This window comes from Streptomyces sp. NPDC050997, from assembly GCF_040660135.1.
Lineage (GTDB): Bacteria > Actinomycetota > Actinomycetes > Streptomycetales > Streptomycetaceae > Streptomyces.
The window spans coordinates 1-103,466 of record NZ_JBFAGK010000004.1 but is presented as its reverse complement, the minus strand read 5'-3'; the positions used below and the strand labels follow the sequence as shown (position 1 = coordinate 103,466).

The 103,466-nt window shown below is 70.8% G+C and carries 97 protein-coding genes, 1 rRNA gene, 3 pseudogenes and 1 riboswitch; of the genes and pseudogenes, 40 read left to right on the top strand and 61 right to left on the bottom strand.

What is annotated here, in order from left to right; genetic code table 11:
- Nucleotides 1-193 precede the first annotated feature (193 nt).
- The 7 genes and pseudogenes from AB0H86_RS10425 to AB0H86_RS10395 form a co-directional block, all read right to left on the bottom strand.
- Nucleotides 194-754 (bottom strand): annotated as a pseudogene (locus AB0H86_RS10425) (flavin reductase family protein); the annotation flags it as partial.
- Nucleotides 726-1,193: an aromatase/cyclase gene (locus tag AB0H86_RS10420; protein ID WP_362435548.1), complete on the bottom strand. Its 468-nt coding sequence runs from the start codon at nucleotides 1,191-1,193 to the stop codon at nucleotides 726-728. The pseudogene AB0H86_RS10425 and the gene AB0H86_RS10420, both read right to left, overlap by 29 nt.
- Nucleotides 1,194-1,271: 78 nt before the next feature.
- Nucleotides 1,272-2,690 (bottom strand): aminotransferase class III-fold pyridoxal phosphate-dependent enzyme, encoded by a 1,419-nt coding sequence (locus AB0H86_RS10415; RefSeq protein ID WP_362435545.1) that lies wholly within the window; start codon nucleotides 2,688-2,690, stop codon nucleotides 1,272-1,274.
- Nucleotides 2,687-3,799 (bottom strand): SDR family oxidoreductase, encoded by a 1,113-nt coding sequence (locus AB0H86_RS10410; RefSeq protein ID WP_362435542.1) that lies wholly within the window; start codon nucleotides 3,797-3,799, stop codon nucleotides 2,687-2,689. The genes AB0H86_RS10415 and AB0H86_RS10410 overlap by 4 nt, the downstream gene beginning before the upstream one ends.
- Before the next feature lie 73 nt (nucleotides 3,800-3,872).
- Nucleotides 3,873-5,012 (bottom strand): acyl-CoA dehydrogenase family protein, encoded by a 1,140-nt coding sequence (locus AB0H86_RS10405; protein ID WP_362435539.1) that lies wholly within the window; start codon nucleotides 5,010-5,012, stop codon nucleotides 3,873-3,875.
- 64 nt (nucleotides 5,013-5,076) lie between these two features.
- Nucleotides 5,077-6,048, bottom strand: coding sequence for a DUF2156 domain-containing protein (locus AB0H86_RS10400; protein ID WP_362435537.1), 972 nt, complete (start codon nucleotides 6,046-6,048; stop codon nucleotides 5,077-5,079).
- Nucleotides 6,032-6,463, bottom strand: a complete 432-nt coding sequence (locus AB0H86_RS10395) for a hypothetical protein (protein ID WP_362435534.1) — start codon at nucleotides 6,461-6,463, stop codon at nucleotides 6,032-6,034. Before AB0H86_RS10395 ends, AB0H86_RS10400 begins: the two co-directional genes overlap by 17 nt.
- Before the next feature lie 94 nt (nucleotides 6,464-6,557).
- Between AB0H86_RS10395 and AB0H86_RS10390 the strand changes: the two genes are divergently transcribed.
- From AB0H86_RS10390 to AB0H86_RS10375, 4 genes are all read left to right on the top strand, one after another.
- On the top strand, nucleotides 6,558-7,961 hold the full coding sequence (locus AB0H86_RS10390) for a PLP-dependent aminotransferase family protein (RefSeq protein WP_362435531.1): 1,404 nt from the start codon (nucleotides 6,558-6,560) through the stop codon (nucleotides 7,959-7,961).
- A 251-nt stretch (nucleotides 7,962-8,212) separates the two neighbouring features.
- Nucleotides 8,213-9,799: an alkaline phosphatase D family protein gene (locus AB0H86_RS10385; RefSeq protein WP_362435528.1), complete on the top strand. Its 1,587-nt coding sequence runs from the start codon at nucleotides 8,213-8,215 to the stop codon at nucleotides 9,797-9,799.
- Nucleotides 9,800-9,968: 169 nt separating this feature from the next.
- The gene (locus AB0H86_RS10380; RefSeq protein ID WP_362435525.1) at nucleotides 9,969-11,255 is read left to right on the top strand and encodes a GNAT family N-acetyltransferase; all 1,287 of its coding nucleotides are present in this window, start codon (nucleotides 9,969-9,971) and stop codon (nucleotides 11,253-11,255) included.
- 88 nt (nucleotides 11,256-11,343) lie between these two features.
- Nucleotides 11,344-13,035: a DUF885 domain-containing protein gene (locus AB0H86_RS10375; protein ID WP_362435522.1), complete on the top strand. Its 1,692-nt coding sequence runs from the start codon at nucleotides 11,344-11,346 to the stop codon at nucleotides 13,033-13,035.
- A gap of 337 nt (nucleotides 13,036-13,372) precedes the next feature.
- On the opposite strand, the gene AB0H86_RS10370 is transcribed toward AB0H86_RS10375, so the two are convergent.
- Entirely contained in the window at nucleotides 13,373-13,882 is a 510-nt protein-coding gene (locus AB0H86_RS10370) for an immunity 21 family protein (RefSeq protein WP_362435519.1), read from the bottom strand.
- Nucleotides 13,883-13,925: 43 nt separating this feature from the next.
- Complete coding sequence (locus AB0H86_RS10365) at nucleotides 13,926-14,441, bottom strand: rhodanese-like domain-containing protein (protein WP_362435516.1); 516 nt, start codon at nucleotides 14,439-14,441, stop codon at nucleotides 13,926-13,928.
- A gap of 122 nt (nucleotides 14,442-14,563) precedes the next feature.
- On the opposite strand from AB0H86_RS10365, the gene AB0H86_RS10360 reads away from it, so the two are divergent.
- A complete protein-coding gene (locus tag AB0H86_RS10360; protein WP_362435513.1) occupies nucleotides 14,564-15,010 on the top strand; it encodes an Lrp/AsnC family transcriptional regulator in 447 nt (148 codons plus the stop codon).
- 2 nt (nucleotides 15,011-15,012) lie between these two features.
- Here AB0H86_RS10360 and AB0H86_RS10355 read toward each other — a convergent pair whose 3' ends face one another.
- Complete coding sequence (locus AB0H86_RS10355) at nucleotides 15,013-18,096, bottom strand: SMC family ATPase (protein ID WP_362435511.1); 3,084 nt, start codon at nucleotides 18,094-18,096, stop codon at nucleotides 15,013-15,015.
- Nucleotides 18,093-19,256, bottom strand: coding sequence for an exonuclease SbcCD subunit D (locus AB0H86_RS10350; RefSeq protein WP_362435508.1), 1,164 nt, complete (start codon nucleotides 19,254-19,256; stop codon nucleotides 18,093-18,095). Before AB0H86_RS10350 ends, AB0H86_RS10355 begins: the two co-directional genes overlap by 4 nt.
- A 344-nt stretch (nucleotides 19,257-19,600) precedes the next feature.
- Here AB0H86_RS10350 and AB0H86_RS10345 point away from each other — a divergent pair.
- Nucleotides 19,601-22,893 (top strand): annotated as a pseudogene (locus AB0H86_RS10345) (GH92 family glycosyl hydrolase).
- A 185-nt stretch (nucleotides 22,894-23,078) separates the two neighbouring features.
- On the opposite strand, the pseudogene AB0H86_RS10340 reads toward AB0H86_RS10345, so the two are convergent.
- The 4 genes and pseudogenes from AB0H86_RS10340 to AB0H86_RS10325 all read right to left on the bottom strand — a co-directional run.
- Nucleotides 23,079-23,276, bottom strand: a pseudogene (locus tag AB0H86_RS10340) (ABATE domain-containing protein); the annotation flags it as partial.
- Between the two features lie 84 nt (nucleotides 23,277-23,360).
- On the bottom strand, nucleotides 23,361-23,987 hold the full coding sequence (locus AB0H86_RS10335) for a YigZ family protein (RefSeq protein ID WP_362435505.1): 627 nt from the start codon (nucleotides 23,985-23,987) through the stop codon (nucleotides 23,361-23,363).
- 53 nt (nucleotides 23,988-24,040) lie between these two features.
- The gene (locus AB0H86_RS10330; protein ID WP_362435502.1) at nucleotides 24,041-24,583 is read right to left on the bottom strand and encodes a histidine phosphatase family protein; all 543 of its coding nucleotides are present in this window, start codon (nucleotides 24,581-24,583) and stop codon (nucleotides 24,041-24,043) included.
- Nucleotides 24,580-25,344: a hypothetical protein gene (locus AB0H86_RS10325; RefSeq protein ID WP_362435499.1), complete on the bottom strand. Its 765-nt coding sequence runs from the start codon at nucleotides 25,342-25,344 to the stop codon at nucleotides 24,580-24,582. The genes AB0H86_RS10330 and AB0H86_RS10325 overlap by 4 nt, the downstream gene beginning before the upstream one ends.
- Nucleotides 25,345-25,517: 173 nt before the next feature.
- Here AB0H86_RS10325 and AB0H86_RS10320 point away from each other — a divergent pair, with 173 nt between their 5' ends.
- Entirely contained in the window at nucleotides 25,518-25,925 is a 408-nt protein-coding gene (locus AB0H86_RS10320) for a CoA-binding protein (RefSeq protein ID WP_362435496.1), read from the top strand.
- A gap of 37 nt (nucleotides 25,926-25,962) precedes the next feature.
- The gene (locus tag AB0H86_RS10315) at nucleotides 25,963-27,183 is read left to right on the top strand and encodes a 4-hydroxybenzoate 3-monooxygenase (RefSeq protein ID WP_362435493.1); all 1,221 of its coding nucleotides are present in this window, start codon (nucleotides 25,963-25,965) and stop codon (nucleotides 27,181-27,183) included.
- A gap of 19 nt (nucleotides 27,184-27,202) precedes the next feature.
- Here the strand turns inward: AB0H86_RS10315 and AB0H86_RS10310 are convergent, their stop codons facing one another.
- Nucleotides 27,203-27,562: a metalloregulator ArsR/SmtB family transcription factor gene (locus AB0H86_RS10310; protein ID WP_362435490.1), complete on the bottom strand. Its 360-nt coding sequence runs from the start codon at nucleotides 27,560-27,562 to the stop codon at nucleotides 27,203-27,205.
- Between the two features lie 61 nt (nucleotides 27,563-27,623).
- Between AB0H86_RS10310 and AB0H86_RS10305 the strand changes: the two genes are divergently transcribed.
- A complete protein-coding gene (locus tag AB0H86_RS10305; RefSeq protein ID WP_362435488.1) occupies nucleotides 27,624-28,730 on the top strand; it encodes a cation diffusion facilitator family transporter in 1,107 nt (368 codons plus the stop codon).
- Between the two features lie 9 nt (nucleotides 28,731-28,739).
- On the opposite strand, the gene AB0H86_RS10300 is transcribed toward AB0H86_RS10305, so the two are convergent.
- The 3 genes from AB0H86_RS10300 to AB0H86_RS10290 form a co-directional block, all read right to left on the bottom strand.
- On the bottom strand, nucleotides 28,740-29,297 hold the full coding sequence (locus tag AB0H86_RS10300) for a YbaK/EbsC family protein (protein WP_362435485.1): 558 nt from the start codon (nucleotides 29,295-29,297) through the stop codon (nucleotides 28,740-28,742).
- 32 nt (nucleotides 29,298-29,329) lie between these two features.
- A complete protein-coding gene (locus tag AB0H86_RS10295; protein ID WP_362435483.1) occupies nucleotides 29,330-29,902 on the bottom strand; it encodes an XRE family transcriptional regulator in 573 nt (190 codons plus the stop codon).
- A 382-nt stretch (nucleotides 29,903-30,284) separates the two neighbouring features.
- Complete coding sequence (locus AB0H86_RS10290) at nucleotides 30,285-31,049, bottom strand: acyltransferase (protein ID WP_362435480.1); 765 nt, start codon at nucleotides 31,047-31,049, stop codon at nucleotides 30,285-30,287.
- A gap of 107 nt (nucleotides 31,050-31,156) precedes the next feature.
- On the opposite strand from AB0H86_RS10290, the gene AB0H86_RS10285 reads away from it, so the two are divergent.
- Nucleotides 31,157-31,684 (top strand): gamma carbonic anhydrase family protein, encoded by a 528-nt coding sequence (locus AB0H86_RS10285; RefSeq protein ID WP_362435478.1) that lies wholly within the window; start codon nucleotides 31,157-31,159, stop codon nucleotides 31,682-31,684.
- A 110-nt stretch (nucleotides 31,685-31,794) separates the two neighbouring features.
- Here the strand turns inward: AB0H86_RS10285 and AB0H86_RS10280 are convergent, their stop codons facing one another.
- Both AB0H86_RS10280 and AB0H86_RS10275 read right to left on the bottom strand, forming a co-directional pair.
- The gene (locus AB0H86_RS10280) at nucleotides 31,795-32,445 is read right to left on the bottom strand and encodes a DedA family protein (RefSeq protein ID WP_362436450.1); all 651 of its coding nucleotides are present in this window, start codon (nucleotides 32,443-32,445) and stop codon (nucleotides 31,795-31,797) included.
- 188 nt (nucleotides 32,446-32,633) lie between these two features.
- Nucleotides 32,634-34,544 carry an RICIN domain-containing protein gene (locus AB0H86_RS10275; protein ID WP_362435476.1) on the bottom strand — a complete coding sequence of 637 codons (1,911 nt, stop codon included), beginning with the start codon at nucleotides 34,542-34,544 and terminating at the stop codon, nucleotides 32,634-32,636.
- 412 nt (nucleotides 34,545-34,956) lie between these two features.
- Between AB0H86_RS10275 and galU the strand changes: the two genes are divergently transcribed.
- A complete protein-coding gene (galU, locus tag AB0H86_RS10270; protein ID WP_362435474.1) occupies nucleotides 34,957-35,916 on the top strand; it encodes a UTP--glucose-1-phosphate uridylyltransferase GalU in 960 nt (319 codons plus the stop codon).
- 160 nt (nucleotides 35,917-36,076) lie between these two features.
- Here galU and AB0H86_RS10265 read toward each other — a convergent pair whose 3' ends face one another.
- Nucleotides 36,077-36,514: a DUF4442 domain-containing protein gene (locus AB0H86_RS10265; RefSeq protein WP_362436449.1), complete on the bottom strand. Its 438-nt coding sequence runs from the start codon at nucleotides 36,512-36,514 to the stop codon at nucleotides 36,077-36,079.
- Nucleotides 36,515-36,698: 184 nt separating this feature from the next.
- On the opposite strand from AB0H86_RS10265, the gene AB0H86_RS10260 reads away from it, so the two are divergent.
- Nucleotides 36,699-37,700 carry a hypothetical protein gene (locus AB0H86_RS10260; RefSeq protein ID WP_362435472.1) on the top strand — a complete coding sequence of 334 codons (1,002 nt, stop codon included), beginning with the start codon at nucleotides 36,699-36,701 and terminating at the stop codon, nucleotides 37,698-37,700.
- Nucleotides 37,701-37,733: 33 nt separating this feature from the next.
- On the opposite strand, the gene AB0H86_RS10255 is transcribed toward AB0H86_RS10260, so the two are convergent.
- Together AB0H86_RS10255 and tuf are read right to left on the bottom strand one after the other, a co-directional pair.
- Nucleotides 37,734-38,579 carry a fused MFS/spermidine synthase gene (locus AB0H86_RS10255; RefSeq protein WP_362435470.1) on the bottom strand — a complete coding sequence of 282 codons (846 nt, stop codon included), beginning with the start codon at nucleotides 38,577-38,579 and terminating at the stop codon, nucleotides 37,734-37,736.
- Nucleotides 38,580-38,723: 144 nt separating this feature from the next.
- Complete coding sequence (gene tuf, locus AB0H86_RS10250) at nucleotides 38,724-39,899, bottom strand: elongation factor Tu (protein WP_362435467.1); 1,176 nt, start codon at nucleotides 39,897-39,899, stop codon at nucleotides 38,724-38,726.
- Nucleotides 39,900-40,208: 309 nt separating this feature from the next.
- Between tuf and AB0H86_RS10245 the strand changes: the two genes are divergently transcribed.
- Nucleotides 40,209-40,997, top strand: a complete 789-nt coding sequence (locus AB0H86_RS10245; protein ID WP_362435464.1) for a VTT domain-containing protein — start codon at nucleotides 40,209-40,211, stop codon at nucleotides 40,995-40,997.
- A gap of 45 nt (nucleotides 40,998-41,042) precedes the next feature.
- On the opposite strand, the gene AB0H86_RS10240 is transcribed toward AB0H86_RS10245, so the two are convergent.
- Nucleotides 41,043-42,212, bottom strand: a complete 1,170-nt coding sequence (locus AB0H86_RS10240; RefSeq protein WP_362435461.1) for a thiolase family protein — start codon at nucleotides 42,210-42,212, stop codon at nucleotides 41,043-41,045.
- Nucleotides 42,213-42,331: 119 nt separating this feature from the next.
- On the opposite strand from AB0H86_RS10240, the gene AB0H86_RS10235 reads away from it, so the two are divergent.
- From AB0H86_RS10235 to AB0H86_RS10225, 3 genes are all read left to right on the top strand, one after another.
- A complete protein-coding gene (locus AB0H86_RS10235) occupies nucleotides 42,332-42,805 on the top strand; it encodes a helix-turn-helix domain-containing protein (RefSeq protein ID WP_362435458.1) in 474 nt (157 codons plus the stop codon).
- A 152-nt stretch (nucleotides 42,806-42,957) separates the two neighbouring features.
- Nucleotides 42,958-43,833, top strand: coding sequence for an undecaprenyl-diphosphate phosphatase (locus AB0H86_RS10230; RefSeq protein WP_362435455.1), 876 nt, complete (start codon nucleotides 42,958-42,960; stop codon nucleotides 43,831-43,833).
- Nucleotides 43,834-43,961: 128 nt separating this feature from the next.
- Nucleotides 43,962-44,141, top strand: a complete 180-nt coding sequence (locus tag AB0H86_RS10225; RefSeq protein ID WP_362435453.1) for a hypothetical protein — start codon at nucleotides 43,962-43,964, stop codon at nucleotides 44,139-44,141.
- A gap of 98 nt (nucleotides 44,142-44,239) precedes the next feature.
- Here AB0H86_RS10225 and AB0H86_RS10220 read toward each other — a convergent pair whose 3' ends face one another.
- Together AB0H86_RS10220 and AB0H86_RS10215 are read right to left on the bottom strand one after the other, a co-directional pair.
- The gene (locus AB0H86_RS10220) at nucleotides 44,240-44,980 is read right to left on the bottom strand and encodes an SDR family oxidoreductase (RefSeq protein WP_362435450.1); all 741 of its coding nucleotides are present in this window, start codon (nucleotides 44,978-44,980) and stop codon (nucleotides 44,240-44,242) included.
- A gap of 51 nt (nucleotides 44,981-45,031) precedes the next feature.
- Nucleotides 45,032-46,018, bottom strand: a complete 987-nt coding sequence (locus AB0H86_RS10215; protein WP_362435447.1) for an LLM class flavin-dependent oxidoreductase — start codon at nucleotides 46,016-46,018, stop codon at nucleotides 45,032-45,034.
- A gap of 198 nt (nucleotides 46,019-46,216) precedes the next feature.
- Here AB0H86_RS10215 and AB0H86_RS10210 point away from each other — a divergent pair, with 198 nt between their 5' ends.
- The 3 genes from AB0H86_RS10210 (at nucleotide 46,217) to lnt (ending at nucleotide 48,811) form a co-directional block, all read left to right on the top strand.
- Nucleotides 46,217-46,639, top strand: coding sequence for an FAD-dependent monooxygenase (locus AB0H86_RS10210; protein WP_362435444.1), 423 nt, complete (start codon nucleotides 46,217-46,219; stop codon nucleotides 46,637-46,639).
- Between the two features lie 82 nt (nucleotides 46,640-46,721).
- Nucleotides 46,722-47,213: a nuclear transport factor 2 family protein gene (locus AB0H86_RS10205; protein ID WP_362435441.1), complete on the top strand. Its 492-nt coding sequence runs from the start codon at nucleotides 46,722-46,724 to the stop codon at nucleotides 47,211-47,213.
- 23 nt (nucleotides 47,214-47,236) lie between these two features.
- Entirely contained in the window at nucleotides 47,237-48,811 is a 1,575-nt protein-coding gene (lnt, locus tag AB0H86_RS10200) for an apolipoprotein N-acyltransferase (protein WP_362435438.1), read from the top strand.
- Here the strand turns inward: lnt and AB0H86_RS10195 are convergent.
- Nucleotides 48,735-49,640 carry a Gfo/Idh/MocA family oxidoreductase gene (locus tag AB0H86_RS10195; protein ID WP_362435435.1) on the bottom strand — a complete coding sequence of 302 codons (906 nt, stop codon included), beginning with the start codon at nucleotides 49,638-49,640 and terminating at the stop codon, nucleotides 48,735-48,737. The two genes, lnt and AB0H86_RS10195, sit on opposite strands and share 77 nt — an antisense overlap.
- A 139-nt stretch (nucleotides 49,641-49,779) precedes the next feature.
- Here AB0H86_RS10195 and AB0H86_RS10190 point away from each other — a divergent pair, with 139 nt between their 5' ends.
- Nucleotides 49,780-50,292, top strand: a complete 513-nt coding sequence (locus AB0H86_RS10190) for a DinB family protein (RefSeq protein WP_362435432.1) — start codon at nucleotides 49,780-49,782, stop codon at nucleotides 50,290-50,292.
- Nucleotides 50,293-50,539: 247 nt separating this feature from the next.
- Nucleotides 50,540-50,947 carry a hypothetical protein gene (locus tag AB0H86_RS10185; RefSeq protein ID WP_362435429.1) on the top strand — a complete coding sequence of 136 codons (408 nt, stop codon included), beginning with the start codon at nucleotides 50,540-50,542 and terminating at the stop codon, nucleotides 50,945-50,947.
- Nucleotides 50,948-50,967: 20 nt separating this feature from the next.
- Here AB0H86_RS10185 and AB0H86_RS10180 read toward each other — a convergent pair whose 3' ends face one another.
- From AB0H86_RS10180 to fabG, 5 genes are all read right to left on the bottom strand, one after another.
- A complete protein-coding gene (locus tag AB0H86_RS10180) occupies nucleotides 50,968-51,489 on the bottom strand; it encodes a hypothetical protein (protein WP_362435427.1) in 522 nt (173 codons plus the stop codon).
- A 202-nt stretch (nucleotides 51,490-51,691) separates the two neighbouring features.
- Entirely contained in the window at nucleotides 51,692-52,375 is a 684-nt protein-coding gene (gene ung / locus AB0H86_RS10175) for a uracil-DNA glycosylase (protein WP_362435425.1), read from the bottom strand.
- Between the two features lie 106 nt (nucleotides 52,376-52,481).
- Nucleotides 52,482-54,062 (bottom strand): ABC transporter substrate-binding protein, encoded by a 1,581-nt coding sequence (locus AB0H86_RS10170; protein ID WP_362435423.1) that lies wholly within the window; start codon nucleotides 54,060-54,062, stop codon nucleotides 52,482-52,484.
- A 190-nt stretch (nucleotides 54,063-54,252) separates the two neighbouring features.
- Complete coding sequence (locus tag AB0H86_RS10165) at nucleotides 54,253-55,011, bottom strand: SDR family oxidoreductase (RefSeq protein WP_362435420.1); 759 nt, start codon at nucleotides 55,009-55,011, stop codon at nucleotides 54,253-54,255.
- Nucleotides 55,012-55,023: 12 nt separating this feature from the next.
- Complete coding sequence (gene fabG / locus AB0H86_RS10160; RefSeq protein WP_362435418.1) at nucleotides 55,024-55,785, bottom strand: 3-oxoacyl-ACP reductase FabG; 762 nt, start codon at nucleotides 55,783-55,785, stop codon at nucleotides 55,024-55,026.
- 484 nt (nucleotides 55,786-56,269) lie between these two features.
- Here fabG and AB0H86_RS10155 point away from each other — a divergent pair, with 484 nt between their 5' ends.
- Nucleotides 56,270-56,395 (top strand): hypothetical protein, encoded by a 126-nt coding sequence (locus AB0H86_RS10155; protein ID WP_362435416.1) that lies wholly within the window; start codon nucleotides 56,270-56,272, stop codon nucleotides 56,393-56,395.
- Nucleotides 56,396-56,415: 20 nt separating this feature from the next.
- Here the strand turns inward: AB0H86_RS10155 and AB0H86_RS10150 are convergent, their stop codons facing one another.
- Together AB0H86_RS10150 and AB0H86_RS10145 are read right to left on the bottom strand one after the other, a co-directional pair.
- On the bottom strand, nucleotides 56,416-56,832 hold the full coding sequence (locus AB0H86_RS10150) for a DUF3037 domain-containing protein (protein WP_362435413.1): 417 nt from the start codon (nucleotides 56,830-56,832) through the stop codon (nucleotides 56,416-56,418).
- Nucleotides 56,829-57,590, bottom strand: coding sequence for a HipA family kinase (locus AB0H86_RS10145; protein WP_362435411.1), 762 nt, complete (start codon nucleotides 57,588-57,590; stop codon nucleotides 56,829-56,831). The genes AB0H86_RS10150 and AB0H86_RS10145 overlap by 4 nt, the downstream gene beginning before the upstream one ends.
- Nucleotides 57,591-57,683: 93 nt before the next feature.
- On the opposite strand from AB0H86_RS10145, the gene AB0H86_RS10140 reads away from it, so the two are divergent.
- Nucleotides 57,684-58,157, top strand: a complete 474-nt coding sequence (locus tag AB0H86_RS10140) for a Rieske 2Fe-2S domain-containing protein (RefSeq protein ID WP_362435408.1) — start codon at nucleotides 57,684-57,686, stop codon at nucleotides 58,155-58,157.
- Here AB0H86_RS10140 and AB0H86_RS10135 read toward each other — a convergent pair.
- Nucleotides 58,144-58,794, bottom strand: a complete 651-nt coding sequence (locus AB0H86_RS10135; RefSeq protein WP_362435405.1) for a cysteine hydrolase — start codon at nucleotides 58,792-58,794, stop codon at nucleotides 58,144-58,146. The genes AB0H86_RS10140 and AB0H86_RS10135 overlap by 14 nt on opposite strands.
- A gap of 137 nt (nucleotides 58,795-58,931) precedes the next feature.
- Between AB0H86_RS10135 and AB0H86_RS10130 the strand changes: the two genes are divergently transcribed.
- A complete protein-coding gene (locus AB0H86_RS10130; RefSeq protein ID WP_362435403.1) occupies nucleotides 58,932-59,399 on the top strand; it encodes a pyridoxamine 5'-phosphate oxidase family protein in 468 nt (155 codons plus the stop codon).
- Between the two features lie 103 nt (nucleotides 59,400-59,502).
- On the opposite strand, the gene AB0H86_RS10125 is transcribed toward AB0H86_RS10130, so the two are convergent.
- Nucleotides 59,503-60,411 (bottom strand): LysR family transcriptional regulator, encoded by a 909-nt coding sequence (locus AB0H86_RS10125; protein WP_362435401.1) that lies wholly within the window; start codon nucleotides 60,409-60,411, stop codon nucleotides 59,503-59,505.
- Between the two features lie 73 nt (nucleotides 60,412-60,484).
- Here AB0H86_RS10125 and AB0H86_RS10120 point away from each other — a divergent pair, with 73 nt between their 5' ends.
- Nucleotides 60,485-61,420 carry a DMT family transporter gene (locus tag AB0H86_RS10120; RefSeq protein WP_362435398.1) on the top strand — a complete coding sequence of 312 codons (936 nt, stop codon included), beginning with the start codon at nucleotides 60,485-60,487 and terminating at the stop codon, nucleotides 61,418-61,420.
- A gap of 85 nt (nucleotides 61,421-61,505) precedes the next feature.
- On the opposite strand, the gene AB0H86_RS10115 is transcribed toward AB0H86_RS10120, so the two are convergent.
- A complete protein-coding gene (locus AB0H86_RS10115) occupies nucleotides 61,506-62,837 on the bottom strand; it encodes an aminotransferase class I/II-fold pyridoxal phosphate-dependent enzyme (RefSeq protein ID WP_362435396.1) in 1,332 nt (443 codons plus the stop codon).
- Between the two features lie 35 nt (nucleotides 62,838-62,872).
- On the opposite strand from AB0H86_RS10115, the gene AB0H86_RS10110 reads away from it, so the two are divergent.
- The gene (locus AB0H86_RS10110) at nucleotides 62,873-63,547 is read left to right on the top strand and encodes a pyridoxamine 5'-phosphate oxidase family protein (protein ID WP_362435394.1); all 675 of its coding nucleotides are present in this window, start codon (nucleotides 62,873-62,875) and stop codon (nucleotides 63,545-63,547) included.
- Nucleotides 63,548-63,801: 254 nt separating this feature from the next.
- On the opposite strand, the gene AB0H86_RS10105 is transcribed toward AB0H86_RS10110, so the two are convergent.
- Nucleotides 63,802-64,800 (bottom strand): EamA family transporter, encoded by a 999-nt coding sequence (locus AB0H86_RS10105; protein ID WP_362435392.1) that lies wholly within the window; start codon nucleotides 64,798-64,800, stop codon nucleotides 63,802-63,804.
- A 106-nt stretch (nucleotides 64,801-64,906) separates the two neighbouring features.
- Nucleotides 64,907-65,443 (bottom strand): Clp protease N-terminal domain-containing protein, encoded by a 537-nt coding sequence (locus tag AB0H86_RS10100; protein ID WP_362435389.1) that lies wholly within the window; start codon nucleotides 65,441-65,443, stop codon nucleotides 64,907-64,909.
- 282 nt (nucleotides 65,444-65,725) lie between these two features.
- Here AB0H86_RS10100 and AB0H86_RS10095 point away from each other — a divergent pair, with 282 nt between their 5' ends.
- Nucleotides 65,726-66,154, top strand: coding sequence for an SRPBCC family protein (locus tag AB0H86_RS10095; RefSeq protein WP_362435387.1), 429 nt, complete (start codon nucleotides 65,726-65,728; stop codon nucleotides 66,152-66,154).
- 93 nt (nucleotides 66,155-66,247) lie between these two features.
- Here AB0H86_RS10095 and AB0H86_RS10090 read toward each other — a convergent pair whose 3' ends face one another.
- Complete coding sequence (locus AB0H86_RS10090) at nucleotides 66,248-66,883, bottom strand: PadR family transcriptional regulator (RefSeq protein WP_362435385.1); 636 nt, start codon at nucleotides 66,881-66,883, stop codon at nucleotides 66,248-66,250.
- 312 nt (nucleotides 66,884-67,195) lie between these two features.
- Here AB0H86_RS10090 and AB0H86_RS10085 point away from each other — a divergent pair, with 312 nt between their 5' ends.
- Complete coding sequence (locus AB0H86_RS10085; protein WP_362435383.1) at nucleotides 67,196-68,005, top strand: PhzF family phenazine biosynthesis protein; 810 nt, start codon at nucleotides 67,196-67,198, stop codon at nucleotides 68,003-68,005.
- A 5-nt stretch (nucleotides 68,006-68,010) separates the two neighbouring features.
- Here AB0H86_RS10085 and AB0H86_RS10080 read toward each other — a convergent pair whose 3' ends face one another.
- Entirely contained in the window at nucleotides 68,011-68,811 is an 801-nt protein-coding gene (locus AB0H86_RS10080; RefSeq protein ID WP_362435380.1) for a type II CAAX endopeptidase family protein, read from the bottom strand.
- Nucleotides 68,812-69,006: 195 nt separating this feature from the next.
- On the opposite strand from AB0H86_RS10080, the gene AB0H86_RS10075 reads away from it, so the two are divergent.
- Entirely contained in the window at nucleotides 69,007-70,812 is a 1,806-nt protein-coding gene (locus tag AB0H86_RS10075; RefSeq protein ID WP_362435378.1) for a substrate-binding and VWA domain-containing protein, read from the top strand.
- 100 nt (nucleotides 70,813-70,912) lie between these two features.
- Here the strand turns inward: AB0H86_RS10075 and AB0H86_RS10070 are convergent, their stop codons facing one another.
- Nucleotides 70,913-72,430, bottom strand: a complete 1,518-nt coding sequence (locus tag AB0H86_RS10070; RefSeq protein WP_362435375.1) for a glutamate--cysteine ligase — start codon at nucleotides 72,428-72,430, stop codon at nucleotides 70,913-70,915.
- Between the two features lie 551 nt (nucleotides 72,431-72,981).
- On the opposite strand from AB0H86_RS10070, the gene AB0H86_RS10065 reads away from it, so the two are divergent.
- From AB0H86_RS10065 to AB0H86_RS10055, 3 genes are all read left to right on the top strand, one after another.
- Entirely contained in the window at nucleotides 72,982-73,566 is a 585-nt protein-coding gene (locus AB0H86_RS10065; protein WP_362435373.1) for a hypothetical protein, read from the top strand.
- A 414-nt stretch (nucleotides 73,567-73,980) separates the two neighbouring features.
- Entirely contained in the window at nucleotides 73,981-74,184 is a 204-nt protein-coding gene (locus tag AB0H86_RS10060; protein ID WP_362435371.1) for a DUF5999 family protein, read from the top strand.
- Between the two features lie 286 nt (nucleotides 74,185-74,470).
- Nucleotides 74,471-75,520 (top strand): LacI family DNA-binding transcriptional regulator, encoded by a 1,050-nt coding sequence (locus AB0H86_RS10055; RefSeq protein ID WP_362435369.1) that lies wholly within the window; start codon nucleotides 74,471-74,473, stop codon nucleotides 75,518-75,520.
- A gap of 67 nt (nucleotides 75,521-75,587) precedes the next feature.
- Here the strand turns inward: AB0H86_RS10055 and AB0H86_RS10050 are convergent, their stop codons facing one another.
- The 5 genes from AB0H86_RS10050 to AB0H86_RS10030 all read right to left on the bottom strand — a co-directional run bounded on the left by AB0H86_RS10050 (nucleotide 75,588) and on the right by AB0H86_RS10030 (nucleotide 81,660).
- Nucleotides 75,588-76,658 (bottom strand): endo-1,4-beta-xylanase, encoded by a 1,071-nt coding sequence (locus tag AB0H86_RS10050; RefSeq protein WP_362435367.1) that lies wholly within the window; start codon nucleotides 76,656-76,658, stop codon nucleotides 75,588-75,590.
- A gap of 88 nt (nucleotides 76,659-76,746) precedes the next feature.
- Entirely contained in the window at nucleotides 76,747-77,511 is a 765-nt protein-coding gene (locus tag AB0H86_RS10045) for a carbohydrate ABC transporter permease (RefSeq protein WP_362436447.1), read from the bottom strand.
- Between the two features lie 113 nt (nucleotides 77,512-77,624).
- Complete coding sequence (locus tag AB0H86_RS10040; RefSeq protein ID WP_362435365.1) at nucleotides 77,625-78,623, bottom strand: sugar ABC transporter permease; 999 nt, start codon at nucleotides 78,621-78,623, stop codon at nucleotides 77,625-77,627.
- Between the two features lie 6 nt (nucleotides 78,624-78,629).
- Entirely contained in the window at nucleotides 78,630-79,922 is a 1,293-nt protein-coding gene (locus tag AB0H86_RS10035) for an extracellular solute-binding protein (RefSeq protein WP_362436445.1), read from the bottom strand.
- A 184-nt stretch (nucleotides 79,923-80,106) separates the two neighbouring features.
- Complete coding sequence (locus AB0H86_RS10030; RefSeq protein ID WP_362435362.1) at nucleotides 80,107-81,660, bottom strand: glycoside hydrolase family 43 protein; 1,554 nt, start codon at nucleotides 81,658-81,660, stop codon at nucleotides 80,107-80,109.
- A 305-nt stretch (nucleotides 81,661-81,965) separates the two neighbouring features.
- On the opposite strand from AB0H86_RS10030, the gene AB0H86_RS10025 reads away from it, so the two are divergent.
- Nucleotides 81,966-83,918, top strand: a complete 1,953-nt coding sequence (locus tag AB0H86_RS10025) for an amino acid transporter (RefSeq protein ID WP_362435360.1) — start codon at nucleotides 81,966-81,968, stop codon at nucleotides 83,916-83,918.
- A gap of 96 nt (nucleotides 83,919-84,014) precedes the next feature.
- Here the strand turns inward: AB0H86_RS10025 and AB0H86_RS10020 are convergent, their stop codons facing one another.
- Nucleotides 84,015-84,620 (bottom strand): DUF1707 domain-containing protein, encoded by a 606-nt coding sequence (locus AB0H86_RS10020; protein ID WP_362435358.1) that lies wholly within the window; start codon nucleotides 84,618-84,620, stop codon nucleotides 84,015-84,017.
- Nucleotides 84,621-84,721: 101 nt separating this feature from the next.
- On the opposite strand from AB0H86_RS10020, the gene AB0H86_RS10015 reads away from it, so the two are divergent.
- From AB0H86_RS10015 to AB0H86_RS09995, 5 genes are all read left to right on the top strand, one after another.
- Nucleotides 84,722-85,117: a helix-turn-helix transcriptional regulator gene (locus AB0H86_RS10015; RefSeq protein WP_362435355.1), complete on the top strand. Its 396-nt coding sequence runs from the start codon at nucleotides 84,722-84,724 to the stop codon at nucleotides 85,115-85,117.
- Nucleotides 85,118-85,312: 195 nt separating this feature from the next.
- On the top strand, nucleotides 85,313-86,137 hold the full coding sequence (gene modA / locus AB0H86_RS10010; RefSeq protein ID WP_362435353.1) for a molybdate ABC transporter substrate-binding protein: 825 nt from the start codon (nucleotides 85,313-85,315) through the stop codon (nucleotides 86,135-86,137).
- A 131-nt stretch (nucleotides 86,138-86,268) separates the two neighbouring features.
- Nucleotides 86,269-87,135 (top strand): ABC transporter permease, encoded by an 867-nt coding sequence (locus AB0H86_RS10005; protein WP_362436443.1) that lies wholly within the window; start codon nucleotides 86,269-86,271, stop codon nucleotides 87,133-87,135.
- 213 nt (nucleotides 87,136-87,348) lie between these two features.
- Nucleotides 87,349-88,434, top strand: coding sequence for an ABC transporter ATP-binding protein (locus AB0H86_RS10000; RefSeq protein ID WP_362435350.1), 1,086 nt, complete (start codon nucleotides 87,349-87,351; stop codon nucleotides 88,432-88,434).
- Nucleotides 88,435-88,508: 74 nt separating this feature from the next.
- Nucleotides 88,509-88,928, top strand: a complete 420-nt coding sequence (locus tag AB0H86_RS09995; RefSeq protein WP_362435348.1) for a TOBE domain-containing protein — start codon at nucleotides 88,509-88,511, stop codon at nucleotides 88,926-88,928.
- A 120-nt stretch (nucleotides 88,929-89,048) separates the two neighbouring features.
- On the opposite strand, the gene gcvP is transcribed toward AB0H86_RS09995, so the two are convergent.
- Nucleotides 89,049-91,934: an aminomethyl-transferring glycine dehydrogenase gene (gene gcvP, locus AB0H86_RS09990; RefSeq protein WP_362435345.1), complete on the bottom strand. Its 2,886-nt coding sequence runs from the start codon at nucleotides 91,932-91,934 to the stop codon at nucleotides 89,049-89,051.
- 176 nt (nucleotides 91,935-92,110) lie between these two features.
- A riboswitch (glycine riboswitch) is annotated at nucleotides 92,111-92,207 on the bottom strand.
- Between the two features lie 114 nt (nucleotides 92,208-92,321).
- Between gcvP and AB0H86_RS09985 the strand changes: the two genes are divergently transcribed.
- Together AB0H86_RS09985 and AB0H86_RS09980 are read left to right on the top strand one after the other, a co-directional pair.
- Complete coding sequence (locus tag AB0H86_RS09985) at nucleotides 92,322-92,693, top strand: PRC-barrel domain-containing protein (RefSeq protein WP_362435343.1); 372 nt, start codon at nucleotides 92,322-92,324, stop codon at nucleotides 92,691-92,693.
- A gap of 137 nt (nucleotides 92,694-92,830) precedes the next feature.
- Nucleotides 92,831-93,025: a hypothetical protein gene (locus tag AB0H86_RS09980; RefSeq protein ID WP_362435340.1), complete on the top strand. Its 195-nt coding sequence runs from the start codon at nucleotides 92,831-92,833 to the stop codon at nucleotides 93,023-93,025.
- Between the two features lie 135 nt (nucleotides 93,026-93,160).
- Here the strand turns inward: AB0H86_RS09980 and AB0H86_RS09975 are convergent, their stop codons facing one another.
- From AB0H86_RS09975 to rrf, 11 genes are all read right to left on the bottom strand, one after another.
- Entirely contained in the window at nucleotides 93,161-94,543 is a 1,383-nt protein-coding gene (locus AB0H86_RS09975; protein ID WP_362435337.1) for a DNA polymerase IV, read from the bottom strand.
- 58 nt (nucleotides 94,544-94,601) lie between these two features.
- Nucleotides 94,602-95,246: a MerR family transcriptional regulator gene (locus AB0H86_RS09970; RefSeq protein WP_362435334.1), complete on the bottom strand. Its 645-nt coding sequence runs from the start codon at nucleotides 95,244-95,246 to the stop codon at nucleotides 94,602-94,604.
- Between the two features lie 259 nt (nucleotides 95,247-95,505).
- On the bottom strand, nucleotides 95,506-95,979 hold the full coding sequence (locus AB0H86_RS09965) for a bifunctional nuclease family protein (RefSeq protein ID WP_004002801.1): 474 nt from the start codon (nucleotides 95,977-95,979) through the stop codon (nucleotides 95,506-95,508).
- A gap of 85 nt (nucleotides 95,980-96,064) precedes the next feature.
- Nucleotides 96,065-96,802 carry a MerR family transcriptional regulator gene (locus tag AB0H86_RS09960; RefSeq protein WP_362435331.1) on the bottom strand — a complete coding sequence of 246 codons (738 nt, stop codon included), beginning with the start codon at nucleotides 96,800-96,802 and terminating at the stop codon, nucleotides 96,065-96,067.
- A 43-nt stretch (nucleotides 96,803-96,845) separates the two neighbouring features.
- Nucleotides 96,846-97,805 (bottom strand): FHA domain-containing protein, encoded by a 960-nt coding sequence (locus tag AB0H86_RS09955; RefSeq protein ID WP_362435328.1) that lies wholly within the window; start codon nucleotides 97,803-97,805, stop codon nucleotides 96,846-96,848.
- Between the two features lie 61 nt (nucleotides 97,806-97,866).
- A complete protein-coding gene (locus AB0H86_RS09950) occupies nucleotides 97,867-98,703 on the bottom strand; it encodes a DUF881 domain-containing protein (protein WP_362435325.1) in 837 nt (278 codons plus the stop codon).
- Between the two features lie 5 nt (nucleotides 98,704-98,708).
- Entirely contained in the window at nucleotides 98,709-99,041 is a 333-nt protein-coding gene (locus tag AB0H86_RS09945) for a small basic family protein (protein WP_003988855.1), read from the bottom strand.
- The gene (locus AB0H86_RS09940; RefSeq protein WP_362435321.1) at nucleotides 99,038-99,874 is read right to left on the bottom strand and encodes a DUF881 domain-containing protein; all 837 of its coding nucleotides are present in this window, start codon (nucleotides 99,872-99,874) and stop codon (nucleotides 99,038-99,040) included. Before AB0H86_RS09940 ends, AB0H86_RS09945 begins: the two co-directional genes overlap by 4 nt.
- Before the next feature lie 167 nt (nucleotides 99,875-100,041).
- Entirely contained in the window at nucleotides 100,042-102,537 is a 2,496-nt protein-coding gene (locus tag AB0H86_RS09935) for a mannose-1-phosphate guanyltransferase (RefSeq protein ID WP_362435314.1), read from the bottom strand.
- Between the two features lie 103 nt (nucleotides 102,538-102,640).
- On the bottom strand, nucleotides 102,641-103,261 hold the full coding sequence (locus tag AB0H86_RS09930) for a CDP-alcohol phosphatidyltransferase family protein (protein WP_362435311.1): 621 nt from the start codon (nucleotides 103,259-103,261) through the stop codon (nucleotides 102,641-102,643).
- Nucleotides 103,262-103,371: 110 nt separating this feature from the next.
- Nucleotides 103,372-103,466: ribosomal RNA gene (gene rrf, locus AB0H86_RS09925) — 5S ribosomal RNA — on the bottom strand; the annotation flags it as partial.

The following is a 103,466-nucleotide window of genomic DNA, read 5'->3' as shown; positions in this document are numbered from 1 at the left end:
GGGGGTCGAGTCCGGCAACCGGCACGGGCGCGGGGACGGGAAGGGGAACGGGGGCGGAGAGGGGGTCGAGTTCGGCAACCGGCGCTGGAGCAGACGCAGGCCCGGACGAAGCGGGCGCAGGCCCCGGCATCCGCCCGACGGCCGGCACGGGCGCGGGCGCCGGGCCAGGCATCGGCCTGGGGTCAGACGCCTCGTCGGTGAGCCTCCCGAAGCGGCGGTCGTGCCAGAGCAGGGGGCGCCCGCCGCCGACGTGGACCGCCGCGACCCGGCCGACGACGAGGTGGTGGTCCCCATAACGGCGTACGTCCTCGACGAGGCACACGGACCAGGCCAGCGCTCCGTCGATCACCGGGACGCCGAGCACCTGGCGGGTGACCGTGCCGGCGAACCGCTCGGCCGCGGTGGTCGTCGGGTGGGCGAACCGGCCGGCCAGGTCGTGCTGCTCCTCTCTCAGCAGGTGCACCGCGAAGACCCCGCGGGCCCGGACCGCGGCGAGCGTGCGGGAGCCCTCGCGCAGACAGACGAGGAGCAGCGGCGGCCGGGCCGACAGGGAGGTCACCGCGGAGACGGTCATACCGAGCGGACCGTCCTCGCCACGCGCCGTCACCACGGCCACCCCGGCGGCCAGCTTGGCGTACAGGCCCAGACAGCGGGCTGCCCCAGGGCCCGGCTCCTCGCGCAGCCGGTCCCCGTACGAGGAGATCCCGGTCTCTCCGCTCGGCCGTTCAGCCGTGAGCCGCGGTGGCGCACTCATCGATCACCTCCGCGCCCACCAGGCCGAAGAGGATGCGGGCGATGTTTGTCCGCAGGGTGGACTCGGCCACCGGATCGAGGATCTCCGCGAGGGTCGGAATGCCGAGGTCGAAGGAGGCGGTGAAGACGACGAGCGTGCCGTCGTCGCGCGGTTCGCAGCGCCAGCTCCCCTCGAACGTCTGGAAGTCGCCGCTGAGTTGCTCGAACGTGAGGGACAGCGTCTCCGGCGAGAACGTGTCGCGTTCCCGCCACCGCATCAACCCGCCGCGGAACGCGACCGTCCAGTCCGACACGAGCGAGCCGTCGGGCAGTGGGGCGTCCACGCGGACCTCGCGGACGGTGTCGGTGAGTTCGGGATAGCGGCGGAAGTCGGTGATACGTCGGTAGACGTCGGCCGGTGCGAGATCGTCGGCGACAGCGTGCACAGCCACGTGGCGCATGGTTGTCGTTTCCTTTCGATGGGCCGGGCGGGCTTGCGGGCCGGGCGGGTCAGCGGTGGTCGCAGGGGTCAGCCCCCGTCAGCCGTCCACCGGCCCTGAGGCCCTGAGGTCCTGAGGCGCTGCGGTCATACGGAGAGCAGTGGTGTGCAGGGCCTCGGCGAGCGTGGTGAAGAACAGGTCGAGCGCCTCGTCCGAGACCACCGCGGGCGGTGTCAGCCGCAGCACCCGGGTGGCGTTGAGGGAGTGGTTGACCAGCACGTCCCGCGCGATGAGCTCCAGCAGCATCTCGCCGACCGCCCACTCCTCGCCGAACTCGATCCCGATCAGCAGGCCGCGGCCGCGCACCTCGTGGACCAGGACCTCCTGGTACGGCGCGCACACCCCCCGTACTCCGGCCAGGATGCGCGCGCCGAGGGTCGCCGCCCGGGCGACGGTGTCCTCCCGTTCCATCGTCTCGACGGTGGCGAGCGCGGCCGCGCAGGCGATCGGGGAGGCGCCGAAGGTGGAGGTGTGCAGGTAGGGGTCGCGGCCGAAGGGGGCGTACGCCTGCTCGGTGGCGACCATCGCGGCGATCGGTACCACTCCCCCGCTGAGTCCCTTGCCCACCAGGAGTACGTCGGGGCGGACGTCCTCGGCGTTCACTCCCCACCAGGTGCCGAGTCGTCCCATCCCGGTCTGGATCTCGTCCACGATCAGCAGCGCGCCGAACTCCTTGCACAGCGCGGCCACTTCACGGAGATAGCCGTGTTCCGGGATACGCACCCCACCCTCGCCCTGCACCGGTTCGAGAATGACGCAGGCCCGGTCCCGGCGGGCGGCCAGCGCCTGTCGGAGCTGCGCCGGGTCGCCGTAGAACACCTGTGTGATGTCGGGGAGGAGGGGTTGGAACGGTGTCTGGTAGGTGGCGTTGGCGGTGACGCTGAGGGCGCCGAGGGTCTTGCCGTGGAAGCCACCGCGTGTGGTGATCACCGCGTCGCGTCCATGGGCGCGGGCCAGTTTCAGGGCGGCTTCCGTCGCCTCGGCGCCGGAGTTGACGAAGTGGACGTAGTCGAGGCCCGGCGGGGTGTGCGCGGCCAGCGCCTGGGCGGCCCGCGCGGCGACCGGTTCGAGGAAGACCCGGCTGGCCAGCGGGTGGGTGTCGATCTGCCGGTGCACTGCCTCGACGACGGCCGGGTGCCGGTGGCCCAGGATGAAGACGCCGTAGCCGCCGAAGTCCAGGAGGCGGCGGCCGTCGTCGGTGTGGATCCAAGGGCCCTCGGAACGGACCTCGGCCATCCCTCCCATCACCCGGCCCATGACCGCCCGGCCGGAGCCGATGTGCCGGACGTACAGCTCCACGAGTTCGGTACCGCCGGGCAGGGGCGCGGCCAGGTTGACGGGCGCGGCCGGGGCGGCGGGGGGTGACACGGCCGGTGTCTCGACGTGGACGGCGGGCGGTGCGGCGGAAGGGGACGCGGGCGGTGTGGCCAGGGGCGTCGTGGGGGGCGAGATCGTCATGAGGCCAGCTCCCTCGAGGGTGTCGCGGCGGCCGGATGGGCGCGGTGTCGCCTGAGTGGTCCGGCCCTGCCTTCGGCCCAGCTCTCCAGGTTGCGTACGAGGGCGGCGCGGATGTCGGTGTGGGTCAGCCGGGTTCCGCAGTCGGGGTCCCCGAGCGAGGAGGCGAACGGCAGCTCGCGCTGGAAGACCAGCAGGAGTTCGGCGTAGTGCTGGAGGCGCCGGCGCAGCGACGCGGGCATCGCGGTGCCCTGCAGCATGGGCAGCAGCAGTCGGTGCACGGCGTCGACCGGGATGAGCCTGGGCGGCTGGGGCTCGGGCAGGCCATGGCGTACGGCGAACTCCGCGCAGACGTCGGAGATCTCCCGCAGCAGCGGGGCCTGGGGGCCGGCCGTCAGCCAGTACTCGCCGTGGCGCACCTCGCCCCGGATCAGGTCGCCCACGGCCCGGGTGACGAAGTCCTGCGGGACCATGTCGATCCGGGCCTCGGGTTCTCCGGGCAACACCGGCACCTGTCCCAGGACCATCGAACCGAGCGTCTTGGTCAGGCCCTGCTGCCCCGCGATCCGGCCGGTGACCGAGTCACCCATCACGACCGAGGGCCGCACGATCACGCCGGGCAGGCCGGCGTCCCGCACCATCTGCTCGGCCGCCGTCTTGGAGTCCAGGTAGGCGGCGGCGCCCGGGAAGCGCCGCCGGTCCTCGGCGGCCGGCGCGCTCGCCACGAACGCGGTGCTCACCAGGTAGAGGGGCGCGTCGGCGCGAGAGGCCAGCTCGAGGACGGCCCGGGTGCCCGAGGTGTTGGTCCGCATGATGTTCTCGGGCGCGGTGCGCCAGTTGGTCTCGGCGGCGGAGTGCAGGACGACGTCCACCTCGCCGGCTAACCGGTTCCAGGCCTGCTCGGGCAGGCCAAGGCGGGGTGCGAGCAGGTCGCCCTGGAGCTCGCGTACCCGTGGGTCGTGCAGTGGCCTGTTCCGGCGCAGGCAGACCAGGTCGAAGTCGGCGGACAGCTCCTCGATCAGGGCCCGCCCGAGCACTCCGGAGCCGCCGGTCAGCAGCAGCGTGGGCCGGTCGGTCGGACTCGGACGGTGTTTCGGCACGTGTGGCGGCATGGGCGTACTCCCCCAACGGGACTCGGCTGCCATAGGCGGCTGGGATCCGGACTGCCGTACGACGGCCTGGGTGTCAGCCGATGGCGAGCGGCCGGTCGGCCAGATAGCCGGCGAACGGTTCGGTCATGCGGGGCCGGGACGGCGGGTGCAGGGACAGTCCGTTGGCACAGGCGGCCAAGTGGCCGACCTCGTCGGACGTCATGAAGTTGAGGCCACCGAGGAGTTCGACGGCGCGGGGCACGATGCGGGCGAGGGCGTCCTGGACGCTGTAGCGGACGCAGAGGGCCTGGGCGAGCGCGGACTCTCCGAGGTCACCGGCGTCCACCCGGCGGGCGATGCCCTCGGCGGCGGCCATCGCGGCCTCGGTCTCCATGAACAGGCGTACGCGCTCGTGCTCGGGGATCCGGTCGTTGAGCAGGACGCGTTCCACCAGGGCGCTCGCGGCACCGAGGTAGCTGCCCGTCATCAGTGCCTGGAACCAGATCAGTCCGGCCGTCTGGAGCTCGTCGAGCTGCCCGGCGGGCATGGCGGTGCGCAGCAGGAGTTCCGGCGGGACGAGGACATCGGCGAGCGTGACCTGTTCGCTCTCCGCTCCGGCGAGGAAGGCGCTGGACCAGAAGGCGCTGACGCTCAGCCCCTCGCTCTCGGCGGGCACCAGCGCCACCGCGAGTTCCTCGCCCTGTCCGTCCTCGCGGGGGACCATGACACTCGCGGTCAGCACGTCCATGGAACGGGCCAGGCTGCACGGGCGTTTGACGCCGTTGATCCGTACCCCCTGCTCGGTGACCGTGGCGGTCATCGACGGTTCCAGGATGCCGGCGCCGCCGCGCCCCTCGGCGAAGCCGGAGGCGATGATCCGGTTGGAGGACGCCACGCCCTCGATCAGCATCCATTCCAGGCCGTCGGACTGTCCGCCGAGGTGGCCGAGGCCGACCAGAGTGGCCATCGAGAAGTGGTGCATCGTGGTTCCCACGGCCAGCGAGGGCGAGCGGCTGCCGATGGCCCGCTGCACCCGCAGCGCGTCCAGCGCGGTGGCGCCCCGGCCCTGGTGGCACTCGGGCACCAGGAGACCCGGTCCACCGCTGTCCCGGAAGAGCCGGACACCGGTGCTGCTCGGCCGCTCCAGCTCCATGAGCGGGGTCTCGCGGAGGGCGGGGTCCAGGTCGGGCAGCAGCTTGGCCAGCGTGGCGCGTTCACGTTCGAGGAATCTCATGGACGTGCGGACCTCCAGGACTGGGTGGATACGCGCGGACAGGGGTGGGCGAGGCCCGCATGGGTCATACGGCGTTGGTCGCGCGCAACAGCTGCCATACGGCGCCGACGCGGGGCTTGCCGAGGAAGGCGATGTACTCCGGGAGGACCGCGTGCGGGGCCCACTTCTCCTTGTACTCGAGCTGGGAGGCCGCGGGGTAGATCGCCTTTCCGTGCTCTGCCAGCAGACGGGCGAACCGGGCGAACATCCGGCTGGAGCCGGGGACTTCGTGCTCCTCGCCGAGCCCGGTGAACGGGGTGAACCCGAAGTGGAGCCAACCGGCGCCATCGGCGACGAAACGCTCCATGACGGTGGCGTTGAGCGCCTCCATCACGCCGGGAGGCGCGTCGGGCCGGCGTCTGCTGAGGTCGTGCAGCCAGCCGGGCCGACTGCCGTAGGAGGGCGAGTAGTTGACGTATCCGACAGCCTCACCGGCGATCCGGCCCACGAACAGCCGGCGGTGTTCCTGCAGCGGTCCGGTCCGCTGGCCGACGAGGAAGCGCAGCTCCTTGACGTGCCGGCCCTTGTCCCGCAACCAGCGGTCGTCGAGCAGGTCCAGCTCCCGGCGGTCGTCGTGCTGGACCTCGGCCACCTCCAGTCCCGCCCGCCGGGCCCGCGAGATCTTGTTCCGCAGCCGCACGAACCGGGAGCCACGCAGGGTGAAACAGGACAGGTCGACGGCGTAGGAGGCTCCGAGCTGGTTGACCGTGAAGCCTCGCCGGGCATACAACTCGGCGTCCGCACGCTGGAGTTGCACGGCGACCAGCCGGGGCCCGGTCTCGGCCACGAAGGAGTCGAGCAGCCGCTCGCGGTGTTCCGGAGCCGCGAACGGGCCGCCGAACTGAAGAACATGACGCCCTGACCTGCGATAGGCGCAGGCGCCCTCGAAACGGTCGTCACGGAAGTATTCGTTGCCGCTGTTGAGGGCGAGGAATGCGCTGGGATTGTCGCTGTGCTCGGCGAGAGTGTCAAGAACGGTGTCAAGCACGGACGACATGTGGGCCCTCCAGGGAATTCTTCGGCTCGAAAGGCACGCTGAACGGTTTCAGGGAATTGCCGAAGAGCGCACGGTCGCCCATGAGGTGGATGGGAAGAGCGAGCAGAGCCCATTCCGGCCCGACGGACAACGCCCACGCTCCGGCCAGCACCCCGGCCGTGACCAGGCTGTGCATCACGTTGTAGGCGACGTAGTAGCCGCGCGCGATCCGTCGGCCGCCGCCGCGCCGGACGGCGAGCGCCCCAGGGAGATAGCCGATGACGTCGATCACCGAGAACAAGGCGATGAACACGCCCCAGCGAATCTCCGAAAGGTGCTGGAAGGCGAGCACCAGTGAAACGACCAGAATAGCCAGCCATTCAAGTCGGCAGAGCGCGAAGGTAGTTTTCGTCTCGAATCTGTTCTTGGCGTCCACGGGCGCTCCTTTCACCCCTGATTACGCACGAACGGGTGCTACCCCTCGCAAAAGCGAAAGCGGGTCCGGCGCCCCAGGTCTAGGGTCCCGTCGCATGACGTTCGAGTTGTTGTTCCATGCCGCGTCGGCGCCGGCCCGCGCGCGTGGTCGTGCCCTTCAGTCGGCTCTGCGTGAGGCGGTCCGCTCGGGGCGGCTCGCGGTGGGCACCCGGCTGCCGTCGAGCCGCGACCTCGCGGCCGACCTGGGTGTGTCGAGGGGCCTGGTCACGGAGGCGTACGAGCAGTTGACGGCGGAGGGCTACCTGCGCAGTGGCCGCGGGGCCGGGACCTGGGTGGGTGACGCGGTGCGGGCCGCGCGCCCTCCCGCGCGTGACCTCGCTCCGCGTCGCGTCGGTGCCCGGGCCGACTTCGTCCCGGGGACACCGGACCTGTCCCTGTTCCCGCGTGCCGCGTGGTCCGCCGCCCAACGCGGTGTCCTGGCCGAACTGGCGCACCAGGAGCTCGGCTATCCCGATCCGCGCGGACTGCCCAGGTTGCGCACCGCGCTGGCCGAACTCCTCGCCCGCCGCCGCGGCGTGGTCGCGGACCCGGACCGGATCGTGGTGGTCTCCGGGGTGAGCCAGTCGACCACCCTCCTCGGTCTCGTCCTGCACGCGCGCGGGGTCCACGCCGTCGCCGTCGAGGACCCCGGCAGCCCCCAGCACGCCGAGCTGTACACGGCGGCCGGTGTCACCACGGTGCCCGTCCCGCTGGACGACGAGGGGCTCGGCATGGGCCCGCTGCGGTCCTCCGGCGTACGGGCCGTGGTGACGACCCCGGCCCACCAGTTCCCCACCGGGGTCGCCTACTCCGCGAACCGACGCGCGGAGCTGCTGGACTGGGCGCGGTCCGTGGACGGTCTCGTCCTGGAGGACGACTACGACGGCGACTTCCGTTACGACCGTGCCCCCGTGGGCGCGTTGCAGGGGCTCGACCCGGAGCACGTGGCGTACGCGGGCTCGGTCAGCAAGTCGCTCGCGCCGGGGTTGCGGCTGGGCTGGCTGCTGGTCCCGGAACCGCTCGTCGAGGAGGTCGTCGCCCGCAAGCGGACCCTCGACCTGGGCCATCCCGTGCTCGACCAGGCCCTGTTCGCCCGGTTCGTGGAACGCGGCGACTACGACCGCCAGTTGCGCCGCTGCCGACGCGCCTACCGGGAACGCCGGGACACCCTGGTCGCCGCTCTGCGGGAGCACTTCCCCGGCGCGGAGGTGTCCGGGATCGCCGCGGGACTGCACGTCATCGCCGCGCTGCCGGAGCGCTACGGCCCACAGGATCGGTTCCTGGCACAAGTGGCCGCGGCCGGGGTGGCCGTACGCCCGCTGTCTGACTGCACGCACGCGCGTGCCGAGGCCGAGGCCGACGGCAAGGGGGATGTCCGCCTGGTCCTGGGGTACGCCCATCTCTCCCCCGCGCGGATCCGTGACGGCGTACGGATGATGGCCGCGGCGGTCACCCACTGACCGATGTGAGCGCCGACGGCGGGGCGGGATCCGTCCGGCCACCCGATCACCGTCTCCCCGTCTCCCCGTCTTCCCCCCGACCGTGCTCCGGCTGCCCGATCGCGCGCCCGCACGCGCCTCCACTCGCGAATCGCACACAGGTTCCCTTGTTCCCGCGGTCAGTTGTTCACTTGTGGTTTCCGTGAGCGCTGCGGCGCCCCAGTAGTTGTGGCACTGCACACTGGCCGGATCCCGTCGCTGGAGGCGTATCCATGTCATACCGTCCGCTACCCGGTCGTCGCAGCGTCCTGCGCGGCTCCCTGGCCGCTTCGGCGGCCCTGACCCTGCCCACCGCCCTCGGCGCGGCGCCGGCCTTCGCCCTGTCCGGACGCCCGAAGGCCGGTTGGGGCGTGCAGACGGGAGACGTGAGCGCCGACTCCGGACTGGTGTGGGTACGGTCCGACCGGCCGGCCCGGATGATCGTCGAGACGTCCGCGACCGAGTCGTTCCGCAATCCCCGCAGATGGCACGGTCCGCTGCTCGGCGCGGACACCGACTTCACCGGCACGACCCGCCTGCGGGGGCTGCCGTCGGGCGAGCAGATCAACTATCGTGTCCTGCTCGCCGACCCCGACGATCCGCGCCGCACCGGCGAGCCGGTCACCGGCACCTTCCGTACCGTGTCGGCGCGCAGGCAGAGCGGCGTGCGCTTCCTGTGGTCCGGTGACCTGGCCGGGCAGGGCTGGGGCATCAACCCCGACTTCGGCGGCTACACGATCTACCAGGCGATGGCCGGGCTCGACCCCGACTTCTTCCTCTGCAGCGGCGACAACAACTACGCCGACGGTCCGATCGCGGCGACCGCGGCCCTGCCCGACGGCAGCACCTGGCGGAACATCACCACCGAGGAGAAGTCCAAGGTCGCCGAGACCCTGGCCGAGTTCCGCGGCAACTTCCGCTACAACCTGCTGGACGAGAACCTGAAGAGGTTCAACTCACAGGTGCCGTCCGTCATCCAGTGGGACGACCACGAGGTCCGCAACAACTGGTACCCGGGCCAGACCATCGCGGACACCGACACCCGCTACACCGAGAAGAACGTGGACGTGCTCGCGGCGCGGGCCCGACGGGCGTTCAGCGAGTACTTCCCGATCTCCACCTTGGCACCGGGCGCGCGTGACGGCCGGGTGCACCGAGTCCTGCGGCAGGGGCCCCTGCTGGACGTGTTCGTGCTGGACATGCGGACGTACCGCAACGCCAACTCGGCCGACGACCAGACCGTGGACCCGCAGGGCATCCTCGGCCGGGAGCAGCTCGAGTGGCTAAAGCGGGAGCTGTCGCGGTCACGTGCGGTGTGGAAGGTGATCGCCTCCGACATGCCGCTCGGGCTGGTCGTGCCGGACGCCACTGAGGGCAGGCAGAACATCGAGGCGGTGGCGCAGGGCGACCCGGGTGCGCCGCTCGGGCGTGAGCTGCAGATCGCCGAGCTGCTGCGGTACGTCAAGCACCGTCGGATCACCGGCACGGTGTGGCTGACGGCCGACGTGCACCACACCTCGGCACAGCACTACCAGCCCTCACGGGCGGCCTTCACGGACTTCGAGCCGTTCTGGGAGTTCGTGTCCGGGCCGCTCAACGCGGGCGCCTTCCCGGCCAGCAAGCTGGACAACACCTTCGGTCCGGAGCGGGTGTTCGTGAAGGCGCCGACCGCGTCGAACGTCTCGCCCGCGGGCGGCTACCAGTTCTTCGGCGAGGTCGACATCGACGGCGACAGCGGGGAGCTGACCGTGCGGCTGCGCGAGCAGGACGGCACCGTGCTGTTCACACAGGTGCTGCAGCCGGGCAGGGTCGGCCAGTAACTCCCGTACCCCCGGCTCCCGTACCCTCGAAGCCGCGCCGCGCACCGGCGTCATCTCCCGGTGCGCGGCACACGGTACAAACAACAACCAACGGTACAGAAAAGCATACTTTACCCAGCGGTCACAAGACGTTCGTGATCACGCAACACCATTCCTCCACACTGGTTGCATGACTCGAAAAATCTCTGTTGTGACGCGCACCGATGACGCTCGTCCCGTACACCCCTGGCAGATCGTCTCGGCGGCCTTCCACACATGGTGGTCACGCCGCCACGGTCACGCCCCACCGACGAGTGATACCGAGCCCGGCCCGCTGGCCGAGGAGCAGCGGGCCGGAGAGAGCACGCTGTGGCAAATGCGGACGACGGTGAAGGACGAACCGGGCTCGCTGGCCGCCCTGTGCGCGGCTCTCGCCGAGCACCGGGTCGACATCCTGAGCCTGCAGGCGCACCCGCTGGCCGAGGGCACGGTGGACGAGTTCCTGCTGCGCGCCCCCGCCGACCTCGTCGGCTCCGAGATCACCCGGGCCGTCGCGGGGGCCGGCGGTGCCGACACCTGGATCGAGCGGGCGGACGCCCACGACCTGGTGGACGCGCCCACCCGGGTCCTCGGCCTGGCCGCCCGTACGGCACTGGACGCGGCGGAACTGCCACTGGCGCTACGGCAGTTGCTGGGCCGCTGCACCATCCGTCAGCAGCCCGCCAAGCCCGCGTCCGGAGCCGGCCGAGGGCCGGGAGCCCTGCCGGTGGAAGGGGTGCTGGAGGACACCGTGATGCGGCTGCGGGCGCCGGAAGGCGGAGTGATCACCGTGGAGCGGCCGTATCTGCCGTTCACCCCGACCGAGTTCGCGCGGGCGCGGGCCCTGGTGGAACTGGACGCCCGCCTCGGTCCGCGGGTGCCGCGCAGCCAGGACGTACTGACACTGCCCGCGGGCAACGCGATCACCGTACGCCGGGCCGACGCCGGCGATCTGGAGGCCGCGGTGGCGATGCACGAGCGGTGCTCGGCGCGGACGCTCGGGATGCGCTATCACGGGCCGGTCGGTGACGCCGACCGCTATCTCAAGCACCTGCTCAGCCCGCGCTTCGGCCGGACCCTCGCCGTGCAGACCGCCTCCGGACGCATCGTCGGACTCGGGCATCTGCTGTGGGACGGGGACGAGACGGAGGTCGCGCTGCTCGTCGAGGACGACTGGCAGCGGCGCGGTATCGGCGCCGAACTCCTTAGCCGGCTGGTGGCGATGGCGGTCGAGGCCGGCTGCGCGAGCGTGTACGCGGTGACACAGTCGTCCAACACCGGCATGGTCGCCGCGATGCGCGGGCTCGGACTCCCCCTCGACTACCAGATCGAGGAGGGCATCCTGGTGATCACGACCCGCCTGGACACGGCCCCGGTCACCGCACGGCCGTCGTACGCACAGGAGCTGGAGCTCTCCGAGGAGATCGTGCGTGACTGACCCGTGCGCGACTGACCGTGCGTGACTGACCACGCCCTCGGCTCAATCGGAGTGACGCGCGGCGGCCCCTCGTACGAGGATGGACCGCATGTCAGAGACCAAGAGCCCGCTTCCCCGCGAGGTCGCCGACGCCTATGTCGACGAGCTCATCGCCCTCGACCCGATCACCGGTACGTATCTCGGCGTGCCGGAGAGTTCGCGTCGGCTGCCCGATCTCTCACCCGCGGGCCAGCAGGCGCTCGCCGGCCTGGCGCGCGGGACGCTCGCGCGGCTCGACGAGGCCGAACGGCGGCCCGGCGCGGACAGCGACATCGAGCGCCGGTGCGCCCGTCTGCTGCGCGAGCGGCTGACCGCCGAGCTCCGGGTGCACGAGGCCGACGAGGGCCTGCGCGCGGTCGGCAACCTGGGGACGCCGGCGCACTCGGTGCGGGACATCTTCACCGTCACGCCGTCGCAGACCGACGAGGACTGGACGGCCATCGCGGAGCGGCTGCGCGCGGTGCCGACCGCGTTGGCGGGCTACCGCGAGTCCCTCGAGCTGGGCCTGGAACGCAAGCTGTACGCCGGTCCGCGTCCGACCGCCACCTTCGTCGGCCAGCTCACCGAATGGGCGGACACGGACGGCAAGGGCACCGGCTGGTTCGAGGACTTCGCGGCGGCGGGCCCCGAGACCCTGCGCCCGGAGCTCGACGAGGCCGCCCGTGCGGCGACCGCGGCCGTGGCCGAACTGCGGGACTGGATGCGCGATGTGTACGAGCCGGCCATCGAGGGCGCCCCGAACACAGTGGGCCGGGAGCGCTACGCCCGCTGGTCGCGCTACTTCAACGGCACCGACCTCGACCTCGACGAGGCGTATGCCTACGGCTGGGCCGAGTACCACCGTCTGCTGGCCGAGATGAAGCAGGAGGCCGAGAGGATCCTGCCCGGCGCCGAGACGCCGTGGGTGGCGCTGGCCCACCTCGACGAGCACGGCAGGCACATCGAGGGCGTCGACGAGGTCCGCGACTGGCTGCAGGGTCTGATGGACCAGGCGATCGACGCGCTCGACGGCACCCACTTCGAACTCGCCGAGCGGGTGCGGAAGGTGGAGTCCCGCATCGCCCCGCCCGGCGGCGCGGCGGCCCCGTACTACACGCCGCCGTCGGAGGACTTCTCGCGTCCGGGCCGCACCTGGCTGCCGACGATGGGCCAGACCCGCTTCCCGGTCTACGACCTCGTCTCGACCTGGTACCACGAGGGCGTCCCGGGCCATCACCTGCAACTCGCCCAGTGGGCGCATGTCGCCGGGAGCCTCTCCCGCTACCAGGCCTCGATCGGCATGGTCAGCGCCAACGCGGAGGGCTGGGCGCTGTACGCGGAGCGGCTGATGGACGAGCTGGGCTTCCTCACGGACGCGGAACAGCGGCTCGGCTACCTCGACGCGCAGATGATGCGGGCCGCCCGGGTCATCGTCGACATCGGCATGCACCTGGAGCTGGAGATCCCGGCGGACTCGCCCTTCCACCCCGGTGAGCGCTGGACGCCGGAGCTGGCGCAGGAGTTCTTCGGCGCGCACAGCAGCCGCCCGGCGGACTTCGTGGAGAGCGAGCTGACCCGCTATCTGACGATTCCGGGTCAGGCGATCGGCTACAAGCTCGGCGAGCGGGCCTGGCTGCTGGGCCGGGAGAAGGCGCGCGAGCGGCGCGGCGACGCCTTCGATCTCAAGGCCTGGCACATGGCGGCCCTGTCCCAGGGCTCGCTGGGCCTGGACGACCTGGTGGACGAGCTGTCCCAGCTGTAGCCGTGCCCGGCATCCCCCGTCCGTCTCCTCGCGTGGGCCGGCCGCGCGAGGAGACGGACCGGGTCACAGCCGCCGTAGCCGTACGAGGCCGAGCCAGGTCTCGGGACCGGGTCTGACCTGGGCCGCGCGGACCGCGTAGCTGCCCGGCGTTCCTTGTCCGTCTCCCCGCGTGGGCCGGCCGCGCGAGGAGACGGACCGGGTCACAACCGCCGTAGCCGCACGAGGCCGAGCCAGGTCTCGGGACCGGGTCTGACCTGGGCCGCGCGGACCGCGTAGCTACCCGGCGTTCCTTGTCCATCTCCCCGCGTGGGCCGGCCGCGCGAGGAGACGGACCGGGTCACAGCCGCCGTAGCCGCACGAGGCCGAGCCAGGTCTCGGGACCGGGTCTGACCTGGGCCGCGCGGACCGCGTAGCTGCCCGGCTCCAGTACGACTCGCAGGCAGTCGGTACGAGCGGAGTCGTGGCCGGGCCAGGCCGCGTCGAACAGCACGACCGGTCCGGGCACCGTCCAGCGCACCTCGTCCTCCCAGGCCGCCGTGGCGAGGGCGGCCGGCACTTCGGCGAGCAGTTCGTCCTCGGAGTCCGCGGCGCCCCAGCGGACGAAGACGGCGTGGTCGGGCAGAAAGGCGGTCGAGGCCGGCTCGTCCCCGAGGACCAGCGCCGCGGAGTCGCCCACCGGGAGCAGTCCGACGAACCCGTCGACCTCGCACGCCCGGTCGTAGTCCGAGGCCGTCTCGTCTCCGTCGGCGCCCGCCCAGAACGGCAGGACCGTCTCCGGCACCGCTATGAGCGGGCCACCGCCCGACTCGACCCACTCCACCGCGCCCGGCTCCGCGTATCGCACCATGCGCCAGAACCTACACGGCCGCAAAGTTCGTCGAACCTCGACCTCAGCAACCGCAGTTCAGCGCGTCCACCGGAGCGGTCAGCGGATCGGCGGCACGGCGCTCACGGCCCTCCCAGGTCTCGACCTCGAAACCCTCGCGCGCCCAGTACTCGAAACCGCCGAGCATCTCCTTGACCTGGTAACCGAGTTCGGCGAGGGCGAGGGCGGCCCGGGTCGCGCCGTTGCAGCCGGGGCCCCAGCAGTACGTCACCACGGGCACGTTCCTGTCGAGCAGCCGCTCGGCCTGCTCGGGGACGAGCGCGGTGGGCAAGTGAATCGCACCCGGAATGTGGCCCTGGTCCCAGGACTCGGTGGAGCGGGAGTCCAGGACGACGAAGCCGGGGTCGTCGTCGGCCGCGAGCGCGGTCGCGACGTCCGACACGTCGGCGTGGAAGGCGAGGCTCGCGCGGAAGTGGGCGGCGGCCTCGGCCGGGGCGGCGGGGGCGACGCGCAGGACGGGGTTGGCAGAGGCGGTGCTGGTACTGGTACTGGTACTGGTGCGTGCGCTGGTACTGCTCATGGTCCGGCCTTTCCTGGCGGGGCTCGATGACCAGGAATCTACGGTCGCCGAGCCGGCCATTGAAGGAGCGATCCACGGCAGTTCTCTTGAGCGACCGGGGATTCCCCTGCTATCTCTCGGACATGACCGTCTATTCCCCGGACGCCACCGACTGGCGCATCCTCGACGTCCTCCAGCGGGAGGGCCGGGCCAGTTTCGCCGAACTCGCCCGTGCCGTGTCCATGTCCGCGAGCGCGGTCACCGAGCGGGTGCGGCGGCTGGAGGAGGCGGGTGTCATCCAGGGGTACGCGGCCGTGGTGGACCCGGAGCGGCTGGGCCTGCCGATCCTCGCGTTCGTGCGTCTTCGCTACCCGAACGGCAACTACAAGCCGTTCCACGATCTGGTGGACGCCACCCCCGAGATCCTGGAGGCGCACCATGTCACGGGCGACGACTGCTTCGTCATCAAGGTCGTGGCACGCTCCATGCGCCATCTCGAAGAGGTGTCGGGCAGGATCGGCGCGCTCGGCTCGGTGACGACGAGCGTCGTGTACTCGTCCCCGCTGCCGCGCCGCCCTCTGGGGCGATGAGCTCAGACGCCCCGCTGCCGCAGCGTCGACCCTGACCGTTCCTTCACGACCTCCAACTGCGCGTGGACGCGCCGCCGCAGATCGGGGACGTGGCTGACGATGCCGACGCTGCGGTCACGTTCGCGCAGTGAGTCAAGGACGTCGAGGACCTCGTCGAGGGTCTGGTCGTCGAGGCTGCCGAAGCCCTCGTCGATGAAGAGGGTGTCCAGCCGCACCCCGCCGGCCTCGTCGGTGACGACGTCCGCGAGGCCCAGGGCGAGGGCGAGCGAGGCGAAGAAGGTCTCCCCGCCGGACAGCGTGGCCGTGTCCCGCTCACGCCCGGTCCAGGAGTCGACGACGTGCAGCCCGAGCCCGCTGCGGCCGCGGCCCGTGCGGTCGTCGGAGTGGACCAGGGTGTAGCGGCCGGAGGACATGCGTTGCAGCCGTGCGGTCGCGGCGGCGGCCACCTGTTCCAGCCGGGCCGCCAGCACATACGACTCCAGGCGCATCCTGCGGTCGTTGTCCGCCGAGGTGCCCGCGGCGAGGCCGGCGAGGCGGGCCACGCGTTCGTACTCCTCACGCAGCGGGGCCAGTCGTCGCACGCCGGCGGCCGCGCGCGCGGAGAGCCGGTCCAGTTCGGCGCAGCGCCGGGCCGCCGCGTCGCGGCCGGAGGCGGCGTCCCGCAGCCGCCCGCCCGCGGTGGCCGCGGCCCGCTCCGCCGTGGTGAGGTCGGCGGGCGGGCGCAGGGCGGCGGCCGCGGTGTCTGCCTCGGCGAGGACGGCCCGTACCGCGGCCTCCTCCGACTGCCAGGCGTCCAGCCGTCGTTGGAGTTCACGGTGGGCCGTCCCGTCCAGCAGGGCGGCGGCCGCGTCCTGCGGAGTGTCGAAGCCGGACCGGAAGGCGGCGTCGGCGAGCCGGGCGTCGGCGTCCTTGAGCCGCTGGGCGGTGTCCTCGGCGACCCGCGCGCAGTCGGCGGCGTCCCCGAGCAGCGCGACCCGGCGCTCCAACTGCGCGGCCCGCGCGGCCACGCTCTCGGCGCCCCCGCGTGCCTGGGCCAACTCGCCGTCCAGGACGCTCTTCTCACGGTCCAGCCGCTCGCGACGGCCGACCCGGGCGGCGGCCCGCACGGCCGCCTGCTGCTGGGCGGCGGTCCGCTGTTCGTGCTCAGCCTCGGCCCGCCGCAACTCCTCGCGCGCGGGGTGCAGCGCAGAGGCCTCCCTGCATGCCTGGGCGTAGAGGCGCTCCAACTCACCTTCCTCTTCGGCGAGTTGATCTGTAGGTGTGTCGCCGGCCTCGGCGGTCGCGACGGCCAGTGCCTCCCGTACGACGCCCAGGCGCCGTTCCTTGTCCGTGTGCAGCTCCTCCGCCTGCTGGTAGGCGGTCAGCGCCCGCTCCTCCGCCTCCCGGTCCACGTGCCCGGCGTCCTTGCGTGCGGGGGCGGGGTGCTCGGTGGCACCGCAGACGGCACAGGGTTCGCCGTCCGAAAGCTGCGCGGCGAGTTCGGCGGCGATGCCGCTCAGGCGCTGTTCCTTGACGTCGAGCCAGTGCGCCTTGGCCGTCAGCGCCCGCTCCCGCGTGAGACGGGCCTGCTCGGCGGCCGTTTCCGCGTCTCCGGCCAGCTGGTCACGCGTCCGTGCGGCGCTGAGCCGCTTCTGTGCGGGCTCGCGCCGCACGGAGAGCTGTTCGGCCCGTGTCGCCGCCTCCTGCGCGGACTCGATACGGCTCCGCAGTCCGGTCCGGGTCGTCTCCCACCCGGCGAGCCAGGCCTGCGCGTCCTGCCGGACCTCTTCGTCGGCCCGCTCCTGCCGGTCCAGGTCGGCGCGTTCGGCGACGAGGTCGGCCAGCCGTCGCTCGGCGCGGCGAGCCGACTCCAGTCCGCCCAGTTCCTCCGCGGCCCGGCGGGCGGCGGCGGCGAGTCCGGCGGCACCGGCGTCGGCGAAAGCAGCGCGGGGCGAGAGCGGCGCGTCGGCATCGGCGTCGGCGCGGGTGCGGGTGCCATCCCTCCCGGCATCCATCTGTCCTTCGCCGAGGGCATCGCGCAGCAGGGCACGCGCGTGTGCCTCCGCCGCGGCGGCCCGACGGTGTTCGCTGTCGGTCGCCTCCCGCAGCTCCAGGGCCGGCGCGACCGCCTCCGCCTTGTGGGCCCGCTCCATCCGCGCCCGCGCCTCCTGGTACGCGTCGGCGCGCTCCTCCAGGCGCGTAGCCCTCTCCCGCGCCTCGCCGCACCGGCGCTGCAGTCGGGCCAGTTCGCGCACGTCGGCCAGGTCGCGCTCGGCCGCCGCCTGGGCGGACTCGGTGGCCGAGAGTCGGCAGTGCGCGATCGTCAGCTGCTCGCGGGCGGTGCTGCGGGCGACGGCCGCCGCGCTCAGCACGGCGTCGGCCAGACCCGGTTCACCGGGCGTCAGCTCGGGCAGCTCCATGACGCCGCCGGCCGCCTGCTGCATGCGGTGCGCGTCGGCCAGCAACGCGGCGTCCCCGTCGCGCACCTGGGCCTCGGCCGTCCGCCTGCGTTCGGCGAGCCGTTTCTCGACCTCGGCGAAGCGGTGGGTGTCGAAGAGCCGGCCGAGCAGCCTTCCGCGGGCCTCCGCGTCGGCACGCAGGAAACGCGCGAAGTCGCCCTGCGGCAGCAGCACCACCTGGCAGAACTGCTCTCGGCTCATACCGAGCAGTTGGGTGATCTCCTCGCCGATCTCCTGGTGGGAACGGCTGAGGTCCTTCCAGACGCCGGCCGTCGGGTCGTACGCGCGAAGCCAGCTCTGGGCCTTGTCGACGGTGGTGCCCGGACGGCCCTGCTTCTTCGGGCGTTCCCAGGGCGGCTGCCGGGTGACCTCCAACCGGCGTCCCGCGACGGTCAGTTCGAGGCTGATCTCCGTGCGCAGGCCCACCGCGGCATGGTCGCTGCGCAGAGCCATGCCCTGACCACTCTGGCGGGCCCCCGGCACCGAGCCGTACAGCGCGTAGCACACCGCGTCGAGGACGGAGGTCTTCCCGGCCCCCGTCGGTCCGTGCAGGAGGAAGAGTCCGGCCGCCGACAGCGCGTCGAAGTCGACGGTCTGGGCGCCGCCGAAGGGGCCGAACGCGGTGATCTCCAGTCGGTGCAGCCTCACCGCGCCACCTCGCGCACCGTCGCGTCCGCGCGGACCGTGTCGAACGCGTCCCGCAGCACCACCTGTTCGCGCGCGTCGGGTCCGGCGCCCCGCACATGGGCCACGAAGTCCTCCGCGATCTGCTGGTCGCTGCGCCCGGCCAGCCGTCTGGCGTACGACACGCCCGGGTCGTCCGGCGCCCGCTCGGGGTCGAAGACGAGGCTGAGGGTGTGCGGGAAGCGCTCGGTGAGCCGGGCCATGGGGTCGGCGGGCCGGACCGGGTCGGTGAGAGTCGCCTCGACCCACGACCCCTCGTGCCGGACGAGTCCCGGATCGGCGAGCAGGTCCTCCAGGGCGCCCCGGATACGGACCAGGGCGCGGGGCACCGGGCAGTCGACGCGTTCGGCGGTCACCGCGCCCTCGGCGTCCAGGTCGACGAGCCACATGCTCTTGCGGTGGTCGGACTCGGAGAAGGAGTACGGCAGCGGGGAGCCGGAGTAGCGCACGCGCTCGCTGATGGTCTGGCTGCCGTGCAGATGCCCGAGTGCCGCGTAGTCGACGCCCTCGAAGACGCCGGCGGGCACGGCGGCCACCCCTCCGACGGTGATGTCCCGCTCGCTGTCGCTGGCCTCGCCGCCGGTGACGAAGGCGTGCGCGAGGACGACGGAACGCGTGCCCCGCGCGCGGGTGGCGAGGTCGGCGCGGACGCGGTCCATGGCGGCGGCGAGCACCGCCTCGTGTCCGGCCCGGTCCACGGCGAACTCGTCCTTCACCAGGGCGGGTTCAAGATAGGGCAGGCCGTAGAAGGCCACGTCTCCGTGGGTGTCGGACAGCATCACCGGGACCCCGCACGCCGACGGCTCGGTACGCAGATGGATGCCCGCGCGGTCGATGAGTCCCGCACCCACCCCGAGACGGCGGGCCGAGTCGTGGTTGCCGGAGATCATGACCGTGGGCACGCCGAGGTCGGCGAGGCGGTGCAGGGCGTCGTCGAACAACTCGACCGCGGCGAGCGGCGGCACCGCCCGGTCGTACACGTCTCCCGACACGACGACCGCGTCAACGTCGTGTTCCCGCGCGGTGGTGACGAGGTGGCCGATGAACTCGGCCTGGGCGTCGAGCATGTTCACCCGGTGGAACGCCCGGCCCAGATGCCAGTCGGAAGTGTGCAGCAATTTCATGAAATCGCCCCACCCTGCACGTTTACCCCCACTGCGCCTCTGAAACCAGCACGAACCAGCACGGGGCTCGCCGTCAACGCTCGCCACGCTAACGCATGTCGCCCCCTGACCCACCGCTCACCTCGGACCACCCTGGTGAGGGAAAGTCCTATCGGTGCACCGGGCGGCCGACGGTCCACAGGCCACCGGGGGCGCGGACGAACGCGCGGTGGGCCGGCATGTCCCGCTTCAACTGCGCGGCGGAGACGGTGTGTCCGCGTCGGTTCCATTGACAGCGATCCGGCCGACATGGCACGTTCGCGGTCTGTCCCATCTGAGACAACGTTGTCAAGGAGGTCTGCCCGATGCGGCTTTCCGTCAGACGGATAACGGCCCGCGCAATGGCTGTGGGCGTCAGCCTGCTCATACCGGGCCTGCTGTTCGGGGGTGTACTTCCGCCCGTAGCGGCCGCCGCGGAGCCGGTCTCCGACCCCGCCGCACTGGTGAATCCCTTCATCGGCACCCAGAACTTCGGGAACACCTTCCCCGGGGCCGCCGCCCCGTTCGGCATGGTCCAGGTCAGCCCGGACACCGGCGGCCAGGGCGGATACGACTACCAGCAGGACAAAATCCACGGGTTCAGCCAGACCCACCTCTCCGGAGTCGGCTGCGGTGTCTCCGGAGAGCTGCCCATCATGCCGACCACCGGCGCGGTCGACAGCGTGAACCCGGACACGTACCGCTCCACGTTCACGCACGACGACGAGGAGCCACCCCCGGCTACTACCGGGTGGGTCTGTCGACGTACGACATCGATGCCGAGCTGACCGCCACGCAGCGCACCGGCTGGCAGCGGTACACCTTCCCGGCCACCGGCGCGGCGAATGTGCTGTTCAACACCGGCAAGGCCAACCAGAACGTGTTCGACTCCGAGGTGCACGTGGTCGGAGACCGCACGGTGGAGGGGCGGATGCGTGCCGGAGGGTTCTGTGCCGGGAAGGACAAGCACACCGTCTACTTCACCGCCACCTTCGACCGGCCCTTCAAGGATCACGGCACCTGGCGCGGTTCAACACCCAAGCCGGGCACGCGCGATGCCGAAGGGGAGGGCGGCAATGGTGCCTGGGTGACCTTCGACGCGACCGACGACCGGGACGCCGTCGTGAAGGTGGGGTTGTCGTACACCGGTATGGACGGTGCCCGGAAGAACCTCGCGGAGGAGACCGGGGACTCGTACGACTTCGACGCCACGCGCGCCGCGTTGCGCGCCACCTGGGAGAAGCAGCTCTCCTCGATCAAGATCGGCGGAGGGTCTCAGGACCGGCGGAAGGTGTTCTACTCCGCCCTCTACCACGCCCAGTTGCACCCGAACCTGGCCGGTGACGTGGACGGCCGCTACACGGGGTTCGACGGCGCGGTGCACACCGCCTCCGACTTCACGCCCTATCAGAACCTGTCGCTGTGGGACACCTACCGGCCGCAGAACCAGCTGCTGGAGATGGTGGAGCCACGCGTCGCCCGGGACGTCGCGCTGTCGGTCCTCGCGATCGGCAAGGACGGCGGGTGGCTGCCCCGGTGGGCCCTCGCCAACAGCGAGACCAACATCATGACCGGCGACCCCGTGACACCGTTCCTCGTCGAGGCATGGTCGAAGGGCCTGCTGGCCGGGCACGAGGACGAGGCCTACGCGCTGTTGAAGAAGAACGCGACCAGTACCCCGCCCGCCGACTCCCCGTACAACGGCCGTTCCGCCGTGGACCCATACAGCACGCGCGGCTACATCCCCTCCGGCCTGGAGCTGAACAAGGACTGCGCGGACAAGGGCGGCGACAACGACTGCACCCACCCGGCTTCGGCGACCCTGGAGTACGCGGCGGCGGACGCGTCACTTGCCCTGATGGCCAGGGGGCTCGGGCACGGCTCCGACGCACGGACCTTCGCGGCCCGCGGCCAGTGGTACCGCAATCTGTGGGACTCCACGATCGGCCAGTTCAGGCCCCGCACGACCGCGGGTACGTGGATGACACCGTATGACCCGGTCGAAGCGGGCCACCAGTTCCACGAGGGCGGCGCGTACCAGTACCAGTGGCTTGTGCCGCAGGACCCCGCCGGTCTCGTCGGGCTGATGGGCGGCCGGAAGGCCACGGAGAAGCGGCTCGACTCCTTCTTCGCCTACGACAAGCTGCTCACCGACCCGGCGGGCACGGCGCGCGAGGACTGGATCTCTCAGCCGTACGACTACTACGGCAAGCCGACCTACAACCCGAACAACGAGCCTGATCTCCACGCGCCTTACATGTACCTGTGGGCGGGCGCGCCGGCGAAGACGGCGACCGTGGTGCGCGCCGCGATGACGCTGTTCACCAACGGGCCCGACGGCATGACCGGCAACGACGACCTGGGCACCATGTCGGCCTGGTACGTGTTCTCCTCACTCGGCCTCTACCCGACGATGAGCGGCGGCGACTTCCTGGCGCTGTCCAGCCCGCAGTTCGAGTCGGCGGCCATCACGATCGGCCGGTACGGGAAGCGGCAGGGCGGCACACTGACGATCGACGCGCCGGGGGCGAGCGACACCAACCGGTACGTACAGCGTGCGTCGTTCGACGGCCGGGACGTACGACGCACATGGCTGGACTGGGACAAGGTCTCGCACGGCGGCACCCTGGTCCACCGGCTCGGTGCGACGCCGTCGGGCTGGGGTACCGGTGCGGGTGCCCAGCCGCCGTCGGTCAACCAGGCGGACGCCGACGGCCGACGGCACCTGGACGCGTCCCTGCGGAGCTCCTCCGACGTCGTCCCCGTCGGCGACACGGATCAGACCGCCCACCTGACCCTGGACGTCCTCGGCCAGGCCCCTGGTGAGCTGCGGACGTCGTTGGCGGCCGAGGCGCCCACCGGCTGGCAGGTGACGACAACTCCGCGCTCACCGCTGCGGATCCGGTCCCTGCACCTGCCCGTCCAGAAGACGGTGTCCGTGGAGGTGACCGTGCCCCCCGGCACCGCCACCGGGTCCTACCCGGTGCGCTTCACGGTCGAGGCGAAGGGAGCGGGCCGCGTCACCCGGGACGCCACCGTCGAGGTGCGCCCGGCCGCGGAGTGTGCGACAGCCACGGACAAGCAGTGCGCAGTGGACCTGAGCAGGGACATGACGCACGACGGGACGGCCACCACGGACAACCCCGGCCAGGGTGACTTCGACGGATCCGGCTGGAGTTACGACGCCGGCCTGCTTCCGGCCGCCGGCCCTGTCACCTGGGACGGCGTGAAGTACGAGGCACCGGATCCGACCGGGACCGCCACGAACTTCGTCGAGGCGCGCGGCCAGACGCTGCTCGTGCCCGCCCGCAGCCACGGCACCCTGCGCCTGGTGGCGGCATCGCACAACGGGCCGGTGACGACCGGGCTGACCGTCCGATACGCCGACGGCAGCGGCGCCGAGCTCCCGCTCAAGGTCGGTGACTGGGCCGGGTCGACCCCCGACGGCAGCACCGTCGTCCTCGACATGCCCCACCGGATCAAGGCCGGCCAAGGCGTCGACGGGCCGCCGGTACGGCTGTTCGGCAGTTCCATCAAGCTGGACGACGCCAAGGTGATGCGCTCGTTGACGCTGCCGGACGATCCGCGGGTCGAGGTGTACGCGATCACGCTGTCGTAGGCGACTTGCGGAGGCAGCCGTCGGAGCCGTCCCCAACACCCACAGCTCCCGGCCGGTGATCGCCACCGTCCGGATGCGACGCGGCAAGGCGGCCGGCTCCGAGACGCCCCGACAAGTCCCGCACCGGCCGCGCCCGCAAGGGCCCAAGCGGCTCGGAGCCGCCGTGCACGGCGCCATGGCCGCGGGTCGATGTAGACGCGGGTGCACTCCGGATTGCCGCACTCCTTGAGCAGCGGCACGTCGGGGCCGCCGAGAAGTTCGACGGCGAGCCTCGCCACGGTCGACAGCCCCTCCTCGGGGGTCGCCGCCGTCCACCGGCCCGCGGCGCTGAGCTGCGGCGTCGCGGAGGGCTCGCGGGCCGCGCCGTTGAGCACGGCCCGCGCAGGGCATCGGCCACAACGTGCCGGCCCGACGCCGTGATCGAGGCGGACGACTGCGCGACCGCTAAGGCCTGCGGCCGCGCACCGTCACGCGTCCCCGTACGCCTCTCCCCCCAGTTCGAACCCGGCGCTCCCGGCGGTGGCATCGGCCAGCCAGGCCCGGAAGGCGGCCACGTCGGCGTCCGGCAGCCCGATCTCGATCGTGACCGCCTCGCCGTAGCGCACGTCCCGCACCTCGCGCCCGGTGGACCGCAGGTCGTTCTGCACCTTGCCCGCCCGCTGGTGGTCGACCGTCACCGTGGCGAGACGGAACCGGCGGCGGGTGATCGTGCCGAGGGTGTCGAGCGCTTCGCCGACCGCTCCGCCGTACGCCCTGATGAGGCCGCCCGCACCGAGCTTGACGCCGCCGTAGTAGCGGGTGACGACGGCGACGACGTACCGCATGTCGCGGCGCAGCAGCATCTGGAGCATGGGGACGCCGGCGGTGCCGCCGGGTTCGCCGTCGTCGCTCGCCCGCTGGATCCCCGCGTCGGCGCCGATGACGTACGCGAAGCAGTTGTGCGTGGCGTCCGCGTGTTCCTTGCGCAGGCCCGCGACGAAGTCCTGGGCCTCCTGCTCGGTGGCCGCCGGGGCGAGGGCGCACAGAAAGCGGGAGCGGTTGACCTCGGTCTCGTGCACACCCGCGCGGGCGACGGTGCGGTACTCGTCCTGCATCGGGCCAGCCTAGGCGCACCCTCACCCGGCCCCGTCGGCGCGGTGCCGGGCAGCTAGGGGGTGGTGCCCCGGGCCACGATCACGTTCGTCAGCAGGGCCGTCCCCGGGGCGAGGTCGCGCCAGTCCGTGCCGCGCCAGGCCAGCACGGCGATCGCCGAGGTCGGGAACTTCACGCCGACCTGGTCCAGCGTGTCGTCGAGGCCGTCCCCGGCGAGCTCGAGGACCAGCTCCTCCAGTCCGGGGTTGTGCCCGACCAGCAGCAGCGTGTCGACCTCGACGGGCACGGCCCGCACGGCGTCCAGCAGTTCGGGTACGTCGGCCGCGTACACCCCGTCGTCGAACCGCACCGGCGGCGGTGTGTCCCACTGCGCGGAGGCCAGTTCCCAGGTCTGGCGGGCCCGTACGGCGGTGGAGCACAGGGCGAGGTCGGGCAGCCGGCCGGCCTCGGCGAGCGCACGGCCGGCGGCCGGGGCGTCCCGGCGGCCACGCGGCGCAAGGGGGCGTGCGTGGTCGGGTACGCCTTCGGGCCAGGCGGACTTGGCGTGCCGCAGCACGACCAGGTGGCGCAGCGGGCCCGCGCCCGCCCGGGCGGTCATGCCGGGGCTCCCAGGTCGCGGGTGAGTTCGAGGCCGAGCAGCCGGTCGGCGTAGGCATACGTCTCGAAGCGGGCGCCCTCCGCCAGCTCGGAGGTCTCCACCCGGCGCAGGACCTGGAGCACACCGGGCACGTCCAGGTCGTTCTCCCAGGCGGCACGCAGCTCTCCGCGCACGTCCTCCGGGATGGCCCGCGACGGCTGCCGTGCCCAGTCGGCGACCGCGCGCCGCCACCGTACGAGCGTGCCCCGGGCCTCCTCCAGGGCGTCCGCGTCGAGCCGTACGGGCGCGGTTCGGCTCAGGGAGAGCAGCGCCAGACGGACGACGGTCGGGTCGGTGCCCTCGGGAATCCCGGTGGCCGCCGGGTCGGCGGGGGCGACGCTGACCCGGACGCCGCGTGGGAGGAGCGCGGGGTCGGGGTCCGTCCCGGTACCCGCCGCGTCCTGGGCGTCCGTCCCGCCCACCACGCTGAGCACCTGCGCCTCGCCCAGACCGGTGCCGGACGCCCGGTTGTCCTCGAAGGGCCGGATGCCCAGGGCCGCGGCGCCCGTTCTCAGTTCCGGATGCTCCCCTCGGCCGCTCAGCAGCGCCCAGACCGGTGTGCCGCCCAGTTCCAGGGCGCGGACGAGGACGTCGGCGACCAGCAGCACACGCAGGGCGGTCGTGTCGTGGCCCACCGCGTGGGCCTCGACCCGGGTCAGACCGCGGCGGGCGGGGGCGGCGTCGACGGGCTCGCCGGTCCGGGCGTCAATGATGCGCAGCACGGGCTGAGCGTAGGCGCGCGGACCGGACCGCGCCACCGCGTAACCGAACAGACGTTCAAACCGGCGCCGGTCGGACCGGGCCCGGCGAGCCGTCCCGGCGGCGGGGAATCACGCGGAACCGTGCGCTGTTGCCCCCTATGCCGCCCCTTCCGCGAGCCCCGAGGAGACCCACCGTGTACGGCGACGAGGCAACGGTCCGCAAGATCCTCACCGAGCTCGGTGACACCTGGGCCGTGGTGGGCCTGTCGTCGAACCGGCGGCGCGCCGCGTACGGCGTGGCCGAGGTGCTGCAGCGCTACGGCAAACGTGTCGTGCCGGTCCACCCGAAGGCCGAGACCGTGCACGGCGAGCAGGGGTACGCCTCCCTCGCGGACATCCCCTTCGACGTGGACGTCGTCGACGTGTTCGTGAACAGCGACCTCGCCGGAGCGGTCGCCGACGAGGCGGTGGCGAAGGGTGCCGGCGCGGTGTGGTTCCAGCTCGGCGTCGTCGACGAGGCCGCGTTCGACCGCACCCGGGAGGCCGGCCTGGCGATGGTCATGGACCGCTGCCCCGCCATCGAGATTCCCCGCCTGGGCTGACTCCCCGCCCCCCGCGGGCCGCCGACATAATGTTCGGGTGACTTCACCCACCCCCCACCCCAACACCGGCGGACAGCAACGCTTTCCGGTCGTCGTCGTGGGCGCCGGTCCCGCCGGTCTCACCATCGGCAACATCCTGCGGGCCGCGTCCGTCGACTGTCTCGTCATCGAGACCGAGACACGCGAGTTCATCGAGCAGCGGCCCCGGGCCGGCGTGCTGGAGGAGCGGGTGGTGCGCGGCCTTGAGCAACGCGGCCTAGCCGACACCCTGCTGGAACGGGCGCGGCTGCACACCGAGTGCGAGTTCCGGTTCGCGGGAGAGCGATTCCGCCTCTCCTACACCGAATTGACGGAACATCACCACTACTTCTATCCGCAGCCGTTGCTGGTGACCGACCTGGTGCGCGAGTACGCGGACGTGCGGGGCGGGGCGATCCGGTTCGGCGTGCGGGACGTGCGGGTGCACGACCTGGACACGGACCAGCCGTCGGTGTCGTACGTCGACGCGGAGACAGGGCAACGCGAGGAGGTCCGGTGCGACTTCGTCGCGGGCTGCGACGGGGCCCGCGGCGTGACGCGGGCCGCTCTGCCCGACACCGCGCGGATCTCCCGGCACGACTACGGCACGGGCTGGCTCGCGCTGCTGGCCGAGGCACCGCCGTCCGACGACTGTGTCGTGTTCGGCATCCATCCGAACGGTTTCGCCGGGCACATGGCCCGCAGCCCCGAGGTGACGCGCTACTACCTGGAGTGCCCGCCGGGCGACGACCCGGAGAACTGGTCCCACGACCGCGTCTGGTCCGAGCTCCAGCAGCGCCTCGCGGCGACGGGCACCGGGCCGTTGACCGAGGGGCGGCTGATCGAGAAGCGTGTCCTCGACATGCACAGCTACGTCGTGGAACCCATGGTGTTCTGCCGGCTCTTCCTCGCCGGGGACGCCGCCCACCTGACCGCGCCGATCGCCGCGAAGGGCATGAACCTCGCCCTGCACGACGCCTTCCTGCTCGGCGACGCGCTCGTCGCGTACCTCACGAAGGACGAGGAGACCGGCCTGGACGGCTATTCGGAGGCGTGTCTGCGACGGGTGTGGGACTACCAGGAGTTCTCGCAGTGGCTGTCCGAGGTGTACCACGGCACCTCGTCGGGCGACGCGTACCGCGCGGGCACCACCTTCGCCCGGCTCCGGCGCCTGTTCACCTCCCCCGCCGCCGCGGCGGCCTTCGCCGAGCAGTACCTCGGCACGGCCCCCGCCTGCTGATCCCGCTCCCGCGTGTGGGTCAGTCGTGCGGCGGACGGTCGCCGATCCGGTGGTCGGCCACGTTCAGCGCCTCGTCCAGAAGGCGGCGCAGATGGCCGTCGCGCAGTGCGTAGACCACCCGGCGCCCCTCCTTGCGGGTGTGGACCAGGCCGGCCAGCCGCAGCCGGGCCAGATGCTGGCTGACGGCGGGCCGCGCGGCACCGCACGCCTCGGTGAGCGTCGTGACATCGGCCTCGCCCGCCGTCAGGGCGTGCAGCAGCGTGAGCCGGGTGCGGTCGCCGAGCAGGGCCAGCAGCTCGGCGGCCAGCGCGAACTGCTCCTCGCCGGGGGTGCGCGGGTGCGCATGATGCGCAGGTGATAGGTGCATGCGTGCGCTCATACGCACATAATGGCGTGGTGGGCGTCATGCGTCCACTCCCTCGCACCGGAAGGGGAGCCACGTGAGCGACCTGCACGACCACGGACACCAGCACGGGCACGACCACGGACACGAACACGGACATGCGCACGACCAGCCGCCCGGGCACGGCCACCCGCACCCGCACGACCACGCCCCCTCCCGTTCCTCCCGCCTCCGCCTGGCCCACCTGCTCGCCCCCCACTCCCACGAGACCGCCGACAAGCTGGACTCCGCACTGGAGTCCTCGGCCCGCGGTATGCGCGCCCTGTGGGTCTCCCTGTGGGTGCTCGGTGCGACAGCCCTGGCGCAGGCGGTCGTGGTGGCCGTCTCCGGGTCGGTGGCGCTGCTCGGCGACACGGTGCACAACGCCGCGGACGCGTTGACCGCCGTACCGCTCGGCATCGCCTTCGTGCTGGGCCGGCGGGCGGCGACGCGGCGCTTCACGTACGGCTACGGCCGGGCCGAGGACCTGGCGGGCATCGCGATCGTGCTGACGATCGCCGCGTCCGCGGCCTTCGCCGGCTGGGCGGCGATCGACCGGCTGCTCGACCCGCGCCCGGTCACGCACGTCCCGGCGGTCGCGGTGGCCGCGCTGGTCGGCTTCGCGGGCAACGAGTGGGTGGCCCGCTACCGGATCCGGGTCGGCCGTTCCATCGGCTCGGCCGCCCTGGTCGCGGACGGACTGCACGCCCGCACGGACGGATTCACGTCCCTGGCCGTGCTGTTGGGGGCGGGTGGATCCGCCCTCGGCTGGCAACTGGCCGACCCGATCGTGGGGTTGGCGATCACCGCCGCGATCGCCCTGGTCCTGCGGGACGCGGCGCGCGAGGTGTTCCGGCGCGTACTGGACGCCGTCGACCCGGCCCTGGTGGACCGGGCCGAGCGGTCCGTACGGGAGGTCGAAGGGGTGCGCGGGGTGGGCGAGTTGCGGCTGCGGTGGATCGGGCACCGGCTGCGCGCCGAGGTGGCTGTCGTCGTGGACGGCGAGACGACGGTACGTCAGGCGCACGCCGTCGCCGTCGAGGCGGAGCACGCCCTGCTGCACGCGGTGCCACGGCTCACGGCAGCGCTGGTGCACGCCGATCCGGCGCCCGTGCCGGGTGAGACGGATCCGCATCTGCCCCTGGCCCACCACGCCACGGCCTGACCTCCGAGGTCAGACGACCCCCAGCCCCTCCAGCACCTCCGCGCCCGGCAGTTGGGCGAACGCCTTCCCCGGGACGAGCAGCTTGCCGCGCCGGCGTCCGCTGCCGACCAGGACGTACGGCAGGTCGACGACGGCCGAGTCGACCAACAGCGGCCAGCCGTCCGGCAGTCCGATCGGGGTGATGCCTCCGTACTCCATGCCGGTCTCCCCCGTCGCCGTGTCCATCGAGGCGAACGAGGCCTTGCGGGCGCCGAGTCGGCGGCGGACGACACCGTTGACGTCGACCCGGGTGGTGGACAGCGCGACACACGCGGCGAGGGTGCTCTCGCCGCCGCGCTTGCCCGCGACGACCACGCAGTTCGCCGACTGCTCCAGCAGCTCGCGGCCGTATCGCTCCACGAAGACGGCGGTGTCGGCCCACCGGGGGTCGGTGTCGACGTAGACGATCTGGTCGGCGGGGACGCTGCCGCTCCAGTGGCGTACCGCCTCGGCGACCGGACGAATCAGCTCGTCGAGGGCGTCCGGGGCGGGCGTGGCGTGGTCGAAGTGTCCGATGGGTGCGTCCATGACCGCACGCTAACAGGGCTGCCCGGGCCCGCTCAGCGCACCGGCGGGACCGAGACGGCCATGACCATCTCCATCGGGGCGTCGCCCTGGTTGCCGTAGGTGTGGGGGGTGTCGGCCTCGAAGGTGGCGCTCGCGCCCGCCGGGACGCGGTGGTCCACGCCGTCGACGCTCAGCGTCAGCTCGCCCGCCGTGACATGGACCAGTTCGACGGTGCCGGCGGGGTGCGGGTCCGACGTGCTGCTCTCCCCCGGCATCAGCCGCCAGTCCCACATCTCCAGCGGGCCGGGAGCCTCGGTCCCCGCGAGCAACCGGTTGTAGCTGCCGGCGTCGGTGGACCAGAGCCGAACCGCCCGGTCGGCGGGGACCACCCGGACCTTGGGGCCCTGCTCGTAGTCGAGCAGGGTGGTGATGCTGACGCCGAGCGCGTCACCGATCTTCACGACCGTGCCGAGGCTGGGGTTGGTACGGGCCTGCTCGATCTGGATGAGCATGCCGCGGCTGACTCCGGCCCGGGCGGCGAGCACGTCCAGAGTGAATCCGCGCACCGAGCGCCAGTGCTTGACGGTGCGCGCCAGGGACTGGGTCAGCAGGTCGAGGTCCGACACATTCCGTCCAATATTTTGAATAACAGGGTTTATTTTACTGAACTAGGGTGGTGCACCCGATCGTTCACCGAACTGTACTGCGAGGTGGCCCGTGACAGCTCGCGTTGATCACGGAGGGGTCGACGACGGTCACCGGCCTGTTTCTCGTGCGCCCTGGCCAGGGGGTGCCGTTCGGATCACCCCGAGTCCGCGACCCCTAGGGCCTGTCGTTTGGATCACGCCGCAGACGCGGGGTGTGGCACGCACATCTGCCGCGTTGTCGTCGGTTGCCGATGCTCCGCATCGACGCCCTCCTCCGCCTTGCAGCTGCACGCACCACACCCCGCTCAGGTCGGCCAGGAAGCACCGCTGCTTTCCTGCAGCCTGATCCAAACGACAGGCCCTAGGCCTCCGCGTCCAGCTCCGCGAGCCTGGCCACGTCCGCCTCGTCCAGTTCGGCGAGCGCCAGCAGCTGTTCCGGAGTGACGCCCGCGGGGATCGGCACCGGGGGCGGTGTCCGCAGCGGCGGCTGCCAGCCGTCGGCGGGAGTCCAGCGCCGTACGACCCGCGCCGGAGCGCCCGCCACCACGGCGTGGTCGGGCACCACACCGCGCACGACGGCACCGGCCGCCACGACGACGTTCCGTCCGATCCGTGCGCCCGGCAGGATCACCGCACCGGTCCCGATCCAGCAGCCGGTCCCGATCTCGACCGACTCCATCCGCGGCCACTGCTTGCCGATGGGCTCGTGGGGATCGTCGTACGAGTGATTGGTGGACGTGACGTAGACGTACGGCCCGAAGTAGCAGTCGCTGCCGATGGTGACCGTCGTGTCCGCGATGACATGGCTGCCCCGGCCGAGGACCACCCCGTCCCCTATGCGCAGGATCGGGTCCGGGCCGAGGTCGAGGTCGGGCATCAGACCGGCGGTGAGGGTGACCTGCTCGCCGACGATGCAGTGGGCGCCCAGCTTGATCCAGGGTTCGCCGAAGACCGTGCCGAGGGGGAAGGCGAGCCGGGTGCCCGTGCCGAGGGCGCCGAAGCGGAAGCGGCCCGGACGCTCGGCGGTGACGGAGCCGGTGCGCTGCACCCAGGCCCAGCCCGCGTGCAGGGCTCGCTGCACGGCGCGACGCCGCCATGATGAGAACGTGTTCTTGCGCTTCGGCACCCGCTCACCGTACTCAGCGTGACGTGCACCCAAGGCTCCGAAGGCCTGTGATCTTCACCCCACCGGGTGGGCTACGGTGCCCAGATGGCGACGACGAGGAGAGGGCTATGGCGCACAAGGCGTTGATCACGGGCATCGGCGGCAGGGAACCGAAGATCCACGAGGAGTCGTTCGTGGCCCCCACGGCCTCGGTGATCGGGGACGTGACACTGGAGGCGGGCGCGAGCGTCTGGTACGGCGCGGTGGTGCGCGGCGATGTCGAGCGGATCTCCGTCGGAGCGCGGAGCAACATCCAGGACAACTGCACGCTGCACGCCGACCCCGGTTTCCCCGTGACCATCGGCGAGCGGGTCTCGGTCGGTCACAACGCCGTGGTCCACGGAGCGACGGTCGGGGACGACTGTCTGATCGGGATGGGCGCGACCGTGCTCAACGGCGCGGTGATCGGGGCGGGTTCACTGGTCGCCGCGCAGGCGTTGGTGCCGCAGGGGATGGACGTACCGCCGGGTTCACTGGTGGCCGGCGTCCCGGCGAAGGTGCGGCGTGAGCTGTCGGAGGAGGAGCGCCAGGGAGTCACCCTGAACGGAACGCTCTACGCGGACCTGGCGAAGGCGCACCGGGAAGCCCACGAGTAGGTCGGCCCGACCAAGGGGCGCGGATTCTTCGGCCGTTTCGTCGCCCTGTTGTGTCGCTACGCGACCGTGCCGCATGGGCACGGTCGGCCGGCGGCGGCCCGCACCCGAGATCACTCGGCGGCGGACACCGTCTCCACCTCGGCGTCCCGCGGAGCGACCTGCGCCTTCTTGGCCTTGCGCTTCAGCACCAGCATCGACGTGAGCCCCACCAGCACCGCCGCCACCAGGCCCAGCCACGAGAACCGCTTCAGCCACGACTCCGCGACGATCCCGACGTAGTAGATGACGGCGGTCGTGCCGCCCGCCCACAGGATGCCGCCGAACACGTTGGCGATCAGGAACTTCCAGTACGGCATCCGCAGCACGCCCGCCAGCGGTCCCGCGAAGATCCGCAGCAGGGCGACGAAACGGCCGAAGAAGACGGCCCACATGCCCCACTTCTCGAAGGACCGCTCGGCCGTGGCGATGTGCCCCTCGCTGAAGTGCTTGGGGAACTTCCCGCCGAGCCAGGCCAGCAATGGACGCCCGCCCTTGCGGCCGATGGCGTAGCCGATGGAGTCGCCGATGATCGCGCCGAGGCTGGCGCAGGCGCCGAGGATCACCGGGTCGATGCCGGCGTGCTGCGAGGACATCAGCGCGGCGGACACCAGGATGATCTCGCCGGGCAGCGGGATGCCCAGGCTCTCCAGGCCGATGACCAGTCCCACGAGGGCGTAGACGGCTGCCGCGGGCACAGTGTCGAGCCAGTCCTGGACGTGCAACGCCGGTTCCTCCCGAATCGCGTCCTGCTTCCCCCGGCGTGCGCCTTCGCGCATTCCCGGCGTACGCCCTTGCCGGACGCACGCCAGGAAGCCTACCGGGTCACCGGGAACCCCCGGTTCCCTGCCAGTCGCACGGCAGCCCCGTACCAGCCACCCGCGCGCACCATCACCTCTGTACGGGGCGAGGATCAGTGGAGAACGGACGCGAGGCCGGCGGTGACCGGGCCGGCGGCCGACGCCGTGTCACCCACGACGCCGGCCACGACGTGACCCACGCGCGTGCCCGCCCCCTCGGCCGGAGCCGCCGGCGCGGGCTCGTCGCAGCAGCCGACCTGGGCGGCCCGGGTCTGGTAGTGCCCCGTCGGAGCCCCCGGCCCGACGTCGGCCGGCGGAGACGGATCGCGGTGGGGTGCCGCGGGGGGCCCGGGCTGCACGGGCTGCCCGGGGGCCCCACGCAGGGAGTTCTCGCCGGCTGACGCCGGGGCCGACTTCGAGGCGTGCGGCGACGCGGGCGGCGGCGCGGGCGGACCGCCGCCCTGAGCATCGCTGCCCGGCAGACCCTGACCCCGCGTGGTCCCGGTGCCGCCGCTCCCGGCTTCCAGCACCCACCGCTGCCCGGCGGATCCGTTCCGGTCGGCGACGACCACGGTCCGGTCCCGTCCCGGGGCGACGAGCAGCCCGTCGCCCCGGCGCAGCAGCAGTTCGCCGCGCACGGTGAGGTCGTAGCGCACCTCGCCGGCGTGCACCACGCAGTCGGCCAGGACGACGGTGTCGTGGTCGGCGTCGGCATCGAGGCAGCGGGTCGGGGCGACGACGGAGCGCAGCAACCCGTCGTCCTGGTACGACCACAACTGTGAGCCGGCCGACGAGCACTCCACGAGGACGGTCTCGATGCCGTCGTCGGTGCGGCCGCCGCGCAGGTCGAGACAGAGGCCGGCGTCCGTGTTGCGGAGCCTGCCGCGCCCCACCTCGACGGAGTCTCCGACGTGGGCGGCGGAGGGCGATCCGGTGTTCGACGAGCCGTCCGAGAGCCCCGGCGAGACGGAGTTGCCGCTCACCATTCCCCAGGTGGTGTCGGGCCGCGGGGCGCCGCCGCCGTCGGACCAACTCCGGGTGACGAGTACGGTCGCGAGCAGCGCCAGGGACATGACACCCACGCCCACGAGCACCGCCTTGGGGTGCCTGCGGGCCGGGGCGAACGGACCGGTCGACGCCGGACGGTGCCGGCCGCCGGTCCTCGCTCGTGCGGTCGGGCGCACGGGTCGCGCCTCCTGGGCGTCGGCACGGCCGGGCCGCGAGTCGAGATAGCGGCGGGCACCCCAGCCCAGCACGGTCTCGGCGAGCAGCATTTCCAGGCCGCCCTCGAAATGGCTGAGCTGTTCGGCGGCTTGACGGCAGTAGCGGCAGGCCGCCAGATGCCGTTGCACATCGGGCAGCAGATCTCCGCCGCGACGAATCGGGATGTCGAGGAGACGGTTGTAGAAGCGGCATTCGCGGGTGGGCGCGAGTTCCCGGTGCGCCCGTACGCAGCCCGTGCGGAATTCCTCACGGGCCTGCTCCAGCGCGGTCGTCGCCCGGGCCGCGTCCACCCCGAGCAGAGCGCCCGGAACGGATATGGGCTCGGCCTCCACCTCGGTGTGCCACAGCAGGCATTGGGAGGCTCCCGGAAGAGCCCGGAATGCGCGCTCGGCGAGCTGTCGCCTTTCGGGGGTTGCCGACCTCGCCGCGCGTAGACCACGAGCTCCGGTCGTTTTGCGGAGTTCCGGCAGCACGGCGGAAATGGTGTCGTCCGCGGCCCACTCCCTCACGGTGTCCCGTACGGCCGCGAGGAGTTGCGGCCGTACGGCACCGGCGCCCGCCCGTCCCAGTACCCGGTGGAACGCGGCGGCGGTCGCCGTGGACGCCGAATCAGCCGAGGAGGCCAGGCAGATGGCCGCGTAGTCGTGGGCCGCCCGCCAGTGCCGGGCCATCAGCAGCGCGACGGCGCGGGTGTCCGGGGTGGCCCCGCCCAGCCTGGCGAGGAGTTCACGGTCGGACTCCCCGGGGCTCGCTCCGGGCCGGGGCGGATAAGGGGGACGGGGTGGGTGTGGGGATTGCACTGAACCATTTCCTTCCAAGCCGCAGGACGGCATGGCGAATGCGCGTCCGCGGGAAAGCAGGTGCCTGATTGGTGCATACCTATGCCGCAACGGATGCGGATCGGTCGGGTCGGCCGGTCGGCCGCTCGGTCAGGTCGGATACCGAACGGTCGGACTGCAGGGCCGCTCACTTTCGCACAATTGACGCACGGGAAACAAGAAGTTCGAGTGACCCATGTTCGAAACGCGGTAATTTCAGAAAAGTTACCGGCGGTATCAGCACCCGTATTCGAATGGCACCGGAACGGCCCGCCAAGTTGTGTGCGCCGCACGCCCGTTGGCACACGAAATCTCCAACTTCCGGGACCGGCCCACAGCGGACTCAGAGCGTTCTCCCGGGGGACTCTCATCCGCGTACGCCACCCTGTGCCCCATGATCGTCCCCCACACGACTTCCACCCCCGCCTCCGCCCGCACGGTCCGCACGGTCCGCAAGGCGGTCGTCCCGGCCGCCGGTCTCGGCACCCGCTTTCTCCCCGCGACGAAGGCGACGCCGAAGGAGATGTTGCCGGTCGTCGACAAGCCGGCCATCCAGTACGTCGTCGAGGAGGCCGCCGCGGCCGGGCTCGACGACGTGCTGATGGTCACCGGTCGGCACAAGCGGGCCATCGAGGACCACTTCGACCACGCCTTCGAACTGGAGCAGGCACTCGCCGCCAAGGGCGACGCGGTACGCCTGGACGCGGTGCGCGACCCGGCACGCCTGGCCAACATCCACCACATCCGGCAGGGCGAGCCCCTGGGCCTGGGCCACGCGGTGCTCTGCGCCCGCCGCCATGTCGGCGACCAGCCGTTCGCGGTCCTGCTCGGCGACGACCTGATCGACCCGCGCGAGACCCTGCTCGACCGGATGCTCGACGTCCGCGACCAGTACGCCGGAAGCGTGGTCGCCCTCATGGAGGTACCCCGCGAGCAGATCCACCTCTACGGCTGCGCGGCCGTGGAACCGACCGGCGAGGACGATGTCGTCCGGGTGACCGGCCTGGTCGAGAAGCCCTCGCCGCAGGACGCGCCGAGCGCGTACGCGGTGATCGGCCGCTATGTCCTCGACCCCGCCGTCTTCGACACCCTGGAGCGCACCCCGCCCGGCCGCGGCGGCGAGATCCAGCTGACCGACGCCCTTCAGGAACTCGCCACGGGCGGCACGGTGCACGGAGTGGTCTTCGACGGACTGCGCTACGACACCGGCGACAAGGCGGACTACCTGCGCACGGTGGTCAGGCTGGCCTGCGACCGCCCGGATCTCGGTCCCGAATTCACGGCCTGGCTCAAGGAGTTCGTCGCGAGCCTGGAGAGCGGCGGGACCGCCGACGGCCGCCGGTTCGCGGCCTGACGCGGCGACGAAACGGCCGGACGGCGCGACGAGAACCCCGGTCGGTCAGGCACCGACCGGGGCTGCGTACGTTTGACTGACTGATGGCTGCGTACGTGTGACCGCCTGGGTGGCGACGCACGTGTGACCGCCTGCGTGGCCGCGTACGTTCGGGTGCCGCTCAGCCGTTGGGCCGCAGCGTCCAGATCACCGTCATCTCCCCCGTCACGGCTCCGTCCTCCCGCTGGATGGCGACGGTCACCGGGAACTCCGGCCGCTTGCCCTCGTCGAGCTCGGCGACGACCTCGGCGGCGGGACGCCCGAGCGTCGCGGTGGCCGTGACCGGCCCCAGGGCGATCTTCTTGAACGCGATTTCGGCGGTCACCGGAAGCGGCACGGCCCGAGAGAGCTGGTCCCCGAAGGCCGCCATCACGATCGCCCCGCTGGCCGACTCCCCCAGCGTGAACATCGCGCCGGCATGCGGCCCGCCCACGTGATTGCGGTACTCACTCTGGTCCGGAAGGGCCAGCACGGCCTTCTCCGGAGTGGTCTCCAGATACTCCAGGTTCAGGGTCCGGACCATCGGCACGGTGGCGGCGAGCATCTCGCCGATCGACATCTGATCTGCGCTCATACCGGCATGTTACCCATGAGTAGCCAGCGGTGACCAGGGCTGCCGGGTGATCGCCGTATTCTCGCGGCCCTTGGGGGGCTGCGAACCCACGGACGAGCGCTGATTTGCTACGTCCCTGACAAGGGGTAGTGACCGAATCGTTTCGCGGGCGGCACTAGGGTGGCTGCCCATGTGGCCAGGACAGCAGCCGCCCGGGGGCGAGCAGAACCCGCAGCAGCAGAACAACCCGTACCAGCAGCCGGGGTACCAGCAGCCGAATCCGTACCAGCAGCCCGGATTCCAGCAGCCCAACCCCTATCCGCAACAACCGCAGTGGGGTGCTCCGGCACCGGTGGGCTCCCCCGAGCCGCCGTCCGGTGGTGGCGGGAATCGGACCAAGGTGGTCGCGATCGTGGCGGCCCTCGCGGTGGTCGTGGCGGCCGGCGTGACCGGTTTCCTGGTGCTGGGCGGGGACAAGGACGACGAGGCGGACGGCGGCAAGGACGCCAAGCCGTCGACGAGCAAGTCCACGGAGCCGAGCGCGTCCACCTCCCCGTCCGAGGACGACCCGCGCGGCGGTGACGCCGAGAAGGCGACCGTGGCGGGCTGGAAGATCGTCGTCAATCCCAAGTGGGGCACGGCGTTCGACGTGCCGGCGGACTGGGAGGTGCGGTCCCCGACCTCGGCGGTCGCCTTCGAGGACGAGAAGTCCGACGACGTCAAGCCGATCATCACGATGTCGGCGCCCGCGATCCTCAAGTCCAACTGGTGCGAGTCCGACGACGACAAGGACGGCCGGACCGACACCATGTCCCTGGCCGCGACGGGCACCAAGGGTGCCAACGGCGCCAAGGACACCGACGAGATCGCGCTGAACAACCCGGCCTGGTGGGTCTACGGCGGGTACACCCAGCCGGACAAGAAGAGCATCACCGTCGCGAAGAAAGCCACGCCCTACACGACCGCGTCGGGCATCAAGGGCAGCTACTCCTGGGCCTCGTCGACCAACACACCGGCGACGGGCAAGTGCGTCACCGACGGCAAGGCGATCTCCTTCGGCTTCAAGAACTCGGCCGACGACTTCGTGTCGTGGAACTTCTACGGCGCCAAGGGCGTCAAGGAAGAGGTTTCCAAGGAGACCATCATGAAGATCCTCAGCACGGTACGGCTGCACGGGGATCCCACGGGCTGAGCCCCCGGCACGACGCGAACGCCCGCCCTGGGGTCACCCGATACCGAACGTTCCGTCAGGGGGTTCGGGTGACGGTACGGCGTCCTCGTCCCGCACCGGTCGGGCCCCGCCGATGAACTCCCGCAGCCCGGGCCCGTGTTCGACCCGCGCCGGGAAGGCGTCGGCGGCGGTGCGCCGGGCCAGGGCGGCCGTGTCCACGGGGTGGTGCGACGCGACGAGCACCGCGTTGCCGAAGCGTCGCCCGCGCAGCACACCGGGTTCGGCGATGAGCGCGAGCTCGGCGAACACGGTGCCGAGCGTGGCCAGTTGGGACCGGAGAAACGCGAAGGGCGCCGCGTCGGGAAGGTTCGCCAGGTAGACGCCGGCGTCGCGCAGTACCCGTACGGCCTCCCGGGCGTAGGCGACCGACGTCAGATGCGCGGGAACCCGTGACCCGCCGAAGACGTCGGCGACCAGGACGTCGGCGGAGTCGTCCGGCGCGGCTTCGAGCCAGGCCCGAGCGTCCGCCGGGTGCACCGTCACATCCGCGCCCTCCGGCAGTGGCAGATGCTCGGCGACCAGCTCCAGCAGCCCCCGGTCGGCCTCCACGACGTCCTGGCGCGACCCGGGCCGCGTCGCGGCGACATACCGGGGCAGGGTGAGCCCACCCCCACCGAGATGCAGCACATCGAGCGGCCGCCCCGACTCCGCCACGACGTCCAGCACATGCCCGAGCCGGCGCGTGTACTCGAACTCCAGATGCTCCGGGGCGTCCAGATCGACGTACGACTGTGGCGCCCCGTCGACGGTCAACAGCCAAGCCCGCTCCCGATCGATGTCGGGCATGAGCTTGGCGGCGCCGTGATCGACGGCACGGAAGACGGGGACGGATTCGTTCACGAGATCCATTGTGCCGGTGGAACCTCGCTGCCACGCCCGCACGGACGCGCCCCAAGGGGCCGGGGACCGGGTCCATTTGCGCTCCGCCGCTTGGGCGCGACCAGCCACAACGGTCCCGCGGCCCCCCACCCACATGAGCCACCCTCACAGAACGGCCGTCACGGTCCCCGCCCCGACGGTCCGACCGCCTTCACGGATCGCGAATCCCAGACCCGGCTCCAACGGAAGGTCCCGCCCCAGCTCGACGGTCATGGCGACCCGCTCCCCGGGCCGCGCCGCCGCCTCGCCCAGGTCCACATCCCCGACGACATCCGCCGTACGGATGTAGAACTGCGGCCGGTACCCGGTGAAGACAGGCGTCGTACGACCCCCTTCACGCCCCGACAGCACATACACCTCGGCCGTGAACCGACGACTCGGGCTGACGCTCCCCGGCGCCGCGACCACATGCCCCCGCCGCACCGCGTCCCGCGGAACTCCCCGCAGCAGCAGTGCCACGCTGTCGCCGGCCTCAGCCTCCTCCATCGGCTTGCCGAAGGTCTCGAGACCGGTCACCACGCTCTCCACGCCCGCGCCGAGCACCTCGACCCGGTCGCCGACCCGCACCGTCCCCCGCTCGACCGCGCCGGTCACCACGGTCCCCCGCCCGGTGATGGTCAGCACGTTCTCCACCGGCAACAGGAACGGCGCGTCGAGATACCGCTCGGGCATCGGCACATAGGTGTCGACCGCGTCGAGCAGCGCCTCGACCGAGGCCGTCCACCGCGGGTCCCCCTCCAGGGCCTTGAGCCCCGAGACCCGTACGACGGGCGTCGCGTCGCCGCCGTAGCCGTGCGCGGTGAGCAGGTCGCGCACCTCCAGCTCGACGAGGTCGATGAGCTCCTCGTCGCCCGCGTCGGCCTTGTTGAGGGCGACGACGACGTGGTTCACGCCCACCTGCCGGGCCAGCAGCACGTGTTCGGCGGTCTGCGGCATGATCCCGTCGAGCGCGGAGACGACGAGGATCGCCCCGTCGAGCTGCGCGGCGCCGGTGACCATGTTCTTGACGTAGTCGGCGTGGCCCGGCATGTCGACGTGCGCGTAGTGGCGGGTGTCGGTCTCGTACTCGACATGCGCGATGTTGATGGTGATGCCGCGCGCGGCCTCCTCCGGCGCCCGGTCGATCCGGTCGAACGGCACGTAGCGGGTGCCGCTGTCGGATCCGCGGTCGGCCAGGACCTTGGTGATGGCGGCGGTCAGGGTGGTCTTGCCGTGGTCGACATGACCCATCGTGCCGATGTTCAGGTGTGGTTTTGTGCGGATGTACGCCGTCTTGGACATGGCGGTACCTCGAAGCCTCTGCGTAGGTGATGGGACCCCGAGAACCTGCCGACCCTCCCCCTGCGGGGTCCGCCGGACGATCCGGAGAGGGTCAGCTTCGAGCGCCGTCGACAGCGGCCGGGAAGAAAGGAACGGCAGCCTTCGGCGCATCCGCGACGGCGGATGCTGCGAGGAGGAAGGCGTACCGGAACATGACGCAGATCATTGCCGACGCGTTGTCCCACGTCGAATGGTTTTCGGCGGGGTCGAACCGCACAACGGACCGGATCCATACGACGATCACACACGCCCGTCGGTTACCGTCGCAGAATGCCCGATGCCACCACCCGCTCTGGGGGCACCGCCACGGCCTCTCCCCGGGCCGACCTCACGGAGCTCGCCCTCGCCACGGAGCTCGTCACCACCGCCCCCGGGCCGGTGGGCCTCAGCGCGCGCTGTTCAAGAGTGCTGTTGTCGCCGTGGTCCCGCCTGTCCCTGCTCGTCGCGCTGCTCGCCGGCGCCGCCTCGACGGTGCTGCTGTTCGAGCCACAGCGGCTGTTGGCGGACGGCTGGCCACCCCAGCTCGGCGGAGCCGCGGCGGCGGTCGTCTTCGCGGTGGCGTACGGGCTGTGCACAGTCGCCTTCGTGCCCCGCCCCCTGCTGAACCTGGCGGCGGGCGCGCTCTTCGGCTCCCAGTTCGGGATCGGCTCGGCTCTCGCGGGCACGGTGCTCGGCGCGGGCATCGCCTTCGGCCTGGGCCGGATACTCGGCCAGGACGCGCTACGCCCGCTGCTGCGGGGACGATGGCTGAGGGCCGCGGACGGGCAGCTGAGCCGACACGGTTTCCGCTCGATGCTGGCGGCGCGACTGTTCCCCGGAGTGCCGTTCTGGGCCGCCAACTACTGCGCGGCCGTCTCCCGCATGGGCTACGTCCCGTTCCTGGTCGCCACGGGACTCGGCTCGATCCCGAACACCGCCGCGTACGTCGTCGCGGGCGCCCGTGCCTCGACGCCGACGTCACCGGCCTTCCTGATCGCGATGGCCTGCATCGCGCTGCCGGCGCTGGTGGGCGCGACGATCGCCTGGCGCAAGCGTCACCAGTTGCGCGGCGTGCGATAGCCCGGTGGCCCTGTAACCGGGCCACCGGGTAACGGGGTTACCGGGCTATACGGACTCCAGGATCATCGCGTTGGCGAGTCCGCCCGCCTCACACATCGTCTGCAGGGCGTAGCGGGCGCCGCGCTCGCGCATCGCGTGCACAAGGGTGGTCGTCAGCCGGGTGCCGCTCGCGCCGAGCGGGTGCCCGAGGGCGATCGCGCCACCGTGCACGTTCACCTTGGCCAGGTCGGCGCCGGTCTCCTGCCGCCAGGCCAGGACCACGCTGGAGAACGCCTCGTTGACCTCGAACAGGTCGATGTCGTCAAGGGCCAGTCCCGCCCTGCGCAGCACCTTCTCGGTCGCCGGTATGACGCCGGTGAGCATGAGGACCGGGTCTGATCCGGTGACGGCGAAGCTGTGCAGCCGGGCGAGCGGGCGCAGGCCCAGACGGGCCGCGGTCTCGCCGGACGTGATGAGCACGGCCGAGGCTCCGTCGTTGGTGGGGCTGGCGTTGCCCGCGGTGACGTTCCACTCGATCTGCGGGAAGCGTTCGGCGAAGTCCGGGTCGTGGTACGCGGGCTTGAGGCCGGCGAGGATCTCGGTGGTGCTGTCCGGCCGTACGCACTCGTCCCGCGAGACGCCGTCCAGGGGTGCGATCTCGGCGTCGAAGAGGCCGGCGTCCCAGGCCGCGGCGGCCTTCCGGTGCGAGGAGACCGCGAAGGCGTCCATCCGGTCGCGGGTGAGGGACCACTTGGCGGCGATGAGCTCGGCGCTGATGCCCTGCGGGACGAGCCCTTCCTGGTAGCGCCGGGCGACCCCGGGGCCGAAGGGATCCTTGCCGGCCGGAACGTTCGACCACATCGGTACGCGGCTCATGGACTCGACGCCGCACGCGACGACCATGTCGTACGCGCCCGCGATGACGCCCTGGGCCGCGAAGTGCACGGCCTGCTGGGAGGAGCCGCACTGGCGGTCCACCGTGGTCGCGGGGACGGCCTCCGGGAAGCCCGCCGACAGGGCGGCGTAGCGGGTGGTGTTCATGGCCTGCTCGCCGACCTGGTCGACGGTGCCGCCGATGACGTCGTCGACGAGTGCCGGGTCGACGCCCGACCGTTCGACGAGGGTGCGCAGGGTGTGCGCGAGGAGTTCCACGGGGTGGATGTGCGCGAGGGCTCCGTTCGGCTTGCCCTTGCCCACGGGGGTGCGTACGGCTTCGACGATCACTGCGTCGCGCATGGTGCCGGCCTCCACGATTACCGGTGAGTAGGAAATCCGAACTCACCATAACCCGGAGAGTTGGAAAATCAAACCCTCTGAGGGTTGGAGAAGCAAACCCTCCCCCTAGACTGAGCCCCATGGCCGCCCCCAAAGCCCCCGCACGTCCCTGCTCGATCGCGGACGCTCTCGCGCTCGTCGGGGAGAAGTACTCCCTGCTCGTCCTGCGGGAGGTGTGTCTCGGCAACGGCCGCTTCGACCAGCTGGTGCGCAACATCGGCGCCCCGCGCGACATCCTCGCCACCCGGCTGCGCCGGCTCGTGGACGCCGGGATCCTGACCAAGCGGGCCTACAGCGAGCGGCCGCAGCGCTTCGAGTACCGGCCGACGCGGGCGGGGCTGGAGCTGGAGCCGGTCCTGATGACCCTGATGGCGTGGGGCGACCGCCATCTCCGCCACGATGACGACCGTCCGATGGTGATCGAGCACATCTGCGGCAACGAACTGCTCCCGGTCGTGACCTGCCGGGCCTGCGGGGATCCGGTCCGCCACGAGGACCTGGCGGCCCACCCGCAGACGCCGGGCTGGACGGTGACGGGCCCGACGGCTCCGTAGCACGCGCTGTCACTTCCAAACCCCTGTGCCGGGGCTGTCACTTCAGGACGCTACGCTGCCCCTCGACACATGTGATCACCTGATCACCGCGCCCGGCGGCTCGGTGTGCCCGTCGCTCCTCACCACGATCAGCGCTTGGACTCCGTAACTTCATGTCTTGGTTTGAATCCCTCATCCTCGGACTCGTCCAGGGGCTGACCGAGTTCCTCCCCGTCTCCTCCAGCGCGCATCTGCGCCTGACGGCGGCCTTCTCGGGCTGGGAGGATCCCGGCGCCGCCTTCACCGCGATCACCCAGATCGGCACCGAGGCCGCGGTGCTGATCTACTTCCGCAAGGACATCGGGCGGATCATCTCCGCGTGGACGCGTTCGCTCGCCAACAAGGAGATGCGCGCGAACCACGACGCGAAGATGGGCTGGCTCGTCATCGTCGGCTCGATCCCGATCGGTGTGCTCGGGGTGACGCTCAAGGACCAGATCGAGGGGCCGTTCCGCGATCTGCGGATCACCGCGACGATGCTGATCGTGGTGGGCGTGATCATCGGCATCGCCGACCGGCTCGCGGCACGCGACGAGACCGGCGGCCGGCACCGGACGCCCAAGCAGCGCAAGACCATCGAGAGCCTGAGCGTCAAGGACGGCCTGATCTACGGCCTCTGCCAGGCCTGCGCCCTGATCCCGGGCGTCTCCCGCTCCGGGGCCACCATCAGCGGCGGCCTGTTCATGGGCTACACGCGCGAGGCCGCGGCCCGCTACTCCTTCCTGCTCGCCATCCCCGCGGTGCTCGCCTCCGGCCTGTTCGAGGTCAAGGACGCGATGGAGAGCGACCACATCTCCTGGGGCCCGACGATCTTCGCCACGGTGATCGCCTTCGGAACGGGCTACGCCGTCATCGCATGGTTCATGAAGTTCATCTCGACGAAGAGCTTCATGCCGTTCGTCTGGTACCGCATCGCCCTGGGCATCGTCATCATCGCCCTGGTCGCCACGGGCTCCCTGAGCCCGCACGCGGCCGAGTCCTCGGGCTGACAGCCGCCAACTCTCCCCACTCACCCGGACGTTCCGGCGGCGATGACGCGAGATCAGTGACCAACCACATACGGGATGGGTAGCCGACCGGTAGCGGACTGTCAGTGCTTGCCCCTACGCTTGTGCGCATGTCCCTCGATACCGTGGCTCCTGGTTCCGTGCGGTCTGCTGCCGAGTTGAACGAGCAGATCCGGTCCCTCTGGATGCGCGCGGGCGGCACCCTCTCGACCCAGGAGCGCGCGGAGTACGAGCTGTTGGTGGTCGAATGGGCGGCCGCGATCCGCGAGGAGATCGTCGAAGCGGCCTGAGACCGACGGGAGTGACGCCCACGCGGGCTCCGCTGCCGAACTCGCCCGACTGCCGGGCCCGTTCGACGACCGGGCCCGTTCCGTCCACGCCCCCTCACTCACCGCCCGCCCGACACCCGCAACACCGCTCCCGCCGCATACGACGCGTCCGCGGACATCAGCCACGCGATGGCCGCCGCGACCTCCTCGGCCAGCCCCGGCCTCCGCAACGGAATCGTGCCGGCCGCCCGTCGCGCACGGTCCGGGTCGCCCATCGTCGCGTGCATCTCCGTGTCGATCATTCCGGGCGCGACCGCGTTGACCCGGATTCCGTCCGGCCCGAGTTCCTTGGCCAGGCCCACCGTCAGAGCATCGACAGCGGCCTTGGTCGCCGCGTAGTGGACATAGTCGCCCGGGCTCCCGAGGGTCGCGGCGGCCGACGACAGGTTCACGATCACTCCGCTCCCCCGGGCCGTCATGAGCTGCGCCGCCCGCCGTGAACACAGCAGCGTGCCCAGCAGGTTGACGTCCACGACCCGACGCAGATCCACCGGTTCCGCGTCGGCGAGCCGCCCCAACGGACCGGTCACACCCGCGTTGTTCACCAGCCCCGTCACCGGCCCGAGCCGCTCCTCCGCCACGCCGAAGAGCCCGTCGACCTCCGCCTCGACCGAGGTGTCCACCCGCACCGCGACACACCGACGCCCGGCGTTCCGTACCCCGTCCGCCACCGCCTCGGCGGCGGCCGCGTCCCGGACGTAGCCCACCACCACGTCATGCCCGTCCGCCGCGAGCCGCAGACAGGTCGCGGCCCCGATCCCCCTGCTGCCACCGGTGACAACCGTGACGGGACGTGCCATGAGAACCTCCTGCGCTCCTGGCCCCGTGGTCGATCCACGGGGCGGGCGTCGCTACGACGCCGTCGGCACCACGGTGTGCTGTCGGACCAGTTCGTACGATCTCAAGCGGTCGGCCAACGCGTAGACGGGTGTCACCAGCATCAGTTCGTCCGCGCGTGTCACGTCCGCGAGGTCCGTCAGGCGCTTCGCCACGGTCTCGGGTGTGCCATGAGCCTGTTGGGCGCGGAAGCCCGCCAGCGCCCGTGCCTCGTCCGGGGCGAACGAGTGGGCCGCCGCCTCGTCGGGCGTGGGGAAGGGGATGTCGCCTCGACCCTTGAGGAGTCGGGACTTGACGACCTCCATCGGGCCGGCGAGCCGGGCTGCCTCCTGCTGCGTCTCGGCGCACACCGTCTCCACGCAGACCAGCACGCGGGGACGCGCACACCAGCGGGAGGGGGAGAAATGCTCGCGGTAGTGGTCGAGGGCGGCGAGAGTGTTGTCGGGACGAATGTGATGGGCGAAGGCGATCGGCAGTCCGAGTTCCGCGGCCAGCGCGGCACCGGCCGGGCTCGATGACAGCATCCACGGCTCCGGGAGCGGACCGAGCGCGACCTCGTCCACCAGGAAACGCAGTGTCGCTGACACATCGTCCCGGTATTCGTCGTCCGTTGTCGGGCCGGCCCCCCGCCGCAGGGCCCGCGCCGTGGACTCGTCGAAGGTGCCCGGGCCACGGCCGATACCCAGGTCGATCCGGTCCTCGTGCAGTGCGGCCAGCGTGCCGAACTGCTCCGCCAGCATGATCGGGGCGTGGTTGGGCGCGAGGACTCCCCCGGACCCGAGACGGATGGACGACGTCAACGCGGCCGCGTGAGCGGTCAGGACGACGGGCGGGAACGCTCCGATGGCCGGAGAGTGGTGGTGCTCGGCGTACCAGAGTCTGCAGTAGCCGAGCTCTTCGACGCGTCTGGCGAACTCGGCGGTGTCTCGTAACGTGTCTGCGGCTGAGGCGCCCGCCTGGACCATGGCGACCTCGAGCGCGCTGAGCGGAATGCTGATCATTCGGTCAGTATAGGAAGCGTCGATCAGCGCCCGTCCGACCGGACGGCGGTCGCGATCGCCGCACGACATGGGCCGAAATACCCCGTACAGCAAGGAAGTTGGGTTCGATACCCTGCCCGAGCCGGCGGTCGACCACGGGGCGCGCGAGGGTCACGAGTGTGTCGAAGGTGCTCGACCGGGGCGACATGACGCCGTGGCATGAGAGCGATCGTCGTAGGGGCGGGCATCGGAGGACTGATGGCGGCGCTGAGCCTGCGCCGCGCCGGCCATGAGGTCACGCTGGTCGAGCAGACGTCACGGTTCATCGAGGTCGGTGTCGGGATCCAGGCCCAGGGCGCGGCGCAGGCGATCATGGACGCGGCCGTGCTCGGCGATGTCCTCGCGGGTGCGACGTCGGCCGAGGTGCCCGACGCGCTCGACCGGTACGTGCGCCGGCGGCTGGCGGTCGCCACGGGCATGCAGGCCGGTTCCGCGCGGGCGGGCGAGGACTTCCACCTCCCGGACGGGCCTGAGGCCCGGGCGCGGAACGCCCGGATGGCGGCCCGCGCGGCCGAGAACGTGTTCATGCCTCAGGCGACCGCGTGGGCGGCCGACGTCCTCGACGATCAGGCGCCGTCGTGACCGGCCCCCCGGTCGGCGGTCGGCCGGTGTTCTTCCCCCGCGCCCCCTTGGCGCCGCCCCCGCCATGCCCAACACTGAGCCGATGACGCAGCGTGTGGAGCTTGCCGCCGTGATGGACCGACTGGCCGTCGACGGACTCATCACCGACTACGCCGTGGCCGTGGACGACGGTGACTGGTCGGCGTACCGAGGTCTGTTCACTTCCGACGGGCGGGCGGACTACCGGTCGGCCGGTGGAATCGAGGGGGAGGCGGGGAACGTCGCCACGTGGCTCGCGGAGAGCATGCGGGTGTTCACGATGCGCCAGCATCTGATCGTCAACCGTCGGCTGCGCTTCGGTACCCTGAACCAGGACACCGGGGACACGGCCCAGGTCCAGGCCGACTACGTCAACCCCATGCGCCTCGCCGAGGAGGGCGACGGCACCGGCCCGGGTGCCCCCGACTTCGTGTGCGGCGGCCGGTACGCCTTCGGGCTGCTGCGCACCGACGACGGATGGCGGCTGCGCGAGGTGGTCGTCCGGGAGAAGTGGCGGCGCCTGCCCGGCCGGGCCCCGGCACCTGTGATCAATTGAGCTCCACAGGGTAGGAGCGCCGTATGACTTCGTTCGGCCACTGGCTGGCCTCCCCGTGGCGGCGCTCTATCGTCGCGGCGCTGGCGGGTGCCCTGCCCGTGCTCGCGTTTCCCGCCCCGTCGCTGTGGTGGTTCGCCTACGTCGCCCTCGTCCCCTGGATCGTGCTGGTCCGCTCGGCGCCGACCGGGAAACGGGCGGCGTACGACGGCTGGTGCGGCGGATTCGGCTTCATGCTGGCGATGCACCACTGGCTGTTGCCTTTCCTGAACGTGTTCACGTTCGTCATCGCCGCGCTGCTGGGCGCGCTGTGGGGGCCCTGGGGTTGGCTGGTGCGCCGGTTCCTGGCCCGGACGCCCTCGCGGGGCAGGATCGCGGCCGGCCTTGTCGTCCTGCCGTCGGGGTGGCTCGGGGTCGAGCTGGTGCGCTCCTGGCAGGGGCTGGGCGGCCCGTGGGGCGTGCTGGGCGCCAGTCAGTGGGAGGTGGAACCGGCGCTGCGGCTGGCCTCGGTGGGCGGGGTGTGGCTGCTCAGCTTCCTGGTGGTGGCCGTCAATGTGGCGGTCGCCGTTCTCCTCGTGATCCGTGAGTCCAGGCTGCCTGCCCTGGCCGGGCTCGTGGCCACGGCCGCCGCGGCCTCGGCGGCCTGGGTCTGGTCACCGCGCCCCGACACCGACGGCCGGACCAGGATCGCGGTCGTCCAGGCGGGCGTCGTGGACGGTGCCAAGGGCCCCGACCGCCGGTTCGACCTGGAGGAGCGGCTGACCCGGCGGCTGGTCGGACAGGACGTCGACCTGATCGTGTGGGGCGAGAGCAGCGTCGGCTACGACCTGGACGACCGTCCCGGCCTCGCCCGGCGGATCGCGACGCTCTCCCGTGAGACCGGCGCCGACATCCTGGTCAACGTGGACGCCCGGCGCTCCGACCAACCCGGCATCTACAAGAGTTCGGTCCTCGTCGGTGCGGACGGTCTCACCGGCGATCGCTACGACAAGATGCGGCTCGTCCCCTTCGGCGAGTACATCCCGGCGCGCTCGCTGCTCGGCTGGGCGACCTCCGTCGGCAAGGCGGCGGGCGAGGACCGCAGGCAGGGCTCCCGGCAGGTGGTGATGAACGTCGGGCACGGGCTGCGGATCGGCCCGATGGTGTGCTTCGAGACCGCCTTCCCCGACATGACCCGCCATCTCGCCGAGGACGGCGCCGACGTACTGGTCGGCCAGTCGTCGACCTCGTCGTTCCAGCACAGCTGGGCCCCGGAACAGCACGCCTCGCTCGCCGCGCTGCGCGCCGCCGAGACGGGCCGCCCCATGGTGCACGCGACACTGACGGGCGTGTCCGCCGTCTACGACGCGAACGGCCGGCCTGTCGGCTCATGGCTCGGGACCGACAGCAGCACCGCCCGGGTGTACGACGTACCGCTGGCGACGGGCGTCACCCCGTACGTGCGCCTCGGCGACTGGCCGGTGCACGCGGCGCTGCTGGTGCTCGCCGCGTGGGCCGTCACCGAGGGGGTGCGGACGCTGCGGATCAGGCGCCTCGCTCCTGAACCGCACGTACCACCCGCTCGCACAGCTCATGAGTCGCCAGCGCGTCCCGGGCGCTGAGCACCTTGCCCGCGCGGACGGCGTCGAGGAAGGTGAGCACCGCCTGCTCGATGCCGCGCTGCCGGGCCACCGGCACCCAGTCCCCGCGCCGCCGCACCGTCGGCTGGCCCTTGTGGTCGATCACCTCGGCGAGGTTGACCACCTGACGCTTGGTGTCCTGCCCGGACACCTCCAGGATCTCCTCGGCCGAGCCGCTGAGCCGGTTCATCACCCCGAGCGCGGTGAAGCCGTCCCCGGCGAGCTGGAGCACGACGTGGTGCAGCAGCCCGTCCTCGACCCGGGCGCGCACGGTGATGTCGTCGACCGGGCCGGGCACCAGGAACCGGAGCGTGTCCACGACGTGGATGAAGTCGTCGAGGATCATCGCGCGCGGCTCCTCCGGCAGCCCGATCCGGTTCTTCTGCATCAGGATCAGCTCGCGCGGATGATCGGCGCACTGCGCGTATCCGGGGGCGTGGCGCCGGTTGAACCCGACGGCCAGGCCCACGTTCCGCTCCTCCGCGAGGGCCACCAGCCGCTGGGAGTCGGCGAGCTCGTACGCCAGCGGCTTGTCGACGTACGTCGGCACGCCCGCCGCCAGCAGCCGCGTCACGATCTCGGGGTGCACGGCGGTCGGCGCGTGCACGAAGGCGGCGTCGAGGTCCTGTGCGAGGAGGGAGTCCAGGTCGGTGTGGGCCTGGGCCGCGGGGAGGTGGAGGCCGTCGGCGACCCGGGCGAGCGTCGCGGGGGTACGGGTCTGCAGATGCAGTTCGACCCCGGGCTGCCCGCCGAGCACCGGCAGGTAGGCCTTCTGCGCGATGTCGCCCAGCCCGATGCAGCCGACCTTCACGGGGACTCCTTCACTGCTTGCCTGCGCTTGCCCGCGCTTGCCTCCACGGCAGCATACGGCGGCTGCCGTGGCCACCGGCCGGTGAGGGCGGACCTGAAAACGCGTGGTGGGAGAAGACGAGTCGGGTGATGATGCGTGCATGACGACGCCACGCAGTGAACCCGCCCTGAACGCCGACGAACGCACCATGCTGGAGGGCTGGCTGGACTACCACCGGCAGACCCTGGCGTGGAAGTGCGAGGGTCTGACCGACGCCCAGCTCCGGACCACTTCGGTGGCGCCGTCCGAGCTGTCCCTGATGGGACTCGTCCGGCACATGGCGGAGGTCGAGCGGGGCTGGTTCCGCAAGGTGCTGGTCGGCGACGCCCCCGGGCCGATCTACTACACCGACGAGGACCCGGACGGCGAGTTCCATCTCACCGAGGCGGACACCTGGGAAGAGGCCCACGCCACCTGGCAGGCCGAGATCGAGATCGCCCGGCGCAACGCGGCCGGTTTCGCCCTGGACGATTTCTCCCAGGGCAAGAGCCGGCGCACCGACGAGCCCTTCAACCTGCGCTGGATCTACACCCACATGATCGAGGAGTACGCCCGCCACAACGGCCACGCCGACCTGGTACGCGAGCGCCTCGACGGCGCGAAGGGAGACTGACGCCGGGGGCGCCGCGCGTCACGCGCGTCACGCGCGTCTCCTCGGCGGAAGTCAGCGGCGGCGGGCTCGAACCCGCCTTATGGGGCCGGAGATCACCCGTGCGGGGCATCCTCCGCTTGTCCGCTGTCCAAAGGCTGTCCGACCCAGCAGAGTTGCGCGCGTGCATCGAACGACGACCACCGCAACGCTCCTGGTCACCGTGGCTGTCTCGGCCCTCGCGGGTTGTGTGACGGTCCAGCGTCCACCCGTGTCCGGCCCTCCCGCGGCGCCGTCCGGGCCGTCGGCCCCCCGGTCCGACGGCCGGGCGGAGCAGCAGGAGGTGCAGGCGCCGGCCCGTGAGGCCCTGGAAATGATCGGCCCGTCCCGCCGCCCGAAACCTGCCGCGCCCTCGTCGCCCGCGGCCGCGGTCCCGCCGGCCCCGGCAAGGACATGGCAGCAGCCGCCCCGCCCGCAACCGGTCCGCCCCGAACCCCGTCGCCCCCAGCCCCGCCACCCCGCCGCCGGGCACCCCCTGCAACCGCGCGCCGAGATTCCCGACGTGCCCAGGACGATTCCCCAGAACCAGCAGGACGTCTGCGCCCTCGGCAAGAAGTACGGCGGCTGGCGGGCGGGCAGTCCGGAGTCGACGATCTGCGAGCAGACGTACGGGCGTTGAGCATCCCGCCCGCACCTGGCTCAGGGCCGCTGCCTCGGCGGGCCCCAGGTTCCCCCTCCGCCGGAGTCCCCCTCCCCCAGCCGCAGCTCCAGTCGGCTGATCGCCGCCCGCACCCCGTCGCCGTAGCTGTCGTCCGCCAGCGCGTCGGACGCTCTTCGGGCCCGGCGCAGATGGGTGCGGGCAGCCTCGGAGCGGCCGAGTTTCACATAGTCCGCCGCCAGGTTCAGGTGCAGCGAGGGGTAGAGCGCCCGCACCGCGAGCGCCCCCTCGTGGTCGGCGAGCCGGTCGTCCGTCAACTCCTCCGCGGCCGTCAACGCCCTTAGGTCCCAGGCGAGTTCGTCGAACGGATCGTCCTGGGTGTCGGCCAGGTAGTGCGCCAGGGTGCAGCGGTGCAGCGCATCGCCGTCCTCCCCGATCTCCGCCCACAGGTCCAAAAAGCGGTGCCGGGCCTCCTCGCGATCGCCCGCGTGATGCAGGATGACGACCTGCCCGATCCGGGTCATCACGGCATCCGCGGCCGTCTGTCCCTGTCGCTCCGCCACCGCGTCCTCCGCCCACTCGCCGAGCTGTCCCTCCCGACGCTAACCGCAGGCACTGACAAACCCGGTCAGGCGGCACCGGGCCGGGCCCGGCCGGAACCGGCCCGGCGGTGGTCGGCCCGGGTGGTCGTACGGCGGTGGTCGGTACGGACAAGATCGGTACGGACAAGGCCGGTCCGGAGATGAGCGACCGCCCCGGTACCGGTCAGCCCAGGTTCGGGACGCGCCAGTCGATCGCCTCGTGCCCCTGCCGCGCCACCGCCTCGTTGATCCGCGTGAACGGCTGGGAGCCGAAGAACTTCTTCGCCGACAGCGGGGAGGGGTGCGCGCCCTTGACCACCACGTGCCGAGTCTCGTCGATCAGCGGGAGCTTCTTCTGCGCGTAGTTGCCCCACAGCACGAAGACCGCCGGGTCGGGCCGGTCGGCCACCGCGCGGATCACCGCGTCCGTGAACTTCTCCCACCCCTTGCCCTTGTGCGAGTTGGCCTCACCCGCACGGACCGTGAGCACCGCGTTGAGCAGCAGGACGCCCTGCTCGGCCCAGGGCATCAGATATCCGTTGTCCGGAACGGGCAGACCCAGCTCCGCCTGCATCTCCTTGTAGATGTTGCGCAGGGACGGCGGGGTCTTCACTCCGGGGCGCACCGAGAAGCACAGGCCGTGCCCCTGGCCCTCGCCGTGGTACGGGTCCTGACCGAGGATCAGGACCTTCACCCGCTCGTACGGCGTCGCGTCCAGCGCGGCGAAGACCTCCTCGCGCGGCGGGTACACGGGACCCTTCGCCCGCTCCTCCTCGACGAACTCCGTCAGCTCCTTGAAGTAGGGCCGCTGGAGCTCGTCGCCCAGAACCCCGCGCCAGGACTCGGGCAGCATGGCGGTGTCGGTCACGTCAACGTCCTTACGGTGTGCGGTCACTACGACGTGCGGTCACGTCCAGGCCACAGAACCTACAGGCGGGCACTGACAATCGCCGCCGGGGACGACGAAACCGCCCCTACCAGCTGGTCTTCCGGTACAGCTGCCACACGGTCATGATCGTCGACGGGTCCAGGGCCCGCTCCGCGCCCGAGATGTCCTCGCTCGCCGCCACATACTGCCGGCCCTGCCACAGCGGCAGCAGCCGCGCGTCGTCGACGAGGATCTGCTGGGCCTCCTCGAAGTCCTTCTCCACGTCGGCCCGGTTGCTCTCACCGCGCGAGCGGGGCAGCAGTACGCCGGTGATCCTGGGCGCCGGGTAGGGCGTACCGAGCGCGTTCTCGTCCCCCACGAACGGGGCGATGAAGTTCTCCGCGTCCGGGAAGTCGGGGAACCAGCCGCGCCCGAACACCGGGTACTCGCCCTTCTGGTAGCCCTCGACGTAGGTCTTCCAGGGGCGGCTCTTCAGAGTGATCGTGAAGAGGCCCGAATCGTCCAACTGCCGCTTGAGCTCCTGGAACTGCAGGGCGGTCTCGGAGCCGTAGCGGTCGGTCGTGTACCAGAGGGTGAGCGGGACGCGTTCGGTGATGCCCGCGTCGGCGAGAAGCTGGTGGGCCTTGGAGGTGCTGGGGTTGCCGAAGTCGTCGAAGAAGCCGGTGGTGTGGCCCGTGAGGCCCTTCGGGACCATCGAGTACAGCGGGTCCACGGTGTCCTTGTAGACCTTGTGCGCGATCGCCGCCCGGTCGATGACCTGGGCCACGGCCTTGCGCACGGCGGGCTTCTTCGCCCACGGGTCCTTCGGATTGAACACCAGATAGCTGATGTCGATGCCGGAGCCCTTGACCAGCTGGAGGTTCTCGTCCTTGTCGCTCTCGAGGGAGACGATGTCGTCGGCGGCGAGGCCGCGGTAGGTGAGGTCGATCTGCTGGTCCCGCAGTGCCTTGACCATGGACGACGAGTCCTGGAAGTAGCGGATCGTCACCGCGTCGTTCTTGCGCTTCGCGAAGCCCTTGTAGCTCTTGTTTCCGACGAGCTCGGCCTTCTTGCCCTCCTCGTACGACGTGAGGGCGTACGGTCCGGACCCGGACACCTCGCCGTCCTCACGGAGGGATCTGGCCGGGTAGTCCTCGGGGTCGACGATCGACATCGCCGGGGTGGCGAGCACGAACGGGAACGTGGCGTCGGGCTGGCTGAGGTGGAAGACGACCTCGCGCTCCCCCAGCGCCTGCACCCGGTCCAGGCTGCCCAGAAGTCCGGCGGGACCACTGGGTGCCTTGATGGCCTTGATCCGGTCGATCGAGTACTTGACCGCCTGGGCGTCCAGCGGGTGCCCGTCGGAGAACGTCATGTCCGGGCGCAGCACGCAGCGGTACGTCTGGTTGGTGCTGTCGGTGAACGCGCAGTTCTGGGCGGCGTCCGGCTGCGGCGTGGTCGCGCCGTTCGGGTAGGCCAGCAGCGTCTGGTAGATGTTGCGGAACAACTCCCAGGAGCCGTCCCAGGAAGCGGCCGGGTCCAGCGTGCTGGGCGCGCTGGTGGTGCCCACCACGATCGGCCCGTCGTCGTCGGAGGAGCCGGGCGACAGGGCACCGCAGCCGGTGGCCAGGGACGATATGGAGGCGATGGCCGCCACCTGTCGCAGGCATCGGTTCCGGTTGAACACGCGCACGCTCCTCGATCGGCCGTACCAAGGGTCGGCAGACCATACCGCAGCGTCACGGGCCGTGAACCTCCTCGTCAAACCCCTTCTTGATCGATATTTGGATGACGACGTTGTCATCGTCCTGTGAAGCTCGCGCACTCGACACGGGCGCCGTTTTCGTCAACGAGCGCCCGTGTCAAGGTGCCGAAGGTCAGCCCACACCGGCGTTCAGGAAGATGCCGCCGTCCACGACGAGGGTCTGGCCGGTGATCCAGTCGGACTGGTCCGAGGTGAGGAAGGCGGCGGTGCCGCCGATGTCGGAGGGCACCCCGAGCCGGCCCAGGGGGTAGGCCGCGGCGGCCTCCGCCTCCCGGCCCTCGTACAGGGCCTTCGCGAAATGGGTCTTCACGACGGCCGGGGCGATCGCGTTGACCCGCACCTTGGGCGCGTACTCGTGCGCCAGCTGGAGGGTCAGGTTGATCATCGCGGCCTTGCTGATGCCGTAGGCGCCGATGAAGGGCGAGGCGGAGACGCCCGCCACAGAGGCGATGTTGACGATCGCGCCGCCGTTGTCCTTCTGCCAGGCGTGCCAGGTCTTCTGCGCGAAGCCGAGCGCCGAGACCACGTTGGTCTCGAACACCTTGCGGGCGACGTCCAGGTCGAGGTCGGCGATCGGCCCGAACACCGGGTTCGTACCGGCGTTGTTGACCAGGAAGTCGACGCGGCCGAAGGCCTCCATCGTGCGCTCGACCGCGACGGCCTGGTGAGCCATGTCGTGCGCCTTGCCCGCGACGCCGATGACCCGGTCGGCGCCGAGCTGCTCGACGGCCTCCTTGAGGGCGTCCTCGTTCCGCCCGGTTATGCAGACGCGGTCGCCGCGCGCGACGAGCGCCTCCGCGACGCCGTAACCGATGCCGCGGCTGGCGCCCGTGACGAGCGCGACCTTGCCGGAGAGTTCCACCGAAGTCATGTTCCCGAGCCCCTAGTCGAGCGGTCCGCCGGCCACGTACAGCACCTGGCCGGAGACGAAGCCTGCGGCCTCGTTCGTGAAGAAGGCGATGGCATTGGCGATGTCGTCGGGCTCGCCGACCCGGGCCACCGGGATCTGGGTGGCGGCCGCGGCCTTGAACTCATCGAAGCCCATGCCGACCCGGGCGGCCGTCGCGGCGGTCATGTCCGTGGCGATGAAGCCGGGTGCGACGGCGTTGGCGGTGACGCCGAACTTGCCGAGCTCGACGGCCAGGGTCTTGGTGAAGCCCTGCAGACCGGCCTTGGCGGCTGAGTAGTTGGCCTGGCCGCGGTTGCCGAGCGCGGAGGACGAGGAGAGGTTGACGACGCGGCCGAAGCCGGCGTCCACCATGTGCTTCTGGACGGCCTTGGTCATCAGGAAGGAGCCGCGCAGGTGCACGTTCAGGACGGTGTCCCAGTCGGCGACGCTCATCTTGAACAGCAGGTTGTCGCGGAGCACGCCCGCGTTGTTGACCAGGATCGTCGGGGCGCCGAGCTCCGCGACGACGCGCGCTACGGCCGCCTCGACCTGAGCCTCGTCGGAGACGTCCGCGCCGACCGCGATCGCCCTGCCGCCCGCCGCGGTGATCTTCTCAACGGTGTCCTTGCAGGCCGCCTCGTCGAGGTCGATCACGGCGACCGCGCGACCCTCGGCGGCCAGTCGTACGGCGGTGGCGGCACCGATGCCGCGCGCTCCGCCGGTGACCACGGCGACCCGCTGCTCAGTGGTGGACATTGCTGGTTCTCCTCGCCCTCGAGAAGGACGCCCATCAAGTGAGCGACCGCTTAGTACCTTCAGCAGACGTGACGCTAGAAGCCCTGGCACCCGGTGTCAACGGCAGGTCGGGTACGTGTGATCCATTACCTGCGTGGCCGACCCCTGGGCGGGCCCCGCCCACCCGCCATCGTCCCGCACCGAAGGCCACCGGAAGCACCCGTTCGGGCCCGCACCGCACGCCTCTGCGCCATATGGCCCATAGCGCCGGAGCGCGGGCCACTCGCGGCCGGAAAGGAGGCGCTCCATGCGCCGTCGTCCCGGTGCCATAGGCGCGCTGATCGCGCTCGCCGCGATAGTGCCGTCGGCCGACACCGCCCACGCCCAGGATCTGGGCCCGGACGACGGCATCGCCTGAGAGGCGCTGCCCCGCCGCCCCGTCATCTCCTCGACCACCCTTCCCCGCGGTTCCGCGACTCCGACGGCCGTCACCCCGACGCGTGCCGTGCGCGGCGGCCTGGGTGGCGCGTCCGACTCCGGGCCGCACGGCTGGGACGCCGGCATCGGCCTGGCCCTCGTCGCCGGCGGGGTCCTCGCGACCGGCTTCGTGGTGAAGCGGCGCCGGGCCTGAGGGCGGTGTCGCGGGCTTCGTCACCGCACCAGCAGGCCGAGGAGTCGGTCGGCCTCCGCGGCCGGGTCGGTGGTCAGGCCGGTGTGTACGGGCCCGGGCTGGACGATCGTCGACCGTGGAGCGATCAGCCAGCGGAAGCGGCGTCCGGCGTCATCGGGCGCGGCCTGCCCCGCGGCCTCCCCGCCCGCGCAGACGCCCTCCACTGCACGCAGTGCGGCCCGTACGCCGGGCACGTCCACGTCCGGGTCGAGGACCAGCAGCTTCGCCTCGTCGAGGTGGGTGCGCACGCCGACGTACGCCTTGGCCCGGCAGTACACGAGCACCCCGGCGTTGACGCACTCACCGCGCTCGACGCGGGGCACGATCCGCAGCAACGCGTACTCGAAGACCTCGCGGTCGCCGCGGCGGCCCCCCTTGATGATGTGGCGCTCGCTCACTTGGATCCTCCGACATCGACGCGGTCGTGGACGACGGCGGCCCGCGCGAGAAGCGGTCTCGCGTAGGCCCGCCGGAGGTCGTCCGGCGTCTCGAAACCGGGCTCGTCCGCGAGCCACACGTCCGGGATCTTGGCGGTGACCTCGGCGAGGAGTTCCTCGGTGACCAGCGGCGCCAGCGCGGCTGCGGCCGCGGCGACATCCGGCGAGAAGGGGCTCAGCACGTGGTCAGAGGCGTCGTAGCGACGGGCCGCGGAGGCTTCGGCGCCGGGCCAGTTGTGGTGCCAGATCATGGTCGCGCCGTGGTCGATGAGCCACACCTCGCCCTGCCACCGCAGCAGGTTGGGGTTGCGCCAGGAGCGGTCGACGTTGTTCACCAGGGCGTCGAACCACACGATCCGCCCGGCCTCCTCGGGGCTCACCGCGAAGGCGAGGGGGTCGTAGCCGAGGGCGCCGGAGAGGAAGTCCATGCCGAGGTTGGTGCCGCCGCTGGACTTGAGCAGCCCCTGCACCTCCGGGTCGGGTTCACCGAGGCCGAGGTCCGGGTCGAGGTCGACGGTCACCAGCCGTGGCACCCTGAAGCCGAGGCGTCGGGCGAGTTCCCCGCACACCACCTCGGCGACCAGTGTCTTGCGGCCCTGCCCGGCGCCGGTGAACTTCATGACGTACGTCCCGTGGTCGTCGGCCTCGACGAGCCCCGGCAGCGAGCCGCCCTCACGCAGGGGCGTGATGTAGCGGGTCGCGGTGACTTCCTTGAGCATCGCCCCAGGTTACTGGGGTGCGGCTGAACAACCGGCACTCCGGGCCCGTACCTCTGGGCAGTTCACGAGGTAGTCGTTGAAGGGATCGTCAGCATGGCCAGCGAATCGCACCACCCCGTTCCGGCTCCCAGCCGCCGTACCGTCGTGGCGGGTCTGGGCGCGGCTGGGCTCGCCGTCGCGCTGACCGCCTGCGGGTCGGACGACGACGCGTCCGGCTCGTCCACCGAACAGGGCGCCGACGCCAACACCGGCGCGAGCTCCAGTGCCGGTGCCGGCACCGGCACCGCGCTCGCGAAGACCGCCGACATCCCGGAGGGCGGCGGCAAGGTCTTCAGCGACGAGAAGGTGGTCGTCTCGCAGCCGACGGCGGGCGACTACAAGGCGTTCTCGACCATCTGCACGCACAGGGACTGCCCGATGACGGATCTCAAGGACGATGTTCTGTCCTGTTCCTGCCACGGAAGCCAGTTCTCCGTCACCGACGGCAGCGTGAAGAAGGGCCCCGCGACCGAGCCGCTGGCCGCCAAGCAGATCAGCGTGGACGGGGACTCGATCAAGCTCGCCTGACCCGGGGCGCGCTCTTCAGACAGGCCAGCACCTCGTCCGTGGTCGCGACCGTGGCGACCAACGCGAGGGTGTTGCGGATCATCGCCGGGGTGTAGGCAGAGGGCACTCCGGCGATGGCGTCCGTCGGTACGACGGCCGTGTAGCCGCGGTTGACGGCGTCGAAGACGGCGTTGGGTACCGCCACGTTGGCGGACACGCCGGTCACGACCAGTGTCCGGCAGCCCAGGTTGCGCAGCAGTGCGTCGGTCTCGGTGCCCTGGATCGGCGACAGCCCGTGCAGCCGTCGTACGACCAGGTCCTGCTCGGCGACCTCGATCGGGGCCGCCACCCGGACCGCCGTGCTGCCCGGCAGCTGCTGGACGGGCAGCCGTTCGACGGCGCGGAAGAGCCGGGCGTTGCGGCTCGCGCCGCGTCCGTCCGGGCGGCGCTCGGCGATCGCGTGGATCACCTGGACGCCGCTCTCGTGCGCGGCGGCGACCAGCCGGGCGACATTGCCGAGGGCGCCCGAGGAGCGTGCCTCCTCGGCGAGTTCGGGCAGGGCGCTGTCGGGTCCGACGACGCCCTGCTGGCACTCGACGGTGAGCAGGACCGTGGTCGCGGGATCGAGCAGTTCGCTGAGCTGTTCGTACGACGGCACGGCTCCCCCTGGTCGCCGACGGTGTGGGCGGGTGAGACTAGCCACCATTGCGTGGGGACGGAAGACGACCCATCCTTTTCTGACGTGATGTCAGAGGATCTCCTCTGACACGACGTGAGAGAAAGAGGGGGGCACGAATGACCGTTACTCAGCGCCGCGGCCGGAAGATCATGATGACGCCGGGGGAGCTGGACGAGTTCCTGACCAGTCAGCGCACCTGCCGGGTGGCCACCGTGTCCGTGGACGGCGCCCCGCACGTGAGCACGCTCTGGTTCGCGTGGGACGGCACCTCGATGTGGCTCTACTCGGTGGTGCGCAGCAAGCGGTGGACCGATCTGCGGCGCGATCCGCGGGTCGCGATAGTGGTCGACACGGGTGAGGAGTACGACGAGCTGCGCGGCGTGGAGCTGTCCGGGGCGGTGGACTTCGTCGGCGAGGCCCCGCGCACCGGGGAACTGTGCGCGGAACTCGACCTCCCGGAGACCTTGTTCGCCCGCAAGAACTTCCGCCTGGAGGAGATGCCGCACGACGGTCGGCACGCGTGGGTGCGGCTGACGCCGGAGAAGATCGTCTCCTGGGACTTCCGGAAGCTGGGCCCGGCGTAGGGCGACGTAGCGATGCGACGTAGCGCGGCGTAGCACGACGTAGCCCGGCATTCTCGGCGGGCTTCTCCGGTGGCCTGTTCGGCGGCCTCTTCGACAGGGGTTCTCAGTCGATGTCGATTTTCGAGGCCGCCGTCCGTAGTGCCTCGACCGCCGCCCGGATGGACGGGCGGCGGTCGGCGTCCGCGCGCCATACCGCGTAGATGTACCGGTGGACGCGATGCCGCAACGGCACGGCCCGCACCCCCTTCGGCATCGGGTCGCGGCCGAGGCGGGGGGCCACGCAGACGCCCAGCCCGGCCGCGACCAGGGCGAGTTGGGTGTGGTGCTCCTCGGCGCGATGGGCGATCCGGGGCTCGATGCCCTTGGCGCGCAGCGTGTAGAGAAGCCACTCGTGACAGAACTCGCCCTCGTTCCAGGCGACCCACTCGTCGTCCGCGAAGTCCTCCAGGTCGATCTCGTCCCGGTCGGCGAGCGGGTGTCCCTCGGCCATGGCGATCTCCACGGGATCGTCGAGGATCGACGCCTTGGCGAGCCCCTGGGGCATGGGCAGCGGTTTGTTGTACCAGTCCAGGACGACCGCGAGGTCGGCGTCGCCCCGGAGCACGGCGTTCACCCCGGTCTCCGGTTCCAGCTCCCGCGAGCGCACGCGCAGCGCCGGATGGTCGGTGCGCAGCGCGGTGAGCGCCTCGGGGAACAGCCCCCGCAGTGCGGTGGGGAACGCCACCAGCCGCAGCTCGCCGACGACCTGTCCGCGCTGGGCCTCCAGATCGGACTGGGCGAGTTCGACCTGCGACAGGATGCGCGCCGCGTGCTCGGCGAGCAGCCGGCCCGCGTCCGTGAGCCGCACCCCCCGGCCGTTCTTGGCCAGCAGCTGCTGGCCGATCTCGCGCTCCAGTTTGGACATCTGCTGCGAGACGGCCGACGTCGTGATGTGCAGCCCCTCGGCCGCGCCGCTGACCGAGCCGTGCCGGGCGAGGGCGTCGAGGGTGCGCAGGCGCTCCAGGTTCAACATGTAAGCAATACTACGAGATATCGCTCGAAAAATCTTGCTTGTGCTACGAGATCGGGCGCGCCATCGTTCACGCATGACCACCGTCAACTCCGCCTCGGCCCCCACCACGACCGTCTCCGGCCCCCGCCCCGTCCTGGACTGGCGGCTGCGCTTCGGCGCCTGCTCGCTGATCTGGGGTTTCAGCTTCCTGCTCATCAAGGTCGGCACGGAGGGCTACGCCCCCTTCCAGGTCACGCTCGGCCGTCTCGTGTTCGGCACGGCGGTGCTCGCCGCGGCGATGACGGTCAGGCGGGAGCGGCTTCCGCGGGGCGCCCGCACGTGGGCGCATCTGACGGTCGCCGCCTTCCTCCTCAACGCGCTGCCGTTCTCCCTGTTCGCCTACGCGGAGCTGACGATCCCGTCCACCCTCGCCGGCATCTGCAACGCGACCTCACCACTGTGGGGCATGGCGCTCTCCCTGGTCGCGCTCTCCGAGGACCGGCCGACCAGGACCCGGGTCACGGGTCTCGGCCTCGGGTTCGCGGGCGTCCTGACGGTGCTCGGCGCCTGGCAGGGCTTCCACGGCCTGGACGCCACGGGCACGGCGATGGCCCTGCTGGCCTCGCTCAGCTACCCGATCGGCTGGATCTACGTCCGTCGCACCCTGGCCGGCTCCAGCCACTCGAACCTGTCGCTGACCGGCGCCCAGTTGCTGCTGGCCACGCTGCAACTGGCGGTCGTCACCCCGCTGTTCACCAGCGCACCGAGCCACTTCCCGGTCGTCCCGCTGCTGGCGACGGCCGCGTTGGGCACGCTCGGCACGGGACTTGCCCTTCTGATCCAGTACGGCCTCGTCGCCGAGATCGGCCCGACGACCGCGCAGATGGTCACGTACTTCATCCCGGTCATCGCGACGGCCGCCGGTGTCGCGATCCTCGGTGAGTCGCTGAGCTGGTCGACACCGATCGGCGCGGCGATCGTCCTGGCGGGCGCGGCGCTCACCCGGGCGAAGCCGAGGACCAGTCCCTGAATCGACAGACCGACAGAGAGACAGAGAGACCGATCCCGGGCCAGGGTCCGCCGGGATCAGCCCGAATCCACACGGATGTGCCTCATCAGGCATAGCTCCGGACGAGGCCCGGTCCAATGGCGGAGGCGATCGCGTCCGCCAGCGGTCCGGTCTCCTCCGGGGTGAGGGTCGCCACGGTGACCCGAATGCCGGGGGGTGCGCTCAGCCGGAAGCGTGCGCCGGGCGCGACCGCCCAGCCGGCGTGCAGCAGTCGGGAGACGGCTCCGGTCTCGTCGGGCACCGGAATCCAGATGTTCAGACCGGAGCGGCCGTAGGCCCGCACCCCGCGCTCCGCGAGCGCGTCGATCAGCAGGTCCCGGCGCTCCCGGTAGGCCGCCGCCACCGCCGCCGGGTCCAGCGCGCCGTCGGACCACAGCCGCAGCACGGCCCGCTGGAGGACCCGGCCGACCCAGCCCGGGCCGAGCCGCTGCCGGCCGCGCACCCGGTCGAGCGTGACGGGGTCCCCGGTGAGCACGGCGAGCCGCAGGTCGGGGCCGTAGGCCTTGGCGACCGAGCGCACGAAGACCCAGGTGTGGGTGGTGCCGGCCAGGGGATGCAGGGGCAGGTCGACGATTCCGTTGCCGTGGTCGTCCTCGATCAGCAGGATCTCCGGGTACTCCCGGAGAACGGACCGCAGGGCACGCGCGCGCGTGGCGCTCACCGAGGCGCCCGTGGGGTTCTGGGCCCGGTCGGTGACGATGAGTGCCCGCGCCCCGGCTCCCAGGGCACGCCGTACGTCGTCGGGAAGCGGCCCCTCGTCGTCGACGCCCACCGGGGCCGTGCGCAGCCCGAGGGCCGGGACGAGGTCGAGCAGGCTGCCCCAGCCGGGATCCTCCAGGGCGACGGTGTCCCCGGGTTTGAGATGGGCCGCCAGCACACGCTCGATCGCGTCCAGTGAGCCGGAGAGGACGGCGAGAGGGCCGTCCGGCACACCGTCGGCGTCCAGACCGGCCCGCGCGATCCGTTCCAGCCCCGGTTCGACGGGGGCGTCTCCGTAGAGGACGGGCTCCCGGTCCCCCTGTTCGCCGGCCGCCGCGAACGCCTTCGCCAGGGACGGCAGCAGCGCCGGGTCCGGGTTGCCGTCGGCCACGTCCCGCACGCCCGCCGGGGCGTCCGCCCGGATGCGCTGGCGCCCGGTGGTGGCCGGCCTGGGCCGCACCCGGCTTCCCCTGCGCCCGGCGGTCTCGATGACTCCGCGCTCACGCAGGATGCGGTAGGCGGCCGCGACGGTGTTCGGATTAACCGCCAGATCTGTCGCCAACTCCCGCATGGGCGGCAGAAGTTGACCGGGTTCCAGCTGTCCGTCCCCCACCGCGCGCTCGATGCTCGCCGAAATCTCCGCCGCACGTCGACCTTCGATCCGATATTCTTCTAGCACAAAGCCAATTATGCACTAGTGCAATGGAGAGCGCCATGCAGGGGACCCCGCAGCCGACGACACCCGCCGCCTACACCCCCACCGACCGCACCGTCCCCACGCGCTCCCCCGACCGGGCCTCGTACGACGAAGACGTCGTGCACGCGATACTCGACGAGGGCTACGTCTGCCATCTCGGCTTCGTCCGCGACGGCGCGCCGGTCGTCCTGCCCACGCTGTACGCCCGGGTCGGCGAGCGGCTCTACCTGCACGGCTCGACGGGCTCGCGTCCGCTGCGGATGACGGGGCAGGCCGACCCGGGACTGCCGGTGTGCGTGACCGTCACCCACGTCGACGCGCTGATCCTGGCCCGCTCGGCCTTCCACCACTCGATCAACTACCGCTCCGTGGTGGTGCACGGCGTCGCCCACGACGTGACCGACCCCGAGGAGAAGCGGGCCGTCCTGGACGCGCTCGTCGACAACGTCGTCCCCGGGCGGGCCGCCGACTCCCGGCCCGCCAACAAGAAGGAGCTGGCCGCCACCGCGGTGATCCGCCTCGACCTGAACGAGGTCTCCGCCAAACTGCGCACCGGCGGTGTCAACGACGAACCTGAGGACCTGGCCCTCCCCCACTGGGCCGGCGTCGTCCCGCTGCGCAAGGGCTACGACACTCCGGTCGCGGACGCCGACCTGGCCCCCGGCACCGAACTCCCGGACTACCTGGGGTGAGGTGAACTCGGACGGGGCCGTCCCGCAGACGCGCCCGAGCGCGGAAGATCGGGCGCGGAGGCTCGGACGCAGAGGCTCGGGCGCGGAAGTTCGGGCGCGGAAGTTCGGGAAGCCCCCCGCTCGGCGGGGTCCACGGACTTCCTCCGCGTGCTGCACCGTGCTGCCCGACAGGGCGCCGGAGGTGCTTTTCGGAGGCCCGCCTCAGAAGGCGGGCGGCGGCAGAACGAGTGCCCCGGAACGCATGATCGGCAGCCCTAGGCGGCGGTCCCGCGGGCCGACAGTTCCTTTTCGCCGCCACCGCCGGCCACCGGTTCGACGGAGTTCTTGGCGGGCGCGGACGACTGCGCGATGAACGCGCCGGCGAGCACCACCGCACCACCGATGATCTGCGGCGCCGAAAGGTGCTCGCCGAGCAGAACCCAGGCGAGCACGGTCGCGACGACCGCTTCGAGGCAGGCCACGACGCCGGCGACCTGCGGGGAGAGCCGGCGTACCGACAGCACCCCGGTGACGTACGCGAGGACGGTGGCGACGAGCACGATCCAGCCCAGCAGTACCCCGGCCGCGACCGGGGTGCCGCCCATGTCCGTGGTGTGCGCGAGGACGGACCAGTCCATGCCCCAGGGCCGCGCGACGACGGTCAGCACGGCGGTGCCGACGAGGAGGCCGTACGCGATGACCCCGAGCGGGTCGGGCGCCTGGTCGCCGGAATCGCTGCCCTGGTCGGACAGCACGAAGTAGCCGACCTGGCAGCAGGCGGCCCCGAGCGCGAGCAGCAGGCCGAGGACGTCGAAGCTCAGGCCGGACCAGACCTCGACGACACAGGCCAGCCCGCCGACCGCGAGGACCACCCCGAGCGCGGCGGCCCGCGTCACCGGCCGCCGCTGCACGAACCGCACCCAGCCGAGCACGAGCGCCGGCGCGAGGTACTCGACGAGCAGCGCGACCCCGACGGGGATCCGGGACAGCGCGGCGAAGTAGCAGGCCTGGACACCGGCCACGGCGAGTAGTCCGAACCCGGCGAGCAGGGCGGGACGGCGACGCGGCAGCGCGCGGTGGCGGACGGCGACCGGCAGCATCAGCAGGGCGGCGCCCGCCACCCGCAGCCACACCACGTGGAGCGGGTCGAGTCCCGCCTCGATCAACGGTTTGGCCGCGACTCCGGATCCGCCGAAGGCGAGTGCGGACGCCACCGCGAGACCGAGCCCCACGCCTCTGCCCTGGTGGCTCTGACTGCTCTCAGACGTATGCACCCGTCACATGATGGCAGGCGATGACATGAGCGTCACGCTCGTTCACACCTGTCTCACCGACTGGAACGGGACGCTCCCCGGTCCGCCGGTCGCGCGACCGACCCGCTCAGCCGGTCCGCCGTAAGCGACTGTCGACCCGGACGAACACCACGTGCGCGTCGATCCCGGCGCGCTCCAGTACCTCGACGGCCCGCGCCTCCGGGTCGACGAGGATCGCGGCGAGCAGGTCGATGCCGAGCGTGGGTCCGCCGCGGCGGCCGGCCCGTGCCCGGGCGTACTCCATCGCCCCGCCGGCCAGCGGGGAGTAGCCCTCCGCGCGGATCACCACGGGCAGGGCACCGGAGTCCTCGACGCTGCCCTGCCAGCGCAGTCCGTAGCCGATGCTGCGCTGCACGAGGTAGCCCATCAGGCGGGCGAGCTGCGGTTCACCGTCGAAGACGGACCGCACCTCGGGGTCCGACTCCAGGAGCGAGTGCAGCAGATGGGCGGTGTCGATCTGCCGGTCCCCGTCCCGGACCGCTCTGCGGCGGGCACCGGAGACCACCGCTGACAGCTCGGCGCTGAGCCTGACATCGTCGTCCGGGCGGACCAGGGGCCGGCTGTCGGGCTCGTGGGCCGAACGCCGGGGGGTACGGGGTTGCACATCCCCCATCCCACCAGTCCCCCGGTATCGGGGCATCCGCGAAAGGAAGCATCTTCGCGTCCGACAGGAAGGGGACCCCGCATGCCGGAATCTCCTCCTCACGGATGAGATCACGCCGTTTATCCCCGAGCGGGCGCGCCGCCTTGCCCCGCACCCCGAACGCGACCACGGCCGCCCGCGGGTCTGCTCATCGACATTTCCTGACGGTTCATCAGTATTGAATGTTCCAGGCCCTGCGGCTACGTTCCGCGACACCGTAGCCCGACACGAAGAGGTGGTCGCATGGCCGAAGTCAGCGCGGAGGCACGTATCGAGGCACCCGCGGAGAAGGTCTGGGCCCGGCTGACCGACTGGTCCGCGTACGGCGAGTGGAACGCGACCCACACCAGCTTCCCCAAGGGCGGCCCGGAGACCCTCGCCGTGGGCGGGACGTTCCAGGAGAACATGAAGCTCATGGGGTTCCCGGCCGAGATCGAGTGGACCATCGAGGAACTCGAGCCGGCCCGGTTGTTCGCCGTCCGCGGCAAGGGCCCGATGTCGGTGATCGTCGCCAACCGCTACACCCTGACCCCCGAGGGCGACGCGACGACCGTACGGATCGACGGCGAGTTCACCGGTGCCGCGGTCTCGCTGATGGCGGGCAAGCTGAAGGACTCGGCCACGGCCGCCCTGAACGAGTCGCTGCGCAAGCTGGCAGGCCTGGTCGTCTGACAGCGGACCGGCGCCTGACCGCCGCACCCTTCGGGAACGCGAAGGCGCCCCGCGGATTCCTCCACGGGGCGCCCCTGCTTCGCCGTACGGCGGTCAGCCCTCGTCGGCGAGGATCAGATACAGCTTCTTGCGGGCCTCGTTGATGACGGAGAGCGCCTTCTCGCGCTGCTCCTTGCTGCCCGTCTTCCAGACCTGCCCGAAGGCCTCCATCAGACCGAAGCCGGCCTGACGGATCTCACCGAGTGCTTCCCAGTCGACACCGCGGGAGGCTTCCTCCCAGGGCGCGTCGGGGCCCTCGTCGGCCGCGGTGCGACCGGCGTCGGTGAGCGCGAACAGCTTCTTGCCGCCCTCCGACTCACTGACTATCAGCCCCTCGTCCTCCAGCAGTTGGAGGGTGGGGTACACCGAGCCCGGGCTGGGCTTCCACGCCCCGCCGCTGCGCTCGGCGATCTCCTGGATCATCTCGTAACCGTGCATCGGCCGGTCCTTCAGCAGGGCGAGGATCGACGCGCGCACATCACCGCGCCGCGCCCTCCCCCGCGGTCCGCCCCGACCCCTGGGCCCCCAGGGTCCCGGCCCGAAGCCGGGGCCACCGAAGCCGGGACCACCGGGTCCACCCGGCCCGAAGGGCCCGAAAGCAGCCCTCCGCCCGTCGAAGCCGTCCCCGCCACGGCGGCCCGGACCATCCTGTCGACGTCCATGTCCACGCTCGTATCCGTGGGTGCGCATCCCAATCACTCCATTCCATCGTTGATCTGTCGCGATGCCTCAACGATATATCGGGACTGTTCGGATGACAACCCCCTGACGCAACGCAACCGGTGCGGCACGTGCCGGGGGGACGAGATCCGCGCCTCGGACGGAGCCTCGACGTACGCCGAGGTGCGTCGCCGGCGCTGCTGCCAGAGCTGCTGCCAGTGCCGCTGCCGGCAGCTCAGCGTGGACCGCGCCGCGCAACCCGCCTGGCGGAGGCCGTAAATCGGTCCACCGTCCGGGAATTGGCCTTGGTCCGGGGCTTCGCCGAGCCTCTAGCGTCGAGGCATGCGGATCCGAATCGTCGACGCCTTCACCGACCGCCCCTTCACCGGCAACCCGGCCGGGGTCCTGCTCCTCGACGCCTTCCCGGACGACGAACGGCTTCAGCAGGTGGCCCTGGAGGTCAATCACGCCGAGACCGCGTTCGCCCACCCGCTGCCCGAGGGCGGTCCGGCCGACTGGGCGCTGCGTTGGTTCACCCCGGCCGCCGAGGTCAACATGTGCGGCCATGCCACGCTCGCCACGGCCCACGTCCTGTACTCCACCGGCGCCCACGAGGGCCCGGTGCGGTTCGCCACCCGCAGCGGGGTCCTGAACGCCACGCTCAGCGAGGACGGCTCGATCACCCTGGACTTTCCGACTGCGACGCTCACCCCCGTGGAGCTCCCGGACGGAGTGGCCGAGGCTCTCGGCACCGAGCCGCTCGCCGTCTTCGACACCGGCCCGAACGTCGGCGACCTGCTGGTCGAGGTCGCCGACGAGAGGACGGTGCACGCCCTGAGGCCGGACATCAGGTCACTGGGCGCGTTCTCCGAGCGCGGCATCATCGCCACCGCCCGCGCCGAAGACCCCACCCGGGGCTACGACTTCGTCTCCCGCTGCTTCTTCCCGAACGTCGGCATCGACGAGGATCCGGTCACCGGCAGCGCCCACACGACCCTCGCCCCGTACTGGTCCGAACGCCTCGGCCGCACCGAGCTCACCGGCCTGCAGGCCTCCCCGCGCTCCGGCCGCGTCCACACCGAGCTGCGCGGCGAGCGCACCCTGCTGAGCGGTCGCGCGGTCACCGTCATCGAGGGGGACCTGCTCGCCTGAGCGCCTCACCCCGTCGGCAGCCAGCCCACCTTCCCGGCCAGCAGGGCGTAGCCGACGAACGCGCCGATGTCGAGCAGGGAATGCGCCACCACCAGTGGACCCACCCGGCCCCAGCGGCGGTACAGGTACACGAACACCACGCCCATCACCATGTTGCCGATGAAGCCGCCGATGCCCTGGTAGAGGTGGTAGGAGCCGCGGAGCACGGAACTGGCCATCAGGGCCGTGCCCGCCGTCCAGCCCAACTGGCCCAGGCGGCGCAGGAGATAGCCGACGACGATGACCTCTTCGACGATCGCGTTCTGCATCGCCGACAGGATCAGCACCGGGTACTTCCACCACACCTCGGGCAGCGCCTCCGGCACCACCGTGAGGTTGAAGCCGAGACCGCGTGCGGCCAGGTAGAAGGCGATACCGGTACCGCCGATCACCGCCGCGACCGCGGCCCCTCGGCCCAGGTCCGGCCACGGCCGGGTGCGGTCGAAGCCGAGGGTCCTGAGGCTTCGCCCCTCACGCAGCAGGAAGTGCGCGACCAGCGCCACGGGCACCAGCGCCGAGGCGATCCCGAACAACTGCCAGGCGAGATCGAGCCAGGGACGGCCCGGCGCGGCCGAGGCGTTGAGGGTGGCCGCCTGGTCCTTCAGGCCCCCCGGTTTGGTGACCGATCCGACAAAACTGATCAGGGCGGACACACCGCTCGCACCGAGCGAAAGCCCCAGAACGAGCAGGGTCTCATCGCGGAAGATCCGTCGTGAGAACCGCTCCGGAGGAAAAGAACCGGCCACCGCGCCCGCCTCCGACTGCACACCTGCCTCCAGTTGAGTAATCCCGCCGCATCCCCACCGCCGCCCCACTAAGGTCTCGAAAGTAGTTACGAAGATCGTGCGCGACAGGCCGTCGGGGGACGGACGCCGTACGGGGGCGTACCTCCCTTCTTGCCTGCCATACGGCCGGATTCCGGCGCGTGACTCAGCAGGGCGACAGGGAGGGGCACCACCGTCATGGGACGTCACAGCTTGCCCGATCAGTATGGGGCGGGCGGCAGCGCCCCCCGCCCACGCGCTCGCCGCCGCACGATGGCCGTCGCGACCGTCCTCGTCCTCACCGTGGCCGGCGGCACGGCGGCCGCCGTCCAGAGCGGGCTGCTCTCCTTCGGCTCCTCCTGCCAGGACGACCCCGTGCGGCTGAAGCTCGCCGCCTCGCCGGACCTGGCGCCCGCCCTGACGACCGCGGCGACACGGGCTCGCGCCGACGACCTCACCTCGGATGGGCGCTGCATCGCCGTCACAGTGACCGCGCGCGACGCGTACAAGGTCACGAACTCGCTGCTGGCGGGCGAGAAGCCGGACATGCAGGTGTGGGTGCCGGACTCTGACCTGTGGGTCCAGCGGCTGACGGCGGGCAGTGGCGCGGCCGAGCTGTCCCAAGTAGGTAACGTCGCCTCCACCCCGGTCGGGATGGCGATGGTGCCGACGGCCGCGAAATCACTGGGGTGGCCGCAGAAGACGTACAACTGGCTGGAGCTGGCCGGCGCCGCCATGCAGGACGACTCGCTGAAGCTCGGCGCGGCCGACCCCGCGCGCAGCGCGACCGGGCTGCTCGCGCTCACCCGGCTGAGCAGCGCCGCCGCTCAGTCCGAGGACGGGGACGGGGGCGGGGACCGGGACGGGGACGGGGACACACAGGCCGCGGCGATGATGAAGGCGCTGGCGCAGCGCACCTCGGACACCGACGGGCAGGTCCTGGAGACGCTGCCGCGCGACTCCTCGGCCTCTGAGCAGGGCAACCCGAAGCGCAACCAGGCGCTGGTGCTGACCGAGCAGGCCGCGTTCGCGTACAACTCCTCGGCCGACCATGCCGGCAGCCTGGACCTCTTCTATCCCAAGGACGGTTCGCCACGGCTCGACTACCCGTACACCCTGGTCGCCCAGGCGGGGCTGACCACCGACCAGAGCCGGGCCGCGATCCGCTTCATGAGCTACCTCCGGCAGCCGGAACAGCGTCGGCTGCTGGCCCGGCACGGCTTCCGGGCGTCGGACGACGAGGTGTCGGACACGCTGGTCGCGAAGGCCGGCGGCAGTGGTCCGCAGCCGTACGCCGAGCCCGCGGTCGAACCGGCCGCGGCGGAGACGCTCGAGGAGACCCTCGGCATGTGGACGATCACGGTGCAGAGCGCCCGGATCACCACGGTGGTGGACGCCTCCTCGTCGATGTCGGAACAGGTCCCCCGCACCGAGCGGTCGCGGATGGACGTCACCAAGGCCTCGCTCCTCCGGGCTCTGGCCACCTTCACACCCGAGGACGAGATCGGGTTGTGGAAGTTCTCCACCAAGTTGGACGGCGACAAGGACTACCGCGTGCTCGTGCCGACCCGACGGCTCGGCGACCGGGTCGGCGGCGGCACCCAGCGGGACCGGCTCTCGACGGCGTTCAGCGGCCTGGCCCCGGTGCCGAACGGCGCCACCGGGCTGTACGACACCACGCTCGCCGCGTACCGGGCGGCGACCTCCTCCTATGTGAAGGGGAAGTTCAACGCGCTGGTGGTGCTGACCGACGGGGTGAACCAGGACCCGGGCAGCATCTCGCGCGGCGACCTGGTCTCCCGACTGGAGAAACTCACCGATCCGAAGCGGCCGGTGCCGCTCATCCTCATCGCCGTGGGTCCCGACGCCGATCGCGCGGAGGCCGAGCAGATCGCCAGGCCGACCGGCGGTTCGGGCCAGGAGGTCAGCGATCCCGCCCAGATCCAATCGGTGATCCTCAAGGCGATCGTGGCGGCGGGCACCCGGGGTGAGAGCCAGGGCTGACGCCTCATGACACCCGGGTGCCAGCCAGGCCTGACGTCACCTGACACCCGGGTGCCGGCCACGGCTGACACCCCCTGGCGCCCGGACCGGCTTCTCGCCCTCAGCCCAGCGGCACCGGTTCCGGCAGTCCCACCGGCCAGGTGTGCACGGGTTCGCCTTCGTGCATCAGCTCGCGGTACCGACGGGTCGTCGCGGCCAGCGCGGCCTCCCTCGACAGCCCGGCCTCCAGGGCCCGGTGGAAGGTCGCGGACTGCCAGGACGCGCCGTTGACCCGGCGCCGGCACCGCTCCTCGATCACCCCGAGATACAGGTCGCGGTCGGCGGGTTCGACCCCCCACGCCTCCAGCCCGGCCTCGGCGAGCGGCAGCAGTTCGTCCCGTACGAGGCTCACCGCGTCGATCTCCGCCGTACCGCCGTAGCGGCCGCGCCGGGGCCAGGTGAAGCGGGCGTCGATGCCGTACCGGCACGCGGCGTCGAAGTTGGCGGCGGCGGCTTCGAACGGCAGCCTGGTCCACACCGGCCGGGACTCCTCGGCGAGGGCGCGGACCACGCCGTAGTAGAAGGCCGCGTTGGCGATGACGTCGGTGATGGTGGGGCCGGCGGGCAGCACGCGGTTCTCGACGCGCAGGTGCGGGACCCCGTCGGCGATGCCGTAGACCGGGCGGTTCCAGCGGTAGACGGTGCCGTTGTGCAGGACGAGTTCGGCGAGTTTCGGGACACCGCCCGCGTCGAGGACGGCGAGCGGGTCCTCCTCGTCGCAGATCGGCAGCAGGGCCGGGTAGTAGCGCAGGTTCTCCTCGAAGAGGTCGTAGGCGGAGGAGATCCACCGCTCACCGAACCATGTGCGCGGGCGCACGCCCTGAGCCTGGAGTTCGGGCGGGCGGGTGTCGGTGGACTGCTGGAACAGCGGCGGGCGGGACTCGCACCACAGCTCACGGCCGAACAGGAAGGGCGAGTTGGCGCCCACGGCGATCTGCGCGGCGGTGACGGCCTGGGCGGCGTTCCACACGTCGGCGAAGCGGCCCGGGGTGACCTGGAGGTGAAGCTGCACGGAGGTGCAGGCGGCTTCGGGTGCGATGGACTTCGACGTACAGGTCAGACGCTCGACGCCGTCGATGTCGAGGGTGAACTCCTCGCCGCGGGCGGCCACGATCTGCTCGTTGAGCAGGGCGTAGCGGTCGACGTCGGAGAGGTTGGAGGAGACCAGGTCGTCCCGGTCCAGAGTCGGCAGAATGCCGATCATCACGATTCCCGCGTCGAGTTCCCCCGCTTTTCGGTCGGCATATGCCAGAGAGGTACGGAGTTCCTCGGCGAGCCGGTCGAATACCCGCCCACCCAAACGGTGTGGGGCTATGTTGACTTCCAGGTTGAACATGGCGAGTTCTGTTTGGAAATCTCGGCTTGCGATGCGTTCAAGCACCTGCGCGTTGAGCATTTTCGGCATGCCGTCCGAACCCGTGAGATTCAATTCGATCTCCAGCCCCATGAGGTTCTTCGGGCGATCGAACCGCTTCTCGGCCAGGAGTCGCTCAAGCCCCGTCAGGCACTGTCGGAGCTTGTCACGGTAGCGCTGGCGATCGGACAGGTCGAACTGGCCTGCCACGACCTTCTCCCCCATCGAAGCGTCCCTCCTCGATTGGGCGGGCCGACGAGCCGCCCGCCGATGTCCGGGTCAGGTGTGATGATGCCCAGCCGAGACGATCGATAACGTCCCGGACGGGCCTGACAGCCGCTACTCTTGCGGATGTGACCGGTGGCACATTCGCCAGGCATGGTGCACTGTGCAGTTTCGAGTTCCCTGAGCAACTCGTGAAAAACGCCGACGAGAATGGGCCGTCCACCGCCCAGGCATTTCCCGAGGTCACCGTCGTGCGATCGCCCGGGAATCGGGATGTTTTCCGCGAATCACCGACCGAATGAACCCTTGCCGCGCCCAGCGGAAACAGCTAGACGAAACACCGTAGGAACATATGTCGTATAAACTCCGCGAACAAGGCAGAAGGCTGGCACCCGCGGCCCTCGATCCTGCCGTCAGGTGACATGCGGCAGGCCTCAGCCCCCGGTTCACCGGACCACGGCCCCCGCCTCTCTTGCCTCGCGAGCTGACAGCGCCGTCCGCCCCGCCCCGCCCTCGCGCCACTGTGCCTGTCGAATGAGAGGCGACCCACCATGCCCCTGCATGTCCCCCCTGCTCCCGCGCCAGCCCTTCGCTCCGTCCTCACCGCCCTCGGTTCCCCCACCGCGGTCCGTGAGGCACGCACCCCCTCCTTGTTGCACGCCCAGGGACCTGTCACGCCCGAGCTGCCGCTGCCCGTGCACGTCCTGGACGGGATCGACGCCACCGGCGTCCCCGCCACCCGGCTGGCCGGCTGGCGTTTCCTGATCCGCAGCGGCGACCACGCGGTGGCCGCGGCCGAGACCATGCTGACGCCCGACGGATGGGCGTTCTCCCGCTTCTTCGAGGGCCCGTACATCGCCTCCACCGAGCACGCGCTGCGCCAGGCGGAGACCATCAAGCAGCCCTACCAGGCGCGTCTGCTGTCGATCCCCGGCCTCTACATGCTGACGCTCTGGCTGCACGGCGACTGCACCGCCGACGGCGCGACCGGCCACCTCGCCGCCACCGACCTGCTGGTCCCGCTGGCGCCCGCCCCGCCCGGCATCGCCGCCCACCGCCCGCACCGGGTGGCCGACCTGCTCCCGGTACTCACCCATCGGGTGACTCCCGCACCACTGCTCAGCTCTTCCGCCTGACATTCCGCACCTCGGCGACCTTCGTACCCCGCCCCGAATTCCGGATAGCGGGGTACGACGCTGTTTCCGGCACACTTACGCTCGTACCAGGATTCCCACAGGCCTATTCGCTCGTACGAGCACTTTATGGCTCGTACGAGCCGGACGGGATCTCTGACCCGTCCGGACCAGCCCCATCCGACCCCTGCGAACCATCCGAAGTGACAGTGCAGTTGGGGTGAACCGTCCGGGCGGGTGATGCGTCATCAACCTGTGAGAAGCGGTGCTGCTAAATCCCTGCGGATTGACGTCCGTGGGGCAACACTGGGTTCGGACCGACTTATCCAACGGGGGGCGGCCATGAACGACGCTTCAAGCCGCGAAACAGACACGACATCCATCTCATCCGTCACGACAGAGCGAAAGATCCCATCAATGTGCCAGCACCAGCCACCGTGCCCGACAGCCGACTCCGCCGACCGGGAATCCGCGCGCCTCGCCGCGCATCACCCGGAACAGGGATGGAGCCTGCTGTGCAACGGAGTCCTGCTCTTCGAGGACACCGGTGAGCTCCTGCCGGACGGCCGGGTCATCGCCCCGCACCGTCCACTGGCCGGCCAGGCACTGAAAGTCGCCTGAGCCCGACCGGGCGGTCCACCGCGCCGCCCGGAGTACTTGAGGGGCCGGCTCGCAGCCTCGACTGCGCACCGGCCCCGACGCATGTCCGGGGTCGGTCACTCCCCGTAGCCCCTCGTGTGTGCTGCGGTCTCGCGGGTGCCGTCCCGCGCGCATTCAGAGGGCGTTCGGGGCGCGCTCGGGAGTGCGCTCTTCCCACGGTCCACCTCCTTCCGGAAGACTTCTGGAAGTTTCGTGGATCCGTCCGGTGCGCAGAGGGCCGACGGGCACCGTCGACGGAGGTGGGGAAGTGGCAGCAGGGGAGGCCGACGCCGAGACGGCGCCGCGGGCGCGGGGCAAGGTCACGATCACGGAGATCGCCCGGCAGGCCGGGGTCTCGGTGCCGACCGTGTCCCGGGTGGTGAACGGCCGGTCCGACGTCTCGCCACGCACCCGGGCCCGGGTCGAGGACCTGCTGCAACGGCACGGCTACCGCAAGCGCCCCGCCGCCCCCGGCACCCGGGCCGCCCTGCTCGACCTCGTCTTCAACGACCTCGACAGCCCGTGGGCCGTGGAGATCATCCGGGGCGTCGAGGAGGTCGCCCACGCGGCCGGGGTGGGCACCGTGGTGTCCGCGATCCACGGCCGCACCGGCGACGCCCGGGAGTGGCTGCGCAATCTGCGGGCCCGCGCCTCCGACGGCGTCATCCTGGTCACCTCGGCGCTGGAGCCGGTGCTGCACGAGGAACTGCGCATCCTCGGCGTCCCGCTGGTGGTCGTCGACCCGGCGGGCTCCCCCGCTCTCGACGTGCCGACCGTCGGCGCGGCCAACTGGTCGGGCGGTATGGCGGCCACCGAGCACCTGCTGTCGCTGGGGCACCGCAGGATCGGCCTGATCGCAGGGCCGCCCCGGCTGCTGTGCTCCCGGGCCCGCTTCGACGGCTACCGCGCGGCGCTGGAGGGAGCGGGCCTCGCGGTGGACGACTCCCTCGTCGTCCCCGGCGACTTCCATCCGGAGTCCGGGTTCACCGGCTGCAACGCCCTGCTGGAGCTGCCCGAGCCGCCGAGCGCGGTGTTCGCGGCCAGCGACCAGATGGCCCTCGGCGCGATCGAGGCGCTGCGGCGGCGGGGGCTCAGGGTGCCGGAGGACATGAGTGTGGTCGGTTTCGACGATCTTCCGGAAGTCCGCTGGTCGGCTCCGCCGCTGACCACCGTGCGCCAGCCGCTCGCCGACATGGGCAAGCTGGCTGTCCGCACGGTGCTGCGGATGACCCGCGACGAGCAGCCGGATTCCCCGAGGGTGGAGCTCGGCACCGAGCTGGTGGTCAGGGCCAGCACGGCACCGATGACCGGGGCGTAGTCGTGGACGTCCCCGGGCACCCCCCCTCGCGGGCGCCCGGGAACGGGTTCCTGAGCCGGCGGTCGCCCTACTTCAGCGCCTCCCGGATCGCGAAGTACGCGGGCTTCGGCGCCAGTTGCTCGTCCCACGGGAGCGCCGCGCCCTGGCCCTCGAAGAACGCCGGGATCCACGAGTATCTGTCCGTGTAGTCCCACAGCGTGATGCCGACGCAGCGGCGCACCGCGAGGCAGGCCTCGGTCATGTCCCGGTACCACTCGGCCTGCGTGGCCAGTTTCGCCTCGTCGGCGGGCACGTACATGCGGATGTCGACCTCGGTGAGCGCGGTGTCCAGTCGGAGCCGTGAGAAGCGGCGGAGGTTGTCCTCCAGGGTGGTCGGATACCCGTACTGGAGGGCCAGGTGCGCCTGGAGACCGATGCCGTCGAGCGGGACGCCCTGGGCCTGGAGTTCCTGGGCCAGCTTGTAGTAGGCGTCGCTCTTCGGGCCGATCGCCTCGATGTTGTAGTCGTTGAGGTAGAGCTTGGCCTTCGGGTCGGCCTGGTGGGCCCAGCGCAGGGCGTCGGCGATGTAGCCGGGGCCGAGCGTGTTGTAGAAGACGGTCTCGCGGTAGGTGCCGTCCTCGTTGAACGCCTCGTTGACCACGTCCCAGGCGTAGATCTTGCCCCGGTAGTGTCGGACCTCCGCCTGGATGTGCTTCTTCAGTACGGCCCTCAGCTCGGGCGCCGTCCAGGTGCGGCCGGTGAGCCAGCCGGGCAGCTGGCTGTGCCAGACCAGGGTGTGGCCGCGCACCCGCTGGTGGTTGGCGCGGGCGAGGTTCACGATCTCGTCGCCCTTGGACCAGTCGAAGACGCCCTGCTGGGGTTCGGTGGCGTACCACTTCATTCCGTTGCCGGGCGTGATCATGTCGAACTCGCTACCGAGGAGCGCCTTGTACGGCTCGTCGGTGAGCTCGGGGTTGTCGGTGGCACTGCCGAAGTAGCGGCCGTGGCGCTGGGCGAGGTCGGTGAGGGTGGGCTGCTTGCCGTGCTGTTCGCCGGCCTGGGCCGCCGGGCCGGTCGCGGCACCCGCGGCGACCAGGACGGCCGCGAGGGCGCCGGCGAGTCTGAGTCGGGTGCGGGAGCGAGTGGTCGTACTGCGCATGGTGCGACTCCTCACGTGCGGATGGGGTGCCCCTGCTTGAGCGAAGTCCGGGGGCGGGGAGGGTGAGTTGTACGGCCGCGGGTGCCGGTCATCCCTTCGTGGCGCCCGCGGCGAGGCCGCCGACCAACTGGCGCTCGGCGACCGAGTAGAAGGCGAGGGCGGGGACCATGGCGAGCACCAGGTAGGCGAAGACCTTGGCGTACTCCGCGGAGTACTGACCCTGGAACTGCTGCACACCGATCGGGATGGTCCACCAGGTGGGGTCGGTGAACACCAGCAGCGGCAGGAGGAAGTTGTTCCAGCTGGCGACCACGGCGAGGACCGAGACGGTGCCGAGCGCGGGCCGGGCCATGGGCAGCAGGATTCGCCAGAAGAACCCGAACGGGCCGCACCCGTCGAGCGTGGCCGCCTCCTCCAGCTCGCCGGGGATCTGCCGGAAGAACCCGCGCAGGATGATGATCGTCATCGGCAGTCCGAACGCGGCCTGCGGCAGGATCACGCCCAGCGGGTTGTCCAGCAGGCCCAGCGAGCGCAGCAGCAGGAACAGCGGCAGGGCCGCCACCGCGAAGGGGAACATCAGCCCCATCGTGAACAGCGTGAACAGCAACTCCCGGCCGCGGAAGGCGAACCGGGCGAAGGAGAACGCGGCGAGCGCGGATGCCGCGACGACGATGACGGTCGTCCCGATCGCGATGAGCGTGCTGCTGCCGATCAGCTGCCAGAACGAGCCCGAGCCGAGGATGCCGGTGTAGTTGGAGGTCACCCACGGGTCGGGCAGCCCGATCGGGTTGCGGGAGAGCTGGTCGGTGGACTTGAAGCCGGAGACGATCGCGTAGAGCAGGGGTACGGCCATCACCGCGCCGACCGTGACGAGGACGACGTGGACCGGGAGCGTCTTCCCGCGGGACGTCCTCGTGAGCGCCTTCCGCGGCGGCGAATTCCGTGTCGGCGTCTTCTGGGTGAGGGTCACTTCCCGCCTCCTCGCATGGTCGTGGTGGCCCCTTCGAGGTCGCGGCGGAGCACGAACCGCTGGTAGGCGAGGGCGAAGACGAGGCTGATGCCGAACATGACCACGCTGATCGCTCCGGCGTAGCCGACCTGGTAGCGCTTGAAGCCGTACTGGAACATGGTCACGGCCATGGTCTCGGAGTGGTGGTCGGGGCCGCCCTGCGTGATCACCCACACCAGGTCGAAGAGCTGGATCGAGCCGATGACGGACAGGAACACGCTGATACGCAGGGTCGGTGCGAGCAGCGGCAGGGTGACGTTGCGGAAGCGCTGCCAGGCACTCGCGCCGTCGATGAGTGCCGCCTCGGTCAACTCGGCCGGGATGGACTGCAGTCCGGCCAGGTAGAGCATCATGTGGAAGCCGAAGAACTTCCAGGTCATGACGAGGAAGAGGGTCGCCATCACGGTGGAGGGGTCGGCGAACCAGGTGCTGCCGAGCCCTTCCAGGCCCACGCCGCCCAGGACCTGGTCGGCGAGACCCTCGTCCGGGGCGAAGATCATGCTGAACAGCACCCCGGTGATGGCCTCGGACAGGATGTACGGCGCGAAGAACAGCATCCGGTAGACCGCCCGGCCCCGCATCCGCTGGTTCAGCAACACCGCCATGCCGAGCGCGAACGGCAGCTGGAGGGCCAGCGACAGCAGGATCAGGACCAGACAGCGCCACAGGTCGCCCAGGAACACCGGGTCGTCGAAGAGCCGGTCGAAGTTGTCGAGGCCGACGTAGTCGGAGGGCATGCCGAAGCCGCCCCACCGGAAGAAGGCCGCGTACAGGGCGAACAGCATCGGCAGCAGCACGAGCCCGATGAACAGCACCAGGGCGGGCAGTTGGAAGGCCGTCGCGGTGAGCCAGTGCAGCACGCGCCGCCGGGCCAGCCCCCGGGCCGCGCCCGCCGACGGGGGCGGGAGATCGACGTCGGGGCCGGTCCGCTTGTCCGGAAGGAACGTGGAGGTCATCGCCGGCTACTGCTCTTCCTTCGTGGCCTGCGTGATCGACTGGGCGACCTGCTCGGGGGACTTGGAGCCGGCGATGAGCGCGCCCACGCTGTCGTTGACCTCCTGGCCGACGGCGGGGGCGTATGCCTGGTCGAGGTAGAGCTGGAAGCCGGTGGCGCCGTTCAACTGCGCTTGTACGGCCTTGAAGTTGGGGTCGGTGATGGCGCTCTCGGCCCCTGGGACCACCGGCAGCACATTGGTCTTCTTGACCAGTTCCAGGTCGGTCGCCTCGGAGGCGAAGAACTTCAGGAAGTCGACGGCCGCCTGCGGGGCGCCCCTGCGCAGCGCGTGCCCGCCGCCCCCGCCGAACACCTCGGTGATGGCGCCCTTGCCGCCCTCCACGGCGGGGAAGGGGAAGAAGCCGAGGTCGTCCCCGAGGCCCTTGCCCGCGTCGGCCTGCACCGCGGGGGCCCACTGACCCATGAGTTCCATCGCCGCCTTGCCGTTGCCGACGGCCGCGGCCTGGCCGGTGGGGCTGGAGTAGGCGGCGTTGAGGAACCCCTTCTGGAAGGGCTGGAGGTCCACGAGTTCCTTGAGGTGCTCGCCCGCCGCGACGAACTCGGCTCCGGTGAAGTCCTTGTCGTCGTAGGCCTTCTGCAGGGCGTCCGCACCGGCCGTGCGCATGGCGAGGTACGCCCAGTAGTACATGCCGGGCCACTTCTCCTTGCCCGCGAGACCGATGGGGGTGATGCCCTTGGTCTTGAGCTTGCCCACGGCTTCGAGGAAGTCGCTCCAGGTGGTCGGAGGCGTGCTGACCCCGGCCTGCTTGAACAGGGCCTTGTTGTACCAGAAGCCGATCATGCCGATGTCGAACGGAATGCCGTACACCTTGTCGTCGAGCAGGTACGGCGCCTTCGCGGCCTTCAGCAGGGCGTCGGCCCACGGCTTGGTCCGGTCGGTGAGGTCCTCGACCAGCCCGGCGTCGGCCTGCTGCTTCAGGACACCTCCGCCCCAGGTGTGGAAGATGTCGGGCAGCTTCCCGGAAGCGGTCAGCGCCGTCATCTTCGACTTGTAGGCGTCGTTCTCCAACTGGACGATCTTTATCTTGACCTTGGGGTTCTGCGCCTCGAACTTCTTTGCCAGAGACGCCCAGACGCCCTTCGCCGGTTCAATCGTGGAGATGTTCCACCACTCGATGGTGGTCGTCCCGGACGACCCTCCGTCCGAGTCGCCGCCACAGCCGCTCAGTGCCGTCATGCTCAGGCCGGCCGCGGCGGAGGCCGCCAGGAAGCCGCGGCGGGACAGTGCCGGGTCGCCCATCATGCGCTCCTTGGGGTACGGGAGGGCGCATCCACGCCCGTCCGTTGGACCGAAAGTTTCGGAGATAATCCAGAAAGGTTCGTCGTTGCCGCACCCTAGAGACAGCGGCCAAACGGTGGCAACCCCTTGTACGCGGGGAATCTCGGGGGAGGTCCCCGTCAACTCGTTCCGGAAAGCCGCCGGTTCACGAGTCGGAGGGCGTGTAGGCGAACCAGTCGAAGGCCACGCTGCCCTCGGTGACGTACATCCCGATCACCCGCCCGGTGAAGCCGCCGGCGACCTGGGTGGAGAGATAGCGCCCGTCGAGTTCGGCCAACGGCCCGGGGCTCTCGGGCTCGTCGTCGGGCTCGTCGTCGGCCTTGTGGTCCGCCTCGACCTCGACCGAGAAGGAAACCGTGTCGGGGCCGCCGGCCCGGATGCCGGGGGCTGGTTCGCGTGCGCTCGTGGAGAGGGGGGTCACGAGGGACGCCGTGCGGATCTCCACGACGAGCGTGACCGGCCCCGGCGGGACCGGCCGCCGGGCGACGCGCTGTCGAACAGGTCCGATACGGGCGATGACGCTCGCCTCTCCCCCGGCGACTTCGAGGTCGTAGTGGTGGGCCTCGTCGATACGGACGGACAGCCCGGCGCGACCCGCTCCGGGGTCCAGGCGGGCCGCGACCCGGCAGTCGGGGTGCTGCTGCCGGCGCCCCACGAGGGTGTGGGCCGGCCGGTCGAGGCTGTCCCCCGTGGCGTGCAGGGTCAGCCGTCCCGGCCGTTCGTCCAGCGACCAGGAAGTCTCGGGCCTGCGGCGCGGGGAGATCCAGTGCGGCGCGAGGTCCGAGGCGTCGAAGTCGTCCCGCTCCGGCGGGAGTTCGACGGGATGCCAGGCCGCCGGTGCCGGATGCCGCTCGCGCACCGGGCCGACCCGCGGCCAGCCGTCCGCCCACTCCACAGGGGTCAGGAAGGTCTCCCGGCCGAGCACGTGGAAGGAGGGGAAGAAGCCGCGGGGCCGGGTGCCCAGAAGCAGCATCCACCAGGTTCCGTCGGGCGCCTGGACCAGATCGGCGTGACCGGTGCACTGGACGGGCAGGTCGGTGCCGCGATGGGAGAGGAGCGGGTTGCCGGGGGCCGGTTCGTAGGGGCCGCGCGGGGAGCGGGCGCGGGCGATCGAGACGCTGTGGCCGTGTGCGGTACCGCCCTCGGCGAGCATCAGGTACCACCAGTCGCCGATGCGGTAGAGGTGCGGCGCCTCGGGGTGCTGCATACCGGTCCCGGACCATACCGGGAGCGGCCCCTCCAGCACGGTGCCCGTCGCGGGGTCGATGCGTGCCACCCGTACTCCGGAGACGGCGCACCAACAGGAGCCGTCGTCGTCCCAGGCCAGGTCGGGGTCGATCCCCTCCAGGTCGATCCAGACCGGGTCGGACCAGGGGCCTTCGGGCCGCTCGCTGGTGACGAGGAAGTTGCCGCCACCGGAGACATTGGTCGTGATCATGTAGAAGCGGCCGTCGTGGTACCGGATCGTCGGGGCGTAGATCCCCGCGGAGGCCACCGTGTGGTCGGGCAGCGTCAACTGCCCGGGCCGGTCCAGGACGTTGCCGATCTGCCGCCAGTGCACGAGGTCACGGCTGTGGAAGAGGGGGACGCCCGGGAAGTACTCGAAGCTTGAGCAGACGACGTAGTAGTCCTCGCCCACCCGGCACACACTGGGGTCGGGATGGAAGCCACCGAGTACCGGATTGTCGTACGTCCGCATGCGCGTCAGTCCCTTCGAGCGTCGCGATGGAGCGAAACTTTCGGATGATCTGGCGAACGTTACGGAGCAGCACTGTAGGTGGCCTCGACGACCGGGGCAAGACGTGGCGAGGGGCACGCCGGGACGGGATCGGCTGAGCCCGGACAAGATCAAACCCTGACGCCCGCCCCGTCAGTCTTAACGGAAGCTTGACGCCCTCGGCACCCCCATCCTTGGGCCCGGGTGTCACTCTCTGCTTACGCTTGTCCCGCCGTACACGTGATGGCCGGATCCACACGTTGAGCCGCACCTCAGGAGCACCCTCAATGGCCACCACCGAACACCCTCCTTCCAGTCGTCTGCGCACCTGGATGCTGGAGGGGCTGTCCGACATGGGAAAGGACGGCGGCCACCAGGGACCCCACGCCGTACCGGAACCCGCGCACAAGGGCCAGCGCTGGTGGCGGGTGATGTGTCTGACCGGTGTCGACTACTTCTCCACTCTCGGTTACCAGCCAGGTATCGCGGCCCTCGCGGCCGGCCTGCTGTCACCGGTAGCGACCATCGTGCTGGTGATCGTCACCCTCGCCGGCGCACTGCCCGTGTACCGGCGAGTGGCCGAGGAGAGCCCGCGCGGCGAGGGCTCGATCGCGATGCTGGAGCGGCTGCTGTCCTTCTGGAAGGGCAAGCTGTTCGTCCTGACCCTGCTCGGCTTCGCCGCCACCGACTTCCTGATCACCATCACCCTCTCCGCGGCGGACGCCTCGACCCACCTGATCGAGAACCCGCACCTGACGAGCACCCTGCACGACCAGAAGATGCTGATCACCCTCGTGCTCGTGGCGCTGCTCGGCGCGGTGTTCCTCAAGGGCTTCCTGGAGGCGATCGGTGTCGCGGTCGCCCTCGTCGGCGTCTACCTCGTGCTGAACCTCGTCGTCGTGTTCGTCGGTCTGTGGCACGTGATCACCGCGGGCCATGTCGTCGCCGACTGGTCCAGCGCCCTGACCGCCGAGCACGGCAACGTCTTCGCCATGGTCGGCGTGGCCCTGCTCGTCTTCCCCAAACTCGCCCTCGGCCTCTCCGGTTTCGAGACCGGCGTCGCCGTCATGCCGCACGTCCAGGGCGACCCGGACGACACCGACGAACGGCCGACCGGACGCATCCGGGACACGAAGAAGCTGCTCACCGTCGCCGCCCTGATCATGAGCGGCTTCCTGATCGCCACCAGTTTCATCACCACCCTGCTGATCCCGGAGAAGGAGTTCGAGCCCGGCGGCGAGGCCAACGGACGCGCGCTGGCCTTCCTCGCGCACGACTACCTGGGCAACGCCTTCGGCACGGTCTACGACGTCTCGACCATCGCCATCCTCTGGTTCGCCGGCGCCTCCGCGATGGCCGGACTGCTCAACCTGATGCCCCGCTATCTGCCCCGCTACGGCATGGCTCCGCACTGGGCCCGCGCGGTGCGCCCCATGGTCATCGTCTTCACCCTGATCGCGTTCCTGGTCACTTGGATCTTCGACGCGGACGTCGACGCGCAGGGCGGCGCCTACGCCACCGGTGTGCTGGTCCTGATCAGCTCCGCCGCGATCGCGGTGACCATCGCCGCACGCAAGGCCGGCCAGCGGCACTGGACCGTCGCCTTCGCGGTGATCTCGGCGATCTTCCTCTACACGACCGTCATGAACGTCATCGAGCGCCCCGACGGCGTGAAGATCGGCGCCTGCTTCATCGCCGGCATCATCCTGGTCTCCCTGCTGTCCCGGCTGGCCCGTGCCTTCGAGCTCCGCGTGACCAGCGTGACGCTCGACGACATGGCGGAACGTTTCATCCGCGACATGGCAAGCCGCAAGATACGGTTCATCGCCAACGAGCCGGACCAGCGGGACAAGGCCGAGTACCGCGACAAGATCGAGCAGATCCAGCAGGACAACGACACCCCCGGGGAGGACTTCGTCTTCGTCGAGGTCACGGTCGTCGACCCGTCCGAGTTCGAGGCCGGCCTGACGGTACACGGCGAGGTCCTGCACAACCGCTACCGCGTCCTGACCCTGGAGTCCTCCTCCATTCCGAACGCCCTGGCCGCCCTGCTCCTCCATGTGCGCGACTCGACCAGGTGCACCCCGCACATCTACTTCGAGTGGACCGAGGGCAACCCCTTCGCCAACTTCCTGCGCTTCTTCCTCTTCGGTCAGGGCGAGGTCGCCCCGGTCACCCGAGAGGTTCTCCGCGAGGCCGAACCGGACCGTGCGCGACGACCACGGGTCCATACCGGCTGAAGCGCGGGTCGCATCACGGGCCGAAGCGCGGAGGTCGACCCACGGGACCGACCTCGACTTCTGCACGGGCTCCAGGCCCAGGAACCCGTGGCTCCGCTACCTCCCGAACCTCCGCGGCGGACGCACCACGACCTGCCCGAAACTCAGCTCACCGGCCACCTCCACACGCAACACCACAGGTGTCTCCGGCACAGCCGACCGCGACGCCTTGATCTTGGCGTAGTTGGTCACCAGGGCGTCCGTGTCCACGACGACGCCCGGCCGCGTGAGCAGCTTCAGGGAGCCGCCACGGATGTCGAGGTCGAGGCGCAGTGTGTCGTATGTGATCACGGCCTGGGTGAAGTCGAGTATCACCTCGCCCCACGCGGAACGGATCTCCATCCGCCGCGGCACCACCCAGCCCTCACCGCGCCGCGTCGAGGCACCCTCCTGTTCGATCCGCACGACGTCCTTGACCTCGGCCGCGCCCCAACTCGCGGTCGCCGTCGGCAGATCCGCCGTGAGAACGGCCAGCTCTCCCATCGTGCGCGCGGTCAGCGCGGCACCCACCCGCTCATCGAGTTCCTCCGCGGTCAGCCGCCCGTCCCCCGCAGCGACCCGCAGCACGTCCACGACCTGGTCCCGGTCCGCGTGCGAAGCCCTCAGCCCGAGCTCCGTGCCGACACCAGGCAGTCCGCTGACATGAGATGACCCATCAGCCATGCGCCTCATCCCCTCCGTCGTCACACTAAAGCTATATCGCGTTATACCCAACGGCCAACCCCCCGCCCGCGGTTCCCCGTCGGCGCCCTATCGTGACCGGCATGCAGTCCTACACGATCGGCCAGGCAGCGCGGCTGCTCGGCGTGAGCCCTGACACCGCGCGACGCTGGGCCGACGCCGGCCGGGTGGCCACCCACCGCGACGACAGCGGGAAACGGCTCGTCGACGGGCGGGACCTGGCCGCCTTCTCGGTGGAACTCGCCAAGACCGGCAGCAGCGAGGAGGACACGCCGTACACCTCCGCCCGCAACGCCTTCCCCGGCATCGTCACCGCGATCAAGCTCGGCGATGTCGCCGCCCAGGTCGAGATCCAGGCCGGCCCGCACCGACTCGTCTCCCTCCTGACCCGCGAGGCGGTCGAGGAACTCGGTCTGGAGGTCGGCATGGAGGCCACGGCTCGCGTGAAGTCGACGAACGTGCACATCGACCGCGTCTGAAACACCGGGTCCACGGATCACGTGAACACCGGACGGCGGATTCCGTAGAAACGCACCTGCGTACCCTCACCCTCACTTACGCCAGCTCATGCGACGCACCAGGAGACTTATCCCTCGCATATGCGGAAGTATGATCGGCGCATCGGAAGGGTCCGACGGGCTCTTCTCCAGGCAGACCGAGGGAGTGGACCCGTGATGACCCGTTCCGTGCGCCGGACCCGCCGTACGCTGCAGTTGGCCGGCGCGGGAGTCGCCGCGCTGCTGACGCTGTCCGCCTGCGCCTCGTCCGACTCGGACTCGGGCGCCGCGGGCTCCGACTCCTCGGCGTCCGAGTCGGCGAAGCTGTCCGGCGACGTGACCGTCTTCGCCGCCGCCTCACTCAAGGAGAGTTTCACGACGCTGGGCCGGGACTTCGAGAAGGATCACCCCGGCACGAAGATCACCTTCAACTTCGGCGGCAGCGACACCCTCGCCGCGAGCATCACCAGCGGCGCACCGGCCGACGTCTTCGCCTCCGCCAGCCCCAAGACGATGGCCGTCGTCACCGACGCCAAGGACGCCGCCGGCACCCCGAGCACCTTTGTCCGCAACCAGTTGGAGATCGCCATCCTGCCGGGCAACCCCGACAAGATCGCCACCCTGAAGGACCTCACCAACACGAAACTGAAGGTCGTCCTGTGCGACAAGGAGGTGCCGTGCGGCGCCGCCGCCCAGAAAGCACTGGACGCCGGCAAGCTGAAGGTCACCCCGGTCTCCTACGAGCAGGACGTCAAGGCCGCTCTGACCAAGGTCGAGCTGAAGGAGGCCGACGCCGCCGTCGTCTACAAGACCGACGTGCACGCGGCCGGTGACAAGGTGCAGGGTGTGGACTTCCCCGAGTCGGCCGACGCCATCAACGACTACCCGATCGCCCTCCTCAAGAACGCCCAGAACCCCGAAACGGCGAAGGCGTTCATCGAGCTGGTCAACTCCGCCGAAGGCCAGAAGGTCCTGACCGGGGCCGGGTTCCTCAAGCCGTGACCGGCCCGGACCAGGCGACGCCCGACCCCACCGGACCCGGCGGGGCCACCCCCGGGTCCGGGTCCGGCAGGACCACCTCCCGTCCCACCGGACCCGGCAAGGTCCCGCCCGCCCTCGCCGGGCCCGCCCCCGTGGCCGTCACTCTGCGGGGCGGCCCACGGCGTCGAGGGGCCGGCCGGGCCGGAAGGGGTCACGACGCACCCCGGCGTCATCGAGGGGGCCGCGGCGTCCCGCTGCCTCTCCTCCTCCCCGCCCTGGCGGGTCTGGCGTTCCTGCTCCTCCCCCTCATCGCCCTGCTGGTACGTGCCCCGTGGCACAGCCTCCCCGAGCAGCTGACCAGCGCCGAGGTCTGGCAGGCCCTGCGCCTGTCACTGGTGTGCGCCACGGCGGCGACCGCCCTGAGCCTGGTCATCGGCGTCCCGCTGGCCTGGCTGCTGGCGCGCACCGACTTCCCCGGCCGCGGTCTGGTCCGTGCCCTGGTCACCCTGCCCCTCGTCCTTCCCCCGGTGGTCGGCGGTGTGGCCCTGCTGCTCGCCCTCGGCCGCAACGGAGTGGTGGGCCAGTGGCTGGACTCCTGGTTCGGCATCACGCTCCCGTTCACCACCGCGGGCGTCGTCCTCGCGGAGACGTTCGTGGCGATGCCGTTCCTCGTCATCAGCGTCGAGGGCACCCTGCGCGCCGCCGACCCGCGCTACGAGGAGGCGGCCACCACCCTGGGCGCCTCCCGCTTCACCGCGTTCCGCCGGGTCACGCTCCCGCTGATCGCGCCGGGCATCGCGGCGGGCTCCGTCCTGGCCTGGGCGCGGGCGCTGGGCGAGTTCGGGGCGACGATCACCTTCGCCGGCAACTTCCCGGGCCGTACCCAGACCATGCCGCTCGCGGTCTACCTGGCCCTGCAGAACGACCCGGCGGCCGCGATCGCCCTCAGCCTGGTCCTGCTGGCCGTCTCCATCGCCGTACTGGCGGGCCTGCGGGACCGCTGGATGACCACCTCCTGAGCCGCTGCCGAACGCCCCTGCCGGCGGCCGCCGAGGCACAACCGAACAACCCCGACACCCGCCACCCCAAGCCACCACCCCCGAGCCACACCCGCCACCCCGACACCCCGACACCCCGACACCCCGCGACAGCGAGACGCACACCCGCAGCTCAAAGCCCCACCGCCCCCGGCATCACCCCACACGCTTCCCAGACCGAGCTGGACGCCCCTCATGACCGACGCCACCTCAGCCGACCCCGTCACCGAGGACGTACGCGACACGGGCCTCGACTCCCGTCTCGTCGTCGAACGCGGCACGTTCCGACTGGACGTCTCCCTTACCGCCGCCCCGGGTGACGTCGTCGCGCTGCTCGGTCCGAACGGCGCCGGCAAGACCACCGCCCTGCGCGCGCTCGCCGGTCTCGTCCCTCTCACGGGCGGCCATCTGCGCCTCGACGGCGCCGCGATGGACCGTACGCCGCCCGAGTCCCGCCCTGTCGGCGTGGTCTTCCAGGACTACCTGCTCTTCCCGCACCTGTCCGCCCTCGACAACGTGGCCTTCGGCCCGCGCTGTCACGGCGCCACCAAAGCGGAGGCCCGCGCGGAGGCCGCCGAGTGGCTGGACCGCATGGGCCTCGCCGAACACGCCTCCGCCAAGCCCCGCAAGCTCTCCGGCGGTCAGGCCCAGCGCGTCGCCGTCGCCCGCGCCCTGGCCACCCACCCCCGCCTGCTCCTCCTCGACGAGCCCCTCGCCGCCCTGGACGCCCGTACCCGCCTGGAGGTCCGCGCCCAACTCCGCCGTCACCTGGCCGAGTTCGAGGCCGTCGCCGTACTGGTCACACACGACCCGCTGGACGCCATGGTGCTGGCCGACCGACTCGTCGTCGTCGAACACGGCGGGGTCGTCCAGGAGGGCACTCCCGCCGACATCGCCCGCCGTCCCCGTACGGACTACATCGCGCAACTGGTCGGCCTGAACCTCTACAAGGGGCAGGCCGAAGGCCACACCGTCCGTCTCGACGCCGGCTCCGCCCTCACCACCACCGAAGACCTCGCCGGCCCGGTGTTCGTCGCGTTCCCGCCCGGCGCCGTCACCCTCTACCGGGACAAGCCCACGGGCTCCAGCGCCCGCAACCTCTGGCGCTGCGAAGTGGCCGGCCTGGAGACCCACGGCGACCAGATCCGCGCGGACCTCACCGGTGAACTCCCCCTCACCGCCGACCTCACCACGGTCGCCGCAGCCGAACTCGACCTGCACCCCGGCGCTCCGGTCTGGGCGACGGTCAAAGCGGCGCAGACACACGCATACCCGGCATAAGACTTTCAGGCGGCTACGGTGGGATTCCCGGACCCCCGCACCCCACGCCACCCCACCCCCAGTGAGGCCTCCCCATGAGCCTGAGCATCCGCAATCAGCTCTCCGGCACCGTCACCGCCATCACGCCGGGAGAGGTGATGGCAACGGTCAAGGTCCGCCTGACCGGCGGCCAGGACCTCACCTCCGCGATCACCCTGGAAGCCGCCGAGGACCTGGGCCTCGCCGCGGGAACGGCCGTACGCGCCCTGGTGAAGTCGACGGAGGTTTCCCTGGCCACCGCACCGGTCGACGGCCTGTCCATCCGCAACCAACTGCCCGGCACGGTCCGCGACATCGCGACCGGCGGCGCCATGGCCGCCGTCAGGATCACCGTCGAGGGCGCCGACCTGACCGCGGTGATCACCAGGGACGCCGTCACGGACCTCGGCCTCACGACCGGCATCCCGGTCGTCGCCCTGATCAAGTCGACCGAGGTCTCCCTGGCGACCGCGTGACACCACCGTGTCGCACCGCACGCCCCGTGACACAGAAGGGCTCCTGACACAGAAGGGCTCCTGACACGGAAGGGCTCTGCCCGGTGTGCGACCGGACGGAGCCCTTCCGTCTACGACAGGTCAGTCCTCGTACGCGTCCAGCGGCGGGCAGGAGCAGACCAGGTTCCGGTCGCCGAAAGCCTGGTCGATGCGGCGTACCGGCGGCCAGTACTTGTCCGCCACCGACACACCGGCCGGGAAGACGGCCTCCTCACGCGTGTACGCGTGCTCCCACTCCCCGCCGAGCGTGCCCGCGGTGTGCGGCGCGTTCCGCAGCGGGTTGTCGTCCACGGGCCACTCGCCCGAGCCGACCTTCTCGATCTCCGCACGAATGGCGATCATCGCCGCGCAGAACCGGTCGAGTTCGATCAGGTCCTCGGACTCGGTCGGCTCGATCATCAGCGTCCCGGCCACCGGGAAGGACATCGTCGGTGCGTGGAACCCGTAGTCGATGAGCCGCTTGGCGACGTCGTCGACGCTCACACCGGTCGCCTTGGTCAGGGGCCGCAGGTCGATGATGCACTCGTGCGCGACCAGCCCGCCCGGGCCGGTGTAGAGCACCGGGAAGTGCGGTTCCAGCCGCTTGGCGATGTAGTTCGCGGAGAGCACCGCCACCTGCGTGGCCCGCTTGAGTCCTTCCCCGCCCATGAGCCGCACATACGCCCACGAGATCGGCAGGATCCCGGCGGAGCCCCAGGGCGCGGCGGAGATCGGCCCGACTCCGGTCTCCGGCCCGGCCGCGGGCTGCAGCGGGTGGTTCGGCAGATACGGCGCCAGGTGCGCGCGCACACCCACCGGGCCGACGCCCGGACCGCCGCCGCCGTGCGGGATACAGAAGGTCTTGTGCAGGTTCAGGTGCGAGACGTCCCCGCCGAAGTGCCCCGGCTTGGCCAGCCCCACCAGGGCGTTGAGGTTGGCACCGTCGACATACACCTGGCCGCCGGCCTCGTGCACCTGCGCGCAGATGTCCGCGACATGCTCCTCGAACACACCGTGCGTGGAGGGGTACGTGATCATCAGCACCGCCAGCTCGTCCCGGTGCTGCTCGATCTTCGCCCGCAGGTCCTCGACGTCGATCTCGCCGTCCTCGGCGGTCTTCACGACGACGACCTTCATCCCGGCCATCACGGCACTGGCGGCGTTGGTGCCGTGCGCCGACGACGGAATCAGACACACCGTCCGCTGCTCGTCCCCGTTGGCCCGGTGATATCCGCGTACGGCGAGCAGCCCCGCCAGCTCGCCCTGCGAACCGGCGTTGGGCTGCAGCGACACCTTGTCGTACCCGGTGACCTCGGCGAGACGCTCCTCCAGCTCACGGATGAGCGTGAGGTAGCCCTGGGCCTGCTCGGCGGGCGCGAAGGGGTGGAGCTGTCCGAACTCGGGCCAGGTGACCGGCTCCATCTCGGTGGTCGCGTTGAGCTTCATGGTGCAGGAGCCCAGCGGGATCATGCCGCGGTCGAGGGCGTAGTCGCGGTCTGCGAGCCGACGCAGGTAGCGCAGCATCGCGGTCTCGGAGCGGTACTGGTGGAAGACGGGGTGCGTGAGGTAGTCGTCGGTGCGCAGCAGCGCGGTGGGAAGGGAGTCCTCGGTGGCGGCGTCGAGTGCCTCGATGTCCCCCTCTACCCCGAACGCGGCCCACACGGCGGCCAGTTGGGCCCGCGCGGTGGTCTCGTCGCACGCGATCGACACCAGGTCGGTGTCCACGAGCCACAGGTTGACGCCGTTCTCGCGCGCGGCCGCGACGACCTCGGCGGCCCGTGCGGGCACCCGGGCGGTCAGCGTGTCGAAGTAGGAACCGTGCACGACCTCGACCCCGCCGGCCGTCAGGCCCGCGGCGAGGATCGTGGCGTATCGATGGGTGCGCCGCGCGATGCCCTTGAGACCCTCGGGCCCGTGGTAGACGGCGTACATGCCGGCCATCACGGCGAGCAGCACCTGCGCGGTGCAGATGTTGCTGGTCGCCTTCTCGCGCCGGATGTGCTGCTCACGCGTCTGCAGGGCCAGCCGGTAGGCCTTGTTCCCGTCGGCGTCGACGGACACTCCCACCAGCCGCCCGGGCAGGCTGCGCGCGAACTTCTCGCGCACCGCCATGTATCCGGCGTGCGGCCCGCCGAAGCCCATCGGCACCCCGAACCTCTGGGTCGTCCCGACGGCGATGTCCGCACCGAGCTCAGCCGGGGACTTCAGCAGCGTCAGCGCCAGCAGGTCGGCGGCGACCGTCACGAGCGCGCCGAGTTCGTGGGCCTGCTCGATGAGCGGCTCGATGTCGCGTACGGCACCGGAGGCGCCCGGGTACTGGATCAGCACGCCGTTGATCTCACGCCCGGCGATCTCGGCCGGAATGCCGTCACCGAGGTCCGCGACGACGACCTCGACGCCGGTCGGCTCGGCCCGCGTCCGGATCACGGCGACGGTCTGCGGCAGTGTGTCCGCGTCGACCAGGAAGAGACCCTTCTTGTTCCTGCCCATGCGCCGCGACAGTGCCAGCGCCTCGGCCGCCGCGGTGCCCTCGTCGAGCAGCGAGGCACCGGAGGTCGGCAGCCCGGTGAGCTCGGCGACCATGGTCTGGAAGTTCAGTAGCGCCTCCAGGCGCCCCTGGGAGATCTCGGGCTGGTAGGGCGTGTAGGCCGTGTACCAGGCCGGATTCTCCATCACGTTGCGCAGGATGACGGGCGGCGTGAAGGTCCCGTAGTACCCGAGGCCGACCATGGAGTCGAGAACCTGGTTCCGGTCGGCCAGCGAACGCAGCTCGGCCAGCACCTCGGCCTCGGTACGCGCGCCCGGCAGATCGAGCGCGTCGGCGTTCTTGATCACGTCCGGCACCGCTGCGGCGGTGAGCTCGTCCAGCGAGCCGTACCCGACCTGGGCGAGCATCTTCGCCCGCGCTTCCTGGTCAGGCCCGATGTGGCGCTGTTCGAACGGAATTCCCTGCTCCAGCTCGGAAAGCGGACTGCGGTGGGCGGTCATTGCGGAGGCCTCCTGGTCTGACACGACCTTCGAGGGGCACCACGGCACGGGTACCCGAACAGCCTCCCCCTCTGTCATCTCGACCTGAGAGCTTCACCGGACCACCCGAGGGTGCCCGGCTTTCACCGTCGGTGAGAGCGGAAGCCGTCGACATCCGCCCTGCTTTCCAGAGTGACCTCGTCCATGCGGTACGGGGGCCTGAGAGATTCCGGGGAGGATTTGCTCCTTCGGCGCCTCCGGATGGTGTCCGAAGGACTCTCCCGCACAGGGTCAGCAGCCGCTTGCCAGCCTACCAGCGAGGTCAGCGCTTGAGCGTTCGAGTGGCCACCTCCCCGATTGTGCTCTTTTGTGGTGCTTACGGATGAGTTGTCACTAAATGGAGGGCCCGTGCAGACCGACATCGATCCGCGCAACCTGATCGGCCGCAAGGCGTTCGACCGCAACGGCACCAAGATCGGCACGATCGACGAGGTCTACCTCGACGACGCGACCGGCGTACCGGAGTGGGCGGCCATACGCACCGGTCTGTTCAGCAGGGACGCCTTCGTCCCCCTGGAGCCCAGCGAACTGGTCGAGGGCGCCCTGCGCGTCCCTTTCGACCGGGCCCTGATCAAGGACGCCCCCGACTTCGGCGTGGGCCGCCATCTCTCGCCCGAACAGGAACTCCAGCTGTACCACCACTACGGTCTCGACCTGTCCGCCCCGCCTCCGCTCCCGGACCACGACTTCGGCAAACTGGCGAACACGGACGAGTCCTGACACCCGCGCCGTCCGCGCACCCTGACGCCGGCGTCGCCGACCAGCCGGCCGCGCCCGCAACACGCTGAGCCCCACGCATACGGCCTCCCGCGATACACCCATCCGGCCCTGCCCCCCTCCTCGCACCTTGAGCCGCCGTGACCACCCAGACCTGGCACCACCGTCACAGCGCGCAGCCCCCGACACAGCCGCCGAGCCGACGCCACCAGGCAGCGGCCCCCGGCGCGGCAAGCCAGTCCGAGCACACGACCGCACTCACCGACCCGCACCTGGTCGGCCCGGCCCGTACTCGCCCGCTCGCCCCCTCCAGCCGACGCGCAGTCATCCACTGACCACGGACATCCGTCCGACCGTCCAGCCCAACAGCGGACAGTCCCACGACCTGGACGACACGGCTGGCCCAAGCAGTCCAGCCCGGCATCCCTCCGGTGCCGAGTGACCCGCCCCACCCCGCACTGACCCCGCACTCACCCCGGCCCGGCAACCCCGCCCACCGAAGCCTCACCGGCCTCAGAACGCTCCCGCACCAACGGCAACGGTTCCGCCGGCTCCAGTGCCGGATCCTCGATCCGGAACGTCCGCACCCGCCCCGGCTCCGAGTCGGGCGTCTCGAACCGCACGGTGACCCGCCCGAGCCCGCTTCCCTGCACCCACCCGTGCCCGTACTCGGTGTGCCGCACATCGTGTCCCGAGGGCCACCGCCGCTCGACCGGCGCCTTCGGCTCCGCTTCGGGCATGTCGTCGGCCTCCTCGACCGCACCGGCGTCCATCCGCTCCCCCGCCGCCTGCGCGAACAGATCCTCCTGCGTGTAGTCGGCCAGCCCACTGACCCCCACCCCGAGCAACCGCACACCCCCGGTCGTGTCGACGGAGTCCAGCAACCGCGCGGCCGCCTCCCGCACCACCGCCGGATCGTCCGTGGGCCCCCGCAGCGTCTCGGACCGGGTCAGCGTGGAGAAGTCGTACCGTCGCACCTTCAGCACGATGGTCCGCCCGGACAACCCCGCCTCCCGCAGCCTCCGCACACACCGGTCCGCCAGCCGCTGGACCTCCAGCCCCACCCGAACACGGTCATGGATGTCGACGTCGTACGTGTCCTCCACCGACACCGACTTCGTCTCACGCTCCGCCACCACGGGCCGCTCGTCGAGCGCCAGCGCCATCGCGTACAGCGACTGTCCATGCGCCTTGCCCAGCAGCCTCACCAGCTCGTCCTCACCCGCCTCGGCGATCTCCTCGACGGTGTGGATCCCCGCCCGCCGCAGGTGGTCCCCCGTCGCAGGGCCCACCCCTGGCAGTATCCGCACCGACATCGGCCCCAGCAGCCCCCGCTCGGTCCCAGGCTCGATCAGCACCAGCCCGTCCGGCTTGGCCTGCTCCGAGGCGATCTTCGCCAGCATCTTGGAGGCGGCGAGCCCCACCGACCCCGTCAGCCCGGTCACAGCCCGTATGTCCGCCCGCAGCTTCACCCCGGCCAGCCGCGCCGACTCCTCGTCCCAGGCCGCTCCCCCGGCCTCCAGATCCACGAACGCCTCATCCAGGCTCAGCGGCTCCACCAGCGGCGACAGCCCCCTGAGCAGCTCCATCACCTGCTCGCTGATCGACCGGTAGAACGCGAAGCGCGGCACGAGATACGCGGCGTTCGGCGCGAGCCGCCTCGCCTGGGCCATCGGCAGCGCCGAATGCACCCCGAAGACCCGTGCCTCGTACGACGCTGTGGCCACCACCCCGCGCGGCCCCAGCCCGCCCACCACGACGGCCTTCCCCCGCAGACTCGGCTTGGACGCCTGCTCCGCCGAGGCGAAGAAGGCATCCATGTCGAGATGCAGGATCGTGGGCGCGTTTCTCACATCTCCGATGCTGCCCTACGCCACTGACAATGCCCCGCCCGAAGAGCGAGGACGGCGCTCAGACCGCCCGGTTGCGGCGCCGCGCCAGCTCGTCCGCGGGGTTGTGTCCGACGAGCGTCTCGCCGGTGTCCACCCGCTCGCCGTGCAGTTGTGAGAGGGCACTCTCCACGTCCCGCCACACCACACCGACGGCGATCCCGAAGACACCCTGGCCGCCCTGGAGCAGTGCGTGGACCTCGTCGGGCGTGGTGCACTCGTAGACGGTGGCGCCGTCGCTCATCAGGGTCATGCGCTCCAGGTCGCGGAATCCACGCTCACGCAGATGCTGGACCGCGGTGCGGATGTTCTGCAGCGACACACCGGTGTCCAGGAAGCGCTTGACGATCTTCAGGATGACGACGTCCCGGAAGCTGTACAGACGCTGTGTCCCGGACCCGTAGGCGGGCCGCACGCTCGGCTCCACAAGGCCGGTGCGGGCCCAGTAGTCCAGTTGCCGGTAGGTGATGCCGGCGGCCGCGCAGGCCGTCGGACCACGGTAGCCGATCTGCTCGGACGCCATGGACGTCGTCCCTCCGCTGCTCGGCACGGCCGTCGGTCGCTGCGGAGCGTGATCGGCCGCGTTGCTGTGAAGCGGGTACGGACCGCTCGTCCCGAGACTCCATCCGGGGGCACCCCCAGCCGTACCGTCGCCGCTGCTGCTCACGCCGACCTCCGTCCTTGACCTGCCCTCTCGACGGTAGGCAGTCACCGGGGGTGCGTCAACGATCGCCACACTCGGCACGCCGAGTGATAATCACCCTAAGAGTGGTTTCCCGTGCCCCACCGCGGGGAAAGGCTAGCCGAATGCTCTCGGAGCGGGCCGCAGGACGCTCTCACGGGCCGCTGGCAAATGCCGGTATCTGAGGCGTCAACGGACGTGGACGGGCCCGGCGGGACTGCTCATCCGCCGGGCCCGTCGCCGCTCACTGGCTGCTGGTGCCGAAGTCCTCGGGCGAGATCTGGTCGAGGAACTCGCGGAACTTCTCCACCTCGTCCTCCTGCTCGTCGGGAATCGCGATACCCGCGTCGTCGAGCACTCCGTCACTGCCGTAGATCGGCGTTCCGGTGCGCAGGGCCAACGCTATGGCGTCGGACGGCCGGGCACTCACCTCGACCCCGCTGGCGAACACCAGCTCCGCGTAGAAGACACCTTCACGCAGGTCCGTGATGCGCACCTCGGTGAGCTCCTGGCCAACGGCCTCCAGCACGTCCTTGAACAGGTCGTGCGTCAGCGGTCGCGCGGGGGCCATGCCCTGCTGCGCGAAGGCAATCGCCGTAGCCTCCCCAGGCCCGATCCAGATGGGGAGGTAGCGGTCGCCTCCCACTTCGCGCAGGAGCACGATCGGTTGGTTGGAGGGCATTTCCACCCGGACACCTACGACATCGAGCTCGTTCACACAGCAACCCTAGGCCGTGCCCGGGACGTTTGGGTAGTCGGGCAGAAAACGGGTGGCCGATCCGGCCTCCGCGACACGGCCCACTTCAGGGCAGCCGCACCCCGAGAGCGATCTGCACCAGCGCCGCGTGCAGCTTCACCGTGAGTCCGGCCAGCTCCTTCGCACGGGCCTCGGCGTGCGCCCTGGTCTGCGGATTGCGATGGAGCTTCAGCGGGGCCACCACCTGGTCCACCAGTCCGGCCTCGCGGTCGGCGGCGGCCTTCATCACCCGCAGGTGCCGCGGCTCGATCCCGAACCTGCCCAGTTCGGCGACGAGCGAAGCCACGGTGACGACCTCGGCGTCGTACGCCCCGTCCGGCAACGGCGCGATGAGCCCGTACGACTCCCACTCCCGCAGCTCCTCCTCGCCGATCTCCGCGGCGGCGAGCAGCTCGGCCCGTCCGATGCGGGCCGCCGTGGGCCCCGCGGTGGCCTCAAGGACGACCTCGCCGTCCCTGTGACGTCCCAGAACCGGCAGCTGTACGGCCTCACCGCGCTCCATGGCGTCCAAGTGGTCCCGGATCACCTTGAGCGGCAGATAGTGGTCCCGCTGCATCCTCAGGACGTGTCCGAGGCGCTCGACGTCGTCGACAGTGAACTTGCGATACCCCGAGGGCGTCCGCTGCGGCTCGATGAGCCCCTCCGACTCCAGGAAACGGATCTTGGAGATGGTCACTTCGGGAAACTCGTCGCGCAACACGTTCAGCACCGTGCCGATGCTCATCAGGCCACTGTCCGTGGCGGCGGTACCGTGCCCGGCACCGCCGCTCGGTGTATGAAGCATGGACCTTCCCTTGGGGTCCCCCCGGACAGTGTCCGGAGGAGGGTCAGTAACCCCGCTGGCTCGCGTAGAAGACCAGCCGGTACTTGCCGATCTGCACCTCGTCACCGTTGTTCAGAGCGACCTGGTCGATCCGCTCGCGGTTCACATACGTGCCGTTCAGGCTGCCCACGTCGGCCACCGTGAACGAGCCGTCCGGGACACGGCGGAACTCCACATGCCGACGCGAGACCGTCACGTCGTCCAGGAAGATGTCGCTCTGCGGGTGACGGCCGGCCGTGGTCAGGTCGCCGTCCAGCAGGAAGCGACTGCCCGAGTTCGGGCCACGGCGCACCACCAGGAGCGCGGAGCCGAGCGGCAGCGCGTCGACGGCCGCCTGTGCCTCCGGGGAGAGCATGGGCATCTGCGTCTGGCCGGTGGCCTCGGCGTCGTAGGCCTCAAGCCCGGAGATGGAGATCGTGGACGTGGTCTCGGAGGGCCGCTCGGGCGTCGCACCGGGCCGCAGCGGCGCACCGCAGTTGGAGCAGAAGCGACTGTTCTCCGCGTTGCGGTTACCGCACCTCGTACATACCAGGGCCGACATGGACGGATCCTCCTGCCGCGGCTGCCCGCCAGGGGCGTTGGACGCGTACGGGTCGGCGGAAAACCCTCCACCCGTACTTGAGGTTGACGGTTGCCCGAAACCTATGCCTCCGGACTGGGCAGGGTCAACAGACGGCGCGCCCTGACCTCCCGAAACGTCACCCCCCGGGCCACCGACCTGGTCCCGGTACAGCGGGCGCTGGCCCTCCGCGTCAGGCTGTGCGCGATGGCGGGCGGTCGCATTGTCGCTGCCCTCTCGCGCGCTCTTTCCGAACAACTTCGCAAACAACTTCACGGGCGATTCCCCTTGACCGAAACAGACCCGCCCGTGGGGCAGGACGAACCCTGATTGAACACACCGGTCGACCCGGACACCCTCACAACGTCCGTAACCACCAGACAGTTTCCACCACGCACCACCCATTCGGTGCGCCGACCCCCCGCAACCTCATGCCCTGGCCGGACCTCCCCCATGCACCCCCGGTTCACTGCGAGGACGACCGAGCGTAGTCAGGCCGCTTCGCCGCTCGCAAGGCGTCTACGACGATCTTGTCCGACCGCTCGACGGTCGCGGTGGCCTGCTCCTTCTCAAGAGTCTGCACCACGCCTCCGGGGATGTTGAGCGCCGGTTCGAGGTCCTGCGGCTTGCCGATGACCTTGAAACGAAAAGGAGTGTTGATCTTGTTCCCGTCGACGCGCACGCCCTTGCCGGAATCCGTCAGATAGGTCCCCGCGACGACTCGCACGCCGTTCACCTGGATCGCCTCCGCGCCGGCCGCGCGCAGCTCCTGGATCGCGTCGAGCAGCATGTCCGCCTCGACCGTCCCCTTCGTGTCGTCGATGGTCATCGTGATGCCGGGCCCCTGCGCGGCAACCGTGCCCGCGAGGATCCCGAGCTGCCTCTCCTTCTCGATCGTCTGCTTGCGAGCTTCCTCGGCCTGGTCAGAGCTGTTCTCCAGCTCGTCGCGCTGGTTCTCGAGGCCCTGCTTCTCGTCTTCAAGACGCTGAGTACGGTCGTCCAGTTCATCGAGGATGCGCACAAGATCTTCCTGGCGCGCGCCCCGCAGCGCGCTGTCGCTGTCGCTGTTCGACGCGACCTGAACGGCCAGGCCGAAGCCCAGCCCGAACAGCAGCACGGCCACGATGAGTTGGGCCCGGGTGACGCGCGGCGGCCACAGCCCCTTCGCCAGTCGCTCGCGCCCGGTCAGCCCCGGCTGCCCCTGAGCGTCGGCCTCGTCCGCCCGCGGCACGGCCCCGGCGGGCGATTCCTCGGGGAGTTCCTCGCGCAGCCCGTTGTCGGGGGTCTCGTCCTGGTTGCTCATCGGCCTCATGCCCGGAAGACGTGCCGGCGGATCGCGGCAGCGTTCGAGAAGATACGGATCCCGAGCACGACGACGACACCGGTCGACAGCTGGGCACCCACACCCAACTTGTCGCCCAGGAACACGATCAACGCGGCCACGACGACGTTCGACAGGAACGACACGACGAAGACCTTGTCGTCGAAGATGCCGTCGAGCATGGCCCGCAGACCTCCGAAGACCGCGTCCAGTGCCGCCACGACGGCGATCGGCAGATAAGGCTCGACGACCGCCGGAACCTCGGGCCGGACCAACAGGCCGGCCACGACTCCCACGACGAGGCCCAGTACGGCGATCACGATGTGCCCTTCTCAGTTCTCGGCTGTGCTGTACGTACGATCACACTCGGTGCGGCGGGCAGCCGGAGGTCCCCCTCCGCGGAGATGGCGGTCCGGATGCCGAAGTTCTCCTGAAGGGCGTGCAGATACAGCCCGTCGGCGCTGTTCTGGAACCTGGTGCTCAGCCTTTTCCCGTCCCCCACGGCAAGCACGGTATACGGCGGTACGAGCGGCTTGTTGTCGACCAGTATCGCGTCACCCGCGGCGCGGATCGCCGACAGGGCGGTCAATCGCTGTCCGTTGATGGAGACGGCCTCGGCGCCCGACGCCCACAGCCCGTTGACCACGCGCTGCATGTCGCGGTCACGCACGCGCCCGGTGTCGGAGAACCCCGCGGTCTCGCGCGGATCACCGTCGCCTCCCGTGGTGGCTTCCTTGGCGTCGTCCACGACCAGTTTCACGCCAGGACCGTGCACTTCGGTGGCCCCCGAAAGGAGGTCCATGAGTTCGGCCTGGTCGCTCTCGCCGCTCTTCTTGAGCGCTTCGCGCTGCCGTGTGCTCACGTCGCCGCGCAACTTGTCGACGGTGTCCTCAAGCCCATCCGCCGCCTCGGTCTCCTGGTCGATCCTGTCGACCAGTTCCTCGCGCTCCTTGGCGACCACAGGCGCGGCCACTCGCGCCTGAGCCGCTCCGACGGTCACGACGAGGGCCGCGAGCACCAGGCCGGCGGCGAGCCCGAGCTTCGCTCGAAGGGTCTTGGGCATGCCACCCGTGCCTTCGGCCTTCTTCCGCGCCGCAGCCTCGGCATACCCCTCGTCGAGGCTGTGATCCATGACATTGGTGAGCAGCGACATGGACGCGTCCGGACGCGACGCGCGCGTGGGGGTGCTCCGAACGGGGGGCTGCTGCGGCATGCCGCACATCGTCGCACGTCGCGACCACTACCTCCGAATGGCCCCACCGGCGTGCCGGACAGGCCCCCTTGGGGACACTTGTCCGGCACGCACGTGTGTTATGCGTCTCAGCGCCCTGCGCTGTCCACGACCGCCGACCACTCGTCGAGCAGGGCCTGCGCGGAGGCGTCGTCCGGCCCCTCCGCCCACAGATGCGTGACCGCCTCGGCCGGGTCCGGCAGCACCATCACCCAACGCCCGTCGGTCTCCACCACCCGCACCCCGTCGGTGGTGTCCACGAAACGATCTCCGGCCGCCTCGACGACTCGTCGCATCACAAGTCCCTTGACGGCCCAGGGAGTCGCCAGATCCCGCTTGAGGACGTGCGCCCGCGGAATCCGCGCGTCGATCTGGCTCAGTGTCAACTGCGTCCGCCCCACCAGCCCGATCAGCCGTACGAAAGCCGCCGTACCGTCGAAGACACTGCTGAACTCGGGGACGATGAAGCCACCCTTGCCGTCACCACCGAAGATCGTCGAGTCGTCGCGCCCGACCCGGGTCAGATCGTCGGGAGAGGTCGTCGTCCACTCCACCTGCGTACCGTGATACGCCGCCACCTGCTCGGCGATCCTCGTGGTGGTCACCGGCAGGGCCACCCGGCCACTGCGCCGGTCCGCGGCCACCAGGTCGAGCAGGACGAGCAGTGCCCGGTCGTCCTCGATGATCCGGCCCTTCTCGTCCACCAGGGACAGCCGCTCGCCGACGGGGTCGAAGCGCACCCCGAACGCGGCACGCGAGGACGCCACGATCTCACCGAGGCGGACCAGCCCCGACCTACGCATGTCCGCCGTCTCTGTCGGCCTGGACTCGTCGAGACCCGGATTGACGGTCAGCGAGTCCACCCCGAGCTTGCCGAGCAGACTGGGAAGCACCAGGCCCGCACTACCGTTCGATGCGTCGACGACGACCTTGAGTCCCGACTCGGCGATACCCGTGGTGTCGACGTTCCGCAACAGCGAACCGGTGTACGAGTCGAAGACACTCGCCGGAAAGTACAGGTCCCCGATCTCACCCGGGAACGCTCGCCGGTACTCCTGGCGTGCGAACACCCGGTCCAACTTCCGCTGGCTGCCCTGCGAGAGGTCAGCCCCGCGCCCGTCGAAGAACATGATGTCCACGGAATCCGGCACCCCGGGCGTGGTCCGGATCATGATCCCGCCGGCACTGCCCCGCGCGGTCTGCTGACGGGCTACGGGCAGCGGTACGTTCTCCAGGTCTCGTACGTCGATGGCGCTGGCCTGCAGCGCGGAGATCACCGCCCGTTTGAGCGCCCGGGCGCCACGGGAGTGGTCTCGGGCCGTGGTGACGGTCGAGCCCTTCTTGAGCGTGGTGGCGTAGGCGCCGGCGATACGAACCGCCAGCTCCGGCGTGATCTCCACGTTGAGGATCCCAGAGACACCGCGCGCGCCGAAGAGGTGCGCCTGCCCCCTGGACTCCCAGATGACAGACGTGTTGACGAAGGCGCCGGCCTCAATGGTCTTGAACGGGTAGACCCGTACGTTGCCCTGCACGATCGATTCTTCGCCGATCAGGCACTCATCCCCGATGACCGCGCCGTCCTCGATCCGGGCCGCGCGCATGATGTCGGTGTTCTTTCCGACGACACAGCCCCGCAGGTTGCTGTGCTGCCCGATGTACACGTTGTCGTGAACGACGGCCTTGTGCAGAAAGGCCCCGCTCTTCACGACGACGTTCGAACCTACGACGCTGTGCTCACGGATTTCCGCACCGGCCTCGACCTTGGCGTAGTCCCCGATATAGAGGGGCCCACGCAGATCGGCGTCGGGGTGCACCTCGGCGCCCTCGGCCACCCATACCCCTGGGGAGAGCTCGAAGCCGTCGATCTCGACGTCGACCTTGCCCTCCAGGACGTCGGCCTGAGCCTTCACATAGCTCTCGTGAGTACCGACGTCCTCCCAGTAGCCCTCCGCGATGTAGCCGTAGACCGGCTTGCCCTCCTTCATCAACTGCGGGAAGACATCGCCGGACCAGTCGACGGGCACATCGGGCTCGACATAGTCGAAAACCTCGGGCTCCATCACATAGATGCCGGTGTTCACTGTGTCCGAGAAAACCTGTCCCCAGGTCGGCTTCTCGAGGAAGCGCTCGACCTTTCCCTCCTCGTCGACGATGGTGATGCCGAATTCGAGGGGGTTGGGTACACGCGTCAGACAGACTGTGACCAGCGCGCCCTTTTCCTTGTGAAAATTGACGAGCTCAGTGAGATCGAAGTCGGTCAGGGCATCACCGGAGATGACGAGGAAAGCATCGTCCTTCAACGCCTCTTCGGCGTTCTTGACGCTTCCGGCGGTACCGAGTGGCTTCTCCTCGTTAGCATAGGTGAGCTCCATACCGAGCTCCTCACCGTCACCGAAGTAGTTCTTGACCAGTGAGGCCAAGAACTGGACGGTGACGACAGTCTCGTTGAGCCCATGCCTTTTGAGCAGCCGCAGAACGTGCTCCATGATCGGCCGGTTGACTACTGGCAGGAGCGGCTTGGGCATGCTTGAGGTCATAGGGCGAAGGCGCGTGCCTTCGCCTCCGGCCATCACGACGGCCTTCATGTCGGAAGCGTCCTCCTCTAAAAGATGACGGTCTAGCCGACTCCACCCGTCCAGATTGTCCCGCACTTTTCCCGCGCGGGCCATCCGGCTGATACAGCCACGGCTACGGGCGAGTTCGGTCGGCCATGGCGTCCGCACGAACCAGACGGCGGACCTGTACCACGTAGAGGACTCCTGCCCACCAGTACAGCGTTGTACCCCATCCGGCGAACGCCCATCCGAAAACAGCAGCGAGTGACGGAAGCCATCCGCTTCCGTCACTGAGCAGAAGCAGCGGGAACGCGTACATCAGGTTGAAGGTGGCGGCCTTGCCCAGGAAGTTCACCTGCGGCGGCGGATAGCCGTGACGCCTGAGGATGCCCACCATCACCAACAGCACCAGCTCTCGCGCCAGAAGTGCAGAGGTCAACCAAATAGGCAGAATCTCGCGCCAGGTGAGACCTACAAGAGTCGAGAGAATGTAGAGCCGGTCGGCCGCGGGGTCGAGGAGCCGGCCGAGGCTGCTGATCTGGTTCCATCGCCGGGCCAGCATGCCGTCCAGGTAGTCGCTCACGCCGCTGAGAGCCAGCACCAGGAGCGCCCAGCCGTCACTCTCGGGACCACCGAACTCAGGCCTGAGAATCAGCCACAGGAAGAGCGGCACGCCTGCGAGACGCGCCATGCTGAGGATGTTGGGGATGGTGAGGACCCGGTCCGTCTGTACGCGGGTCTCCTGGACCTCCACCCGGGGGCCTCCTGTGGGAAACGTGCCAACGATGCTCCCTGACCTTACCCCAACGCAAAAAAGCTCTGGCCCTTGGGCTTGTGTGCCCAAGAGCCAGAGCTCTAAAAGGAGTTCGGCGGCGTCCTACTCTCCCACAGGGTCCCCCCTGCAGTACCATCGGCGCTGTAAGGCTTAGCTTCCGGGTTCGAAATGTAACCGGGCGTTT

What these genes read in the sequence shown, in the direction of transcription:
- AB0H86_RS10410 (WP_362435542.1), bottom strand. Translation starts at nt 3,799, where the DNA reads ATGCCGCCACACGTGCCGAAACACCGTCCGAGTCCGACCGACCGGCCC.
- lnt (WP_362435438.1), top strand. Translation starts at nt 47,237, where the DNA reads ATGACTTCGTTCGGCCACTGGCTGGCCTCCCCGTGGCGGCGCTCTATC.
- AB0H86_RS10230 (WP_362435455.1), top strand. Translation starts at nt 42,958, where the DNA reads ATGTCTTGGTTTGAATCCCTCATCCTCGGACTCGTCCAGGGGCTGACC.
- AB0H86_RS10245 (WP_362435464.1), top strand. Translation starts at nt 40,209, where the DNA reads ATGCCCGATGCCACCACCCGCTCTGGGGGCACCGCCACGGCCTCTCCC.
- AB0H86_RS10120 (WP_362435398.1), top strand. Translation starts at nt 60,485, where the DNA reads ATGACCACCGTCAACTCCGCCTCGGCCCCCACCACGACCGTCTCCGGC.
- AB0H86_RS10225 (WP_362435453.1), top strand. Translation starts at nt 43,962, where the DNA reads ATGTCCCTCGATACCGTGGCTCCTGGTTCCGTGCGGTCTGCTGCCGAG.
- AB0H86_RS10190 (WP_362435432.1), top strand. Translation starts at nt 49,780, where the DNA reads ATGACGACGCCACGCAGTGAACCCGCCCTGAACGCCGACGAACGCACC.
- AB0H86_RS09940 (WP_362435321.1), bottom strand. Translation starts at nt 99,874, where the DNA reads ATGTCGCTGCTCACCAATGTCATGGATCACAGCCTCGACGAGGGGTAT.
- AB0H86_RS10075 (WP_362435378.1), top strand. Translation starts at nt 69,007, where the DNA reads ATGGGACGTCACAGCTTGCCCGATCAGTATGGGGCGGGCGGCAGCGCC.
- AB0H86_RS10025 (WP_362435360.1), top strand. Translation starts at nt 81,966, where the DNA reads ATGGCCACCACCGAACACCCTCCTTCCAGTCGTCTGCGCACCTGGATG.
- AB0H86_RS10205 (WP_362435441.1), top strand. Translation starts at nt 46,722, where the DNA reads ATGACGCAGCGTGTGGAGCTTGCCGCCGTGATGGACCGACTGGCCGTC.
- AB0H86_RS10365 (WP_362435516.1), bottom strand. Translation starts at nt 14,441, where the DNA reads ATGAGCAGTACCAGCGCACGCACCAGTACCAGTACCAGTACCAGCACC.
- AB0H86_RS10030 (WP_362435362.1), bottom strand. Translation starts at nt 81,660, where the DNA reads ATGCGGACGTACGACAATCCGGTACTCGGTGGCTTCCATCCCGACCCC.
- AB0H86_RS10050 (WP_362435367.1), bottom strand. Translation starts at nt 76,658, where the DNA reads ATGCGCAGTACGACCACTCGCTCCCGCACCCGACTCAGACTCGCCGGC.
- AB0H86_RS10095 (WP_362435387.1), top strand. Translation starts at nt 65,726, where the DNA reads ATGGCCGAAGTCAGCGCGGAGGCACGTATCGAGGCACCCGCGGAGAAG.
- AB0H86_RS09960 (WP_362435331.1), bottom strand. Translation starts at nt 96,802, where the DNA reads ATGCTTCATACACCGAGCGGCGGTGCCGGGCACGGTACCGCCGCCACG.
- AB0H86_RS10020 (WP_362435358.1), bottom strand. Translation starts at nt 84,620, where the DNA reads ATGGCTGATGGGTCATCTCATGTCAGCGGACTGCCTGGTGTCGGCACG.
- AB0H86_RS10040 (WP_362435365.1), bottom strand. Translation starts at nt 78,623, where the DNA reads ATGACCTCCACGTTCCTTCCGGACAAGCGGACCGGCCCCGACGTCGAT.
- AB0H86_RS10400 (WP_362435537.1), bottom strand. Translation starts at nt 6,048, where the DNA reads ATGTCGTCCGTGCTTGACACCGTTCTTGACACTCTCGCCGAGCACAGC.
- AB0H86_RS10060 (WP_362435371.1), top strand. Translation starts at nt 73,981, where the DNA reads ATGTGCCAGCACCAGCCACCGTGCCCGACAGCCGACTCCGCCGACCGG.
- AB0H86_RS10390 (WP_362435531.1), top strand. Translation starts at nt 6,558, where the DNA reads ATGACGTTCGAGTTGTTGTTCCATGCCGCGTCGGCGCCGGCCCGCGCG.
- AB0H86_RS10370 (WP_362435519.1), bottom strand. Translation starts at nt 13,882, where the DNA reads ATGGTGCGATACGCGGAGCCGGGCGCGGTGGAGTGGGTCGAGTCGGGC.
- AB0H86_RS10110 (WP_362435394.1), top strand. Translation starts at nt 62,873, where the DNA reads ATGCAGGGGACCCCGCAGCCGACGACACCCGCCGCCTACACCCCCACC.
- AB0H86_RS09935 (WP_362435314.1), bottom strand. Translation starts at nt 102,537, where the DNA reads ATGAAGGCCGTCGTGATGGCCGGAGGCGAAGGCACGCGCCTTCGCCCT.
- AB0H86_RS10065 (WP_362435373.1), top strand. Translation starts at nt 72,982, where the DNA reads ATGCCCCTGCATGTCCCCCCTGCTCCCGCGCCAGCCCTTCGCTCCGTC.
- AB0H86_RS10405 (WP_362435539.1), bottom strand. Translation starts at nt 5,012, where the DNA reads ATGAGATTCCTCGAACGTGAACGCGCCACGCTGGCCAAGCTGCTGCCC.
- AB0H86_RS10220 (WP_362435450.1), bottom strand. Translation starts at nt 44,980, where the DNA reads ATGGCACGTCCCGTCACGGTTGTCACCGGTGGCAGCAGGGGGATCGGG.
- fabG (WP_362435418.1), bottom strand. Translation starts at nt 55,785, where the DNA reads ATGTCCACCACTGAGCAGCGGGTCGCCGTGGTCACCGGCGGAGCGCGC.
- AB0H86_RS10165 (WP_362435420.1), bottom strand. Translation starts at nt 55,011, where the DNA reads ATGACTTCGGTGGAACTCTCCGGCAAGGTCGCGCTCGTCACGGGCGCC.
- tuf (WP_362435467.1), bottom strand. Translation starts at nt 39,899, where the DNA reads ATGTCCAAGACGGCGTACATCCGCACAAAACCACACCTGAACATCGGC.
- AB0H86_RS10035 (WP_362436445.1), bottom strand. Translation starts at nt 79,922, where the DNA reads ATGGGCGACCCGGCACTGTCCCGCCGCGGCTTCCTGGCGGCCTCCGCC.
- gcvP (WP_362435345.1), bottom strand. Translation starts at nt 91,934, where the DNA reads ATGACCGCCCACCGCAGTCCGCTTTCCGAGCTGGAGCAGGGAATTCCG.
- AB0H86_RS10000 (WP_362435350.1), top strand. Translation starts at nt 87,349, where the DNA reads ATGACCGACGCCACCTCAGCCGACCCCGTCACCGAGGACGTACGCGAC.
- AB0H86_RS10350 (WP_362435508.1), bottom strand. Translation starts at nt 19,256, where the DNA reads ATGAAATTGCTGCACACTTCCGACTGGCATCTGGGCCGGGCGTTCCAC.
- AB0H86_RS10240 (WP_362435461.1), bottom strand. Translation starts at nt 42,212, where the DNA reads ATGCGCGACGCAGTGATCGTCGAAGCCGTACGCACCCCCGTGGGCAAG.
- AB0H86_RS09955 (WP_362435328.1), bottom strand. Translation starts at nt 97,805, where the DNA reads ATGGGTGGTGCGTGGTGGAAACTGTCTGGTGGTTACGGACGTTGTGAG.
- AB0H86_RS09950 (WP_362435325.1), bottom strand. Translation starts at nt 98,703, where the DNA reads ATGAGCAACCAGGACGAGACCCCCGACAACGGGCTGCGCGAGGAACTC.
- AB0H86_RS10070 (WP_362435375.1), bottom strand. Translation starts at nt 72,430, where the DNA reads ATGGGGGAGAAGGTCGTGGCAGGCCAGTTCGACCTGTCCGATCGCCAG.
- AB0H86_RS10380 (WP_362435525.1), top strand. Translation starts at nt 9,969, where the DNA reads ATGACTCGAAAAATCTCTGTTGTGACGCGCACCGATGACGCTCGTCCC.
- AB0H86_RS10265 (WP_362436449.1), bottom strand. Translation starts at nt 36,514, where the DNA reads ATGTCGATCGGCGAGATGCTCGCCGCCACCGTGCCGATGGTCCGGACC.
- AB0H86_RS10235 (WP_362435458.1), top strand. Translation starts at nt 42,332, where the DNA reads ATGGCCGCCCCCAAAGCCCCCGCACGTCCCTGCTCGATCGCGGACGCT.
- AB0H86_RS10045 (WP_362436447.1), bottom strand. Translation starts at nt 77,511, where the DNA reads ATGGCCGTACCCCTGCTCTACGCGATCGTCTCCGGCTTCAAGTCCACC.
- AB0H86_RS10420 (WP_362435548.1), bottom strand. Translation starts at nt 1,193, where the DNA reads ATGCGCCACGTGGCTGTGCACGCTGTCGCCGACGATCTCGCACCGGCC.
- AB0H86_RS10375 (WP_362435522.1), top strand. Translation starts at nt 11,344, where the DNA reads ATGTCAGAGACCAAGAGCCCGCTTCCCCGCGAGGTCGCCGACGCCTAT.
- AB0H86_RS10385 (WP_362435528.1), top strand. Translation starts at nt 8,213, where the DNA reads ATGTCATACCGTCCGCTACCCGGTCGTCGCAGCGTCCTGCGCGGCTCC.
- AB0H86_RS10300 (WP_362435485.1), bottom strand. Translation starts at nt 29,297, where the DNA reads ATGGACGCACCCATCGGACACTTCGACCACGCCACGCCCGCCCCGGAC.
- AB0H86_RS10090 (WP_362435385.1), bottom strand. Translation starts at nt 66,883, where the DNA reads ATGCGCACCCACGGATACGAGCGTGGACATGGACGTCGACAGGATGGT.
- AB0H86_RS10125 (WP_362435401.1), bottom strand. Translation starts at nt 60,411, where the DNA reads ATGTTGAACCTGGAGCGCCTGCGCACCCTCGACGCCCTCGCCCGGCAC.
- AB0H86_RS10140 (WP_362435408.1), top strand. Translation starts at nt 57,684, where the DNA reads ATGGCCAGCGAATCGCACCACCCCGTTCCGGCTCCCAGCCGCCGTACC.
- AB0H86_RS10360 (WP_362435513.1), top strand. Translation starts at nt 14,564, where the DNA reads ATGACCGTCTATTCCCCGGACGCCACCGACTGGCGCATCCTCGACGTC.
- galU (WP_362435474.1), top strand. Translation starts at nt 34,957, where the DNA reads ATGATCGTCCCCCACACGACTTCCACCCCCGCCTCCGCCCGCACGGTC.
- modA (WP_362435353.1), top strand. Translation starts at nt 85,313, where the DNA reads ATGACCCGTTCCGTGCGCCGGACCCGCCGTACGCTGCAGTTGGCCGGC.
- AB0H86_RS10335 (WP_362435505.1), bottom strand. Translation starts at nt 23,987, where the DNA reads ATGCAGGACGAGTACCGCACCGTCGCCCGCGCGGGTGTGCACGAGACC.
- AB0H86_RS10085 (WP_362435383.1), top strand. Translation starts at nt 67,196, where the DNA reads ATGCGGATCCGAATCGTCGACGCCTTCACCGACCGCCCCTTCACCGGC.
- AB0H86_RS10210 (WP_362435444.1), top strand. Translation starts at nt 46,217, where the DNA reads ATGAGAGCGATCGTCGTAGGGGCGGGCATCGGAGGACTGATGGCGGCG.
- AB0H86_RS10015 (WP_362435355.1), top strand. Translation starts at nt 84,722, where the DNA reads ATGCAGTCCTACACGATCGGCCAGGCAGCGCGGCTGCTCGGCGTGAGC.
- AB0H86_RS10330 (WP_362435502.1), bottom strand. Translation starts at nt 24,583, where the DNA reads ATGACCGCCCGGGCGGGCGCGGGCCCGCTGCGCCACCTGGTCGTGCTG.
- AB0H86_RS10130 (WP_362435403.1), top strand. Translation starts at nt 58,932, where the DNA reads ATGACCGTTACTCAGCGCCGCGGCCGGAAGATCATGATGACGCCGGGG.
- AB0H86_RS10145 (WP_362435411.1), bottom strand. Translation starts at nt 57,590, where the DNA reads ATGCTCAAGGAAGTCACCGCGACCCGCTACATCACGCCCCTGCGTGAG.
- AB0H86_RS10415 (WP_362435545.1), bottom strand. Translation starts at nt 2,690, where the DNA reads ATGACGATCTCGCCCCCCACGACGCCCCTGGCCACACCGCCCGCGTCC.
- AB0H86_RS10310 (WP_362435490.1), bottom strand. Translation starts at nt 27,562, where the DNA reads ATGAGCGCACGCATGCACCTATCACCTGCGCATCATGCGCACCCGCGC.
- AB0H86_RS10215 (WP_362435447.1), bottom strand. Translation starts at nt 46,018, where the DNA reads ATGATCAGCATTCCGCTCAGCGCGCTCGAGGTCGCCATGGTCCAGGCG.
- AB0H86_RS09995 (WP_362435348.1), top strand. Translation starts at nt 88,509, where the DNA reads ATGAGCCTGAGCATCCGCAATCAGCTCTCCGGCACCGTCACCGCCATC.
- AB0H86_RS10285 (WP_362435478.1), top strand. Translation starts at nt 31,157, where the DNA reads ATGGCGCACAAGGCGTTGATCACGGGCATCGGCGGCAGGGAACCGAAG.
- AB0H86_RS10260 (WP_362435472.1), top strand. Translation starts at nt 36,699, where the DNA reads ATGTGGCCAGGACAGCAGCCGCCCGGGGGCGAGCAGAACCCGCAGCAG.